The organism is Halomicrobium mukohataei DSM 12286 (assembly GCF_000023965.1).
GTDB classification, from domain to species: Archaea; Halobacteriota; Halobacteria; order Halobacteriales; family Haloarculaceae; genus Halomicrobium; species Halomicrobium mukohataei.
In genome coordinates, this window is sequence record NC_013202.1 from 1220491 (window position 1) to 1329817 (window position 109327).

Here is a 109327-nt window from a genome sequence, read left to right on the forward strand (position 1 = left end):
CGTACCGGACCGCGCCGATGCCGACCTGGTGGGCGATCCGCTCGACGTCCGTCTCGTCGAGGTCGTCGTCGCGGCTGCGGGTGTCGATTCGGCTCTCGACTTCCTCGCGCGCACGGTCGATCGCTTCGTCCAGCAGGTCGTCGAGGTCGATCCCGGTTCCCTCGCGGGTACTCATGCCGCCCTCGGGGAGGTTCACCCACGAGTAGAACACCTGGCTGAGCTGGTCGGTGTCGTGGCCGAGCAGGTCCAGCGTGGTGTCGAGCTGGTCGGCCTGGAGCTTGTGGTCTTCCCCGAGCACCGTCACGGCCCGGTCGTAGGTGTCGAACTTCCACTCGTGGTGGGCAAGGTCCCGCGTGGTGTACAGCGAGGTCCCGTCCGAGCGCAGGAAGACGAGGTTCTTCTCGAAGCCGGGCAGATCGAGCTGCCAGGCGTCTTCCTCGTACACCGCCTGGTCGAGGGCTTTGAGCCGGTCGACGAGGTCCTCGGTCGCGTCGTTGCGCATGAACCGCGTCTCTTTGACGAACTCGTCGAACTCGGCCGGGAGCCGACCGAGCGTCTCGCTCATCCCCCCCAGCACGGTGTCGACGACCTCGCCGACCCGTTCGTAGGCGTCTTCGTCGCCCGCTTCGAGGCCCTGCAGGATCGCTTGGATCTCGCTTTCGGCGTCCTCGACGCGGTCGGCGTCGGCCTCTTCGAGGAAGCTGTTGCCCTTCCGGTAGTACCGGACCATCTCGTACTCCGGCGAGTCCCGTTCGGGCTCCGGGAGGTCGTCCTCGTCGAAGGTCTCGTAGGCCCAGGTGAACACCGCCATCTGGCGGCCGGCGTCGTTGACGTAGTAGTGGCGGTCCACGTCGTAGCCGGCGTAGTCGAGCACGCGAGCCAGCGCGTCGCCGATGATCGGATTGCGGGCCCGGCCCACGTGGACCGGCCCCGTCGGGTTCGCGGACGTGTGCTCGACCACGACGCTCGTGTCGCGATCCGGGAGCTGCCCGTAGTCCTCGGCCTGTGCGGCCGCCAGCGTCTCGCTGAAGTAGGCGTCGCTGGGCAGGAAGTTGACGTACGGGCCTCGCTGTTCGACGCTGTCGACGTACGTCAGGTCGCTGGGGTCGATCGCTGCGGCGATGTCGGCGGCGACTGCCGGCGGTGGCGCACCGACCTCGCCCGCGAGCCGAAACGCCGTGCTGGACGCGAGCACGGCCGCCACGTCTTCGGGCGGTTCCTCGATACCGAGGTCCTCACTGGGGAGATCGAGCGCCTCCAGCGCGGCTTCGAGCGCCGTCTCGACCTCCGAGCGGGTCTGGCGGAACATACCGGGCCTTTCCCAGCGGTCCGTTTAGCATTGACGAAGTGTCCCGATCGCCGGGCCGAGCGAACTCGACCCGCCGACGGGCGGGCTACCCGAGCAGCTGCGGGACCGCGATGATGAAGACGAAACTCCCGATCATCGTCAGCGAGACGCCGTAGGTGATCGCTTTCACGAGCCCTTCACGACGCTCGATCGGGAGGCGAGCGGCGATCGACTCCGAACACACGCGCAGGATGTGGCCGCCGTCGAGGGGGTAGGTCGGGACGAGGTTGAACTGGCCGACGACGAGGTTGAGCCACCCGGTCCAGAACAGGAGGTTCGCGACGACGAAGGCCCCGTCGGTCCCCAGTGCGCTCAGCGGCCCCGAGACCGTGTAGAAGTTCGCGGCGATCCCGGTGAAGCCGGGGAAGTTGTAGCTGAGTCCCTCGACGATCGACGCGAAGGGCAGCGCCAGCGCCAGTCCGATCCGCTGGAGGAACGGGGTCGACTCGAAGGGCTGCTGGCCGGGCACGTCACCGCCCAGCATCGCGAGGAACCGCTCGGCCGGGTACGTCTCGATGCCGAAGTCGCCCACCGAGATCCCGCTGGTCCCGCGTGCGACGTAGTCGACGCCGATCCCCGGATCGCTCTGGCTCGCTTCCGCGAGCGTGATCTCGTAGGTCTCACGCTGACCGTCGACGTAGCCCGCGAGCCGGATCGTCTCGCCGGGTTCGCGCTCGCCGATAGCACTCACCAGATCGGCTGCCGTCGCGGTCCGCTGGCCGTCGACGGCCGTCACGACGAACGACTCGCCTGCGGGTGCGCCCTCGGCTTCGAGCGGGCCGTCTTCGGCGACGACGGTGTAGCCGCCGATCGCCGTCTCGACGGTTTCACCGTTGTCCAGCGTGAGCCGTGCGATCGGTTTGTCTTCGACGGCGTCGTTGAACGCGGTCGTCGTGTTCACCGCGGTCCCGTTGACCGCGACGATGGTGCGGTTGGTCCGGACCGGTGCGCCGGACACCGCTCCGACGACGACCACCGCGCGGTCGACGGTCGTGACCGTTCCGTTCTGGAGCGTGACCTCGACCGTGCCACCGGCCTCGTCGAGGCGCTGTTGCATCTCCGTGGCGTTTGCGACCGACTGACCGTCGATTCCGGTGATGACAGACCCGCTCTCGATGCCGGCCTGGTCCGCCGGCACGCCGGGGAGCGTCCCGCCGACGTGGACGCCGTCGACGACGCCGAAGCCGGCGATCACCGGCCCGAACAGGAGCGCCAGACAGAGCAGGCTCACCGCGAAGTTGTTCGTCACGCCCGCGACGTACATCCGTATCTGCTTGCCTCGGTCCGAGAGGCTGACGCCCTCTTCGTTCGGTTCGACGAACGCGCCCAGCGGCACGATCGTGAGGAGCGCCAGCCCCATCGACTCGATCTCGATGTCGCCGACCCGACACAGCAGCGCGTGCCCGCCCTCGTGGACGACCAGCGCCACCACGAGACCGGCGACGATCTCGCCGGCCACCGACAGCGGGAGGAAGTCGTTGACGCCCGGAATGACGAGGACGTTTCGCGGTTCGGTGACGGCACTCGGTGCGGGGTCTCGCACTGCGAGGACGGCGGCCAACACGACGTAGAAGAACGAACCGACCATGACGACCAGTCCGACGCCGACGCCGACGTTGCCCCACGCTCGCCACGCCCGTTTCGGCGTCGCGAGCCAGTCGACGAACTGCCGGCCACGCTTCGTGTGGAGGGTCGTGATCGGGCCCGAGAGGTGGACGTACTCCGGGAGCACCCCCCAGGTTCGCAGGAGCATCCCGAGAATAGAGTAGGCGACCACTCCGACGAGGACCCACGTGAACGTACTGACCATTCGAGCGGATACAGGAACCACCCGGCAAAGAGCGTTTGGTCTACCGATTCCGACGGAACCGCTCGACGACGAACTCCCGATCGAGCTTCGCGACGAAGGGACCGAGCTGTGGCCCCTCAGTTTCGTCGAAGAGGAGCCGGTAGCCGGCGCTGAAGAAGTCGCCGATAGGCACGTCGTGGCGCTTTGCGGTCTCGTAGATCTCGCCCTGGATCGTCTCGCCGTCGTGGCCCTCGGCGACGAAGTCTGCCAGCTCGTCCAGTGCGGCCTCGGTGGCCTCGTCGAAGTCGGCCTCGGGCAGTGTGGCGCGTTCGAGTTCGTAGTTGAACTCGTTGTCCGTCCGGCGGGCCCACTCGCTGGCCAGATCGACCCGCTCCATCGCCGTCTCGACGGCCCACTCGGGGGTGTCGTCGGCGAGATGGCCCTCCTTGCGGGCCACGTCCGTTCGCAATTCGGGATCGTCGAACATCCCGAGCACCGCGGCGAAGGTGTAGGGGATGCGGACCCGATCGGCGTACGTGTCTTCGAGGAGTTCGTCGACGGTCTCGCGGGCCGTCCGGTCGTTTGCGACCGACCGCCACGATCCCTCGCCGAACTCGTCGTCGAAGCGGTCGGCGACCGTCGGCCTGACCGACGGGGGATAGGCCCGCTCGCCGAGCGCTTCCTCGCGCTCGGTCCCGCTCTCTTCCCCGAAGTAGAGCCGTTCGGTTCGGTCGAAGTCGTCGACCAGCTGGTCGAGGCGCTCGATGCTGAAGTCCCGTGCCTTGCTGGGATCTTTCGAGAAGAAGTAGCGGACGACCGCCGGCTCCAGCAGCTCCAGTACGTCGTGGACCATCACCACGTGGCCCTCGGAGGAGGAGAACGGCTCGCCGTCGAGCGTGAACCACTCGTAGACCATCGGGACGGGGGGATCGATCTCGAAGACGTTCTCCGCGATGTCGACGCCGGAGGGCCAGGACCCCTCGGCGTGGTCCTTCCCGAACGGCTCGAAGTCGACGCCCAGCACGTCCCAGCCCGCCGGCCACTCGAAGCGCCAGGGCAGTTTCCCCTCGCGTAGCGTCGCGGTCCCCTCGTGCCCACACCCATCGATGACCTGATCGCCCGCCTCCATGTCCGTACAGCGGTACTCGACGGTGCCGGCGTCCGTATCGACGGCCGTGACGGTCTCGGTGACCTTGCCACACTCGCCACAGATCGGATTGAACGGCACGTAGTCCGCGTCGACCTTGTCCTGGTACTCGCCGAGCACGTCCCGCGCCCGGTCCTGATTGTCGAGGACGTGGCGGGTCAGTTCCTCGAAGGAACCGTCTTCGTAGAGCTCCGTCGTCGAGACGATCTCGATGTCGACGCCGAGCAGCTCCGCACAGTCGGCGATCAGGTTCGAGAAGTGCTCCCCGTAGGAGTCACAGCAGCCGAAGGGGTCCGGTACGTCCGTGTAGGGACGCCCGAGGTTCTGTCCGAGCGCACCGGCGTTGACCGCGCCGAGATCGACGATGTTGCCGTCGAGGTCCGCGAGCTTACGGGGGAGCTTCCGGAGCGGGTCCCGGTCGTCGGTGGTGAACACCTGCTGGACCTCGTACCCGCGCTCTCGCAGGGATTCGGCGACGAAGTAGCCCCGCATGATCTCGTTGACGTTGCCCAGGTGGGGCACGCCGGAGGGCGAGATCGCGCCCTTGATGACGACTGGCTCGGAGGGCTCTCGGGCCTCGATCTCGTCGGCGACGGCGTCCGCCCAGAACACCGCCCGGTCGTCGGGGCCCCCTTCGCCGTCGTGATCGCCCAGCGCGTAGGGGTCTCTGGGTGTCGTCTGCTGTGTGCTGTCGTCCCCCGGATCGCTCTCGCTCATGCTCGATCCCACGCCGTCGGAGCGGCACCGAGATTCTCGGGCACTACGTCGGTGCCGTCGTGTTCGCCCGTCTCGACGGCGCGTCGAACCGCCGTCGGGTCGGTGCCGTCGAGGACGATCGACCGGAGCCCGGCCCGCTCGATGATCTTCGCCGCCAGCAGGTCGACCGGCGCGTTGCTCCCGGCGTTCATCTCGATGCCGGCGATCAGGTCGACGAGTTCGCCGGCAGCGATCTCCTCGTAGCGCTCGGCGTCGTCGTCCTCGTTGGGGTCGGCACTGAACACGCCCGGAACGCTGGTCGCGTACACGAGCAGATCCGCGCCGACGTGTTCCGCGAGTGCGGCGCTGACGGCGTCGGTGGTCTGGCCGGCGACGGTCCCACCCATGACGGGAACGTCGCCCCGTCTGAGAGCCGCCCGTCCCTCGTCGTAGCTCTCGACCGGTGCCGGCGCGGCCGCCTCGCCCAGCGCGGCGATCAGGAGCCGGCTGTTGAGCCGCGTGACGGCGATCCCGAGCTGGTCGAGCTCGATCTCGTTGGCCCCGAGGTCCCGTGCCGTCGTGATGTACTCCCGCGCCGTGGGGCCGCCACCGACGACGATCCCGATCTCGTGTCCCGCTTCGTCGAGTGTCTCGATGACGCGAGCGTACTCGCCGATCCGATCCGGTTCCAGATTGGGGGCGAGGACGCTCCCGCCGACGGAGACAACTACTTTCATTGTGCCTGCGTAACCCCGATGCAGGCTTAAGGGTTGTCAAGACGCCTGACACCGTCGGCGTCCATCTGTGAACGATTTCGCTACTCCAGTAGGGCGAACCTCTTCATACTGCCGGCTGTACGTCTGTACAGAATTTCGCGACCCCGTAGTCGCGAATATCTTGAAACAGTTACGGCCGGCAGTATCACGAAGTTCCAGCCAGCGGTCAGACGCGTGTCAGACACGCTCCCGAAATGCGGCAAGAAGCTCTTATTTTTGAGCGGGAACGACTGGCTGAACGCATATTGTTTCATTTTCTATGTCTTGGATATTATATTGGGCGAAACGCGCTCAGAACCGTCCGTAAAATGTCTCGAAGGATCTGGGGCGCTCGTAAAAGGTCTGTTTTTCGGCGCTTCACGCTGAAAGTGGTCGAATCGTCCCGAAGCTTCCCGCCTTTATATACTCCTACGGGGGGTACAACCGAGTGAGGTTACAAAGATGAGCACAACTGTGCAGCCCTCCACGGACGAGCCGAGCAAGGAAGAGCGTCTGGCTGCCTTCCTCAAAGAGAAGGCCAACAACGGTGAACTCTACTTCAAGAGCAAGTTCATCGCAGACGAAGTCGGTCTCTCGCCCAAAGAGATCGGCGCGCTCATGGTCAAGCTGAAGGAGTCGGCGTCCGAGATCGAGGTCGAGAAGTGGTCGTACACGAGCGCGACGACGTGGCGAGTCGAGCCCGCCTAGTCGGTCTCTCGGTTCCCGCAACTCGCAGGACGCTCCGAGTGCGTTCTTCTGCTCGTTCCCGACGGCGTGGTCCCCGTCCGGGGTTTTATGCTCGCGCGACGGCTAGTAGCGCGTGATGAATCGGACCGACTCGCCGACGACCGCACCGTCGGTCGAGGACCTCGCGTCCGTCTTTCAGGTCTACCAGGTCCGCCGCGACGGGGATCGGCTCCTCTACGTCGGACGGCCCCGCGTCCAGCCAGACGCCGTCGAGCGACGGCTCTGGGACCGGTTTCGCGAGTCGGGCTACGAGATCTCGCTGGAGCGAGAGTACGACACCGACGCCGACACGCCGATGCCGACCCACGGCTGGGTCCTCGTGGCCCGTCCCCACTCCGTCGGGATCGACGGGATCCCCTGGACGAACATCCTCCTGGCGCTGTTGACCACCGCGTCGACGCTGCTGGTCGGTGCCGTCCAGTGGTACCACGTCGACCTCGGCGCGAACCCGCTCGGGGTCTTCCGCGCCTGGCCGTTCGTGGCGGCCGTCCTCGGCGTCCTCGCGGTCCACGAGCTGGGACACTACGTCGCGAGCCGGTACCACGGCGTCGACGCGAGCCTCCCCTACTTCATCCCGTTCCCGACGCTGATCGGGACGATGGGTGCGGTCATCCGCATGAAAGGACGGATCCCCGATCGCAAGGCGCTGTTCGACATCGGAGCGTCCGGACCGCTGGCGGGCCTCGTCGCGACGGTCGTCGTCTCGGCGATCGGGCTCCAGCTCGATCCCGTCGTTACGCAGGATGCGATCGCCGCCGGCTCCGACGCGCCGGTCGTCCGCTTTCACAACCCGCTCCTGCTGGAGCTGATCGCCGCCGCCACCGGTACACTGGAGACGCTTCGCTCCGGGACGATCCACCCGGTCGTCTTCGGTGGGTGGGTCGGGATGTTCATCACGTTCCTGAACCTCCTGCCGGTCGGGCAACTCGACGGCGGCCACATCGTCCGGGCGCTGTACGGCGAGCGCCAGGAGACGATCGCCGCTGCCGTTCCCGCGGCGCTGTTCGGGTTGGCTGGCTACCTCTACTTCCTGCAGGACGTGACTAACGCCGTCGGCATCTGGGTCATGTGGGGGCTGCTGGCGACGGGACTCGCCTACGCCGGCCCGGCGACCCCCATCCGGGACTCGCCGCTCGACTCCAAGCGGACGCTGCTCGGCGTCTTCACGTTCGTCCTGGGGGTCCTCTGTTTCACCCCGGTGCCGTTCGAACTGGTGACGTGACCGCCCGGAGCCGCTACGATAAATCGTCTCACACGGAAAGTTGTCGTTGCTTACCGGTGAGCGTCTACCCCGTGGCGACGCTCACCGGTACATTCCGACAACCGTCCGTATCAGTGGCTGTACCCCCGGTCGGGGAGCGACTCGCCGTCGAGGGTCACTCCGGCTTCGGTGACGGTGCCGATCGGCGTGAGCGGACAGGGCGTCGCGGTCCGAGCCCGTTCGACCTCGTCTTCGGGCACCGTACAAACGAGTTCGAAGTCCTCGCCGAAGAACGCTCCCAGTTCGAGGCGTTCGTCGCTCCCGTCGGCCACGTCGTCGACGCTGTCGTCGATCGGCAACGGGGTCTCGACGGCCATCCCGCAGTCCGACGCCCCGGCGAGCTGGTGGAGCGATCGGGCCAGCCCGTCGCTGGAGTCCATCATGGCCGTCGCGATACCGGACAACGCCGTTCCGGCCTCGACACGTGGCTCGAAGCGAAACAGCTCGTTGGCCCGCTCGTCGTCGCCGCGCTCGAACAGCCGGAGCCCAGCGCCACTCCGGCCGAGCGTGCCGGTGACACAGACCACGTCGCCGACGGTCGCCCCGGAGCGCAACACCGGCTCGTCCGTCCGGCCGAGCCCGGTCGTCGCGACCGTGAACTCGTCGTGGCCGTCGAGGTCGCCCCCGACGTACTCGGCTCCGACCGCCTCACACACCTCGCTGGCACCCTCGACGAACGCGGTCAGCGCGTCGGCCTCGAACGTCGGCGCGCCGTACACCGCCACGGCCGCGGTCGCGTCGGCACCCATCGCCGCTACGTCCGACAGCGAGGCACCGACGGCGCGCCAGCCGGCGGTGTAGCGGGTCGTCCCGTCGGGAAAGTCCGTCGTCTCGTGGAGCATGTCGGTCGTCAGCACCTGGCCGTCGACGACGGCACAGTCGTCGCCCGCCCCCGGCAACCGTGTGCCGATCATCGCGAGTGCCGCGCGTTCGTCCATGGCTGTGTCTGGCCGGCCAGCCACAAAAACCGTCGCGGTCCCGCCTTCGGCCACCGGTATCGGTGATTTGAAACGCGAGCCGCTTCTCGCCTCGGTATGGCCGATCGCCTCCCGACGATCGTCGGGTTCGCCGGCACGCTCGTCGTCCTCGGCGCGCTCGTCTGGTTCGTCGGCGCTGGCGACATCCTCGCCGCGCTCTCGCGAGCCGACCGGTCGGTGCTTGCCGCCGTGGTCGCCGTCGCCGTCCTCTGGCTCTGTCTCTGGGGGATGGCGCTCAAGACCGTCCTCGACTCGCTTGGCGCGCCGGTGGCGTCTCACACCGCGATTCTCGTCTTCTCGGCGGCGGTGTTCTCGAACAACGTCACGCCCTTCGGGCAGGCCGGCGGCGAGCCGGTCAGTGCGCTTCTCATCTCCGAGGCCGCCGACACCGAGTACGAGACCGGGCTCGCTGCCATCGCCAGCGTCGACACGCTTCACTTCGTGCCCTCGATCGGCTTCGCCGTCGGCGCGTTCACCTTCGTCGCTGCCGGCGCGGTACAGCTTGGGCGCAATCTGCTGTTCGCCGCTGGCGCGATCGCGACGCTCGCCGTCGGGCTGCCGACTGCTGCCTATCTGGGGTGGCGCTACCGGTACGAACTCGAAGCGGCCGTCGTCCGGTCTCTCACCTCCGTCGCCCGCACGGTCGGCCGCGTCGTCCCTCGCTGGACGCCCCCGTCACCAGCGGCGCTCGAACACCGCATCGAGGGCTTCTTTACCTCGATCGACCGCATCGCTGGGGACCGACGAGCGCTCCTCGTCGCGACCGGCTTTTCCGCGGCGGGATGGCTCGCGCTCGGCGTCGCGCTGTGGCTGTCGCTGTACGCGCTCGGCGAGCCGGTCGAGTTCTCCTCGGTGATGCTGGCGATTCCGGTCGCGATGGTCGCCGGTATCGCCCCGCTGCCCGGCGGTTCGGGCGCTATCGAGTCGGTGCTGGCGACGCTGCTGGTCGCGACGACCGGGGTTCCCTCTGCGGTCGCGCTGTCCGCCGCGCTCCTCTACCGGGGCGCGACCTACTGGCTGCCCATCCTCGTCGGCGGCGGCGTCGCCAGTTTCCTCGGTGCCGACCGGGCCGCTGGCGACGGATAGTCGACGGCCGTCTCTCCCGTGTGCCATTGCGTGTAATTTCTCGGAGAGCGTCGCCAGACGGCGTGTGGCGACATCTCGCACGGGCCGCGGTCGGTAGTAAACGATGGCCTTAAATGACGCCGACGGGTACCAGAGTGCAATGACGACGCTCTACGACGTGCCCGCGGACGAGCTCATCGAGGCCGCCGCGGTCGAGCTCGCCGAGGAGGACGCCATCGACGCGCCCGACTGGGCCGAGTTCACCAAGACCGGTAAGGATCGCGAACTGCCGCCCGAACAGGACGACTTCTGGCAGCGCCGCGCCGCAAGCGTCCTCCGGAAGGTCGCCACCGACGGCCCCGTCGGCGTCGGGACGCTCCGAACCGCCTACGGCACCTCGAAGAAGGGAACCAACCGCTATCAGGTCCGTCCCCACCAGAAGGCCGACGCCTCCGGCAACATCATCCGTACGATCCTCCAGCAGCTCGAAGAGGTCGGCTACGTCGAAGCCGCCGGTGGCGAGGGCCGCCGCGTCTCCGCCGACGGCCGCGCGTTCCTCGACGAACTCGCCGGTGAGGTCCTCGAAGACCTCGACCGACCGGAACTCGAACGCTACGCCTAACGACCTTTTTCCAGCGGGGGTGCGCGAAGCGCACCCCGCTTGCAAAAACGTCGATGAAAAAGCCGGAATCGCCGTGCGATTCCAGTGAATCGCGCGAACTGCCGGGTTCTTCGAACCGCTCGTTCGCGCGAATGCTCGTAGTCAATACGCACAATCCGTGAATAGATGATTCTGCCGATGTCTGCCGGAATAACTGTACTGTGAACGTTTCTACGACCTGTGTGTTACAGCCCGCGGAGTGTCCGATCGGTCAGCCGCCAGGATGCCGACGCTCGCGTCTCGTCGCGAGCGCACGGGGAGGAAGTGAGATTCCATAGGAATCTCAGCAAGACGAGCGGGGAACGCAGTGACCCGCGAGTCACGGGGACTGCGGTGGCGGTGCGGTCGGCGGCGCGCACTCGGGCGCGCCGCTACAGAGCGCCGACAGGCGACTCATACGGTTTATTGTAGTTGCTTACCGGTGATCGTCGCCACGGAGTAGACAATCACCGGTAAATCGCTACAATAATCCGTATCAGAGGGTGCGCCAGCGTCGTTGGCGCTCCCGCAGCGGTCCTGGTGTCCTCGTGAGCGGCGGAGCCGCGAACGAGGGCTCGGGAGAGCTCGCTCTCCCGGTGGAATACTGAGGGCGAGGCAGTCGCGCCAGCGACCTGCCGAGGGCTTCGGTGGAAAGAAATTTTGGCGCGAAGCCAGTAGTGGTGGTAGAGACAGTATGAGCGGTGAACCAGACGAGGAACGACTCAAGGAACTGCGCGAAAAGAAGATGGAGCAGCTGAAAGAACAGCAGGGCGGTGAGGGCGACGCCGAGGCTCGCGAGGAGGCCAAGCAACAGCGGGAGGCCCAGAAGAAGGCGGTCCTGCGACAGAACCTCACCGACGAGGCCCGCAAGCGGCTCAACACCCTGAAGATGTCCAAGCCACAGCGCGGCGAGCAGATCGAGCAGCAGGTCGTCTCGCTGGCCCAGAGCGGCCGGATTCAGGGCAAGATCGACGACGAGAAGATGAAGCAGTTGCTCAAAGAGCTGACCCCCGACTCGAAGAGCTTCGACATCCAGCGCAGATAGATGCGCTGTGGGGTCCTGTACAGCGGCGGGAAGGACTCGACGCTGGCAGCACTCGTTCTGGAACCGTTTTACGAGGTCACCCTCGTCACGGCGACGTTCGGGATCGCCGACGTGGTCGCCCCCGGCCGGCGCGCAGCCGAGGCCGTCGGACTCGGTTTCGAGACGATCGATCTCGATCCGACGATCGCCGAGGCGGCTGTCGAGCGGATGGTGACCGACGGCTACCCGCGCACGGGCATCCAGCGGGTCCACGAGCACGCCGTCGAGACGATCGCCGACGCCGGTTTCCCGGCCATCGCCGACGGGACTCGACGGGACGACCGCGTGCCGACGATCGATCGGTCGGTCGCCCAGAGCGTCGAGGACCGCTTCGGCGTCGACTATCTGGCTCCCCTTTCCGGGTTCGGCCGCGATGCCATCGACGCGCTCGTCGAGCAGCACCTCCGGGTCGAGACCGGGCCGAGCGAGGCGATTCCCAAGGCCGACTACGAGACAGAGCTGCGAGCGCTGATGCGCGAGGAACACGGCGCGGAGACCGTCGCGGACGTGTTCCCCGAGCACACGCAGTCTCGCGTCGTCGGGCGGCGATAGGTCTCGCAGGCTAGCCGGGGAAGGACAGTTTCAAGCGGGCGCTGGCTGTAGCCGGTGACATGTACGACTCGCTGAAGGGGTTTCGAGATGTCTACCCCGCCGAGATGGCCGCTTACCGCCAGGTCATCGACGAGATCGAGACGACGGCCCGCCAGTACGGTTTCCGTGAGATCACGACGCCGGCACTGGAAGCCACGGAGATGTACGTCGACAAGAGCGGCGAGGAGATCGTCGAAGAGCTGTACCACTTCGAGGACAAGGGCGGGCGCGACGTTGCGCTGACGCCGGAGCTGACTCCCACGGTGGCCCGGATGGTCGTCGCCAAGCAACAGGAGCTCTCGAAGCCGATCAAGTGGGTCTCCACGCGCCCGTTCTGGCGCTACGAGCAGGTCCAGCAGGGCCGATTCCGCGAGTTCCACCAGACGAACATCGACATCTTCGGGTCGAGCGAGCCGACGGCCGACGCCGAGATCCTGGCGGTCGCGACCGACATGCTGACGGGACTGGGCCTCAGCGCCGACGACTTCGACTTCCGGGTCTCACACCGTGACATCCTCACGGGACTGCTCGAATCCTTCGAGGCCGACGTGGACACCCAGGACGCGATTCGCGTCGTCGACAAGCGGGCGAAGATCGACCGCGACGAGTACGTCGAGGGGCTCACCGATGCGGGCCTCTCCCTCGACCAGGCCGAGCAGTTCGACGAGTGGCTCCGGGCCGGCGACGACGATCTGGACGCGCTCGCGGAGATGAGCGGCTCCGAGCAGGTCGCAGACGCCGTCGCGAACCTCGAAGCCGTCCTCGCGGCCGCGGAGGACTTCGGCGTCCGGGAGTACTGCACGATCTCGCTGACCACCGCCCGCGGGTTCGACTACTACACCGGCGTCGTCTTCGAGTGTTTCGACTCGACCGGCGAGGTCTCCCGGGCGGTCTTCGGTGGCGGTCGGTACGACGACCTGATCGAGGGCTTCGGCGGCGAGCCGACGCCAGCGGTGGGCTTCGCGCCGGGCGTCATGAACTCGACGCTCCCCCTCTTGCTCCAGCGAGCGGGCGTCTGGCCCGAGGAGGCGGTGTCGACGGACTACTACGTCCTGCAGGTCGGTGACACTCGCCCCGTCGCGGCCCGCATCGCGCGGGAACTCCGCGAGTCGGGCCACGTCGTCGAGGCCGACGTGTCCGACCGGAGCTTCGGGGCGCAGATGGGCTACGCGGACTCGATCAACGCCGAGACGGTCGTCATCGTCGGCGAGAACGACCTCGAAAACGACGAGGTCACGGTCAAGGACATGGCCAGCGGCGAGCAGACGACCGCGCCCGTCGACGCATTCCCCGGCGATCACGAGCGCCCGACCTACGGCGACTTCGCGTAATCGCTGCCATTTTTGTGATCGGTGGTCGTACTGCGGCGTATGAGTGCCCTGTTCCCCATGGAAAAGTGGCGATTCGCCGGTGTCGTCGCCATCCTGACGTTTGGCCTGACCTCGCTGGTCGCCGTCCTCGGAGCCCCCGGATCGATGATCGCCGCGCTGTCTATTCTCGGGTTCTTCCTCCTCCTCCCGCTGATCGCTCTCCTCGGATCGGATTTCCCGCTGGTCGCCGAGTCCGACGACGAGACGGACACGGTGTCGGGACCCGCCGTCGAGGACGATCCCGTCGAACTGCTTCGCGAGCGGTACGCTCGCGGCGAACTCTCGAAAGAGGAGTTCGAGTCGCGCCTCGATCACTTGCTGGAGACGGAATCGCTGTCGGCCGGCCAATCAGTCGACCCCGAGCGGGAACTCCTCCTCGACGAGGAGCGCTAACCCCTCTCGGGGCCGAGTGCATCCGTCACAGATCCAGTTCCATCTCGTGTTCGTTGCGCTCCCGGCGGGTCGTCTCGAATCCGACCGACCGATAGAGGTTCATCGCCACGTGGTTGTCTCGCTGGACGGAGAGCCAGACGTGGTCCAGCCCCGCGCGCTGGCCCGCGCCCAGCAGCGCCCGGATCAGGCGGGAACCGATGCCGGCGTAGTGGTAGTCCGGATGGACGAAGATCACGAGTTCGGCGGTGTCGTCGTAGGGAAAGAGCGCGGCGTGGCCGACCGCGTCCTCGCCGTGCCAGGCGACGAGGTTGATGCCGTCGTCGAGCATGGTGTCGACCCACTCCGCCACGTCGCGTCGCTCGCGCGGTGGGATCCCCTGCGCGCGGTCGGCGTCGGTGTAGGCAGCGTACATCTCGACGACGGCCTCGCTGTCGGCGTCGTCGGCGACGCCGATCTCGATCGCGCGGTCGCGACCGTCTGTGAACGAACGGGGCGGACGTGAGAACCGGTGGGCGGCCGTCGCCTCGTCTGTCATTGTCCGGTATTGTGGTGCCGGCTACCTAAATCCGCGTCGGCTTGTCGGCGCGTGGGAACGGCGGTCGATAAGTGCCCAGGGCGTCCAGAGGGCGTATGCGCGCCTATCGGATCGCTTACGACGGCCAGCCGTACCACGGGTTCCAGCGCCAGCCCGACGTCGAGACGGTCGAGGGGGAGCTACTGGCCACACTGGATCGACTCGGTGTCACGGCTGGGGATGTCCCAGCGGGCTACGCCGCCGCCGGCCGAACGGACGCTGGCGTCTCGGCACTGGCCCAGACCGTCGCCTTCGAGGCCCCGGAGTGGCTCTCTCCGGCAGCGTTCAACAGCGAACTTCCGGCGTCGGTCCGCGTGTGGGCGAGCGCCGACGTGCCCGACGACTTTCACGCGACCCACGACGCCAGAGAGCGCGAGTACGTCTACTATCTGTACGCGCCCGAGCGCCACGACGACCGGGCTCGCCGGGCCGCGGACGCTCTCTCCGGCGAGCACGACTTTCACAACCTCACGCCGGACGACAGTGGCACTGTCAGAGCGCTCTCGATCGATCTCACGCGAGAGGGCGAGTTTCTCGTCTGCCGGCTCCGTGCCGGCGGTTTCTGCCGCCAACTCGTCCGCCGGGTCGTCGGTCTCGTCGACGAGATTCGCCGCGGCGACGCTCCGCTGTCGAAGGTCGATCGCGTGCTCGGCTCGAAGCCGATCGACGGGGCGGCCGGCGTCGGTCCCGCGTCGCCGACCCCGCTGGTCCTGGTCGCTGTCGACTACGGTGTCGAGTTCTCCGTCGACGCCGACGCCCGCGAGAGCACGCGGTCGGTCTTCACCGATCGCCTCGTCGAGCGACTCGCCGGAGCCCGCGTCGTCGGTGCGATTCGGGACGGGATCTGATACTGCTGACAGTTCGCGCTCGCCAGGTGTCCCGTCGCCCGGCAAGACTTACGGCACCGAGACGCCAACGGCGTCATATGAGTTCGGTGCCCGACAGATCGGAGATCGAGACGCAGTACAAGTGGGATCTCGAATCGCTGTACGCGACCGACGACGACTGGGAAGCCGCGTACGAGCGGGCCGAGGAACTCGTCGAAGAGCTGGCGGCCTACGAGGGGCGTGCGACCGACGACGCCGGGACGCTGCTCGCGACCCTCGAAACGTACGAGGAGCTGATGCGCACCGTCGCCAACGTCGCCTCCTACGCCCGGATGCGGAAAGACGAGGACACCACCCGGGACCAGTACCAGGCGTTGACGGCCCGTGCCCAGTCGCTGTCCTCGGAGGCCTCCAGCGCGGCGAGCTTCCTCGAACCGGCCCTCCAGGATCTGGCGTGGGACGACATCGAAGCGATGATCGACGCGGAGTCGCCCCTCGAACAGTACGAGCACTACTTCGACGACGTGCTCCGGATGAAAGACCACACCCGCTCGCCGGAAGTCGAGAACCTGCTGGCGGAACTGAGCGAGGTCACCGGCGCGTCGGGCGAGGTGTACAACATGCTGGCAAACGCCGACATGGAGTTCCCGAGCGTCGAAGACCCGGACGGGGAACCCCAGCCGATCACGCTGAACAACTTCACGACGCTCCAGAAACGCCCGGACCGGGACTTCCGACAGCGCGTGTACGAGACCTTCTACGACGAGTGGGATGGGGTCCGCAACGCCGTCGGCGCGGCCTACAAGAACAGCGTCAAGACAGACGTGAAGATGGCCCAGGCCCGCAACTACGACACCGCCCGCGAGGCCGCACTGGACGGCCCGAACGTCCCGGTCTCGGTCTACGACACGCTGGTCGATACGGTTCGGGACAACCTCGACGCTCTCCACCGCCACGCCGAGCTGAAGCGCGACGCGATCGGGGCCGATGAACTGGAGATGTGGGACCTCTACGTCCCGCTCGTTCAGGAGGAGTCGCCCGAGATCGAGTACGAGCAGGCCTGCGAGTACGTCGTCGACGCCGTCGCGCCGCTGGGCGACGACTACCAGTCTCGCGTCTCGGAGGGGCTGGACTCGCGGTGGGTCGACGTCTACGAGACCGCCAACAAGCAGTCGGGCGCGTACTCCGGCGGGACCTACGACTCCCAGCCGTACATTTTGATGAACTACCAGGACGACGTGGAGTCGATGTACACGCTGGCCCACGAACTGGGCCACTCCCTCCATAGCGAGTACACCAGCGAGTCCCAACCGTACGTCTACTCGAGCTACGAGATCTTCGTCGCCGAGGTGGCCTCGACGGTCAACGAGACGCTGCTCACCCACCACCTGCTCGACGTCGTCGACGACGAGCGGCTCCGCCGGCACGTCCTCAACGAGTACCTCGAACGGTTCCGGTCGACGCTGTTCCGCCAGACGATGTTCGCGGAGTTCGAGCACCGCGCCCACGAGATGAGCGAGGCCGGCGAACCCCTGACGCCGGACCGGCTGGACGACCTCTATCACGACCTCAAGAGCGACTACTACGCGCCGGCCGCGGTCGACGACCGGATCGCCCGCGAGTGGATGCGGATTCCCCACTTCTACCGATCGTTCTACGTCTACCAGTACGCCACCGGCATCTCCGCGGCCGTCGCGCTGGTCGACACGATCCTCGACGAAGGTGAGCCCGCAGCGGAGCGCTACGTCGACTTCCTCGGCAAGGGCTCGCGGGAGTACCCGCTGGAACTGCTCCAGGACGCAGGCGTGGACATGTCTACTTCGGGGCCCGTCGAAGCCGCGATCGACACCTACGGCGACTACCTCGACGAGTTCGATCAGTTGACCTGACAGCTCGTCGTCTGTCGCTTCGGCTATGCGTACCTGACCCAAAGGCCCTTAATAGTTCAGTTCCCTACGTTCGATAACCAGATGTCGCGCAGTCCCTCGCTTCCCGATCGGCCCCGGTTGGATCTCGATCCCGACATGACGCCCGAGGAACGCCTCGAAGCGCTCCGGGATCACTTCGAACAGATCGTGGAAGTCAACGACGAGCTAGAATCGCAACTCGACGCGGCCAAGGACCGTCGGCGCTCGCTGACGGACGACGTCGACCGCATCGAGCGGGAAAACGAGATGCTCAAGACCTCGTCGCTGTACATCGCGACGGCAGAGGAGGTCACCGACGACGGCGTGATCGTCAAGCAACACGGCAACAACCAGGAGGTGCTGACCGAGGTCTCGCCGTCGATGCGGGAACGGCTCGAGGCCGGTGACCGAGTCGCGATCAACGACTCGTTCAGCGTCAAGGAGATCCTCGAAGGCGAGAAAGACGCCCGCGCACAGGCGATGGAGGTCGACGGCTCCCCCGACGTGACCTACGACGACATCGGCGGCCTCGAAGCGCAGATCCGCGAAGTTCGAGAGGCCGTCGAGGAGCCGCTGATCAACGCCGAGCAGTTCCGCGAGGTCGGCATCGAACCGCCGTCGGGCGTCCTCCTGCACGGTCCACCGGGCACGGGCAAGACGATGCTGGCCAAAGCCGTCGCCAACGAGACCGACGCCACCTTCATCAAGATGGCCGGCTCCGAGCTGGTCCGGAAGTTCATCGGCGAGGGCGCGCGACTCGTCCGCGACCTGTTCGAGCTGGCGGCCGACCGCGAACCCGCCGTCATCTTCATCGACGAGATCGACGCCATCGCCGCCAAGCGAACCGAATCGAAGACCTCCGGCGACGCCGAGGTCCAGCGGACGATGATGCAGCTGCTCAGCGAGATGGACGGCTTCGACGAGCGCGGCGAGATCCGGATCATCGCCGCGACCAACCGCTTCGACATGCTCGACCGGGCGATCCTCCGGCCCGGCCGCTTCGATCGGCTCATCGAGGTCCCCAACCCGGACTTCGACGGGCGGACGCGCATTCTGGAGATCCACACCGAGCAGATGGAGCTGGCCGACACGGTCGAGCTGTCGTCGATCGCCGGCAAGACCGACGGGCTCTCCGGTGCCGAACTGGCGTCGCTGGCGACCGAGGCCGGCATGTTCGCGATCCGCGACCAGCGGACCACCGTCACCGAGGCGGACTTCGACGACGCCCTGGAGAAGATCGAGGACGGCACCGAAGGCGGCAGCGTTCCCGTCGCCTTCGCCTGACGCCGCTGACCGTCGCCGTCGGACGATCTCACGGGACGGCGACGCGCTTTCGATCGAACGGCCGACAGTCCGACTCCGCCTGCAGCACCTACTCCGAGTCGTCGGAGACGTCGACGGTCAGCACCGGCGCGGGAGACTGCGTGACGACCTTCTGGGACGTACTGCCGAGCATGTTCTGCTCGTATTCGCCCGCCTGCGACCCCATCGTCACCAGATCGATCCCGGCGTCCTCGACGTAGGCAACGATGTGATCCGCTGGTCGACCGCGCAGAATCGTCTTCGTGACCGAGATGCCGGCTTCTTCGAGGGCCGCCTCCACGTCCGCGGTGGCGGCTCGCCCCTCGGCTTTCAGCTCTTCTAGCACTTCGTCTTGCATGTCGTCGTCCATCGACAGGAACGCCCGGTCGTCGACGACGTAGAGCGCGTGGACCGTGACGTTTCGTCCGTCGGCGATATCGATCGTGTGCTCTAAGACCTGCTCGATAGAGTCGCTGCCGTCCGTCGGAACGAGAATATCGCTGTACATCGTCTGTCTCTATCCGGTTGTGACAGACATCGTTTTTGATTCCGTCGGGCGGCCGGGCGCGCTCACGCTGGCGTGTCGCTAGGGGCACGCCCTCGGCCCAGCGAAGCGAAACCCCTTACAGCGAGCGTCGTCCAACGGCGTGTATGAGCGTTATCCGGATCGTCTGGGGGACTGCCGGCGGCCCCACAGAGCTGTCGTCGTTCGACGCCGCGCTGGCCGACGCGGGCATCCACAACTACAACCTCGTGACGCTGTCGTCGGTCATCCCGGCGGATCCGGAGATCGAAGTCGTCGGCACCGCCCCGGATCTGGGGCCGGTCGGTGCGGAACTCCACACCGTCGAGTCGTCTGCGACGGCCGCGCCCGGCGAACGTGTGGCGGCGGGGATCGGTTGGTCGCGAAGCGAGTCCGGCCGCGGCATCTTCTACGAGGTCTCCGGCGAGGACCCCGACGACGTGCGGGCAGAGATCGAGGCGGGACTGGCGGCCGGCCGCCAGCTCCGAGACTGGACGTTCGTCGACACGGAGACGGTCGTTCGGGCGGTCGAGGCCGACGAGGAGTACGCTAGCGCCGTCGTCTGTGCCGCCTACGGGAGAAGCCGGCTAGGGCTGTAACCATCGCCGCCCTTTTAAACTCTGTTCGCATAGATGCACCGGAAACCGAATGTACGGGAACACACAGTTTGGGGCAGACGTAGAGGAGGTGGACCTGACGCCGGAGCAGCGTCAGTCGCTCCGTCGCGATCTGACCCACGTGGCGGCCGGACTCCGTGAGGTCCTCCCCGGCGAGTTCGTGGTCGGCTCCGAGATCACGAGCGGTTCGAGCGGACCGCGTGCGACGATCGCCGTCCAGCCGCCGCTTGGCTCGGTCGTCAGCGCGGGCTACTCACCGACCGAAGACAAAGTCGAGATCACCGACGACGAGCGCGACGACCTCGTCCACGGACTGGCCGCGTCGGCGGCGCTGCAGGTCAAGCAGGCCATGACCGACGACGCCGCGCCGACGGCACAGTAGACGTTCTACTACTCGCTTGCCGGCGGATCGTAAAACAGCGCGTAGCCGAGCGTCCCGCCGGCCGGCACACTCCCGGCACCCATCGCGACGCCGAACTGTACCGAGAAGACGACGCCGACCAGCGACGCCACCAGCAGGGGTAGCGCCATCGCGACCAGCACCAGATCCGCGGTCGCCAGTTCGCCCGAGAGCATCGTACGCGGGTCGTCGCTCGCCGTCTAATTAAATATTATTACTCGGCGGCCGGCGTCACGGTGCCGTCGTTCGCTACTTCCCCCAGAAGGGGTCGCGGTTGCGCTGTTTCTCCAGGTACTGACTGAGCGCCTCGCGTTCGTCGCCCGTGATGTCCTCTTTGAGTTCCTGTTCGAGGATCTTGGCGTGTTTCTCGGGCAGTTCGGTCCACAGTTCGTCGCCCTCCTCGATCTGGCGGCCGACGGTCGGTCCATCGATGGAGACGGCCACGCGGTCTCCTCGACCGGCCTCGTCGACGTCCTCGCCCTCGTCCTGGATGGACTTGAGGTGGCCGACGCGTTCGGGCTCGTCGCCGTCGAACAGCGCGACGTTGCTGTTTCGCTTGATCCGTCCGGCGAGGATCTCGACGCCGACGACGGCGGGATCGGACTGGCGGAAGGTGTGATCCTGGAGGATCTGGAACCGCGCGGGTCGAGTGATGTTGTCGAGGATCTGGTCTTGCTGGGCGGTCTCGATGGCTTCGACGTGGTCCTCGTAGTGCTCGATCAGCTGGTAGATCACGTCGTCGGCGAAGATCTCCACGTCCTCCTGGTCGGCCAGTCGTTCGGCGTCGTCGAGGGTGTCGACGCCGAAGGCCAGCACGGCCCGGTTGATCGGCTCGCCCGCGGTCTCGGCGACTCGAACGTCTCGCGGAGCCACGTCGCCGACCTCGGCGCGCATCACGGGTATCTCGTGTTCTTCGAGCGTCCCGGAGAGCGCTTCCAGCGAGCCGAGCGTGTCGGCTTTGATGACGACGCCCTCCTCGGCTGTCGAGACCTCGAAGCCGGCCAGTTCCTCCTCGACTTCGAGGATGACCTCGTCGACGTCGCGATCGCGGACGACTCGGACCGGTGCTCCGGCCATCGCGTCGTCGAGATCCGGCGCGGCGATTTTCACCCCGTCTGCCGCGGCGACAGACTCGACGCGTTCGAACTGCTTCTCGGTGCGGATCTCCGCCAGCGGCTGGGGCTTCAACAGCGCTCGGACCTCCGTGACGATCGGGCCGTCCAGGCCGCCGACGACGATCTCGTCGTCCTCGCTGATGGTCCCGTCGTAGACGACGGCGTCGACGGTCGTGCCGAACCCGCGGGCGTCGGTCACTTCCAGCACGGTGCCGACGCCGGGGCCGCCCACGTCGATGGACATCTCTTCTTTGAGGTAGCGCTGGGACAGCCCCATCATCACCGTCAGCAGGTCCGGCACTCCCTCGCCGGTCTCGGCCGAGACGGGGACGACGCCGATGTTGTTCTGGAAGTCCTGCACGCGCCAGTACATGTCGGCCGAGAAGCCGTTGTCCGAGAGCTGGCCGATGATCTCGTACAGTTTCTCGTCGAGGTCGCCCTGGACGCGGTCGGACTGTTTCTCCTTGCTCACCCGGACCGGTTCGCCCTCGTTGGGGTTCCAGCCGGGGACGGTGTCGATCTTGTTGGCGGCGACGATGAACGGCGTCTGGGTCCGCTTGAGGATGTCGATGGCCTCCATCGTCTGGGGCTGGAAGCCGTCGTTGACGTCGACGACGAGGATCGCGATGTCGGCCAGCGCGCCGCCGCGCGATCGCAGCGTCGAGAACGAGTGGTGGCCCGGCGTGTCGATAAACAGCAGGCCGGGGAGGTCGAAGTCGGTCGGGTCGACGAGGTCGCCGGCCATCGACGAGATCACGTCCAGCGGCACGGCCGTCGAGCCGATGTGCTGGGTGATCGCGCCGGACTCGCCCGCGGTCACCGCCGAGCCACGGATCTTGTCCAGGAGGCTCGTCTTGCCGTGGTCGACGTGGCCAAGCACCGCCACGATCGGGGTTCGAAGTCCACCAGCGTCGGCGTCGTCGTCAGCGTGAGAATCGGGTTCGGACATGAGAGATCACCGTCCAGAAGTTATTCGTTCGGAGTCGGTCGCACCTGATAAGTGCATCGTAATCTCGCCGTTTGTGGCGCTGCTGGCGCGATCAGACGACTTCGAAGGACGCGGTCATCCCGCTCCCTTGGTGGGGCACACAGTAGTACTCGTAGGTGCCCGTCGTCTCGAAGGTGTAGACGTGCGTGTAGCCGCTGCCGTAGGTGTCGGACCCCGGCGTCCCGGACCAGTCGCTCCCGTCGGGCGTCGTGTCGGGGGCGACGTTGTGACCGCCCGCTTGCCACACCCAGCGGACGGTCTCGCCGGCACTGATCTCGAACGACTCCGGCGAGAACCGGAGCCGTCCCTCCGGTGCCACCGTGACCGTCCGGGCGACCGTCGGTGTCGGCGTCGGCGTGTCGGTGGGTGTCGGCGTGTCGGTGGGCGTCGGCGTGTCGGTCGCGGTCGGTGTGTCGGTGGGCGTCGGCGTGTCGGTGGGCGTCGGCGTGTCGGTCGCGGTCGGTGTGTCGGTGGGCGTCGACGTGTCGGTCGTCCCGCCGTCGCCGGTACAGCCGGTGAGGCCGACGACGGGCGCGGTCACGAGCGCGGCGAGGTAGTCGCGGCGGTCCATACCACTCCCTCGGACGGCAGACACTAATACCGTATGCCAGCACGTCTGACGGCCCGTGGCGTTTATGGTACAGGAATCGGAAGGGGCCAGTATGGCAGAAATACTCGCCGAGAACCTCTCGGGGAAAGACGTCATGGGGACGGACGGAACCGAGATCGGTAGCCTGTACAACATCACGATGGATCTGGACACGGGGGCACTGGAGCACCTCCTCATCGACGCCGACGGCGCGCTCGGACAGACGGAGTTCGAGCGCGACGAGACCGGGCGCTTGCTCGTCCCGGTCGAGCGAGTCCAGGCAGTCAAAGACCACATGATCGTCAAGCGTTAGATGTACATTCTGGACTCCTCGGCGTTTATCAACGAGTATCACACCGACGAGCCGATCGCTTCGATTCCGCTCGTCCGCGAGGAACTCGAAGACGAGAGCGCCTACCGCTTCGACGCGCTGGAAGGGTCGGGGATGCACATGCACATCCCCGAACCCGAGACCGTCGAACGGGTCGAGCGGGCCGCCGACGAGACCGGCGACCTCGCGGAACTCTCCCAGACCGACGTTCGCCTGATCGCCGCCGCGTTCGAACTCGACGGGCGGCTGGTCACCGACGACTACGCGATGCAGAACGTCTCGGAGAAGCTCTCGGTCGCCGTCGAAGTGATCGCACAGGACGGCATCGACGAGCAGCGCGACTGGCGTTTCCAGTGTCAGGGGTGTGGACGCGAGTTCGACGAGAACCACGACCGCTGTCCGATCTGTGGCAGCGATCTCTCGCGAAAGAATCCGGCTTAAACCGTCGACTCCTCGGCGGCTTCGAGTCCGAGGTCGAGCAACTGTTCGAGGACCTCCTCCTCGGTGATCCCGTACCGGTGGGCCAGCCGACTGATCGCCCTGACCTGGTCGTCGTCGCACACGACCGTGTACCGGGTTGGCATACCACTCGGTAGGTGAGAGTGCTGCATAAAGCCCCGTCAGACGGCCGTCACACCGTCGCTATCCAAGTATCGAGAGTCCGTAGACGGCCCGGAGCCACTCTCCGAGGTAGATCGAGACGTTCCAGGCCGCGTGGATCCCGATCGGAACGAGGATACTCTCGGTGCGTTCGTAGACGGCACCCAGCACCAGTCCCAGCACCGTCGCCACGGCGAGGTAGGTCACCGTTCCCGCTCCGGACAGCGCCCCGGAGTGGGAGAGTCCGAACAGCAGGCTCGCGATCACGACCGCCGGCACCGAGCCGTACGCCTGGCGGAACTTCCCCTGGACGAGCCCGCGAAAGAGCAGCTCCTCGCCCGGAGCGACCAGCACCACCGTGATCGGGAGCAAGATCAGAAACAGGAGCGGGTGCTCCCGGCCCGTGAGGATCGCCTGGTTCTGTGCCGTCTCGACGCCCAGCAGTCCGACGATCTGCTCTAGGGCAGTCGACGCGGCCAGCAAGACGAGAAAGCCCAGCACGATCCAGCTCAGGTCTCGGATCGTCGGAGTGTGAAATCGAACGAGCCCGTCCGTCTCGCGGCTCTGGCGGTATCCGAACACGGCCACCAGGAAGCCGGCCGGCAAGAGCGCGTACTGCACCGAGTAGTAGACGACCGGTGCGGTCGCCTCGGTGACTCCGAGCGCGTCGGCGACGCTGACGCCCAGCGACGCGAGGACGAGTCCCACCAGATAGGCGAACGCGATCACGGCCAGCGACGTGACGGCGGCCTCCAGTCGTACCGAGCGATCGGCGGTGTGGTACAGATCCGACCCCATCTACCCGGCCGTTCGGGGCTCGGCCGTAAATACGCTACCGTCCGCCCTCGCCGTCGACGATCAGTTCGTGCTTGTCCTCGATGGCGGCGGTCTTCTCGGTCTCGTCGCCTTCGAGGACGTCTCTGGCGGCCTGCTTGCCCCACTCGACGGCGGGCTGGGTGAACGTCTCGACGCCGGCCAGTTCGCCCACGAGGACACAGGCGGCCTCCATCGCGTAGAGGAGTTCGCCCAGTCCCCGCGGATCGAGGCGGTCGAGTTCGACGCGGACGTTCGGCTGACCGGCTTCGGCGAGACTGGCCTCGGTCGCACGTAGCTCCGTGTCCAGCAGTTCCCCGAGGTCGGTCCCTTCGAGGTGGGCGAGCGCGTCGGCCTCCGCGGCCGGCACGTCCAGCGACGGCCGTTCACGGGGTCGCAGCAGCGTCACGAGCTTGTCCCGGCGGCCCGCTCGGTACAGCTGCAGTTGGGAGTGTTGATCGGTCGCGCCCAGTGCGCGGGCCGGCGTCTGGCCCCGGCCGTCTTTGCCGAGACTCTCGGCCCACAGCTGGGCGAACCACTCGGCGAACGGCTCCAGTCGCTCGGCGTAGGGGACGACGGCGTTGATCGTCGCGCCGCGCTCTTCGAGGCCGTACGCGACCGCGCCGTAGGCGTAGGCGGGACACTCGAACAGCGACGAGTCGAGCGTCTCTGCAGCGGCCGCCGCCCCGTCGAGCAGCCCCTCGATGTCACAGCCCAGGATCGCCGCCGGCACCAGCCCGACCGACGACAGCGCTGCGAAGCGACCCGGAACGCCGTCGGGCACCGCCAGCGTCGGCAGGTCGTGCTCGTCGGCCAGCGCCGCCAGCGGTCCCTCGTCGCCGGTCGTGACGACCGTCCGCTCGGTCCAGTCGACCCCTGCCTCGACCATCGCCTCGCGAACGACGAGGAAGTTCGACAGCGTCTCGGCCGTGGTGCCGGACTTCGAGACGACGTTGATCGCCGTCTCGGCCAGCGACAGCTCCGAGAGCACGCGCGAGACGTGGTCCGGATCGACGTTGTCGAGCACGACGTGGCTCGTCCCGCCGTCCGCTGCCAGTGCGCTCGTGATCGTCCGCGCACCGAGCGCGCTGCCACCGATGCCGACCGTCACGACCGTCTCCGCGTCCGCGACCGGCGCGACGGCGTCGCGGATCGCCTCAGCGTCGGTGGTCCTCGGCAGGTTCAGGGCGGCGTAGCCGAACTCGCCGTCGGTTCGCCCGCGCTCGATTCGCTCGTGGGCCCGAGCGACGCGTTCGTCCAGCGTCGCCAGCTCGTCGCGGGAGAGACCGGGCTCGGCCACCGCTGCCAGTGCGTTTCCGATGTCGACGTTCATACGCTCGCCTCGACCGGGAGGGGTAAAAGTCCGCTCTCTTCGCTCCGCACCGTCGCGGCCCGGATCGCCGACCGTCCTCCCGTCGAAACACGGCGTTTAACCGCGGGCGAGCCGTACGCCCGGCCATGGCAGAAGACGCCGCCGAAGCGGGAGCCAGCGGGGCGACTGGCGACGCCATCGAGACCGGCATCCACTCCGACGGCGACGGAGACGGACCGGACGCCGACGAGGACGCGAACGACGCGTACGACGGCCTGTTCGGTGCCTTTCCGTACGCCTTCCGGTCGAGTGACTCCGTCCTGTTTCGCACCTACGTCGTCGTCGGCGGACTGGCCGCACTGGCGACCGGGCTGTTGTTCACCCTCGCGCTCGTCGTCCTGATCGGCGAGACGATCGGCGGGGGCGGCGGTCAGTTCAGTTTCGTCCGAGCCTTCTTCGTCTTCGTGGGGATGCTCGTGGTCGCGCCGCTGATCGCGCCGGTGCTGTTCGTCGCCCGTCGCATCCGACGCGGACACGCCGACAGGCGGTTCGCTGCCGTCCTGGCGGGACTGGGCTATGGCTTTCTCGGGTCGCTGTATCTCGGGGCGCTGATCTCCGCCCCGGCGACACAGCAGACGCTGCCGTCGAATCCACTGCTCTCGGCCGTCGTCGCGGGACTGTACGATCTGCCGCGACTCGCCGGACTCGCTCCGCCGCTGGTCGTCGCCGGAGCGATGGCGGTCGTCGCGCGCCGTTGGTGACCGGCCGGAACCGTGACGGGCAAAAGCACTCGGTCGCTACGGAGAGACATGAAATCGAGCACGTTCCTCGTGACCGCTGCCGACGACGAGACGGCGACGCTGCGCGACGTGGTCGACCAGCAGGTCGTCACGCTCTCGGAGAATCCTGGCCTCGCCGCCGACGAGGTGATCGAGGCCACCGTCGAACCGGAACCACCGCTCGAAGTCGCCTACCAGATCGTCGAGCTCGAGCGCCAGTGGGAGATCCCGGTCGAGCGGAGCCCGGAATCGCCGACGACTCTCGCTCGCGACATCGCCGCCGAGCAGGCCGACGGCGAGATCACCAAACGCGAACGCGCCGGTGAGGGCGAGGTCCACGTCCTGACGGTTCCCGATGCCGAGGCAGCAGCCGACGACGTGCTCGACGACGACGCGACCAGGGAACGAGCCGCCCGGCTCGGCGTCGATCGAGTCAGTGTGCGGGCCGGCGACGGCGTCGTCTCGGTCCGGTACCTGCCGAACTGATCGGGGCCGTCGATCGCTCCGGCCAGGACCACTGGGCGTCGGGGACTGTGCCGTGTCTCGGCTGCGGCGACGCTGTCGTCGTGTCCGTGTGTCGCGAGATAAGAAGGCTTATTCGGGGGGCTCGCACACCCACGCCCATGAACGCGTTCGAGGTACCGGAGGTCGATTACGACCAGTACACGAACCGCCAGCTGGCGGCCGTGCCGCTGGCGGTGCTCGCCCTCGCGATACTGATTCTGGTCGGGTGGTCCCTGTTCGTCTCCGGATCGGTTGCAGCGCCCGGTGCGCCCGTTACGCCGGGAATCGACTTCACGGGTGGCTCCGAACTGACAGTCGTCACGTCGATGTCCAAGGCGGAGATCGGCGACGAGTTCGACACCGAACCGATCTCGGTCCAGCAGGCCGCCGAGAACGCGGAGGCCGAGACCGTCGGACCGAACGAGAACCAGTACATCGTCCGGTTCCAGTCGTTCGACACGGAGTCGCTGCGGGACCAGGCCCAGAGTGCCGACATGCAGCTCCTCTCGAGCTCGTCGACCTCTGCGACCTTCGGCGGTGACAACCAGACGACGGCGGTCGTCGGCGTGTTGATCGCCTTCGCCGGGATGAGTGCGATCGTCTTCGCGCTCTTTCGATCGTTCGTCCCGAGTATCGCGGTCGTCGTCTCCGCGTTCTCCGACATCGTCATCCCGCTGGCGGCGATGAACGTCCTCGGGATCGAGCTGTCGCTGGGGACCGTCGCCGCGCTGCTGATGCTGATCGGTTACAGCGTCGACTCGGACATCCTCCTGAACAACCACATCCTGCGTCGCTCGGGGTCGTTCTACGAGAGCGTCCACCGCGCGATGGAGACCGGTGTGACGATGACACTCACGTCGCTGTCGGCGATGGCAGTGATGGCAGTGGTCGCTTCGTTCTTCAACATCCAGCTGATGGCCTCGATCGGGACTGTGCTGGTGATCGGGCTGGCGGCCGACCTGATGAACACCTACATGTTGAACCTCTCGTTGCTTCGCTGGTACAAGTTCGAGGGGGTGAACCGATGAGCGGGCTCCGCGACAACTGGCGGATCATCCTGCTGGTCGTGCTCGCCCTCGGGAGTACCGTGACGCTACTGGTCCCCGGCGCGACGGTCGCGACCGGCGACAACGCGACGGCCCAGACCGACGGCGCGAACGCCTCCGCGGCGGGCATCACGAACCTCCAGTACGGGATTCAACTCGACGGCGGTTCGCGCATCCGAGCACCGATCGTCGGGATCACCGCCGAAAACGTCGACATCCAGCCCGTCGGCCGTGGTGACGAGACCAACGAGACGATCGCCATCGAGGACGAACTCGTCTCGCAACTCGGCGTCGATCCCGTCGACGTGAACGCGCGCGCACCCAACGAGCCAAACGCCGACGGCACCGTCGAGGTGTACACCGAGAACGTCACGCAGGCCGAACTCGCCGCCGCCCTCCAAGAGCAGGGCTACGACGTGTCCGAGAGCGACGTTCGCGACGGCGTGACCCGAGCGACCCGCGACGAGATGGTCGAAGTGATAGACGAGAAGCTCTCCCAGTCCGCGCTCAGCGGCGGGAGCGTCCAGTCGGCCCAGTCGGCCACCGGACAGAACTTCGTCGTCATCGAGGCACCGGGCCGCGACATCGACGAGCTCCGCTCGATCGTCGCCAACCGCGGGATCGTCCGCGTGTACGGTGGCTACGCCGCCGACAACGGAACGTTCGTCCGCCAGCAGATCGTCAGCCGGGAGGACATCGACGGCATCGGGAACGCCCGAAAGGTCGACGGGCGACAGGGGTACCGGGTCAGCGTCACGATTCGAGAAGACGCGGTCGACCAGTTCCTCGACGGTGTTCGGGCGACCGGACTCGACGAGCCAAACACCGCACGCGGGGCGATCAGCTGCGAGTACAACGCCGAGAACCCGAACCAGAGCTCGGGCAAGTGTCTGATCGCGTCGCTGAACAACGAGGTCGTCACCGCCAAGGGCGTCTCGCCGGGGCTGGTCCAGCTCTTTGCCGACGGGAGTTTCGCGAACGATCCGACCTTCGTCATCGAGACCAACACCCGCGAGGAAGCGCGCAACATCGAGCTCAGCCTGAAGGCGGGCCAGCCACTGCCCGCGCCGCTCGACTTCCAGAACGCACAGACCACCTCGCTGGAGCCGGCACTGGCAGACCAGTTCAAGACGAACTCGCTGATCACGGGTATCATCGCCGTCCTCGCGGTGTCGATCGCCGTCTACCTGCGCTACGGCGATCCCCGCGTGGCGGTGCCGATGATCGTCACCGCACTCTCCGAGGTGTTGCTCCTGCTCGGGTTCGTCTCGGCCATCCAGTTCCCGCTGGACCTGTCACACATCGCCGGGTTCATCGCGGTGATCGGGACGGGGGTGGACGACCTGATCATCATCGCCGACGAGATCCTCCAACGCGAGGGGGTCGCCACGGGCCGAGTGTTCCAGAACCGCTTCCGCAAGGCGTTCTGGGTGATCGGAGCCGCCGCCGCGACGACGATCATCGCCATGAGCCCGCTGACGGTGCTCGGTCTCGGTGATCTCACCGGGTTCGCCATCATCACCATCGTCGGCGTCCTCATCGGCGTCCTGATCACGCGGCCGGCCTACGGTGACATCCTCCGCCGGCTGGTGCTGGACGAGGAAGAGCGAAGCGAGTAGCACGGTCGCGTTTTTCTGCCCGCTACCGCTGTACGGCCGCGCGAACCGTCGGTGGCTGCGCGTTCAGAACGACGCCAGCGAGGACTGTTCGGCGGCGGCGAGCACGTCGTCGCAGGTCGACCACGAGGTCCGCGCGCAGTCGGGCAACGCGCCGTGCTCGTCGACGTACCGTTTCAGAAACTCGCGTGTCGCCGGATCGCTCGGGTAGCCGCTGCCGACGGCTCCGAACTCGTCGGCCAGCGCCGCGACGTGGGCCTCGCGGGCGGACTTGGCGACGATACTGGCCGCTCCGACGAGCGGGTCGGTCTCGTCGGCCCCGTGTGCGGAGCCGAGGTCGATTTCGGAGTCGACCCGGTCGGCCACCCGCCGGCCGAACCGCTCGGCGTCCGTGTCTCCGGCGTCGACCAGCCCCGAGAGACCGTCGGTCGCGACCGCCGAGAGCGCCTCGGCGTGGGCGGCGACGGTCAGCGTGTTCATGTCCGTCTCGGGATCGTCGATCCGTTCGGGCGTGATCTCGGCGAGCCCGACCGCCGCGACCGACCGGATCGCCTCGGCCAGTCGCTCCCGTCGCTCGTCGGGAATCCCCTTCGAGTCACCGACGCCGTCGGGGAGGTCGCCGGGATCACAGCGGACCGCCGCGGCGAACATCGATCCCAGCACCGGCCCCTTTCCGGCCTCGTCGACGCCAAATCGCATCGCTCGTGGTGATGGCGAGGGGCGGCAAAACCGTTGTGGTCGCTTACGCGAGCCGCGAGAAGGCCAGCGTCCCGCTGATGTTCTCGATGTAGATCTCCACCTCGTCGCCTTCCTGGGCGCCGGGGACGAAGATCGTGTACTTGCCCTTCTCGGCGACGCCGTCGCCCTCGCGGCCGGTGCCGGTGATCTTGACCTCGTAGGTCTCGCCCTCTTCGAGGGTCGGCCGGTCGGTCTGGGTGTTCTTGGTCGACTCCTTGGTGACGGGGCGGAAGGCACCGCAGGCCTCACAGCGGAGCATGTCGACGCCGTCCTCGGTGGTGAGTCGGGTGTCGGGCAGGCCACACTCCGAGCAGGTGACGTACTCGGCGACGTAGGCGTCGATAGCGGCCTCGAAGTCGCTGACGGCGAAGTCACCGTTGTAGCGCGCTTCGTTGCCGTCGAACTGGCCGTTGGTCCCGAATTCGCGCTGGATCGTCCGGTGGACGTGCTTTGCCTCTCGCGAGAGCGCGTCGGCGATGGCCTGGAGGTTCGTCAGTCGTGTGAACGCGCCGTCCGTCTGTCCTTCGGGGTCCGGAACCGACAGGCGTTCACCCGCGTCCCGCGGCTGGTCGGGGAGCGCGTCGAACGCCCGATCGAGGGCTGCATCGTAGTTCATACCTAGGTCTTGCGACTGGGACGTATATGGGTTCCGTCGTCGTCCCGAGCGGCCGTCGTCGGGCGGATAACCCCTGTTTTCACCGGCCGGCGGCTGGACGACGCACCGGGATACGGTCGCGTTATCCTCGGATGCCAGTGGACAACGTGGGATTACCGCTCGCCGGGGCCGACGGCGACCCGCGGTCCCGCAGGATGGCGATTTATAACAAAACGGTGCTGGGCCGACGACGCGAGTGTATGTCACGAAACGCACGGACGATCGGTGCGCTGATCGCGTCGCTACTGGTGGCCGGCAGTCTCCTGACGGCCGGCGGTGTCGTCGCGACACAGCTGACCGACGACAGCGCGGAGCCGGCGACACAGGACACGTCGTATCTCCGCGTCGCACACGCTTCCCCCGACGCGCCGGCAGTCGACGTGACCGTCGACAACGAGACCGTCGTCGCGGATCTCTCCTTCGGCGAGGTCGGTGAGTACCTGACGCTGTCGGCGGGGACGTACAACGTCACGATCGCCGCCAACGAGTCCGGGACCGTCGTCTTCGACGACACGGTGACGGTCGACCCCCGTTCGGTCACGACCGTCGCGGCGGCCGGCGAAGTGAGCGAGGACGCGACCGTTCCGTTCTCGCCGATCCTCTACGACGACAACGCCTACGAGCCGGCAGCCGGTGAGTCGGCAATCAGCGTCCTCCACCTCTCGCCCGACGCGCCGGCCGTCGACGTGACCGTCGGCACGGGCAACGAGACGACCGTCCTCGCGGAGAACGTCTCCTACGGCGAGGCGTCGGACTACGTCACCGTCCCGGCCGGGAACTACACCGTCGACGTTCGCGAGGCGACCGCGGACAACGACGGACCGATCGTGGCGACGACCGAGATCGCACTGGACAACGGCAGCGCCCACTCCGCGCTGGCGATCGGGACCGTCGACGGCGAGAGCGAACCGTTCCAGGTGATCCGCACGGAGGACGCGACCGTCGACGTGGAACTGCCCGACACCGAGACGCCCACGCCGACGATCACGCCGCCGCCGGTCGACAACGCGACCGAGACGCCCGGTGAGAACACGACTGAGACGCCCGGCGATACCACGACCGAGACTGAATCGGGAGAGAGTACGATGACGGAAGCGCCGTCGCCGACCGAGACCTCGGAGCCGGTCGAGACCGAAGCGGGTGCTTGATACGGACGGTTGTAGGCGTTTACCCAGTCGACCGCACGACGGCGTGCGGTCGATCTGGTAAAGACCTACAACTTTCCGTATGAGACGGCGGCTATAGCGATATTTCGGCGACAACAGTGGCGTCGCTCTCGTCGGTGAGTTCGGTGAAAACGTTGTCCGTCGCGCCGCGGTGGCGGTCCGGAGAGAGAAGCGCCGTCGCCGGCCGGCGGGAGACCCGCGACCGGTTCGGCTTCACACGCCGCGAGGCGTGGTCAGCACCGACAGCGGCTTCGAAACGTTAGTTGCGGACGACGTTCGTCGCGCGGGGGCCTTTGTCGGCCTGTTCGATGTCGAAATCGACGTCTGTGCCTTCTTCGAGGTCCGGGCCGCCCACGTCTTCCATGTGGAAGAAAACGTCGTCGTCCGCATCCTCTGTCTCGATGAAACCGTAACCGCCTGTGTCGTTGAAGAAATCGACAGTACCGTTTGCCATTGCAATTAACGAAATGCCAGTCACGGGGATAAAGGCTTGCATTTCGTTTTCTTTGCTCCGGTTCTACTGGACGTTTGATTTCCATGCGTCGCCTTTCGCGCACATCGGTGACGGTACGTCCACGCTCGCGCCTATTTTCTGTGGGTTCCACTCGCCTTCCGGCGAAAGCCGACGAAACGGCAGTTCCCAGACGACGACAGTCGTTCACACCATCGCACTGTCGTCGATCCCGGGGTGCTCGCTGGCGTAGGCGACCAGCCTGTCGGCGTAGCTCTCGAACAGCGGGCAGGCGATTCCGGTCCCAGACAGCGCGCTGCGGGTGTTCGTGTCGGTGTAGGTCGTCGGGTGGGTGAGATACGGCATCGCTGCCGGTTCGAGGCCGTATCGCTCGGCGACGCCCGGGAGTCGGTCCAGCAACGCCGTCGAGCATCCCGCGGTCCCGCGCAGAGGGACGACGGTCTGTCCGGTCGCTCGCCCGAACGCGCGCAGGATGCCGACGACCGTCGGCGGGTGGGGGTTGCACAGCTGGTACACCTCGCCGACGGTGTCGGCCCGCGCGGACAGTGCGGCGACGGCGTCGACGACGAAGTCCCGCGGCACGACGTTCATCGTCGTCGGCTTTGCGGGTGCGGGCGCGACGGCGATCCGTGGCTGGCGACGGAGCAGGGCCAGGAGGTAGTAGGGGCCGTCGTACTTCTGGGTCGCGCCGATCTGGCTGTCGCCGACGGCGATCGCCGGCCGGTAGATCGTCGCCGGCAGGCCCGCGGCCATTCGCTCCTGGACGGCGACCTCGGCGGCGAACTTCGTCGCTTCGTAGTGGTTGTTGAACGACTGCCCGACGTCGAGGTCCGCGTGCGTGAACGCTCCGTCGTGGCGGCCGCTGACGTAGCAGGTGCTGACGTAGTGCAAGCGGTCGACGCCCGCCCGTTCTGCGAACGCCAGCACGTGCTCGGTCCCGTCGACGTTGACCCGCTCGGCCAGCCGGTGCTCGACGCCGAGGTCGTACACCGCGGCCAGGTGATACACCGTCCTCGTCGCCGCTCGCAGCGACGCTGGGTCGTCCAGCCCGAGGTCGGGATCGGTGATGTCGCCCTCGACGAGCCGGACTCGTCCGGCCTCGACTCCGGCGGCCTCGGTCAGCGATCGCCGCCGTCGCCGGGCCTCCTCTCGGTAGGCCGGCTGGACCAGGCAGGTGATCTGTTCGTCGCCACGCTCCAGCAGCCGCTCGACCAGTGCCGACCCCAGGAAGCCGGGGAAGCCGGTGAGAAACTGCACTACGGTCCTCCCGGGCGGTGGCGACGCCACCAGCGCAGGGCCTCGACGCCGGCCTGTGCCGCCCGCCCGATCCAGCGCTTGGGGACGCCGTCGACGGGAGCCAGCGGCGGTCCGCGCTGGGTCGTGACCGTCTGTGTCTCGGTGTACTTCTCGATCCCCTGGCGGCCGTGACGGCGGCCGATCCCCGAGTCGTCGACGCCGCCCATCGGCGCGTCCGTCGAGGCCCACATCCCGAGATAGCCGTCGTTGACGGAGACCGAGCCCGCCTCGATCCGGCGGGCGACTCGTCGCCCGCGCTCCGTGTCACCGGTCCAGACGCTGGCGTGGAGCCCGTAGTCGGTGTCGTTGGCGCGCTCGATCGCCTCCTCGCTGCCGGCGACCGGCGTCACCGACAGCACCGGCCCGAACGTCTCCTCACGGGCGGCGTCGGCGTCCGCGGGCAGCCCCGTCAGTACCGTCGGTTCGTAACACAGCGGTCCCACGTCCTCGCGGCGCTGACCGCCCGTCTCGACGGTCGCGCCGCGCTCGCGGGCGTCGGCGACGTGGGCCTGGACGGTCTCCAGTTGGTGGTCGGCGATCAGCGACCCCACGTCCGGCTCGAAGTCGAAGCTCGCACCCACGTCGAGCCGTTCGGTCGCTCGGACCAGCGCGTCGCGGAAGTCGTCGTAGATCCGCTGATCGACGAAGACGCGCTCGAAGGAGATACACAGCTGACCGGCGTTCGCGAAGGCTCCGCGCGCGATCCCACGCGCGGCGTCCGCGATGTCCGCGTCCTCCAGCACGACCGCCGAGTTCTTCCCGCCCAGCTCCAGCGACGCGTCGACGAGCTGTCGGCCGGCCAGCCCGGCGACGACCCGCCCGGTCGCCGTCGAGCCGGTGAACGTGAGGTGGTCGATCCCCTCGATGAGCGGCTCGCCCAGCGTCTCGCCGCGCCCGGTCACGACCTGGACGAGATCGGTCGGGACGCCCGCCCGGTCCAGCAGTTCGACGGCTCGCAGCGCGGTAAACGGCGTCGCCTCGGCTGGCTTCAGCACGACGCCGTTGCCCGCCAGCAGCGCCGGCAGCATGTCGGAGATCGCGAGCGTCAGCGGATAGTTCCAGGGCTCGATCAGCCCCACCACGCCGACCGGATCGTGGTACTCCCTCGCCGTCGTCACGAGCGGGAGCCCGCCCGTTCGCTCGTCCGGGGCCAGATAGTCCGGCCCCTTTCGCGCGTAGTAGTCGGCGTTGAGGACCACGTCGAGCAGCTCTTCGAGGGCGTCGAAGCGGGCCTTCCCGGTCTCCAACTGGACGGTGTCGAGCAGGCCGGCCCGGTCGTCGAGCATCTCGTCGGCGACGGACTGGAGGATCGCCGCCCGCCGTTCGACCGGCCGCTCGGCCCACGCTGCTCCGGCCGCCCGTGCGCGCTCGATGGCAGCCGCCACGTCGTCGGCCGTACACAGCGGCACCGACCCAACCCGCTCGCCGGTGTAGGGGGCAGTCACTTCGAGGTCGTCCCGTTCGCCCGTCCGGGTCACCCGGTCTCTGAGCCGCTCGCGCGTCCGTTCGGGCAGCCGTCTCTCGGCGTCGACCGTGTCCATGTCCACCCACTACGGACTCAGAGCCCATGGGCTTTCGGCGCGAACCGGGGCGTTGAAAGCGCGGGGCCGTCGAGTACGGACAATGAGCGACGACGAGCGAGAAACCTTCAGTCACGACCCGATCGATCACGCGGACGTTCGGGGCGGGATGACCGTCGGCGAACTGGTCGAGCAGTACGGCGCGGCGGGGATCGGTGCGGCGGACCTCCACGAGGCCGTCGACATCTTCGCGGCGATGTGTGACGACGACGTGACGACCTTCCTCGGGCTCGCGGGTGCGATGGTGCCCACGGGGATGCGTCAGATCGTCGCCGATCTGATCCGGGACGGCCACGTCGACGCGCTGGTGACGACGGGCGCGAACCTCACCCACGACACCATCGAGGCCATCGGCGGCAAGCACCACCACGGAAAGGTCCACGCCGAAGGCAAGTCCGAACGCGAGCACGACGAGACGCTGCGCGACGAGGGCGTCGACCGCATCTACAACGTCTACCTCCCGCAGGAACACTTCGCGCTGTTCGAGTCGCACCTCCGCGACGAGGTCTTTCCCGTCCTCGCCGAGGAGTGTGACGACGGCGGCGTCTCCATCCAGCGGCTCACCGAGGAGCTGGGGCGGGCCAACGCCGAGGTCAACGAGTCCGAAGACATCGACGAGGGGGCCGGCATCGCCGCCGCCGCCTACGAGCACGACGTGCCGATCCACTGTCCGGCCGTCCAGGACTCCGTGCTGGGGCTCCAGTCGTGGATGTACTCACAGACCTCGCCCTTTACCCTGGACGCGCTGGGGGACATGACCGCGATCACCGACCTGGCCTACGAGGCCGACGAGGCCGGCGCGCTGGTCGTCGGCGGCGGCGTCCCGAAGAACTACGTCCTCCAGACGATGCTGGTCTCGCCCGACGCCTACGACTACGCGGTCCAGCTGACGATGGACCAGCCAAACACCGGCGGCCTCTCCGGCGCGACGCTGGACGAAGCCCGATCCTGGGGGAAACTGGAGAAGGCCGCCCGCAACGCCTCGGTGTACGCCGACGCGACGATCACGCTGCCGCTGCTGGTCGCCGGAGCCCGCGAGCGAATCGAATAGCCGTCACCGTCTCCACGCTCCATCCCGGACTCTGGATCGAGCTCCGTCCGTGTTCGCGCTCCGAGACCCTCTCCGGCGTCTCGTCGTCCTCGTCGGCCCCGTCCCGTCGATCGACGGCTTACCGGCGGGATCGTCTCCCGAGACCGGGTGCTGTCGCTCTCCCGATCGACCGAGATAGGAAATCTTTCGTACCGATACGACAGAGATGCCGTCTGGATGGCTGATGCATTCGTGCTCGGTATCGCCGGGGGGTCCGGCGCGGGCAAGTCGACGATCGCGAAGGATCTCTCGGCGGCGGTCGATCCGGAGATAACGATCATCTCGCTGGACGACTACTACGAGGACCTCTCGGAGCTCCCGCTCGCGGAACGCGAGGATCGAAACTTCGACCACCCGGACGCCATCGACTGGGATCGCCTCGTCGCGGACGTCGAGGCCCTCTCGCGCGGCGAGACGGTGGCCATGCCCCAGTACGACTTCGAGAAACACGCCCGCGCGCCGACCGCCAGGACGGTCGATCCGGGGCCGATCGTCGTGCTGGAGGGGATCTTCGCGCTGTACCACGACCGGATCGTCACACAGCTCGATCTCGCGCTCTACGTCCAGACCGACGCCGACGTTCGCGTGCTCCGTCGCCTTCAGCGGGACGTGACCGAGCGCGGCCGCACCGTCGACGGCGTCGTCGAGCAGTACCTGTCGACGGTCAAGCCGATGCACGAGCAGTTCGTCGAGCCGACGAAGGAAAACGCGGACCTCATCGTCCCCGAGGGAACGAACCCGGCAGTCATCGACGTCCTCCGCGAGAAAGTCGTCAGCGAGATGGCCGCCCACAGAGAGGCCGCCACCGAACTCTGACCGTTACTCGTCTGTCGTCGCCGACGACGCTTCGTCTGTCTCCCCGGTGGCCGTCGGCTCCTCGGCCGCGGTCGACTCCGAGGTCTCGGACTCCGTCTGGGCCATCGCCTCGGCGTCGGCGGCCGCGGCCGCCTCGGCCGCCGTGCGCTCGTCGCCCCCGCCGATCACGTCGTACCTGAACAGGAGCCACGCCGCTACCACGACGCCACCGGCGAGTGCGAACGCCAGCGAGACGGTGCCGACGCGACCGAACAGCTGGCCGACGATCCCCAGGAACAGTTCGACCATCGGCTCTGCCGACGCCTCGCCGCCCGCCGCGATCTGCCGTGTGACGCTCCGTTCGACGAACGACTGCAGCGGTCCCAGCGCGAGGTAGATCGGGAGGCCGGCGATCACGAGCGAGACGCCGAGCGAACCCGCGACGGTCTGGACCGAGCGGGTCGCGTAGTACAGCAGGCCCACGAGTGCCAGCCCGACCAGCGGGAGGACGAACACCAGCCGATCCAGCCAGGTGACTGCGGTCTGGGCGTCTTCGAGGCTCTGTCGCGTCGCGGGCTCCATGTCCTCGGTCAGATCCAGCGTGTCGGGCAGTTGCTCGTCGAGCTGGGCTTCCGTTCGGTCACCGACGGCGGCCGCCGCCGCGGCCTTGTGGCCGTCGATCTCGGACTGGAACGTCTGGTAGCTCATGTCGGTCGTCAGCGCCTCCGCGAACGTCGCCCGCATGTCGGTCGTCGCCGCGTCGAGCCCGTCGCTGTCGGCGTCGCTGGGTGCGACCGACTCGTTGATCTCGGCGAGTTGGGCGTCGACCTCCCCGTCGATCTCGTCGCCGCGCTCGCTCTCGATGCGCTCGCGCAGCGCTGCTCTGATCTCCGTCTCGTTGTCAGCGACGAGTTGCTCCTTTTCGTCTTCGGTGTACTCTCGCGGGTCGTAGTCGGGGATCACCAGCGCCAGCTTCTCGTCGTTGCTGGTGTTTTGCCAGGCTCGCTCGACGGCCTCGTCGAGGACCCGATCACGGACTTCGTCGCGGAAATCGGCCTTCGCGGCCGCGTATCCGCTCTCGTTGGCGGTCATCTGCTCGACGGTCGACTCGTCGACGGGCCCGTCCAGCTCCGTCTCGGACTGTGCGAGCAGCTCCGGGACGGTCGCGTTGCGCACCTGCTGCTCGACCGCCGCCGACAGTCCGCTCTTGAGGGGCACCGTGTCGACGGTGAGGTTCAGCGTCTCGCTGTTGCCGTGGAGATACGCGTAGGTCGCCGCGACGTTGCGCTCGGTCTGGTTGGCCAGATACGGCCTGTCGATCCCCTCACGAAGCAGCGCCTCGGTGTCGACCCCCTCGGCGACGCCGTCGGAGACCTGACCGCTCGCCGTCGCCACCGTCGCGTTCTCGACGAGCTGATAGCCGCCTTCCTCCTCGATGGTCGTCTGGGTGAAGCCCGGATCGAGGACGGTCAGGTGGGCCGCCGCCAGTAGATTGCCCGTGACGAGCGTCGAGGCCAGCAACAGCGTCACGACGACGACGGTGAACTTGCGAACGAGACTCATCGGGAGTCCACCCACTCTATGCGTGCCTGCATCGCCGAGAACGTGTGCTGTCGACTGTGAACCATGCGTCTGATACCCCGTCATCTGTGATCCCCTGACTTAGCCCTACCGGCGGGAGTATCACCTGTAATACTGGCCGGGACCGGGCGGTGGGGTAGTTCTATGTGGGCCTCGATCGTACGACGTAGTATGTCACCTTCTGTCACGGTCCGGCCGGCGAGAGAAGACGACGCGGCGGCGATTCGGCGGGTCGCACACGCCGCCTGGCACGCGACCTACCGGGACGTGTTCGACGAGGCCCGCATCGACGAGATGGTCGAGGAGGGGTACGCACGGGACGTGCTGACGGAGCTGATCGGCCTCGACGAGGTCGGGCTGTTCGTGGCGACGGTCGAGGACGAGGTCGTCGGCTACGCCAGCTGTGGGATGACCGAGGTGATCGGTGTCGGCGACCTCGACATCTACGTCCACCCGGATTACTGGGGAGAGGGTGTCGGAACGGCGCTGCTCGAACGGGGCCACCAGCACCTCGCCGACATCGAGACGACGACGATCCGCGACGAGGTGCTGGTGGCCAACGAGGTCGGGAACGCCTTCTACGAGAAGCACTTCGAGCGCGTGGGTCAACGGGCCGTCGAGTTCGACGGAATCGAGCGGACGGTCAACGTGTACGAGGCGAGCGTCGAGGGGTGATCAGCGGTCGCGCCACCGCATGAACCACGGGACGACAGTTTGTTCGCCCAGGACGGTCAGCAGTCCAAGCGAGAGTCCCCACGCGAGGTGGGTCGTGAAGAACAGGGCCGTCACGTTCGGCAAGGGGGCTTCGATCCCGAGCAGTCGCAGCCAGATGGGAGCGACGACCCCCGCCGCGACGAGCCACAGTGCCAGTCCCCACCCGACGCCCACCGCGAGGCTCGCTAGCATCCGGTCACGGTACGACGGCGGCACGAACGAGAGGAGGCTCGCGAAGACGAACCCGAAGACGACGCTGTGGAACTCGTGGGTGAGCCAGCCCACGACGGGGTCCGCCGCCCCGTAGAAGACGCCGATCCCGGCGACCGACCCGCCGAGGAACTCCGAGACGAGACCGTACGCGACGCCCGCCAAGAGCGACGCGACTATCGTGACTAGCAGGTTCGGCATTCCGGGCCGGAGTCGGTTCGGGCGCGCCCGGTCGGCCGACGGCGTGCTCGACTCGACCGCCCGCGCGAGGACGACGGTAATCCAGGTCTCGCCGCCACTGCGCTCGACCTCGATCTCGCCGCCGTAGCTCTCGACGAGGAGCCGGACCACGTTGAGCCCGTACCCCATCCGCGGATCGTCGAACTCCTCGATGTCGCCCGTCTCGAGCAGTCGCTCCTGGCTCTCCGGGAGTCCCTCGCCGTCGTCGACCACGCTGACTCGGGCGGTCTCTCGGGTCGACTCGACTTCGATCCGAGGCATCTCGTCGTCGGCGTGGACGACAGCGTTCCGGAGAAGTTGCCCAAACACGTCCGAGAGCCGTGCGTTTGCGCGCACTTCCAGGTCGTCTGGAGCGTCCGCTCGCACGACGCTGGCGTCGGAGTATTCGTCCTCGATAGCCTCGACGCTCTCGGTGAGACGCGGTCCGAGATCGACGGGGGTGTTGACCGCCTGCCCGTCGCCGGCGTGTTTCGTGAGGTAGCTGACCTCTCCAACCGCCGCCTCGATGTCGTCGGCCCGCTCTGACACGATCTCACCGGCGTCGGGATTCTCGTCCTCCCGAGCAGTCCCGAACCCACGGATCGGCGTGAGGGCGTTGAGCACCTCGTGACGGAGCATCCGATTGAGGGTCACGAGGCGGTTCGTCTGCTGGCGGAGCACGGTTCGCTGTTGCCGGTTCCGCGCCGCGTAGAGGCCCGTGAGCGTGCCGCCGACGCTGCCGCCTATGAGGAAGGTTGCGAGCCGTCGCTCCGCCCGCACGGCCTCGATCATCGACCCCTCGACGGCCGACCCCAGCAGCGTGAGGACGACGAGGACGGACATCCCGACGGTCCCGAGCACGCACCACAGTGCGACCGTCCGGACGAACGAGCGGTCGGGGCCGACGACGCTCAGAGAGACTCCGAACGCCGACAGACCCAGCCCGAGCACGAGCGGGACGACCCCGGCTAGGTAGAACTGGAGCGGCTGTCCGTCGATCGCGAGGGTCACGGTAAAACGCGTGAGAAAGAACCCGATCCCGGCGATCAGGAGACCGCTGTAGTAGATGCGGGAGGTCACGCGGCGTACAAACTACTGGCGCTGTAAATAGTTCACCTAGCGACTCTCAGATGTGATACTCTCGCACACCGGAGACGGCGACGATGAACGACGTGGCCGGGACCGTTCGTGTGCGAATGACACTCGCTGTCGGTCGCTTTGACAGCGTTTAAACGGCCGATTGGCGTGACTGTGTGCATGAGCTTCGACGTCGGACTCGTCGGCAAACCCTCTGTCGGCAAGTCCACTTTCTTCAACGCGGCGACGATGAACGACGTGCCGGAAGGGGCCTATCCCTTCACGACGATCGACCCCAGCGTCGGCGAGGCCTACGTTCGCGTCGAGTGTGCCGCCCCCGAGTTCGACCACACCTGCACGCCGAATCTCGGCTACTGCGAGGACGGCACCCGGTTCGTCCCGGTGCGTCTCGTCGACGTGGCCGGCCTCGTCCCCGGTGCCCACGAGGGTCGGGGACTGGGCAACCAGTTCCTCTCGGACCTCAACGAGGCCGACGTGTTGCTCCACGTCGTCGACTTCTCCGGGACGACCGACATCGAGGGCGAGCCCACCGAGGACCACGACCCTCGCGAGGACATCGACTTCCTCGAAGACGAACTGGACATGTGGTACCTCGACGTGCTGGAGAAGGGCATCGAGCGCTATCGTTCCGGGTACCACGGCGAGGAGGCGGCCATCGAGGAGGACCTGGCGACCCAGATGGACGCGTTCCGGACCAACAAAGACGAGATCAAGCAGGTGATCCTCTCGCTGGATCTCGAACTGGACCCCGACACGTGGGACGACGAGGACCGCGAGGCACTCGCCCGCGAGATCCGCAAGCGCACCAAACCGATGGTGATCGCGGCCAACAAGATGGACACGCCCGCCGCCCAGGAGAACTTCGAGGAAATCACGGACGACCCCGACTACGACCACCTGACGATCGTCCCGACCAGCGCCCACGCCGAGAAGGCGCTCAAGAACGGCGACGAACAGGGCGTCCTCGACTACCTGCCCGGCGACAGCGAGTTCGAAATCGTCGAGGACGTGCCCGGAGAGAAAGCGACCGCACTGGAGCAGATCAGCGAGTTCGTCGGCGAGTACGGCGGTACCGGCGTCCAGCAGGCCATCGAGACGGCGCTGTTCGACGAGCTGGGCTCGATCGCCATCTTCCCCGGCGCGCGCAAGCCCCAGGAGGACGGCACCTTCCTGCAGGACTGCTTCGTGCTGGAAGACGGCGCGACCGCCGAGGACTTCGCGTACTTCCTGCACACCGACATCGGCGACGGCTTCCTGCACGCCCACGACGTTCGCAGCGGCCGCCAGATCGGTGCAGATACGGTGCTCGATCACCGAGACGTGGTCGAAATCACGACGACGAACTAGGTCGCCGCGCGAACGGCGAGAATGAGTGTCAGTTCTCTTCGATCGTGACGGTTTCGTCCTCGACGATGACGGTGTATCCCTCGTAGTCGAACGATATCCGTACCGTGGTCTCTGTGTGCGTCACCATCGCATCGAGTGCCTCTGGATCCACGACATCGTACAGTGGTGTCAGGTCCGTCGCGGCGACCCCTTCTCTCTCCGCGACGGCACGAACGACGTCTTCTGTCGTGGCTGGTGGATTACGTGCGGTACTCTGATTCGGAACCTCTGATGTCATGCTGAGCATAGCTGATCGGTGTCGTGCCCTTCCCATCGGCACGGATAGTTCTGCCACTTTGGTGGATGGGATAGCCCGGCGAGAAACTATTGCCTATGCTGAATGGTTAGTGACTTGCAGGCACACTGTCGTGTTCGTCGTCGGGCACTTCGAACAGCTCCAGTAAGAGCACTTCCAGCCCGCGATAGAGGTGCTGGCTGAAGGTCGGCTGCGAGATGCCCAGTGCGGCCGCACAGTCGCTCGCGGAGCTTCGGCGCGGCCAGGCCAGATAGCCACTCTGGACGGCCGCACGGACGGCGTCTCGCTGTTTCGTGGTCAGCGACGAGAGGTACCGTTCGGCCCCGACCGCACCCGTCACGGCGACGAGGTCGGCGTCGTCACGGTGCCACTTGGACAGCAGCGTCGCCCCCGCGTGCCGTCGGACCACCGCGTCAACGACGGTGCTCGGGTCGGCGTCGTGGGACACCTCGACGACGACCATCCCCGTCCCGCCGTCTGCGACGCTTCGCCTGACGACGGCGTGGACCGTCGCCAGCGTGCAGTGGATGCACTCTTCGCTGTCGGCGACGACCTCCAGTAGACAGGTGTCGCCGTCCGAGCGGACGATCCGGGTCGATCTGACGCCTGGCAACGACTGCGCGACGCGTTTCGTCTCCGACGGCGTCGCTGCGACGGTGTAGTACCGTAACACGTCGCCGTCGTCCCGGTGTATCACGTCCTCGTTGACGACGCGACAGTCGAGTTCGTCCGACATCGCGACGAGGAAGTGCTCCGGATCGCGCAGCTCGAACTTCAGCTCGACCGTAGCCCGCTCCGTGTCCATACCTCAGCATCCACGGTCGGCTACTAATTCATAATTGACGTACCTAGGCATTAACGGGAGTAAGGAGGGATTAACGGGGCGGTCTACTCGAACAGGTCGGTCGACAGATACCGCTCGCCGGTGTCCGGGAGGACGACGACGACGGTCTCGTCGGGGTGCTCGCGGGCGTACTCGACGGCGACGCCGAGGGCCGCACCGGCGGAGATTCCGACGAGGACGCCCTCCTCGTGGCCGAGTCGCCGGCTCCACTCGCGGGCGTCGTCCGACGTGATCGTCCGGACCTCGTCGAGCAGGTCCCGTCGCAACACGTCGGGGACGAAACCGGGGCCGATCCCCTGAATGTCGTGGCTGTCCGGATCGTCGGCCGAGAGGAGCCGCGAGGAGTCGGGTTCGACGGCCACCGAGGTCACGGAGGTCTTGCCCCGATCCTCTTTGAGGTGTTCGGAGACGCCGGTGATCGTGCCGCCGGTGCCGACCCCGGCGACGACGGCGTCGACGCTGCCGTCGGTCGCGTCCCAGATCTCTGGGCCGGTCGTCTCACGGTGTGCGCTGGGGTTGGCCTCGTTCTCGAACTGGCGGGCTCGGACGGCGTCGTCGGCCTCGGCCAGCTCGTCGGCACGTTCGATCGCGCCGCCCATGCCGTCCTCGGCCGGGGTCAGTTCGAGGTCGGCACCGAGGGCCCGCAACAGTCGACGGCGTTCCTCGCTCATCGACGCCGGCATCGTCAGCACGCAGTCGTAGCCGTTGGCCGCACAGACCGCTGCCAGCCCGATCCCGGTGTTCCCGCTGGTCGCCTCGACGACGGTGCCGTCCGCTGACAGCGCACCGCACTCGCGTGCGGCCTCGACCATCGCCAGCGCGATGCGGTCCTTGACCGAGTAGGGGTTCGACGATTCGAGCTTGCCGTACAGGTTCGACGCAAACGAGTCGAGCCACAACAGCGGCGTCTCACCGACGAGATCGGTGACGCGCTCTGCCGCGGCTACTCGTTCGACGGTGTCTCCAGCAGCGGTCATGCACTCGCAGTTGGACGGCGACGACGCTGAGTTGTCCCCCTCCGTACTGAGGTGGTTGAACTCGCGTCTCGTGTGTCGGTTAACTCGGTTCCGAGTCCGGGCACATTTATATCCAATGAACGATTATGAAGAACTGATGCCACAGATCACGGTCTCAGACCAGCTGTACCGCAAGCTCGAAGAAGCCACGGAGGACCGGGACACAGAGGACGCGATGTGGGAGATGGTGTACCGCTTCGATCGCGGCAACAACCCCTCTGAGTGAGACTGCCGGCAGTCGCTGTTTCGAGCTATCCGCGAGCCCGGCGTCGCGAGACGCTTCGGGGCGTACAGCCGACACACGGGACGACCGGCCGGTCTCCGATCCCGATCGGACCTACGCCCCGGGCGCGTCGAGGACCGCGGGTGAGTCGTTGCTGGGATCGTTGACCGCCGTCGAGACCGGACGGGCCGCGAGTTCGCCGTCGTAGGGCTCCAGCAGGGCGCGGCGCTCGTCGTCGTCGCCGTGGAGCCAGATCGCTTCTTCGCCCGGATCGAGGATCACGGACATCCGGTGGTGTAGCTCGCGGACGAACTCGTTGGGCTCGGTCGTCAGGACGGTGAACGTCTCGACGGTCGTCGCCTCGTCGTGTTCGCCGTCCGTCCGCGTCCCGAACTCGCCGAGTCCGGTCTGTCGCTGTGGCGGCCGCCATCGTTCCCACAGCCCCGCCATCGCGAAGGGGCGCTGATCGTCCCTGGTGACCCGATACGGCTGCTTCTCGGTTCCCTCCTCTCGCCACTCGTAGAAGCCGTCCGCGGGCACCAGACACCGGCGTTGCTCGTAGGCCTCGGCGAAGCTTCGCTTCTCGGTGACCGTCTCTGCGCGAGCGTTGATGAACTCGAACTCGCCCCGGTCGTCGGCCCACGACGGGATCAGACCCCACTCCATCCGCTGGATCGTCCCGGGCTCGTCGGCGGTGATCACCGGAAGCGACTGACGGGGCGCGGCGTTGTACCGCGGCTCGTACGCTTGGGCGAAGGTCGCGCCGAAGCGCTCTTCGATGTCCTCGCGTGGCGCGAACAGACTGTAGCGACCGCACATACCCAGACGTGGGGCCGACCGCGTCTAATACTGTCGGCTGGCCGCGAGCACGTCTCCACACCGGGATCCCGAACCGCTTCGCGACGCTCCGGCCGACCGTATCGCCCACACCGAGCCGGCTGGGCGTCGCCGACCGATCACTCCGAATCCAGGGCCGCTGCGATCGCCTCCAGCTCTGCCTTCCGGAAGGCCCGGTCGGTCCGCTCTACGGTCTCCGTCTCGCCGATCTCGCGGCGAATGCCGCCGCGCATCTCTCCTTTCGGTGGGAGCCGGTCCGTGTCGATCTCGTATCCCACTGCCTCACAGATCGCGGCCAGGGCCTCTTTCGTGAAAGCCGTGGATTCGACGCGCTCGTAGCGGTCGACGGCGACCCGAATCTCGTTGCGTAGCTCGTCGACGGTCGGTGCCATAGCTCCCACCGAGAGTGGCTCCGGCCTATCCGTTTCGGTTCTCACGCGACCGACCACGTCTGTGACGAGACGGCTCCCGGTAAGGTAGTGTTTCGTTTAGCAGCGACTGCCGGGAGCGAGATGTCGAAAGCCCTCGGCACGCTCGACGGCGGCTGCGTCGGATATCCTCGCTCGCGCTCGGATAGGGCCGACGCAGCCGCCACGAGGCGCGCCTCGCCCTTTCGACGTGTACACTGCTTCCGATCGCTTAACTAAACACGATCCCCCGTAACGGGCGCGATTTTAAGCCCGATCGGGCCTTACCTGGCGGTAGATGACGGGCGATCCCTCGTTTGCGATTCCGGCACGGCCGCGGCGGCGCTACCCTTCCAGCGGCGGAGTCGAGTACGAGGGCCAGACGATGTTTCGGCTCGAACCGGCGACCGACGTGTCACAGACGGCACTCGGCCGACTGGTCGAGAGCGTCCTCGCGGACGGCCCCTACCGTTCGGGGGCGTTCATCGAACTCCCGATGCCGCTGTGGCTGGTTCGAGACGAGGACAGCGCCGACGTGTTCCGCGTCTCGATCCGAGACGGCTGTGTCCGTCTCCACGTCCTGCCAGAGACGGGATCGGAGGGGCTGCGACGCTTCTACGACCGACTCGTCGCGGCCGGCGACTGCGCGTGGGCCGTCGACTGTCGGTCCGACATCGCGGACGGTCCCGGTTACGAAGGCGGGTAACACAACTGTCTTGACGACCAGGACCGTCGGTCCGTGCATGACTGTCTCTCGCGAGGTGGAACTGGAGGGTCACATCATCGACTCCGGGATGATGCAGACGTGCTTTGGCATCATCATGGATCTGGGTGGCTCGTTCACCGTCGAGACGTTCGATATCGGCCGCCACAAGACCGACGAGTCCTACGCTCGACTCTTGGTCGAGGCGGACGACGAGGCGACGCTGCAGTCGATCGTCCACGAACTCCACCAGAACGGCGCGAACCCGGCAGATCCGAAAGACGTGACGCTGGAGCCCGCGCCCGCCGACCAGGTGGTACCCCACGGCTTCTACTCGACGACGAACCACCCGACGTTCGTCCGGTACGACGACGAGTGGCTCGCGGTCCAGAACGTCGAGATGGACTGCGCCGTCGTCGTCGACACCGACGAGCCACGGGCTTACACGAAGGTGCTCAACGCCGTCGAGGCGGGCGACCAGATCGTCACCGGCGAGACCGGGATCAGGATCGCCCCGCCCGAGCGCCCGCGGGGCCAGCAAGGAGCCTTCGGGTTCATGCAGGGCGGGGTCTCCTCGGAACGGCCCTCCGAGTCGACGATCCGCCAGATCGCCGAGGCAATCGAGGAGACCAGAGCCGACGGCGGGAAGATCCTCGCGGTGTGTGGCCCCGCGCTGATCCACTCGGGCGCACGCGAGGACCTCGCCCAGCTGGTCCGCGAGGGATACATCGACATGCTCTCTGCGGGCAACGGCTTCGCCGTCCACGACATCGAGCGCGACCTCTATGGTACCTCGCTCGGACTGGACACCGAGAGCCTCGATCACGCCCGCAAGGGTCACAAACACCACATCTACACGATCTCGGAGATCATCCGCGAAGGCGGTATCGAGGCTGCTGTCGAGTCGGGAACGATCGACTCCGGCGTGATGTACGAGTGTGTCACCAACGACCGGCCCTTCGTACTGGCGGGTTCGATTCGCGACGACGGCCCGCTGCCGGACACCATCACCGACGCCGTCGAGGCCCAGAACGCCATCCGCGAGCAGGCCCACGAGGCCGACATGGTGTTGATGCTCTCGACGCTGCTGCACTCGGTCGCCGTCGGGAACTGCCTGCCCTCGACGACGCGGGTCGTCTGCGTGGACATCAACCCCGCGACCGTCACACAACTGCTCGATCGGGGCAGCGCACAGGCGGTCGGGATGGTGACGGATATCGGCACCTTCGTCCCACTGCTGGCCGAGCAACTGGTCGACGAGGCGTAGGTCCGGCGCGCCCAGCGTTGCAGGTCGTCGCAGTCCTCGGCCCACCACCACGAAATGGAGCGGTCGTTTGACTCTGGACACTCTGGGCCAGGACGAACGGCGTCACCAACTCGTCGAGGTCAGTCTCATACGGATTATTCTCGATCGTTACTGGATCGACCGCACGACGGTGTGCGATCGACAGGGAACACGGCGACAATAATCCGTATCAATGCCTTCGCCTGGGATAGAATCTGAAGCGAGTTAGCTCATACTGCCGGCTGTCTCTGTTTCGAGATATTCGCGACACGGGGTCGCGACATTCTTCACAGACGTACTGCCGGCAGCATCAAAGAGCCAGAGAGTTCGACGGGATTTCGGTACCAGTGCCCGAGGGGCGACGGTCCGTTGGCCCCAGTCGGAGTCGCTCACCGAGCGACAATTACAGGGACAGGCGAGTTGCGGAACACTTTCTGGGCGACGTTCCCGATGACCAGCCGGTCAATCATCGAGCCGCCGTGACTTCCGATTACGACCGCATCGAAATCGCTGGCTTTGTTTAGAATCGCCCGCGCCGGATGCCCCAGTTGAACCTCGGTAGTAACCTCGACATCGTACTCAGCGGCGAAATCACGAGCGTCATCGAACACCTCCTGTGCGCGCTCCTGGGCAGCCGCTTCGATATCGTCCTCAAGAGCGAGTGCGGTGGCTTTCCCTCCCATCGCTGACGGTTCTCCCACGACATGCAAGACGGTGATTTCTGCGTTCGGATGGTTCTCAAGAGCATACTCAAGGGCTCGATGCGCCATTTCCGAATCGTCCATCGGAACGAGGACTCGCGAGAGCATGTGATAGCTACGATCAGGACGTGAATAAAACGGCGGGTCACTCGTTTCGAATCAGAGGATCCGACCTGGGACTATAGTAACAATTGAAACGATTTACACACCGATCGCACTGCAGTCGTGCGGTCGGGAGTGCATTGATTTTCAATGGCTACTATATCTGCGGAATGCAGCGACCGTTTTCGTCGTCGGGTTTCTTCACTCACTTCGGAACCCACTCCTCGAAAAACGTCCATGGATCCACTCCCCGAGTGGTGTTTCTGGCGGGCGCTCCGCCGATTTGTCGGAGGCTGTTTGAGAGATACTCGCCGCGATACTGGCCGCGACGGCATCGGAAACAGTGAATTGTGCGTCCCTGGGACGGGCTCCAGACAACGCTCGCCGTCTACTGCCAGACGCAATTCCTGGAGTCAGGTCACACTGGTCCCAGTGAGGCCGAGCAATGACTGCGAGACCTCGATCACGTTCTGGAGATCCTACGAACTGCGGTCGGACTCGCCGGTCAGACGCCCTCGACGCCCGAGCGGTACTCCTTGACGTGTTCGTGGGCCTCGACGATCGCGTCCGTCGCGTCGCCCTCGGTGCTGTCTTCGAGGTCGTGGAGCGCGTTCTGGATGCGGGCCAGGCGACCGTGGTCCGGCCCCTCGTCGGCCGTCGAGAGCCGGTCGAGCTGGTCGGCCAGGTCCGACAGGCGTTCGCCGTCGTCGCCGTCCGCGGACTGTGCTGCCGAAGCGAGCAGATCGCTCGCCGTCGCGAGTGCGTCGCGCGTCATATTTGTCGGTACAGAGATGGCCCAAATAACCCTTGGGGTATCGTCGCCGATCGACTCCGAAGCGGTTTTTCGCGGCGGTCCCACAGGGTCGGCTATGCCAGCGAGCCACCACGTCGGTATCACCGTCGCCGATCTGGACCGCGCCGTCGAGTTCTACAGCGACACCTTCGACTTCGAGGTGCTGAGCCGCTTTTCGGTCTCGGGCGCGGCGTTCGAGACGGGCGTCGGCGTCCCCGACGCGGCGGCGCAGTTCGCTCACCTCGACGCCGGAGAGATCCGGCTGGAGCTGGTCGCGTACGAGCCCACGGGCGACGACGCGGCCGCCGCGGCAGTCAACGACACCGGCGCGAAACACGTCGGACTCGAGGTCGACGACATCGACGCCTTCTACGCCGGTCTCGACGACGCTGTCGAGACGATCAGCGAGCCCCAGACGACGGCGAGCGGGACGACTATCTGCTTCGTCGAGGACCCCGAAGGGAACCTGATCGAAGTACTCGAACCCTAGTCGCTCGTCCACTCCGCGATGTGGTCGGCCACGTAGTCCTGGCTCCCCAGTCCGACACTGATACCGACTGCCAGTGCGATGCCGAGGCCGAGACCGACCGCGACCGCCTGGGCCATCGTGTTGAGGATGACGGTGTTGTAGCCGATGGCGTCCAGCGCCAGCGTAACCGAGACGAAGTAGACAACGCCACGAGCCACCAGCGCGACAAGCGGCGTGACCGAGCGGCCGGCGAGCACGTCGTTGTCCTTGAGCGCGCGCGAGACGTAGCCGGCGACGACGAAGCCAGCCAGCAGGATCAGGACGCTGCCCAGGAGCGACGCCAGATACCGGGCACCGATCTGTGCCCAGCTCGCGATCTGACCGGCGTTGACGAGACTCAGCGAGATCACGAGAGCGATCAGTGTGAGCAGGTACGTCGTCAGGCCAGCCAGTGCGTCAGCGATGGCCTCGTCCTCGCGCAAAACCGCTCCCAGCGGCGTCTCCAGGACAGCCTCGTCGAGGTCGACGCGCGCCGCGACGGCTGCGATCCTGTCGCCGACTTTCGGCCCGACAGTCGCGTAAGCGACGATCGGCAGCACGATCGCCACGATCCAATCCACCACTCCGGGGGCAGTGTCGATTATACGCCCGACCTGGAGGAGTTGCAGTGACGTGCTCATACGCGACCCTCCAGTCTGTCGGCCGCCGTTTCACGTCTGTGCGCCTCTATGGCTATCCGGTCGATGAACATGTCCACCTGGGTGAATCCCTGGAGATTGTTTAAGCCTTTAGATAAACCACTCCTGTAGACGGAAGTAATTCACCGCTACAGCGGGTCGCATGGCAATCTCGCAGAACGTGGCTCTTGGCCCAGATTTGTTGTAGAACGACTACTTTCGCGCACGAATCGACCTCGGTCGCATCGACGGGACCGCTTACGGTCGGTCTCGTACCGCCGGGCGTCACCGTGTCACGGCAACAACACTACGTCTCATACTGCTGGCTGTACGTCTGTATAGCATTTCGCGACGTGGTCGCGAATCTCGTGAAACAGCGACAGCCGGCAGTGTCAGTCCCACTTCGCGCCGGGGTTGGTCACCGCGCCGTTGGCCGCGGAGCCGAAGTCGCGGTGGTACTTCGCCAGCACGCCGCTGTCGTAGTTGGGGTCGGGGTCGTACTCTTCGAGGCGCTGTTCGATCTCCTCGTCGGAGAGGTCCACGGAGAGTTCGAGATTCTCGATGTCGATCGTGATCGTATCGCCGTCCTCCAGCGCCGCGATGGGACCACCGACGTAGGCCTCGGGGGCGACGTGGCCGATCGAGAAGCCACGGGTCGCACCGGAGAAGCGGCCGTCGGTAAAGAGCGCCACGTCGTCGGCGTGACCCTGGCCGGCGACGGCGCTCGTGACCCCCAGCATCTCCCGCATTCCGGGACCGCCGCGGGGGCCCTCGTTGCGGATGCCGATCACGTCGCCGGACTCGATGTGGCCCTCCTGGACGTACTTCATCGCCGCCGACTCCTCGTCGAAGATGCGGACCGGTCCCTCGTGGCGGAGGTACTCCTCGCCCGAGATCTTGATGACCGCGCCGTCGGGCGCGAGGTTCCCCGTGAGGATGCGGATGGCACCCTGCTCGTTCTTGGGTTCGTCGACGCTGTAGAGGTAGTCGACGTCGACGTCCTCGATCGCGGGCGGGTCGTAGGCTTCGAGGGCGTCTCCGAGCGTGTCGCCGGTCACCGTCAGCGCGTCGCCGTGGAGCAGGTCCGCCTCGTAGAGGGCGTTCAGGACGACCGGGACGCCGCCGACCTCGTGGAGGTCGTTCATGACGCGCTCGCCGCCGGGCTGGAGGTCGGCGATCTTCGGCGTGCGCTTGCTGATCTCGTTGAACGCCTCGATGTCGAGGTCGACGCCGGCCTCCGCCGCGAGCGCCAGGATGTGGAGCACGGCGTTGGTCGAGCCGCCGACCGCGACCTGCAGCGCGATGGCGTTCTCGAAGGACTCGCGGCTGAGAAAGTCGGAGGGGCGACGCTGCTCCTGGACTGCCTCGACCGCGAGTTCGCCGGCCCGGCGTGCCTCCTCGTATCTGGACTCGTGTTCCGCGGGCGGCGAGGCCGAGCCCAGCGGCGCAAACCCGAGCGCCTCCGAGATGGAGGCCATCGTGTTGGCGGTGAACATCCCGCCACAGGAGCCCGCGCCGGGGCAGGCGTTGCGCTCCATCTCGTCGAGTTCGTCCTCGCTCATGTCGCCGTCGGCGACCGCGCCGACGCCCTCGAAGACGTTCTGGATCGTGATCTCGCGGCCGTCGTGCTCGCCGGGCATGATCGACCCCCCGTAGAGGAAGACGCTTGGCAGGTCCGTCCGGATCGCGGCCATCATCATCCCGGGCATGTTCTTGTCACAGCCACCGATGGTGACCAGACCGTCCATGCGCTCGCCGAAAGAGACGAGCTCGACCGAGTCGGCGATGACCTCCCGGGAGATCAGCGACGCCTTCATCCCCTCGGTCCCCATGGAGATGGCGTCAGAGATCGTGATCGTCCCGAACTCGATGGGCATCCCCTCGGTCTCGTCGATCCCCTCGTAGGCCGCGTCGGCCACGTCGTCCAGGTGGACGTTACACGGCGTGATGTCGGCCGCGGGGTTGGCGACGCCGATCATCGGCGAGGAGAGGTCTTCGTCGTCGTACCCCATCGCACGGAACATCGCGCGGTGGGGTGCCTTCTCGTAGCCCTCCGTGACTTCAGAACTCCGGAGTTCCGGGTCCTTCCCCTCGTCGGCATCAGGTGTCCGCTCCTGCTTGCTCATGCTCCCGAATCTGCGACGGGGAACCTTAAGCGCACGGACTACCGTGTTCGCGTTTCACACCCGCGGGCACTCATTCCGGAGCCTCACCTTCATTTCGAGGGAGCCGAAAGAGGTGGTATGGTCACGGTGACGACGGCGGCGCGACTCCACTTCGGCTTCCAGAACCTCGCGCTCGCCAACGAACGGTTGTACGGCGGCGTCGGCGTCGCCCTCGACGAGCCACTGCTGGTCCTCGACGCCCAGCCCGCAGACGAGATCGACTGCGACGACGGCGAAGCCAAATCGTACGTCCGGCGAGCGGTCGCGACGCTGGGCGTCGAAGGGGCTCGCGTCTCGGTCCGCGAGCGGCTGCCACGCCACGTCGGCTTCGGCAGCGGGACCCAGCTCGCGCTGGCGGCGGCCGTCGCGGTCGCGCGGGCCTACGACCGCGAAGTCCAACCGCGCTCGCTCGCGCCGGAGCTCGGTCGCGGCGGTCGCAGCGGCGTCGGCGTCGCGGCCTTCGAGTCCGGCGGGTTCGTCGTCGACGGCGGCCACCCGACGGAGCGGTTCACTTCCGAGCCCCCAGCCAACGGCGACTGGACGGTCCCGCCGGTAATCGCGCGCCACGAGCTCCCCGACGACTGGCGGTTCGTGCTGGTCGTTCCCGACGCGGAGCCGGGGGCCAGCGGGGCCGAGGAGGACCGCCACATGCGCCAGGCCGTCGAGCGGGCCGATCCCGGTATCGCCGACGACGTGGCCGCGACGCTGACCCGGACGCTCCTGCCGGCCGCCGCGGAGGGTGACCACCGGCAGTTCGGGACCGCCGCAGCCCGGATCGGACGGCTCAACGGAGCCTGGTACGCCGACGAACAGGGCGGGGTCTACCGCCCGCCGGCCGGCCGGATCGTCGAGCGACTGGCCCAGCAGCCGACCATCGCCGGAGCCGGCCAGTCATCGTGGGGACCGGCGGTGTGGGGGCTGACGACGCGTGGCGACGTGGAGGCGGCCAGGACGGGCGTCGAGATGGCCCTGAGCGACCTCTCGGTCGACGCCGACGTACTGGTCGCCAGCCCACGCAACGTGGGCGCGACGGTCGAGGACGGGCCGACGCTCGGCTGACGCCCTCGGATAATCGTTCGCGATAACTGCGGCCGAAGCGTTAAGCGACGCCACGGGCCACTGGGCGGTATGGACCGCATCCCGTTCGGCGTTCGCCAGCTCGACACCACCATCAAGGGGGGTGCTCCGACGGGCAGCGTCGTCCTGGTCTCGGGCGAGTCCGGTGCCGGATCGCGGGAGTTCATGTACACGAGCGCGCTCATCAACGGGCTCTCGGCCGGCGACAGCGACGAGCTGTACGACCTCTACTACGGGTCGCCCACGGCCGACGCGGTCGATCCCGACGCCGTCCACTACATCTCGTTTACCGCCTCGAAGGAGGATCTGGTCGACGAGATGCGCCTGGCGATGGACGACGAGATCGTCGACAACGGCTCCGAAGCGATTCAGTTTCACGAGCTGACAGAGCGGTACTTCCACGTCAGTCCGGTGCCCCGCGACTGGTACGCCGACGCCACCGAGAGCATCACCGATCTGCGCAAGCGCCACGAGCGCCAGGGGTTGTTGGAGGCCCTCGGGAGCAAGCTCAGCGAGATCGCGCCGAACAACCTCGTCGTCATCGACTCGCTGTCCGATCTCGTCGGGGCGATCGGCGACGACATGGAGTGGTCGGACATCAGCTACCTCGTCCAGGGGCTCACCAAGGCCGCGAACCGCTGGAACGGACTCATCCTGGTCCACCTGAACCACGAGACGGTGTCCTCGACGCGGTACGCCCAACTGACCGACGCGACGACCGGCGCGATGCGTTTCGAGTGGGAGTCCGGCGGTTCGACGCGGGCACGGACACTCGTCGTCTCGCAGTTCCGGGGCGTCCTCTCGCAGATCGAAGACGAGAACATCGTCCGTTTCGAGACCGAGATCGGCGACAGCGGCTTCGACATCAGTGACGTGCGCAAGATCCGATAGCGCCTGCGGCGAGCGGGCGTCGTATCCGCCTATCAGCGCCTGAAATCGGCGGCAAACGCTTAACTGTCTGGTTCCGAAACCGGTCCACAATGGCGAGTGAGTCGCGTGAAGAGCAGTCTGTCTCGGTCGATCTCTCCGACGAGCTCGACGAGTGGCTCGACCAGCAAGCCGAGCGCACGGACACGGACCGCGCCGAGGTCGTCCGACAGCTCCTACAGACATACCACGCGACAGAGACCCTCGACGAGACGGCCGTCGAGGAGATTCAGGCGACCGTCGAGGAGACCGTCGCGAGCGAGGCGACGAAGGCGACGCGGGCGGCCGTCGCCGATCGGTTGCAGTCCGAGCTGCCCGAGCGGGTCGAGACCGAGGTCGGCGAGCAGGTCGAGCGAGCGGTCGAGTCGACCGTGGAGGATCGACTGGCAGACGCAATCGAGACGGCGGTCTCCGACAGGCTACCCGGTATCGTCGACGCCGTCGAGAGTCGCCTCGACGAACGACTCTCTGGGGCGACCGACGAGGTCGAGGCGGAGGTCGAACGGCTCGACGCCGACTTCCGGGAGAAGCTCGACGACGTCCGCCAGCGGGTCGTCCAGGTGAAAAAAGAGACCGACGCCAAGGCACCGGCCGACCACACCCACGAAGCCTTCGAGCGGTTCGACGAACTCGACGGCGAGATCGAGACACTGGAGACCGATCTGGGGGGCGTTCGGGAGGATCTCGAAGACCTCGACGGGCGCGTCGACGACACCGACGAGCGCCTCGACGACGTGGTCGAACGCCTCGACGACGCCGAAGACAAGCTCAAGCGGGTGGCGTGGGTCGTCAGTGACCTCCGCGACGAGACCCAGGGGAAAGACAGCCACGAGCGGGCCGTCGCCCGGATCAAACGCGCCGCCGCACAGGAGGGGCTCACGACGGCACGCTGTGAGAACTGCAGCGAGTCGGTCGAGATCGCGCTGCTGACCGACCCGGAGTGTCCTCACTGTCACGCCGCGGTCTCTGACGTGCGCCCAGAGGGCGGGATCTTCAGGACGAAAGCGCGACTCGTGACTGCCTCGGAGCTGGAAGCCGGTGAGGAGACGTGAGCGACGACGATCCCTTCGAACGGCTCGACGACGTCGAGCGAGAGGGCGATCCCTTCGAGCAGTTGGACGACGAGGCTACGGCCGGCGCGGACGGTGACGAGCGAGCGGACGACGCCGACGACGGGTCCGCCGGTCCCGACGGCTCACCGCAGCGAGACGGTGACGCCGAACCCACGCTGCCAGACGATCCGTTCGGCGAGTTCGACCGCGACGACGCGGCGACGGCCGACCGGGAGGATCCGGCAGTCGATCCGTTCGCGGACGTGCCCGATCGCGACGGCGACCCCTTCGGCGGCGGCGAGAGCGCCTTCGAGCAGGTCGACGTGGGCGAGATCGACGCCGACGCCGTCTGGGAGTCGATCGACGACGATAGAGAGCCCGAGGTGCCAGAAGAGAGCCGATACGCCGAGGTGTCGAAACACGCCTACTGCGAGCAGTGTCCGTTCTTCTCCGAACCACCGGAGGCCCACTGTACCCACGAGACCGCCGAGATCGTCGAGTACCTCGACATGGACCGGGTCCGGCTGTTCGACTGTCCGGTCGTCGCCGAGCGCGAAGACCTGGAGTGACGCTACAGGTCTACGCGAGTTCGGCGACCAGCTCGACGGCCAGCTGTGCGGCCGACTCGGCGGTCTCGCCGAGCACGTACGTGATCGGTTCGATCCCGAACGCTCCCTCGTGGTAGACGACCCGTGGCACGTCGCCCCGTCGCTCGAACTGTTCGCGGAGCCGCTCGGAGCGGTCGTCGTAGTCGGCGTCGAACTGTAACGGCTCGATGTCGCGTTCGCGAGCGGCCGCCAGCAGCGCGTCGTCGGTCGCGAGGTTGAGCGCCCCACCGATCGACGGATCGACGGCCCGAGCCGCGAGGATCACCGTCGACACGTTGCTGGAGGCTCCAAACTCCGGTTCGGAGGGCACCTCGACCCGGCCCGCCATTGCGTGGATGCGGCCCGGAATCGCCGCCACGTCGGTCAGGTCAGTCGCCTCGGGGAGCGCCGTCCCGACGTTCGTGCCGACGTTGGGGATGGCCTCCGCCATCCCGTCAGCCGTCGACAGGAGGCGGGCGGCTCGCCGGACGGTCGCCAGCGTCTCGCGCTCGGTCGCCAGCGCGGGGTCGTCGCCCCGGACACAGAGGTCACAGCCCAGTCCCCGCAGGGCCGGCATCGCGTCCTCGTGGAGCGTACAGATCGGTCCGCGATCCTCGAACGCGGCGATCAGGTCGAGCAACTCGGCCAGCGCGTCGTAGCCGTCCATCGATCCACTCGCCAGCCCGGCGGCGATCTCCTCGACGGTCGCCTGTGTCCGTGGATCGCCCGCGACTGGTCCCGTTCGGTCGAGTTCGCCGTCCAGATACGTACTCACTGCGGCCTGGGTCACGCCGAGGTGGTCGGCGACGGCCTGCTGTGTCAATCCCTCGTCGGCGAGTTCGCGTGCGAGCATCGCGCGGACCCGCGGGAGGACCTCCTCGACGACGATCTCGCTCGGCAAGACCAGCGACATGGCGGCCGTTCGGACAGGGTCGATAAAAGTCGTCCGGGCCGCCGCGTGCGGCGAGTTGGCAGCCCCAGCCAGCGCCGAGTAGACGTTCACGATATCTTACACGCTTCTGGCGGCCTCGACGGGAAACACCCGCAGGCGGGCTGGCGATCTACCACTCGGTAGTACAATGCGGTTCAGCACTCTTTTATGTCCGACCGTGAAGGTGTGGGCAATGAGTGGTGAAACGACTGCGGCAACGAGATTCGGGCGTGGGACAGTCCGTTCGTACGTCGACGAGATGGGGCCGGCGTGGGTCGCCGGTGCGATCGCTGCCGGCCCGGCGACGATGGGGAGCCTGCTGTCGGCGGGGGCCGGCTTCGGCTACACGCTGCTGTGGGTCGTGATCGTCTCCGCGGGGGCGGGCGCGCTCTCGCAGTTCCTGGCGATGCGGCTGGGCCTGCTGACCGAGCGCGGCATCGTCGCCGTCGTCGAGGACGCGCTCGGTGAGAGCTGGGCGTGGCTGCTCGTGGCCGACGCGGTGCTGGCCTCCGGTGTCGCACAGCTGGTGATCATGAAGACCGTCGCCGGGGTTTCGGCGACGATGACCGGGATCGACGCCGGCATCTGGGGCGTGATCTGGGGGCTCGTCCTCGCCGTCGGACTGGCCGGGCGGGGCTATCGCTTCCTCGAACTCGCCGCGAAGCTGCTGGTGTCGCTGGTGGTCCTCGCCTTCGTCGCCTCGCTGTTCGTCGTCCCGATCGACGCGGGTGCGGCCGCGGCCGGACTCGTTCCGTCCCTGCCCGCCGGAAGCGCGGTGATGGCGGCCGGCATCGTCGGCGGGGCCGTCCACATCACGCTCATCACGATGCACTCCTACACGATGCGGGCCCGCGGGTGGACCGAGCGAGACAGCGACCTGGCGACGTTCGACATCGGCGCGTCGATGCTGCTCGTCTTCGGGCTGTACAGCCTGGCGATCTTCCTGGTCGCCGCGAGCGTCCTCACGTCGACGGATCTGACGACGATCGGCGCGGCACAGGCGCTGGGTCCGATCGCGGGGGACAGCGCCCAGTGGCTCTTCCTCGTCGGCCTGGCCGGCGCGGCCGTCTCGACGCTGGGTGCGAACACGATCGTCCCGCCCTTCCTGATCGCCGACAAGTTCGGCTGGGACACCGACGTGAGCGACGCCCGCTACCGGGCGCTGCTGGTCGGCGTCGCGCTGCTGTCGATCCCCGGTGCGTTCATCCCCGGCAACGTGCTCGGACAGCTGGTGTTGATCCTGGCGGTCGGCACGCTCGGGACGCCCTTCGCGATCGCGATCGTCCTCTACCTGCTCAACACCGACACGGTCTCGCGGCAGAACTCGACGGCGACCAACCTCGGCGGCGTCGCGCTGCTCGCCGTCACCGGCGTGCTCGCGGCGAACTTCGTCCGCGAACAGGTGGCTGCCGGCGTCGGTCCGCTCTCCGGGTTCGTCGTGACCTTCGGCGCGGCGATCGCGCTGGCGACGCTCGTCCTCGGGGGCAAGTACGTCCGCGAGGAACTGCTGGCCTGATGTCGATCGAGAGCGGGCGGACCCTGATCGTCGGACCCGCCAACGTCGGCAAGACGACGGCGACCGGAGAGCTGCTGGAGCAGTGGCTCACGGAGCACGGCACTGACGGCGTCGTCGCCCTCGATTTCGCCCCCGAGGTCGAACGCGACGGCCGGGTTCTGGGCGGTCGTCTCGACCGCGTGACGACGCTTCCAGCGGCGGTCGACTACCGCGCTCTCGACGCTCACGCACCGCGTTCGGAGGGGGCCGACGACGAGGCGGCGCTGGCGCTGGCCCGCGACAACGCCGACCGTGCCCGGGCGCTGTTCGCGGACGCTCCCGACGATCCGACGGCGGTGTTCGTCAACGACGCCACCATCCCGTTCCAGGCCGACGGCGACATCGGACCGCTGTGTGCGTACTGTGGGGCGGCCCAACTGGTCGTCGCCAACGCCTTCGCGAGCGACGAACTCGGCACCGGCGATCCCGTGTCGAGACACGAACGGACCGCGCTGACGGCACTGCGCGAGTGGGCCGATCGGGTCGTGACACTGGACGACCCACGCGGGTGAGTGCCCCATCGATGCGGCGCTCCGCCCTCCGGCGGCCGCCGGTCACTCCTCCTTGCCGGGCGTTTCGAGGACGAACTCCCACTCGTCGCCGATGTTCGGGTAGTGGGCTGCGAACTCGACGACCGTTTCGCGCCCCTCGCCGACGAACACCGTCTTCTCGTCGAACGTCGTCCGTTCGGCCGCTTTCGACTGGAGGCGTACGGTGACCTCACCTGAGGACCCGTCGTTCCGTATCCGAACGGTTCGGGTCGCGATGTCGGCCGTGAAGTAGTAGCCGTCGGCGTCGCTGGGCGGCTCGCCGGTCACTTCGACCGTCCGCCGTTCGTCCGCGTCGAAGAACACGGTCTTCTGTCGGTGTTCGCGGAAGCCGGCGGCGATCCGTCCGAGTCGCGAGTCGGGGATCTCGTCCTCGTCCGCCGACGTTCCCTCCGGGAGCCACCACATCGTCACCCGGATGTCACCCTCGACGCCGGTGTTCTGCAGCGTGAGCTCGAATGTGTCACTACCAGACGCGTCCGGGACGTGGTCAGACGAGACGATGCGGGGTTCGGTGTGGTCGACGGCGACGATCTCCATCGACCTGTCGCCGTCTTCCGGGACCGTCCCGAGGTCGTCCATGTCGATCCCCTCGACCGGCGTCTCGGACGGCGTCTCCGTCTGTGCGGCTTCTGCGGCGTCGTCGCCCACCTTCGCACCCGTCTTGGCCAACTTCGAACAGCCGGCAAAGGCGGAGAGACCGAGCGTCGCGACGAGAGACCGTCTGGTTACCATGTGCGCTCCTCATTTTCGATTGCAAAAAGCACCGGGGTCACGGCACCGAACACGAGTCTATATCCGTTCGAAGCGAGAAGTGAGGGGGTACAATGCAGTTCTGCGACGACTGCGGTTCGATGATGCACACGGACGGCGACGAGATGGTCTGCAAGTCCTGTGGCAGTCGCGTCCAGAAGGACGCCGACCGGGCCGCCGAGTTCGTGAGCACCGCCGCACAGAGCGACGACGACGTGATCGAGACCGAGGAGGGCGCGAACTTCGAGGGCAAACCGACTGCCGAGGACGTGACCTGCGCGGACTGTGGCCACGGCAAAGCCTGGTACACGATCAAACAGACCGGCTCGGCCGACGAGCCGCCGACGCGCTTTTTCAAGTGCCAGGACTGTGGCAACCGCTGGCGCGAGTACAACTGATACCGAATCGCGACTGCACACACTCTCTGGCCGGTAGTTATTAGATTCTGATATTGGAACCGCGGCTATTTACTTGCGAGCGGACTAGCGTCGAACGACCGAATGTCGGCTCTACTTGGGTTCTCACTGAAGGCCGTGTACGGCGTTTTCTTCCTGGTCGCTGCACTCGCCTGTCTCGGGAGTCTCGCCAGAGCGCGGACCGTCGACGACCGAGACACCCGGTACGGACTGATCGGACTGTTGCTCACCTCGGGACTGTGGGCGCTGACGTATCTGGGCATCATCTACAGTCCCACGACGGCGCTGAAGGTGGCGTGGTACACCGCCGGGCTCGTCGTCGGCTTCGGGACGGTCTTCGCCTGGCTGTACTTCTGCTCGGCCTACACCGACCGGACCTACCACGAGGCCCGCTCGATGCAACTCGTCGGCCTCGGGCTGTACGCCCTGGTCGTGGGGATCAAACTCACCAATCCCATCCACGAGCGATACTTCACGGCCCAGATGGTGCAGGAGCCGTTCACGCACCTCGCGATCCAGCACGGGACGGTCCACTGGCTGGCGACCGGGCTGGCGTACGTCCTCGCGGCCGTCGGCCTGTTCATGCTGTTCGAGGCCTTCGCCAACGCGGGGTACGACACGCGGTCGCTGGGCGGGCTGACCGCGCTGACGGTGCTGCCGATCGCGCTGGACCTGGTGGCCTTCGAGTCGACGGCGCTGATCGACATCATCTACGCGCCGCTGGGGGTCGCGGCCTTCGCCGTCGGCGTGTTGTTCTTCGCTCGCGACCGGTTCCTCGCGATCCAGTTGACCGGCGACATCCCCGAGCCGGTCGTCTTCCTCGACGAGGACGATCGGATCAGGGAGTACAACGACGCCGCGGCCCGGCTCTTCCCGACGCTGTCGGGGACGCGAGGCCGGTCGGTCACGGCCGCACTCCCGGTCGGTCAGGAGCTCTCGGGCCAGGAGATCGTCGCCGTCGAGGGCGACGAGACGCGGTACTTTCTGGTCAACGCGAGTCCGCTGACCAGCGTCCAGTCGAACATCTGTCGGATGCTCGTGTTCGTCGACGTGACCAGACTGGAGCGCCAGCGCCAGGAACTCGAACGCCACAACGAACAGCTGGAGGACTTCTCTGCAGGTATCAGACACGAACTGCTCAACTCCCTGCAGGTCGTCGGCGGCCAGGTCTCGGCGGCGGGTACGGCACTGGAATCGGGCAACGTCGGGCAGGCTCGCGAGACGCTGTCGACGGTCTCGCGGCGCGCCCGCGAGATGGAGACCGTCGTCGACGGACTGTCGACGCTGGCTCGCCACGGCCGGACCGTCGACGAACTGGCGCTGATCCGTCTCGACGAAGTCGTCGCCGACGCTCGCGACGCGGCCCAGCCGGACGGGGTCGCTGTCGACGGTCCGCCAGCGACGACTATCGAGGCCGATCGCACGCGGCTCCACGAACTGTTCGTCAGCATCTTCCGGTTCCTCTCGCACAACGGCGGCACGGACGGACGCGTCGCGATCCGACCGGACGGGTTCGTCGTCGAGACGGACTGGGTTCCGCCCGAGGAACTGGCCGACGACGAGCTGTTCGAGTACTCCGGTGGGTTGACCGACACGAAGACCGGGCTCGCGCTACCGAAAGTGCGAACGCTGGTGCGAGTCCAGGGCTGGGAGGTGGCCCTGGAGCGGACGGGCGAGGGCTCGCGGATCGTCGTGTCCGGAGCGCGCGTCCGCGAGGACGTGTCCCCGTCGTCCTGAGCCGTCGCCCTTTTGCTCGCCGGCCGCCAAGGGCCGGCAGTGTCGACCCAGCCCACGACAGTCGAAGTCTACCCCGGCAAGGAGGCCGTGATCGACTTCGACCCCGCGCTGACCTTCGAGTGCGTCGAGGAGTGTACGTGGTGCTGTCACCACGGCGTCCTCCTGTACGAGAAGGACCTCATGGAGCTGGCTGCCCGGGAGAACCTCAGCGAGTCGACGACCCAGTTCCGCGGGCAGGACTTCGTCCGCCAGGAGCACAAAGACCGCGAGGAGCACGTCGACGAGGCGGGCCAGGCCTGCTTTTTCCTGCGCGAGGACGGCCTCTGTGCGCTGCACGACGAACACGACTGGAAGCCCGCCCGCTGCTCGGTGTTCCCGCTCCACGTCACCGTCGAGGAGGGTGACGCGACCGCTCGCGAGGGCGGGGACATGCACGTCTCGATCCGCGACACCGCCCACGAGCACTGCGAGGGGCTGAACGTCTCCGAGCGCCTCGTGATCGAGCACCTCGACGGATTCTTACCCGAGCTGCTCTGGGAGCTGGACGACCCCGAGACCTACCGGGAGCTGTGAACGTGCGCTTCCCGGCGACGACAGTGGCGCGGTCTCTGTGACCGTCGCAGTGATCGTCGTAACGGTGAATCGGCGGGCGACGGTCACACCAGCATCCACGCGGCCACGACCGCGACGACGCCGACGATCGTCGAGGCGACGGCGTGGGTCCGGAGTTCGTCCAGCAGGTGGTGTGCGCCTTCCTGTAGCTGGACGACCTCGTCGATCTCGCTGCCGGCCTCGCACTTCGGGAGGAAGTCCATCGCGATGTGGAGGAAGATCCCGGCGGCGAAGCCGAAGACGATCGCCTTGACTGCCGGTGCGTCGGGAACGGACAGCAACGCCATCGGGATCGCCGTCAGTCCGACGCCCGCCGCGGGGAGCAACAGTGCCGTCGTCGACTTGCCGGCGCGGGCGAGTCGCCGGGCGGCGGCGTAGCCGGCGGGGCCTTTGTGCGAGACGATCGCGAGCCCGAGCAGGTAGCCCGGATCGGGCATCGAGGCGTAGACGAGGCCGATGATCAGGCCGGCCGACAGCGCGTGGGCCGTGATCTCCAGCGTGGTCACGTCGAAGGAGGTCTCGACGTGGGTCAGCCGGTGACTGATCGTGTGCGAGCTGTAGCCGACGGCGATGCCGGCGGCGACGCCGATCCCGCCCAGCCGTGCGGAGCCGGCACCCTGTCCCAGCCCCATCGCCTGTGGGAGCAGGAACATCGCCGCGCTCGTGACCATCGCACCGCTGGCCAGTCCGTACCCCCAGACGAGCCGGTAGGCGTTGGTGGTCTCACTTCGGCCGCCGAACCACGCGCCGACGGCCATCGCCACGAACGCGACCCACCCGATGACCAGGACCTTCTCCGCGTCCAGCGCGATCGCCAGGGGCGAGAGCGCCACCAGGGCGACGACGCCCGCGATCCCGGGAATCGAGAACCGATCCCGGATCGTTGTGAACCTTGACGCTTCGTTTGCAGCCATGTTAATAACGCAAACACTCTCGTTAATAACTCCGTCGGTAATCGGTCGACCGGCGGTCCCGGTTCGCCGACCCAGGCCCCTACAGGTTTGGGCCGCAATTTAACACCGACGCCGTCTTTCGTTCGTGTAATGAGTGATCTGTCTGATGAGGAGATCGTCGTGGTCGGTGGCGGCGTCGGCGGGCTCTCTGCCGCCTGTTTCCTCGCCGACGCCGGTGCCGACGTGACCCTGCTCGAGAAAAACGAGCAGCTGGGCGGGCGTGCCAGCCGACTGGAGGCCGAGGGCTTCCGGTTCGACATGGGACCGTCGTGGTACCTGATGCCCGACGTGTTCGAGCGCTTCTTCGCCCACTTCGACCGCGAGCCCGGCGACTACTACGATCTCGAACGGCTCGATCCACACTACCGGATCTTCTTCAAGGACGGCGACCGGCTCGACATCTCGGGCGATCTCGACGCGATGCGGTCGACGTTCGAGTCCTACGAGCCCGGTGCCAGCGAGGACTTCGACGACTACCTCGCGACCAGCCAGAAGCACTACGAGACGGCGATGGAAGACTTCGTCTACACGGATCGTCCCCGGCTCCGGGACTGGATCGATCCCAGCGTGATGCGGGCCGCGCCGATCGGGCTCTCCCTGGTCGGCTCGATGCAGGGCCACGTCGAAGAGTACTTCGAGCACCCGAAGCTCCAGCAGATCGTCCAGTACACGCTCGTCTTCCTCGGCGGATCGCCGGAGAACACCCCGGCGCTGTACAACATCATGAGCCACGTCGACTTCAACCTCGGCGTCTACTACCCCGTCGGCGACGACGGCGAGGGCGGGATCGGCGTCGTGATCGACGCGTTCGTCGAGCTGGGCCGCGAACTCGGCGTGGAGTACGTCACCGACAGCGAGGTCGACGAGATCACGAAACGACGCGATAGCTTCCACGTCGAGACGGTCGACGGCGACGTGTACCGGCCCGACGAGACCGTCGTCAACGCCGACTACGGCCACGCCGAGCGCGAACTCCTGCCCGACCACGAGCGCCAGTACGAGGACGACTACTGGGACGACCGAACGCTGGCCCCGTCGGCCTACCTCATGTACCTCGGCGTCGAGGGCGACGTGGACCCGCTCGAACACCACACGCTCGTGTTCCCGACGGACTGGTCGGACCACTTCGACGCGATCTTCGACCGCCCGCGCTGGCCCGACGATCCCGCCTACTACCTGTGTGTCCCCTCGAAGACCGACGACACCGTCGCGCCCGAGGGCCACTCGAACCTCTTCGTGCTGGTACCGATCGCGCCCGACCTCCACGACGGCGACGAGATCCGGGCCGAGTACCGCGAGCAGATCCTCGCCGACATCGCCGAGAACACCGGCGTCGACCTCCGGGACCGGATCGTCTTCGAGGAGGGATTTGCCGTCTCTGACTTCGCCGACCGGTACAACGCGACCGAGGGGACGGCACTCGGACTCGCACACACGCTGCGTCAGACCTCGCTGTTGCGCCCACCGATCCGTTCGTCGGCCGTCGACGGGCTGTACTTCACCGGCTCTTTCACCCGACCCGGCGTCGGCGTCCCGATGTGTCTGATCAGCGGCGAACACGCGGCCAACGAACTGATCGAGGACCAGCGCTAAGCCCCCGCCACGACACCATCCCACCATGAGCGCCGCTCTCAGCGACCGGCTGGCGACCCTGCTCCCCTCCGAGGAGTCGCGCCTGGGATATCTCCTGTGGCTCTCGCGGCCCCGCTTCTGGCTCTACCTCGCGGGGCCGGTCATCATCGGCGTGACCTACGCCGCCGACTCCTCGGCCCAGCTGTTCGCGCCGATCGCCGTCGCGCTGTTCGCGTACTTTCTGATCCCCGCGAACGTCTTCCTCTACGGCGTCAACGACGCCTTCGACGCCGACGTCGACGAGTACAATCCGAAGAAAGACGAGGAGGAGGGCAAGGAAGTGCGGTTCCAGCGCGACCCGGTCGTCCTCGCGACCATCGCGCTGTCGGGCCTCGCCGCGCTGGCGTTCGTCCCCTTCCTGCCGACCGTCGCGCTGGTCGTCTTCGCCGGGTGGGCCGTCCTCTCGGTCGAGTACAGCGCCCCGCCGGCACGCTTCAAGACGACGCCGCTGCTGGACTCGCTGTCGAACGGGCTGTACGTCCTGCCGGCGGTGATCGCCTACGCCACCATCGAGGGTGCGCTGCCGCCGACGCTCGCGGTCGTCGGCGCGTGGCTCTGGTCGATGGGGATGCACACGTTCTCCGCGATCCCCGACATCGAACCCGACCGGGAGGCCGGGATCCGGACGACCGCGACGTGGCTCGGCGAGCGCCGAACCTACTACTACTGTGGGGCCTGCTGGGCCGCCGCAGCGGCCGCGTTCGGAGTCGTCCACCCGGTCTTTGGTGCGTTGCTCGGGCTCTATCCGGTGTTGATTTTCGGGATCACGCGTGCCGGCGTGGACGTGCATCGGGCCTACTGGTGGTATCCCGCGATCAACACGCTGGTGGGCATGTCGTTCACGCTCGTCGGCCTGTGGGTGATGCTGCATGGATGACCCGCTGGCGACGCCGACCCGCGAGCGGGCGCTGGATCGCCTCGACGAGCTGGTGCTGGAGAACCGCTTCACCATCGCCGTCGTCTTCCCGGTGACCGGGGCCGTCCTGTTGACCGCCAGCGCACTCCGTCCGCCGTGGCTGCCCGACGCGCTCGTCTTTCACCCCCTGTTGATCCTGCTGGGGACGCTGGTCATGCGGCTCCCGCTGGGGGCGGGACTCGCGCCCCTCGTCGACCGCAGGGCGGGGCTCGCGCTCGTGTCGCTGACGGCCTACGCCTACGCGATCGAGTTCGTCGGTATCGCGACCGGCTGGCCCTACGGCGAGTTCGCCTACGGCGTCTCGCTGGGTCCCATGCTGGCCGGCGAGGTCCCGCTGGGACTGCCGATCTTCTTCGTGCCGCTGGTGGTCAACAGCTACCTGCTGTGTACGCTGTTGCTCGGGGACCGGGCGACGAACCCGTGGCTCCGCCTGCCGGCCGTGATCGCGACCGTGCTGGCGATCGATCTGGTGCTCGACCCCGGCGCGGTCGCGCTCGGCTTCTGGGAGTACGGCGGCGGGAGCTACTACGGCGTGCCCCGCTCGAACTACGAGGGGTGGATCCTCTCGGGGACCGTGGCGGTCCTGCTGCTCGACTGGGGATTCGACTGGCAGACGCTCGGCGAGCGACTGCGCTCCTGCGCGTTCATGCTCGACGACATGGTGAGCTTCGTCATCCTCTGGGGGGCCATCAACGCCGTCTTCGGCAACTGGCTCCCGGTGGGGATCGCCGCCGTGCTGGGACTGGGGCTGGTCGCGACCGACCGCTTCGACGTGCCGACCCGACCGAGGTGGATGGGATCGTGAGCGACGAGTTCCCCGCACCCGAGGCAGTGACCGTCCTCGGCGTCGCCGCCGTCGTCGTCGGGGCGCTCCTTCCGTGGGAGGTCACCGCCGCGGGGACGACGGTCGGCCTCGGAGCCAACGGCTTCGTCGCCGTCCTCGCGGCCTTCGCCGTCCTGGCGACGGTCGCCGTTATGCGCGGTTCGGTGACCGCCGGCCGGGTGGCACTCGCGGGGGGCCTGGTCGCGGCGCTGGTCGCGGGCCACTGGATCGCCCTCGTGGCCGGACTCGACGGGGCCGGGATCGGGGTCGTCGTGTCGCTCCTCGGCGGCGTCGGGATCGCCGTCGGTGGCGGGCTCCGCCTCGTCCGTGGCGACTGACACCGTCGGAACGCGTTCATACGAGTGTCTCGACCCTGCCGCCGTCTGGCTACTGTAGCCACACGCTCGCGAACGAGTCGAAGTACTCCTCGCCGGTCTCGACCAGCACGTGGTCTCCACCCAGTGCCGTAACGCGGTTCGACACCGAATCGACGTGGGCGTCGAGGCGCGACCGGTAGGTCTCGGCCAGCGAGCCGCTGAAGTACGACCGGCGCGTCTCGTCGCTCTCGGGGTCGGCGAACAGCACGTCACCGACGACGCCGGGGTCCCGTTCTTCCGGGGCGACGACGCGGACCAGTAGCACGTCGGCGTCGTTGCGTGCGAGTGCGGCGATGCCGGCCTCCAGCTCCTCGGGCTCGGTCAAACAGTCGCTGAACACCACGACGAGCGACCGCGAGCGGATGCGCTCGGCGTAGGCCGCCAGCGACGACTCGAACGCCGCTTGCCCGGCGAGGGTCGACTCGTTCAACTGGTCGATAAGAGAGAGCAGTTCCCCCCGGTTCGACTGGCCGGTGTCGATACGGTCCACCCGGTCACGGAACGTACAAAAGCGGAAGTCGTTGTTCTCCGCCGCCGTGAGGTAGGCGAAACCGAGCGCGAGCTTGGTGGCGGACTCGAACTTGTGGCTCGACGCGTCCCCGTAGTCCATCGACGCGCTCGTATCGACGAGCAGGTGGACGGTCAGGCTCCGCTCTTCCTCGTACTGCTTGATGAAGTACTCCTCGGTCCGGGCGAACAGCTTCCAGTCGATCCGTCGCGTGTCGTCTCCCGGCGAGTAGCGGCGGTAATCGCTGAAGGTGAGGCCGTCACCGACCCGCGGCGACCGCTGGTCGCCCTGTCGAATCGAGGTCGTCTGGCGGTTCAGCGCGGCGCTGAACCGCCCGAGTTCGTCCAGAAAGTCCGGTTCGATAGTCACGGCTCGCCCTCCCGAAGTGGCCGGCCCGTCCGCGGAACTGCGATTCCCGGGGAACTCATTCCAGTAGCGACGCGACGAGGTCGTCCGCCGTCCGCCCCTCCCGCTCGGCCCGGAAGTCCACGACGATCCGATGGCGGAGCACGGGTGCGGCCAGTGCCTCGATGTCCTCGCCCGCGACGTGTGAGCGGCCGTGCAGGAACGCCCGCGCCTTCGCCGTCTGTACGAGCGCCATGCTCGCTCGCGGGCTGGCCCCGAACTCGATGTCGTCGGCCTCGCGGGTCCGGCGGACGAGCTGGACCGCTCGGTCGCGCAGGTCGTCGGCGATGGGCATCTCGCGGACCAGCTGCTGGACCGCTCGAATCTCCGTGCGGGTCAGCGAGCGCTCGACGGGCACCTGCTCCGCCCCGGCGGTGTTCATGTCGACGATCGTGCGCTCCTCGTCGTAGTCTGGGTAGTCGACCAGCAGCTTCAGCATGAAGCGGTCGGTCTGGGCCTCCGGGAGCGCGTAGGTCCCAGACTGGTCGATGGGGTTCTGGGTCGCGAGGATGAAAAACGGGCGCGGCAGTTCGTGGGTCTCGCCCGCGGCGGTCACCTGCTTCTCCTGCATCGCTTCCAGCAGGGCGGCCTGTGTCTTCGGCGTCGCCCGGTTGATCTCGTCGGCCAGCACGACGTTGGCGAACACCGGCCCCTTCTCGAAGACGAACTCGCGTCCGCTGTCGGTCTCGCGGATGATCTCGGTCCCCGTGATGTCGGACGGCATCAGGTCGGGGGTGTTCTGAATCCGGGAGAACTGGAGGTCGGTCACCGCCGCGACCGTCCGGACCATCGTCGTCTTTCCCAGCCCGGGGTTCGATTCGAGCAGGGCGTTGCCGTCGGCCAGGATACAGACGAGCAGTTGCTCCAGTACCTCCTCCTGTCCGACGATTCGCGTGCCGATCTGTTCACGTGCGTCCGCGATCTTCCGCTGTAGCGCGTCGATGTCTTGCTCTGATCTCATTGGTCGGTGTCTCCGTCGTCAGCGTCTCGTTCTCTGATTCTGAGATTGTACTCGCGGACGAGGGCCGCGTCCTCGATCTCTTCCTGGCCGGCGAACCCGGCCTGCCGGCTGTCGACCGTGCCGCTTGCGCTCCCCGGTCCGTCGGTGTCCGAGGACGGGAACTCCTGGCTTCGATCCACCTCCTGGTCGCCGCCAGTCGAGTCGATCTCGGCGGTGAGGTTCTCCTCGCCCGCCTGGACGTCCTCGCTGTCGCCGAGTATGGCGTCACCGTCTTCGAGCCCCCCGTACTCGTCGGGTCCGTCGTCCGTCGATTCCGTCTCGACCGGGTCGCGGTCGAGCAGACTGACGTCGACGACGGCCACCTGCACTGTCGCCAGACTCACCAGGAGCACGACGACGAGCGTCCCGGCCAGCCGCCGGCTATCGACCAGTGCAGTGCTGGAACTCTGTTTCAGACCCGCAAGCACATCCTCGTAGAGCCGGGCCGCCATCCGCGTCTCGGCCCCGTCTTCGACGGCGTCTCGGGCCGTACGGAGCGCGTCGGTGACGTTCGCGTTGGCCGCCTCGAACTGCTCGACGAGAGGCTGGCGGACCCGGTACAGGTACTCGCCGAGGAGCCAGCCCCCTCCGAGAGCGATGCCGACGACCGCGCCCGCGGGGAGCGAGAGCGCCGGTATCGACCGGCCGACGGCGGCTCCGATCGGCTCCGTCATCGCCGCCGGAACCGACACCCGTGTCGGGAGTCCGGCCGGCGAGAGGGCAGTCAGGACGACGTTCGCCAGGAGAGCGACCAGCACCGCGTCGACGACGGCGTAGACGAACGCGGCCTTCTTGCCCTCGTATCTGACCTCGGCGATGGCTGCGGCCATGCGCTCGCGTGCTCGTTCCCGTTCTTCTGTGGGCGGTTGGCCGCTCCGTTCGCCGGTGTCGGTGTCGAGTCCGTCCATCAGTAGTCCTCGCAGGTGGTTTTGTCCTGATTGTCCGGCTGGTCACAGAGCGTCTCGATGTCGTCTCGCAGCTCTCGGTTTCGGTTTTCGAGCTCCGCGACCTCGGTTTCGAGCGTCGTTATCTGTGACTCCAGGTCCTCGATCTCCGCTTGCAGGTCCGACACTTGGTCTTCGAGTTCGTCGCGCTCGTCGGCCAGCTCCTCGTTTTCCGTCTCCAGATCCTCGACCGTCGATTCGAGTTCGTCGACTTCCGTCTGGAGAGAGTCCCGCTTGTTCCGGAGGTAGCCAACTGTCCCCTCCAGCTCTTCGACGCGGTCCTCGCTCTCGCGCAGCGACTGCCTGGTCTCTGCCAGCTGGCTTTCCGTGGCGTTCAACTGCGCTTCGGTCCGGTTCAGGTTCGTCGCGACCTGATCGACGTCTTTCGATCGCGTCTCCAGTCGCGCTTCGAGTTCGTCGACGCGGGCCTGGGTGGAGTCGAGTTCACCGCTGGTGTCGTCCAGGTTCTCACGGAGTTCGGCGTTTTCCTGTCTGAGTTCCTGATTCTGCGATCGCAGTTCGCTCGCGGAGTCCTGGTACAGCACCGTCGTCGCGCCGGTGCCGACCATCGAGAGGACGACGAGCGCCACGAGCCCGAGGTTGAGACGGCGGCCGATTGCGCTCACGGGAGACCACTCTCCAGGGTGGTGCGACCGCGGTACACTTGAACGCGCCGGGCGACGACCTCGGCGGTGAACACCAGGAGCGCGCCGAGCAGGGCGACCCACTCCCAGTTCTCCCGGACGGTGCGGACGCGGGTGGACTTCTGTCGGGCCTGTCTGGCTATCTGTTCGCCCTCGTCCGGGCTGAACGTCTGGCCCCCCGTCCGTTCGACGAGCGCGTCGAGGCTGTCGCTCGGGCCGAAGGACGCGTACTCGACGGGGTAGTTGGCCGCGTACTCGGTGTCGAGCACCGTCTGGTACCCCGCGTTCCGGGGCGTGAACTCGCCGCGATACCGACCATCGCCCACCTGACGGACGGACACGTTCGCCGCGTCCGGGCGGCTGTCGCCCCGGTAGGTCAGTGTCGTCGGCCGCCCCACGCGGGCGTCGTCGACCGACGTGACGCCGGTCTGCGTACGCGTGGGATCGCCCACGGCGTAGTTGACCGACTTCGTGACGACCAGCGAGTCCGGCCGGTCGAGCAGACCGCCCATCGTGTTGTCCGAGTCGTAGGCGGTCAGAGAGACCACGCGGCCGAGACCGAACCGCCAGGAGGCGATCGCCGGCTTCCCGTCGGCGGTAGCGACCTGGTAGTCGGCCCCGGGCTTGACGCGGACGTTGTTGGCTCGACCGGGATCGGCCGTCAGCTCGACGCCGGCAGTGATGAACGTGTCCTCGGTGACGACGGTGAGGTTCTCTCCCCGGTAGCGCCGCGAGGAGCCGCCAAAGAGGAGTCGCAGCCGCTCGGTCTCGTCGGCGGCGAAGTACGAGCCCCCCGACTCGCCGGCAATCTGGCGCATCGTCGGGACGCCGACGCGCTTGCCGACCCCGACCGAGACGACGCGCGTCCCTTCGCGGCCCAGCTGGTTTGCGACGGCCGCTGGCGGGCCCAGGCGGTCCTGGCCGTCACTGAGGAGGATGATCGTCCCTTCGCGGTCGCCCAGCAGCTCGTCGGCCCCCTGGAGGCCGACGGCGATGTCCGTCGCGCCGCCGCTCTCCAGTTGCCGTATCTTCTCGGCGGTCTCCGCCCGGTTCTGGCCGAGCGTTCGCAGCTCCGAGACGCGGTACGCGTTGTGGTTGAATGCGACGACGCCGACCCGGTTCTCGTCGCCGAGCTGATCGAGCACGTCCAGGGCGACGGCCTTCTGTATCGAGAGCCCGCTCTCGGCGCTACTGGATACGTCGACGAGGACGACGATGTTCGACTCGCCGCCGGTCGCGTTCCCGACCTGGACCGGGAGCATCGAGCCGATCGGCGACGTCTCGTAGCCGCCGTTCTCGTAGGCGTTGTCACCGCCTGCGACGACCAGCCCGCCGCCGTTGACGACGAACTCCTGGAGCGCGGTGGCGTTCCCCACGTCGCTCGCCGACGTGTCCTGCACGACGACGGCGGCGTAGTCGTCGAGCGCCGACGGAACCGACGCTGCCGTCGTGACGTCGTACAGCGAGTCGAGGTAGTTCCGGAGGGGGTACTCGCCCCGTGAGACGTACAGCACGTCGGGCTGTTCGACGACCCGGACGCTCCTGTAGAACACGTCGTTTCGGGCGTACTCGTCCTCGCCAGACAGCGTCGCGGTCACGCGGTGTGCCCCCAGCTCCTCGAACGTGTGATCGACGGTGAGCGTTCCGTCCGGTCGAAGCTCGCCCTCAGTGACCGTCTCGCCGTCGATCGTCACCGTCACGGGCACGGGTTCGAAGACGCTCACACCCCGCATCGAGACGGTGTATTTGGTCTGGACGCCGCGGCTCACCGTCGAGGGCCCAGCTATCGCCACGGCTCGCTCGGTGCGTGGCGACCGAGGCGTGACGCCGTGGACGGTCGCGTCGAGCGCGTCGGCGTCGGCGGCGGCTGTCGACAGGCTCCGGCCCGCCGTGGCGCGACCGTCGGAAACGACGGCGATCGTGCCGTTCTCCCGGAGGTTCGCCGCCACGGCGTCACCGATCCGCGACTCGGACTCGCTGCCGACCGTCACTCGCGTCACCGGGACGCCCTCGTCTTCGATGTCCCGTACCAGTTCGTCGGTCGTGTTCGGATAGATCCCCATGCTCGCGGATTCGTCTGTCAGCAGCGTCACGCCCGGCTCGCCCGGCGTCTCGCGGGTCTGGACGGTGTACGGTCCCATCGCCCCGAGGACGAGCAGGCAGACGACGAGTACGCGACTGGCCAGCAGGAGCCGACGGCTCCGGTTGGAGGCCGATCGGGGCCCGCCGCTCCCACGCCGGACCAGAGACGCGAGGACGCCGACCGCGATCGGCAGGACGAGCAGCGGCCAGAGGTGTTCGACGCCGACGGTGAGTCCGTCCGCGATGGTGGCGGAGACTCTCATCAGAGATCACCCCGTCGGCGAAGATAGCCGATCTCGGCCAGCACGAGCACCAGCCCGCCCAGTGCGAAGTACTCGGTCAACGGCTGTGGCACCGACCGCCGTTCGGTCCGGGTGAGGTTCCCGGCCGTCCCGGTGCGCCGATCGAGCGCTTCGATGGCGGTGTTCGACTCGCTCTCGTCCAGCAGCGACGCGCTCTCCTGCCGGCTCTCGCTCCGATAGTGGCCGGCTCGCTGGAGCGAGACTGCGTTGCCGGTGACGGAGCCGTCCGGCCCCTCCACGGTGGTGTTTCCGAACCGCACCGTCTCGCCGGTCTCGTGGTTCAGGGCCGGCAGCGGTTCCCTGTCCGCGAGGTAGTACACTGCCCGCTTCCAGAACACGGGATACTGATAGTTGAACTTGAAGCTGGACCGATCCTCGATGTAGCCGTAGTACATGACGCGGCCACCGTCTCGGTCGTCGGTCGCGATCAGTGGCGTCCCGTCGCTCAACCCCACCTGGACCGAGCCCGAGCGCAGCGAGCCCGCAACGTACTCCTGTGGGGGCTGGAAGTCGATGCCGCGGGTGAGCTGTGTCTGTGCCGTCCGTGTCACTGTCGCGCCCGTTCGGGTCTCGCCGGGGTCGACGAGGAGGAGGTCCCGGTACCGCTGTGGGAGATCGTCCTGTGCCAGCACCGCCACGCCGCCACCGTCTTCGACCAGTTCGCGCCCGGTTTCGACGTTGCCGGGCAACAGCGCGTTCGGGTCGACGTTGCTGTACAGGATGACGTCGTACTCGGCCTGGATCGTCGTCGGCGGCTGCCTGACCGTCACGTTCACCGCGTCGACCACCGACAGCGCGGTGGTGAGATACCGGTTCCGGTCGTTGGTCACCACCAGTACGTCGACGGCCGCGTCCGGCGGCGCGGCGACGTAGACGCTGTCGTCCGTCGGGAAGCTGTCGCCCGGACCGAGCCGGGCCTCGCTCCCGCCGGCCGGGACCGGCATCGTCACCGAGCCGACGTCGTCGGGTCCGAGCTGCAGGTCGCGCTGGGCGTCGCCGAGCCGGACGGTCCGCGTGACGGTCGAGTCGCCGTAGTTTTTCACCGACAGCGTCACCTCCGAGCCGGTGAACCGGCGGTCGACGAAGCCGACGTTCCCCCCGCCGCCGCGGTCGAACTGCCGGAGGTCGACGGAGAGGCCCCGTCCCCGCGCCGTCGTGACTGCGGTCGTCCACTCCTCGCCCGAGAAGTCGCTCAGAACGACGATCCTGCCGTTCTCACCGGCGAGCGACGCGGCCTGTGAGACAGCGCCGCCGAGCGTCCCCGGTGCATCTGTCGGGTCGAGCCCCGCCAGCGTCTCCCGAGCCGTCGTCGGCGTGCCCCGCTGGAGCAGCACCTCACCCCCGTCGGTCGTGGTAACGACAGAGGTCGACCCCGTCACCGCCCCTCGGGCGGCCGCGACGGCCCGCTGGAAGCGTGTCTCGCCGTCGGCCTCGGTCTGCATGGACGCGCTCGTATCGACGACGACGACCGTCTCTTCGACCGTCGCCCGCTCGGAGACGGTGACGTACGGCGTCGCCAGTCCGACCGCGAGCACGAGCACGACGAGCACCTGCAACACCAGGAGGAGACTCCGTGAAATCCGTTCGAGAAACGGCGTCGACGACTGCTGGCGTTCACCGGCGACGAGAAACCGGAACGTCGGCAGCGTGAGCTCCTGTGGGTCCGGGCGAACGAGATACAACACCACGATCGGCACTGCCAGGAGGAGGGCCGCCAGTCCCAGAGGGGCGAGCAAAACGTCCGAGAGGACCATTGTCGGTGTGTCGGACGGGGGGCAGCATTTATTTTATGCATTCAGTGACAGAACTCTGTGAGCGACGCCGTCACTCGACGGTGGCGAAGGCTCTCACGAAGCGACGGTCGACGGTATCAGTCGACCGGACGACGGCGGTCCCCGTCTCGACACCGAAGTGTGGCACCGGCACTCACGACTCACAATCTATCCACGATGACTGTGTTTAGCGCGGCTATAGAGTCGTCTCGTTTCGTTACTGCTCGTCAAGCATCCGGATGCCGCGCTCTACGACCGCCTCGGTCACGAAGAGACTCGTCTCACGCTGGAGTCTTCGCATGAGTGACGCCGCTTGGCTCCTGTCCAGTAATCCGCGGCCGTATCCCAGTGCGACGACTCCGATGGAACCGTGGACTTCGACGCCCGCGTCGGAAGCAGCCTCCCGAGCAGCGAAGTCGTCCGTCAGAAGCACCACTTCACACTCTTGTGCGACTGCTAACGCCGCACGTTCTCCTGCATCCAGCTCTTCGGATGTGACTCTCGTCTCGTCTGCTTCGACGAGTTCGTACGAGAATTCGGATACTCCCTCGGGAACGCCACCCGTCTCGACTTCCTCGTAGACCGTCTCCGGAATCAGGAGCCTATCGAACGCTGACAGTAGGTCGAGTGAGTCGATTTCGGCGAGGTGAATGAGTGGCCCGGCATCCGAGACGGCCGCGAGCGTCACGCGTTCAGGCCCCAGTCGACGTCTTCCTCGACGACCTCACGCTCCCGTTCGGCACGCTCGACCCTCGTCCGACCGACGCGTTCGATGGTTTCCTCGCGGTTGAGCTCTCCGTCGAAGTACTGTGCGAGTGCGAGATCCTCCCACAGATCTTCGAGACCGCGTTCGAGCGCGCGCTCGAAAACCTCGGACTCGGGAAGGCCCCGAGCCTCGGCGATTTCGCGAACGCGGTCGGAAAGTCCAGCAGCCATACCGCATGTTTGCTCCGCGCCCTCCTTAAATCCGCGTTTGCTTGCCCGTCGAGGTAGTGTTCAGATACGCTGATTCCATGCAAAGCTGAACGATCTGAGTCAGCCGTCAGCTGTGTCTGGATCGACAGCGGCGTACAGCCAATACTGCTCGTCATCGATTTGGATCACAGCGGACGATTGTGCACACGAACGACGGCCCGCTTCACACGCCGGAGAACAGAGCTCAAACGCGTCGAACGCACCGTCGATCCATCGAGAGACAAGTCTGGCTGATACCGTCGTGAATCACAGGGACTGGCAGTCAGTCATAGGATTTTCCGCTCGCCGCCCGACCAGCAACTGTAAAAAAGGAGTCGATTCGCTTCTTCCGGTGGAAATGTTACCTTCTCACTACTCTACTCGTTCCCACGGCCCCCACTGGGAGCTACCGGGTTCGTCACCCTGAGTCCACCAGTTGGCTTCCCACGTTTCGCCGTCATAGCTCACCTGATCTCCACTTGTGTAGGCCGTACTCGAATTCCACTTGGGCACGTCCGGCTGATCGGGTGTGTCGGGCTGATCTGGCGTGTCAGTTGGCGTGTCGGGCTGATCTGGCGTGTCATCGCCTGAGACCTGCTCCCAGGGACCCCACTCGGAGGAACCGGGTTCGTCACCCTGCGTCCACCAGTTGGCCTCCCACGTTTTGCCGTTGTAGGTCACCTGGTCGCCGCTCGTGTACGTGGCTCCGGAGTCCCACGCGGGCACGTCCGGCTGATCTGGCGTGTCGGGCTGATCTGGCGTGTCAGTTGGCGTGTCGGGCTGATCTGGCGTGTCAGTTGGCGTGTCGGGCTGATCTGGCGTGTCAGTTGGCGTGTCGGGCTGATCTGGCGTATCATCGTTGCCATCATCAGCGCCGGCAATGTCAACATAGGAGCACGAATAGAACGCTTCTGGCGAATCGGATCGCTGCCAGACCATGTAGATGACGTGTTCCTTGTTATCGCGGTCGGGGACGTCCACACCACTGATCTCCGTCGTTTCAGTGGGACTCATTGGACCCGTTTCGTGGATCTGTTCTAGGTCGTCCCACGCAAGCGCGGTGTCTGGATTCCATCCATCCTTGGTCATGTAGAACCTGAAGTACTCGGCTTCGTGTGGCGCGGTCAGATCGAGAGTAAACGTCTGCGTACCGGGCTCGATCGTCGTCGAAGGCCAGTCTCCAGGCTCATCGTACGGAGCGTATCTTTCGCTTCCGGCACTACAGAGTTCACCGTCATCGATGTTCTCCTGGTGATCGCCGCCCGCATCACCGTCGCGAATTCCCTGCCAGTTGTAGATTGCCTGTCCGCTCTGCTCGCGTGCAAACTCACACATCTCGTTTGTCTCTCCCTCATTCTTGACCTCCTCGTAACAGGCCAACCCCTGGCCAATTGGATCCGACGGTGCTCCATGGGCGGCGGCCGTCTGTACCGCAACGAGGCCGAGAACCGTCAAAAAGAGGATCAGTACCCCCGTCTTTGCGACACGTGACTTGGTGACACGTGGTAGGCTACTCCCCGCAACTCGTTTGTGTATTACCGGATCTTCCCCCATTGTTGATCCATTCTTCGTTGCGTTAGGACTATATATATAATTTTCGTCAAGGACCTAAAACAAAGATGGGCTATTCGTTTCAAATTTTGCTCAATAGTGTGTCACTATCGGTCGTATGGCCCCACCCTCGGCGTTTTGTCGGGTCCCACGTCGCGTGGGTGGCAAACCCCGTCCCCTCTGAGTCTCCGCTGACTTTTCGCCAGACCCGTTCTCTAGGTCGTTTGGCGTTCTCTGTCCGAACGTTGCGACGAGCTATCGTCGCTGGTTGTTACGACCTCTCTCAGAGGGTAGCAGACGCGATTCTCTGACGTTCACGTCTTTCTCGAAATGTGTGGACGGAAAGCTGGCCTCGGCACTCATAGGGTTCGTCACTGCGCGGTGGTCATCCACACTCGGAACCGCAATCGCTCGTCATCGGCCACTCGATCGTAGTGAGTCCCCGACAAAGACGGTTGCTCATCGCGGACGGGCCGACGGGTAGTGTTCAGATAAGCGACTGCGATTGCTGAGCTGCAGACACCGAAAGCCCTCGGCCCGCTAGCTCGATCTGTGGCGGATATTCTCCCTTCGGTCGAATAGTGCCGCCGCAGATCGAGCTACCGAGCCTCGCCCTTCCATCCGCCAGGTTTCGGCTGGCACACAGTCTGAACCCTGGTGGATGAAAGGGCGAGTGCAGTTGCGGGAACCCCGACGAAGTCTGCTCACGGGCGCAAAGCGCCCGTTCGCACGGCCAGAGGGACTCGGAGAGTCCCTCTCGGCAAGCACGCGAAGCGCGCGCAGCGAGTTCTTCGCGAACGAAGTGAGCGAAGGCCAGCGAGAGCCTGTGGCTCTCGCGAGGCGCGGGACCGCAACTGCACGAGGGCTTTCGGTGCTTCAGACTACCTGCCCCGATCTCTTATCTGAACACCACCGGCCGACGGGGGAGAAAGCCCATACCCCCGGCGCTCCCAGTGTGGTATATGAGCGAGCGCACCGACGACCTGACGATCGAGGAGGAGGCGGTCGACGAGGTCGGTGTGGGCGAGACGGACGCGTCGGTCGACGGCACAGACGAGGCCGGCGGACTCGACGGCGGCTTCGACACGGAGACCGACTTCGGGACCGAGAGCGCTGAGACCGAAGTGGCCGAACCGGCCACGGACACGGGTGGGCTCCGCGGTCGCGCCGCCGACGCCTTCTCGGTCACGTCTTTCGCCCTCCAGCTCGTGGGCGCACTCGTGGGGACGTTCGTGGTCGGCGGGGCGCTCCCGCTGGGACCCCTGAGCGGCGTCGTCGGCGTCCTGGCGGTGCTGTTCGTACTGGGCGTGGTCTCGACCGAGGCACGGTACGCTGAGGCGGGCGCTGCCGGGGTACTGGTCGGCGTCCTGACGACCGTGCTGGGATCGATCACGCTCTCGGTCGTCTCCGGCGGACTCGTGCCGGTCGCGGGCGGCGTCGCCGGAGGGCTGGCCGCGCTGGTGGGCCACTACGCCGGCCGTGATCTCCGCGAGGGGCTGACGCGGGACCTCTAGTCGGCGAGTTGCCAGCCGTCGGCGTGGCGCTCGACGATGCCCTCCTCGGCGAGCCACGCCAGCGCGTCCTCGACGAGTTCCGGTGGGGCCTCGACCTCGCTGCTGATTCGCTCGACCGACTGGACACCGTTTGCGAGCGCACTGACGATCTCGGCGGAGAGGCGGCCGTCTTCCCGGCCGTCGTCGATGCGCTCGCTGATGCGCTCTCGGAGGTCGGTCACCTGTCCCTGGACCCAGCGCTGGGCCAGCGACAGCTCGTTTTCGAGCTGTTCGAGCCGCTCCAGGTCGCTGGCGAGTGACTGTAAGTCGTCGCCGTCGTCGTCGCCCACGTCGATGGTGAGGTGTCGACAGGAGCTCATGTCGAAGCCTCTGCGGGCCGGATACGCGCTCTTGGTCCCGAACTCGTAGGGCGAGACCCGGACTTCCAGCCGGAGGTTGCGGGCGATCGAGAAGTACTTGCGCCGCTGGTCGTCGGTCCGGCTCTCGATGAGCCCCGCGTCTTCGAGCTTCTGAAGGTGGTCGATGACGGCTTTCGGGCTGACGCCGATGTACTCGCTGATCTCGGTCACGTAGCAGGGTTTGTGTGCTAACAGGCGCAAGATGCGACGACGGTTCGCGTTCCCGAGGAGATCGAGCAGCTCGGCGGAGTCCATTCACCCCGGGGTAGGCTACCAGTGGGGAAAAGGGTGTCCCCTCGCCCGATGGGGATTACGGACCCTTTCCGGGAGCGTCGTCCGGCGGTTCTCCCGAGGAGCCGCCCCCGGACGGACCGTCGTCAGGTGGTCCATTCTCGGACGATCCGCCGCCGGAGTCGTCGCTGGGGCCGTCGCCGCTCGCCGACTCGCCGTCGCCCCGGTTCGAGTCGTCGCTCGTGCTCTGATCGGTGTCGTCCGTCGATCCCGCGTCGGACTCGGACGCTGTGGACTGGTCTGTCGTTTCGGAGCCGCCGTCCGCCGTCCCACCGTCGGACCCGTTTTGCACATCCCCGCGCCCAGGGTCTGTCGTCCCACCCCTGTCAGCGCCGTCGTTTCCCGTCCCGATCCCGTCTGGCGGTCCACCGCCGGGCCGGTCTCTCTCGGACGCCGGTCCGTCGCCCGCGGTCCCGTTAGCGGGCCCTCGATCGCCGGCTTCCGGCCCGCGCGTCGCGTTGGCGGCCGGTCCTCGCGTCGCGTTGTCGTCCGACGGCGGACCAGCCTCGTCTGGCGGTCCCTGTCCGTCGCCGATCGAGTCCGGTGGCCCGGCGCTTGCCGGTGGCCCCTGTCCGGTCGCGACACCGCGGGAGACGCCCGGTACGCCGCCCGTCGTGACGTTCCGGGCCTGTCCTCGGAGCCGTTCGATCCCCGCCGGGTCGACGCCCGCGACACGTGCTGCGGTCGCGGTGTCGTCGATGCTGTGCCGGAGCGCGTTGATCTCACCCGCGAGTCGGCTGGTCCGGACCAGATACTCGGTTTCGTCGATCGAGCGGTTCTCGTAGCGCTCTGTGAGCGTCCGGTTGCGCTCCTGGAGGCGCTGGAGTCGCCGCTCGATCTCGCTCGTCCTGTCGGTCGCCAGCCGCGCCTGCTCGGACTCGTTTGCCCGTTCGAAGCCGGCGGCCCACATCCCCGACTCGACCGTGTCGTTGGTCTCGGCGGCGCTGGCCTGCATGAAGGCCGTCAGCTGTGCCCCCATGTCCGCCTCGGTCCCGTTCTCGGCTGTCTCGTTGGTGGCCTGCGCGTTCGCCCCGCTCGCCGGAAGCGCCGCCACGCCGACGGCGACGACCGCGAGGACGACGACGAATGTGGCCTGCCGACTGTTCATGTCCACCTGCATGTGGTCGGGAGTGCATAAAAAACGATACTCACTGTTCGCACTGTTCAGCGCGCGCAGGCGTCGGCTATGAACCGTTTACGCTGCTGTTTGAACGCCGCTGCGGCGTCGAGAGCGTTCATTCGGCCCCGTCGAGCGGTGCGACCCGCTATCGCCGCCCGATCGAGCGCGCGAGGGCGGTCTGGCGGACGACGCGGCCAGCGGCGTGGTTGCCCGTCGTGATACCGTTCACGGCGAGGGTTTATATCATGGTATCACATACCACGAAACGTACTGTATGTTCGAACGATTCTCGCGTGGCTACTATCTGGGGCGACTGTACGTCGAGCCCAGTGCGGACGACTCGCCGGCCATGTGCCGCGAGCAACACGAGCGGGTCAACCGACAGCTGTACACCGACGGCGAGGGCATAGAGCGGACAGACCGTCCGCTCGTCGTCAAGCTCGGCACCCGTCACCTCGCGGTCGAGGGCGACGAGACGGTGCCCGCCGACACGCTCGCCGTGCCGGAAGACGTGCTCGCCGAGGTCGACGTGGCAAACCCACCGACGCTCCAGGAGGTCCTGCTCGCGAAGGCCGACCGGGCTCGACAGCTCCTCTCGATGACCGGGACCGCGTTCTGAGCGTTGGACGCGGTGTGAACGTTTATACGTCAGGCCGTTCCGGTCTCAGTCGATGCTCGAAGAGCTGTTCGGCCGGCGATCGCTGAAAGGGCGCATCGAGGAGCTAGAGGAGGAGAAACGCCACCTCCAGCGCCAGCTCGACGCCGAGCAGGACCGCCGTGCAGACGCCGTCAGCGACCGCCAGGACGCCGAGGAGCGGGTCAACCGGCTCGAAGACCGCGTGACCGAGCTCGAAGACCGCGTCCAGCGCCAGCAAGGGAAATCCGGACGCGGCGAGTTCCGCCGTGAGGAGACGCTCTCGGGCGAGCGACTGGACGACGTCCTCGATCGGCTCGACTCCGTCGAGACCGGTCCGGAGGGGGCACTGACCGCCTACGTCGCCGACGAACACGACCTCCCGGCCGCCGTCCGGGACGCGGTCGGCGACGACGCCCCGCTCGTCCGACGGGCTGCTCCCTGCCTGCTCGTCGTCGACGACGCTGGTCTCGTCGGGACGACCCTCTCGACGCCCGTCTCGCCCGAACCGTTCGCCGAGTGGCGCGACGGGTTCGCGATCGATCACACGTGGTTCGAGCCGACGGGCGAGTACGCGGTCGCGCTCGTGCGCTCCGACCTGTTCGCGCTCGGCGAGTACGAGGGTCGGGATCGGACCGCCTTCCACGGCTTCGACTCCGAACTCAAGAGCCAGCACTCGAAGGGGGGCTTCTCGCAGGCGCGCTTCGAACGCCTCCGGGACGCCCAGATCGACTCCCACGTCGACCGCTGTCTGGCCGCCATCGAGGAGCGCGACGCCGAGCGCCTCTACGTCGTCGGCGAGCGCAGCCTGCTCCCGAAGTTCGCCGACCGAGCCGACGCGACCCAGCCCGTCGACGCGACCGGCGAGCCCGAGGCAGCGCTCGCAGACGCCGTCCACGAGTTCTGGCGCGTCCGGTTGCGGGTGCTGTGACCGTCGGCCGCCGGGCGAGGTTTTACTCGGTGGGCGTGCGAGGAACGACCTATGGACATCGCACTGCTCGCTCACGGACAGTTCCCCGGCCGGGCGAAGACGGCCGTGGGCGTGTTGCGCTACGGCGATCAGAACGTGCGGGCGGTGATCGACCGCGACACCGCTGGCGACCGCGTGAACGACCACGTGGCGGAGGTGCAGGACGCGCCGATCGTCGAGAGCATGGACGACGTGCCGGCGGTCGACGCGCTGGTGATCGGGATCGCACCGATCGGCGGCGGGTTCGTCGAGTCGTGGCGGCCGGACGTTCGGACGGCGATCGAACGCGGCTGTGACGTGATCGCCGGGCTCCACACCTTTCTGGCCGACGACCCGGAGTTTTCGACGCTGGCCGAACAGCACGACTGCGAACTCCGGGATCTGCGCGACCCGCCCGAGGACCTCTCCGTCGCCGACGGGACCGCCGGAGCGGTCGACGCCGACGTGGTCCTGACCGTCGGCACCGACTGCTCGTCGGGGAAGATGACCGCCAGCTACGAGCTTCGCGACGCCGCCAGGGCACGGGGGATCGACGCCGCAGTCGTCCCGACAGGACAGACCGGCGTCCTGATCGAAGGGTGGGGGATCGTCGTCGACCGAGTGATCGCCGACTTCGCCGCCGGTGCCGTCGAACGACTCGTCGAAACGGCGGCCGAGGACCACGACCTGTTGATCGTCGAGGGACAGGGGGCACTGGCACACCCAGCGTACTCGGGCGTGACGACGAGCATCCTCCACGGCGCGCGACCGGACCGGCTCGTGCTCTGTCACGTCGCGGGGCGGACCGCGGTCAACGGGTACGAGGACACCGCGATTCCGCCGGTCGCGGAGTACGCCAGCCTCTACGAGTCGGTCGCTGCCCCGGTCGCGGACGCGCCCGTCGTCGCCGGCACGCTCAACACGCAGTCGTTGCAGCCCGAGGCCGCCGATCGTGCGGTCTCGACGTACGCCGACGAGCTGGGCGTTCCCGCGACGGATCCGGTCCGGTTCGGCGTCGACGATGACCTCCTGGCGGTGGTGACGTGAGATTCTCGTTCCAGCGCCACGAGCTGCCGACGGACGATCCGTTCGGGATCGCGCGTGGCACCACGACGACCGCAGCCGTCGTGACGGTCGAAATAACACACGAAGGCACTACCGGCGTTGGCGGCGCAGCGCCCAGCGAGTACTACGGCGAGACGGCGGCATCGGTCCGTGACGCCCTCGAAGCCCTCCGGCCGGTCGTCGAAGCGTGGGACGATCCCCACGCGGGCCAGCGGGTGGCGAACGCGCTCGCGACACGGCTTCCCGACGCCGCTGCTGCCCGGGCGGCCGTCTCGACGGCGCTCGCGGACCTGGCGGCGCGGGACCTCGGCGTCCCCTGCTATCGGCAGTGGGGGCTCGATCCGGCGGCGGCCCCCCGAACCTCGTACACGGTCGCCATCGCCGACCCCGAGACGATGGCCGAGCGAGCCGAGCGCGCGGTAGCGGCCGGCTACGACACGCTGAAAGTGAAAGTCGGGACCGACGACGATCGGAGTCGCATTCGAGCGGTCCGGCGCGGCGCGCCCGACGCGACGCTGCGGGTCGACGCCAACTGCGCGTGGAGCCCCGCGGAAGCCATCGAGCAGGCCGGCTGGCTGGCCGAGCGTGACGTGCAGTTCCTCGAACAACCGGTAGCGGCCGACGATCTGGACGGACTGGAACGGGTCGCCAGCGCCACGTCGCTGCCGATCTGTGCCGACGAGAGCTGTGTCGCCGCCCCGGACGTGCCACGCGTGGCCGACGCCTGCGACCTCGTGACGGTGAAACTGATGAAGTGTGGCGGCGTCCGTCCCGCAGTCGAACAGATCCACGCCGCGCACGCACACGGGCTCGACGTGATGCTCGGCTGTATGCTCGAATCGAACGCGTCGATCGCGCCGGCCTGGCACCTCGCGCCGCTCGTCGAGTACGCCGACCTCGACGGGGCGGCTCTCCTGTCGAGAGACCCGTACGCCGGCGTTTCCCTCGACGGCAGACGGGCAGACCTCGGGAGTATCACGCGGGGGACGGGCGCTCGCCGGTGCTGATACCGTCGGCTGGGCCGTCCGTCAGAAAGACGCCGTCTGCCGAGGGCGGACAGTCGCTCGTACGACCGGCTGTACATCTGTCACGGATTTTGCCACCCCGGGGTGGCGAAGATCTGCACGAAGGGACAGCCGGCAGCATCACAGCCAGTCGGCGAACGTGTCGTGCTCGCGGCTCAGCTCGTAGTAGTCGCGCTGGGCCTCACAGATCGCGTCGGGCAGGTCGTGCTCCGAGAGGTACTCGCCGACCCGATCGAGCTTCCACCGGCTCGGAGTCGTCCCGAGTGTCCGTCGCCGCTCGATCGGTGCCAGCATCTCGTCGATCTGACTCTCGGGAACGTCCTGGCTCGCCAGTCCCCGCCGGGCGTACTCGAACACCTCGTCGTAAATCGCGTCGTGGTCGGTCGTGCGCTGGCCGTCGGCGGTCACCCAGGCCAGGTCGGCGCCTGGCCCCTCGCGGGCGGCGCTGTAGAAGCTCGCCTCTGCGTCCTGCCAGGGGAGTTCCGCGAGCGGATGATCGGCGACGACCAGCCCGCGGAGCAGGCCGGCCGTCAGCACCTGGACGGCGATCGTGTCCGCGACCGTCGGCTGGGTGGGGATCGGCCGATACTCGATGCGCAGGGACCGCTCGTCACCGGCTCCGTCGACGGGATCGCCCCCGATCACGCAGCGCAGCCACCGCCAGTAGGTCCCCCGCTTGTGGTCGAACTCCCAGTAGGTGTCGTGGAGTCCGCTCCGAGAGCCCTCCTCGATCCACTCCCGGAGGAACGGGGCAAACAGGTCGTCCTCGACGACGCGGTCGACGACCTCGGTCGTCGTCTCGATGTCGCTGGGGACCCGTACCTTGGGGTTCTCGCTGGTGTTGACCGACTGCTCGAAGGCGGCGATCCGCAGCTCGTGGTGGGTGTCTTCCAGCAGCGCCCGCGGGTCCTCGACCGCGTCGTACATGTCCGCCGGCAGGAGCGGCGAGTTCGCCGTCAGCGCGACCATCGGCCCCAGCGTCCGGATCGCCGCGTTGTAGTAGGCCGGAAACGCGTCGCTGTCGGGGATCTGGAGGTGTGGCTGGACCGAGGAGGTCAGGGACTCGAAGAGGATCGTCGGGAACGAGTGACTCGCGCCGGGCACCGAGAAGTCGATCTCGCCGCCGGCATGAGCCAGCGCCTCGTTGTCCAGCGCCACGTAGCGGGGATCCTGTCGCATGTTCCGGGCGAAGACGATCCCGTCGCGTTCCTCGACGTCCGAGAGGTACGACACGCTCCCCTCCGCTGGCGGGATCGTCCACATCGCGTCGAGGACGAGCGTCCGGTTCTCCTGACGGGCCGCGTCGAGGGCCTTCTTGATGCGCATCTCGATCGAGGTCGTCTGGACCGCCAGCCCGGTCGGGCCGAGCACGTCGGGATCGGTGTTGATCTCCGCGTTGTGGACGCCCAGCTCCTTGGCCGCAGCGGTCCCGAAGATCGACTCCGGGAGCTCGGCGAGTCGCCCCTCCCAGTCGTCGGGGTCCATGTACGGCTCCTCGCCCTGCCCGTCGGTGTCGTCCGGCTCCAGCGGCGCGTCCTCGTCCCGATCGCCGGCTGGCTCCAGCGAACCGAGGCCGCCGCTCCCCCCGCTCAGGTCGTCGTCCAGCGCCGCCTCGCTCGACCGAGCCGACGCCTCCGGGTCGTCCGCGGCGGGCTCTGGCTCGGCGTCGATCGCGTACACCTCGACTTCGAGTCCGACCGCGAAGTCCTCGTTGTCGAACGCGCCCGCCTCGATCGCGTCGCGTAGCTGGTCGGCCTGCTCGGCGATCCGTTCACGAAACTCCGCGTCGCTCTCCCCCGACAGCGACCGTCTCACCAGGTCGACCACGTCGTCCATGGCAGTGGTATGCGCGACCGGGGGAATTAGTGTTGTGCCTCTTGGGTCAGAGTGCCGAGACATCGGCCTCGCGGCCGCGAGCGACTCGCCGAACTCGCGTCTGCGCGATCCGTGCTCGCCCCGGCCGGCCCCGCGCTACTCGAACAGCTCCTCGTGGCGGGCCGCGAGGTTGGCGTAGTCGCCCGACGAGAAGGCTTCGAACACGGCTTCGGGGTCGATGGTCGTCTCGGACAGCGGCGTCACGGAGGCGGGGCTCCCACGGACGAACGAGTCCGGGGGGACGTCGTATCCCGGCGGCACGACCGTCCCCATCGCGACGATGGAACCGGAGCCGATCGTCGCCTCGCTGACCGTCGAGTTGAATCCGACGAGCGCGCCGTCCTCAACGGTCGCGTCGTTGAGCACGGCCCCGTGTCCGACCATCACGTTCTCGCCGACCGTCGAGGCGTGTAGCGTGGCGTTGTCGCCGATGGCGCTCTCTCGTCCCACCTCGACCGGTGCCACGTCTCCCCGGAGGACGACGCCGGGCCAGACGTTCGCGTTGGCCTCGATCCGCACGTCGCCGACGACGGTCGCGTCGCGGCTGACGTGTGCGTAGCCGTTGATCGTCGGCGTCTCCCCTTCGAACGAGTACTCGCGACTGTCCATACACAGTGTAGGGAGGCGGTCGGCAAAAAGTGTCGGTCGAACTATACGGCGGTGTTCAGATATGGCTGAAAAGTGAAGCGGTACGTTTTCAAAGTGATCTATGCCGGCGCTCACCGGTCAGTCCAGACGACGGCGGAGTCTGGTCCCCAGTGACGCGTTCCCGCCCTCGCGGACCCTGACGGTCCGGAACCCGACGACGCGACTCACCACGAGCGTCGTGACGCCCACCAGCACGGCGTTGACCGCGGCGAGTGCGAGCAGCGGGTGTCGCTCGTGGAGTGTGGCGACGACCGGGGCGGGCAGCACGTGGAGATAGCGATACTCCGTCACCGACAGGACCGTCTGCTCGCCCGGTTCGGGTGCGGTCGCCGACACCGACAGCGTCGCGGCCTGTCCGGGCCCTACGGTCAGTTGCTCGTCGAGGACGCTGGTGCCGGCACTCTCTCCCTCGAACACGAGCACGATCGGGACCAGTCCGTAGTTGTCGACACCGATCTCCCAGGTGGCGTCGTCGCCGGGGACGATGTCTGGGCTCTGGGCGACGGTGTCGCCGTCGACGACCAGCTCCTGCGTTCCGCCGCCCGCGAGCATGGCGGCGTTGGCCGGGACCAGCACTGCGAGCACCAGCAGTATCGTCGCCGTTCGCGCGTCGAGCAGTCCGGGGCGGTCGCGCGAACGATCGGTGCTGCGCTTTCGTTCGTCGTCGACCACGAGCGTGAGGGCAAACAGTACGAACCCCACGGCAAAGAGGAGGACACCCGAGCCCTGCCGGTCCAGCGAATCGCCGAAGCCGACGAGCTCGGCGAAGCCGGACTGCAGCGCGAGAATGCCGTCCTGGACCGCACCGACTCCGACGCCGAGCGCCGGGATGACGACGACCGTGCCGTCGATCTGGAGCGCGTGGGCGACGATCTGATCGTCGGTCACCGGCGGCTCGGGACCGTCCTGGTCGGTAAAGGGGTTGGCGTCGCCCTTCGTGATGTATCCCTCGTCGGTCTCGCCGACGACGCGGTGGGTGGTCAGCCCACCGCCCTGGAGCTCTCTGGCCTCGTAGACGATCACGTCACCTTCGTCGACGCTTCCGGCGAGGATCGACGGCACCGCGACGAAGCCGTCGCCGGTGTCGATCGTCGGTTCCATGCTCCCCGTCTCGACGTACGAAAACAGGATCGGCTGGCCGAGGATCGCCCCGAGTACCAGCGCCGCGACGGCGACGATCGCGGCCACTTCGAGCGCGGTCCCGACGGTCGCGCGAACTGACACGGGGCGACGTAGACGCCCGAGCGACAAAAGCGTTCTCGGCCGTCAGATCGGTGTTTCCTCGCCCGGCAACTGGGCCCCGACTTCGACGGTCGTGTACGTCGCGATGAACCCCAGCGCGTAGCCCAGCAGGTGAACGTAGACGTTGACCACGGTTGCTCCCGTCGCTGCCGTCGGCGGGAAGGCGACGAAGAAAAACGAGACGAAGACGACGCCGGAAAAGCCCAGTAGCTCGGCGTTGCCCGGCCGATAGGAGATCCCGCGGAGCTTCCGGACGACATCCGTCACACGATCCGGGGCCGAGAGCCAGTACAGCAGCGCCGCCAGGATCGCGGTCAAGATCAGTCCGGCAGTGCCCAGCCACACCGTCGCCCGATCTCGCTGGACCGACTGGACGCTCAGCCCCGCGACGAGTGCGATACCCAGGAAGAAGAGGGTCGGTGCGACCGTCTCACTGGGTCCCACGTCGGCGTGGACTTCGAGGTGGTCTGCCAGTGCCAGCGGGAGGTAGCCGACGAAGGCCATCGTCACTCCGGAGAAACCGGTGCCGGCGGCCGGACGAACGACCGCCAGATTGAGGTACGACAGCAAGACCGGGAACACCAGGACGAACGTGAAGAAAGCCGCGAAAAAGCGGCTCCGACGCCCGCTCGCGACGCTCAGCAGGTACGCCACCGGGACGACGAGGAAGTATCCTACGACGTTGACCGCGAGATGGGTCGTGGTGAGGTGGACGAACGGCGCAGTCGCCGCCGTCAGTAACGTCGGTTCCGTGTACTCGAAGACCAGTGACTGCCGCGTCGACAGCGGCAGGAGAAAGATCAGGCCCAGCACTATCGGAACTGAAAACAGGACCGCGATGTCGGTCGGGTGGAAGCCACTCCAGCGTGGCGAGATCCGGCCAGAACTCTCGACGGTGTTCCGATTGCTCATAACGAGCTCGATCGGAGATGCGCCCGTCTCACGCTTGAGCGTTCTCGCCAAAATATCAGAGCTGAAAATTGGATTCGGTCCCAGAGTCGCCTAGTGCTCGTCGTCCGTCTCGACGCGGAGGGTCGCGATCGCCTCGACGGCGTCGGCTTCGAGCACCAGCCGGACGGCGAGGGAACCACCGGCCGGGATTGCGTGGGGCGACGTGTCGTCGTCGGGGAAGTCGGTCACGTCGTCGCCGTCGATGTGCTCGATCGTCACGCCGTCCGTGACCGGCGCTCCCTCTTCGTCGAGGGCGACGATCCGTACGCTTGCCGCGCTCGATCCGGCGTTTCTGACGGTGAACGCGGGGTCGAGCGTCACGGTCTCGTCGTCGGCCACGTCGTAGCCCAGTATCGTCCTCCCGTCCTCGGTCTCGCCGACCGAGGCGGACTCGCCGCCGAGGAGTTCGAGCGTCGCCGGGCTCTCGTCGGCGAGGACGGCGACGAAGTCGTGCTCGTCGGACCGCCACAGGACGAACGCGAGGAGACCCGCGGCCAGCACCACCAGTCCGCCCAGGAGCACCGGCGCGAAGCCACCGAGCTCCAGTGGCGACTGACTCTGCTCGCCGACCGTGACCGTCACGGACTCGTTGTGGCCCTGAATCTCGTACGATCCCGGCTCGTCGAAGCTAACGGTGCCGCTGACGGTCGTCCGTTCGCCCGGTTCGAGCGTCACCGTCTCGGACGCGATGACGCCGCCACCGCCGCGAATCTCGACCGCCCTCGTCGCGGTGTCCGCCCCGCGGTTCTCGACGGTCGCCGTCACCGTGATCGTCTCCCCGACGGTCGGCGACTCGGGGTCGGTCGTCAGGCCGACCACTTCGATCCCCGCCGTCGACGCGTTCGTCGGCTGGCCGCCGCCACCGACCTCGGTCCGGGTCGGCGTGGGCGTCGCGGTTCCGGGAGTGGTGGTGCCGTCGCCCGTCGATTCCGTCGGCGTCGCGGTGTCGTCGGTCGTGTCACCGCCACCCGTGCCGCCGCCGGTCGTGCCGCTGCCCGTAGTGTCGGTCGGCGTCGGGGTATCCGTCGGCGTCGCGGTCGAGGCTGGCGGTCCGCCGGTGCCTCCACCGCCAGTGCCTCCGCCGCCAGTGCCTCCACCGCCCGTTCCACCGCCGCCGGTCCCGCCTTCGCTGGTCTCGTCGGGAATCTCGGCGCGGAGCGTGATCGACTCCATGACGACGCCGGGCGTTCCGCTCTCGACGGCGAACCCGATCCGAACGGATTCGCCGTCGGTGAGCGTCACCGGATCGGTCTCGTCTTCGACGGACGTGCCGGTGTCCATCCGGTAGAAATTGACGGCAGAACGGTCGTCTTCGATCCAGACGCTGGCCTCTGCCAGATCGGTGCCGAGGACGAACACGTCGTCGACGACGGTTCGCGAGTCCGGATTCAGGTTCGAGATCTCGACGCGAAGCTGCCCGTCCGGTCCGATCTCGGCGTACTGCTCCCCGTTGGCCGTGTCGGCGGGATCGAGATAGACGCCACGGACGGCCTCGTCACCCGTCGCGAACGCACCAGTAGTCGTGGCGATGGCGAAAGCGCCGGCTACCAGGAGTGCGAGGAACAGCGACCGGTGAGTGTCCATCTCGTTACCTTACCATTCGTCTAGCTCGTTTTGCCGTCGGCTGGGTAGTCGCTACGGCCGCGTCGTCTGTCTGGCGGGAGACCGAGATCAGTTCTCGTTGGCGACGATCACGAGCGATCCGTTTCCGTCGGTGCTGGGGGAGTCCGGCACTTCTTTGCCGGCCTTGACCGTCGCTTTGAGGTCGAGCGAGCCTCCGCTGCTGCCCGAGGATCCACCGGTCAGCGGGTTCTGTGTGCCATCGAGGTCGAACGTCACGATCGCGTCGAGATCGCCGCCGGTACCGATACCGATCGTCGCGCTGTCACCGGCGGAACCGCCCGAGGGCCCGTTCAGCTGGATGTCCACGTCGGTCGCGGAGTTGTTCGTGATCGTGACGACGGAGTCGATGATCGTCGTCGCGTCGTCGTTCAGCCCCTCTGCACCGCCACCACTACTCGCACCGAGTGCCTCACCGATGTTGATGGTCAGCGTGTCGCCGGTGGTGTCGTTCGTGACGTAGGTGCCGTCTCCTGCGAGACCGATCAGACCGGACGCGTCACCGGTGGTGGTGACGTCGACCGTTCGGTCCGCTTCGACCGTCGTCAGGGCACCGCTGCCCAGGACTGCGCCGCTTCCAACTGCCGCTGTGCCAATGCCGATGAGTAGGTTCCGTCGATTCATAGTTCACGACCACCCACCAAGGTGGTTATCGTAACATGTTCACCCACTCATAAATAGCTTGCGCGTCTTTCGCTTCCTGAAGTCGAGATATCCAGCGTTTCATACCGTCTATTGCGTGTTTGTCGTTGTCACACCCGCAATAAGGCGACGTGATTGTACTATTAAAACAGTGATGCTTGGGCGAAAGCAACCGTCGGGCCGGTCGTCATCTTGATACTGCCGGCTGTACGTCTGTACAGAATTTCGCGACCCCGTGGTCGCGAATCTCGTGACACAGTTACAGCCGGCTGTATGACCGTCACGTCTTTGGTAGTGGCCCAGACAGTAGCGTGCAATGGGAACGGGCGACAGTTCGGCGTCGGTACTGCGAGTGCGTCACCTGATCGCACAGCACCTCGCGATCGCGGTGGTCGTCTGCCTGGTGCTGGCCGGGGCCGGTGGGTTCGTCGCCTACGCCGAGTACAGCGCGCCCGACACGACGACCGAGCAACGCGTCACCGCCTCGTGGACGACCGACAGCTCGTTCGCCCACCAGGCCACCGTCGAGCGCTCGACACGGGCCTTCGAGGCGGGCACGGTCCTCCGGAACCGATCGGCGTACCTGTTTCGCGTGACGCCGACGCTGACCGGAGAGTACCGGTTCCGACACGAGGGCGCTCCCGGGGCGGCGACCGTCGCGACGGACGTACAGCTGGTCAAGCGCTCGGTCGGCGGGACCGGCGACGACCGCACCGAGTTCTGGCGCGTCACCGACTCGCTGGCCTCGGCGGAGACGACGATCGCACCCGGCGAGAGCGCACGCACGAGCTTTCGGGTGAACGTCTCCCGGCAGCGCAACGAGACCAGGCAGATCGAGCGCGAACTCGGTGGGACGCCGGGGCGCATCGAGCTGTTCGTCCTCGTCACCACGAACGTGACGACGACCGTGGACGGAGAGCGACTCGAACGGAGCCGGACCGAGCGACTGACGATCCGACCGGCCACCGCCACGTACGCAGTCACATCGAACACGACGGGTGCGCGAGACGAGCCGATCAGCACGGAGACCGTCTCCGTCCCCGTCGAGAAGAACAGCGCCCGGATCTACGGCGGCGTGGCGTTCGCAGTGCTTTCGCTGCTCGCCGCGGCGGGACTGGTCGTCGCCGACCGCCGCGATCGGCTGTCGGTCCCACCCGAGACGGTCGCAGCGATACGGACCGAACGGACGCGCGACCGCTTCGACGAGTGGATCTCGGTCGGGCGCGTCCCCGAACCGGCCGACGACGACCGCGTCGTCACCGTCGACTCGCTGACGGACTTAGTCGACGTGGCGATCGACAGCGATCGCCGCGTGATCGAGGACGGCGACGACGGCCGGTTCGTGGTACTCGTCGACCGGGTGCGGTACTGCTACGAGCCCCGAGCCCCGACTGCCGGCTCGACGGAGTCGGTGAGTGACGGCTCCAACGGGGCGACCGACTCCGTCGGCGAAGATGGCCCGGACCCGGCGAGAGACGACGACAGCTGAGCCGACGCGCTGTCTCCGGCGCTCACACCTGTGCTATCTTCCAGAACTGGTTTTTGACGCTCGGATTCGATCCCTTCCAGGGCCACTGGATCGCCGCCAGGCCTGTTTCGGTCTCACCGCCCTCGATGTCGATGACGTACCCGCTCCCCTCGTTTTCGATCCGATACTGGTCTGGTGCGTTCGGTATCGGCACGACGTTCCAGCGCTGGTAGTCCGTTCCGTCCGGAGATTCGAGTACCAGTGGTGACCCGCTGCTGTCGCGGTTCTCCGGCGTGATGACGCCGTCACGCCAATAGTGCTCTATCGTGTACGCACAGCCGTCTCCGGTCGGTGTAAAGTACCACGAAGTGGGGAAACCCAATTGCTCGACTCTGTTATCATTCCACCAGTCGTATCCCAAATATCGACGATCAGAATGCATCGGTGAGAGTTGATACGATCCTTTACTGAGCGGTAGCGTCGTCACCCGTCGCGTCAGATCGATCTCCGCTCCCTGCCCCGTCGCGCTAATTCGCACCTCGTCGGCGGTGCCATCGTCCGGGGCGAACTCCACGTCGACGGTGTTGTCGGGTCCCGGCGGCAGCGGGAACTGGACCCGCTTGCGCCGTCGTTCCGTTCGCGGATGCAGCACGTCGATAGCGTCGGTCTCGATCTCGACGACGAACTGGTTCTGGCCGTTGTTCGTGAGCGAGAGCCCGCCGCCACAGCCCGATGTGCCCTCGATACCGAGCAACGCGTCGGAGTCGGAAACGACATCGACGGAGGTCTGTCGATTCGCCGTCGACTTCGCCAGCCCGAGCGTCTGTCCCGCGAGGAGAGCGCCACCGCTCCCCATGAGGGCCAGCGCACCGCGACGCGTGAGCGTTCGCCTGTCCACCACCGGTCACCACCGACCTATACGGTTGGTAACACGAAGTTGCCGAGGCGGACACATTAACCTTGTTCTCCGCTCACCGGCCGATATCGCCCCGTGCTGTTGGCTGTCACTTCGTGAAGGGATCACCACCCGGAGGTGGCGAAATCGGTCACTCGATGTTGACGACAAGCACCGGCACGTCGACGCCCTTCAAGACGCGTTCGGTGACGCTGCCGAGCGTGGCGACCCGATCACGACCCGTCTGGCCGTGGGTCCCCATCGTGACCACGTCGACGTCGTTGTTCGTCGCGTACTTCTGAATCGTCTTGTGCGGAATCCCCTCCTCCATCGCGGTCTCGACCGTCACCCCGGCGTCCTCGGCGGTGACTGTCACGTCGTCGATCGCGACCTCGCCCTGTTCGCGCAGCGCCTCGATCACGTCGTCCTGGGTCTCCTTGTCGGCCGCGAGGAAGCGCCGACGGTCGACCACGTACAGGACGTGCAGCGTCGCGTCGTGGTTCCGGGCCAGCGTGAGCGCGTGGCCAACGGTCTCTTCGGTGCCCTTGCTTCCGTCGGTCGGCAGCAAAATGTCGTCGTACGTCTCCATCGTTCCCCCGTTCGTCGGCCTCCCCAATATGTGTGGTCCCGTCGTGGCGACGACACTGACACCTGACTGGATCAAGTGGGGAGCGACTCAGCCACTCCGTCTCAATACACTTATCCCACCGTGTCGTTTTGTGCCGTCCATGAGCACGGTCACGGTCACGCTACCGGATGGCTCCCCTCTCGAACTTGAGGTCGGGGCCACCGTCGAGGACGCCGCCTACGAGATCGGCCCGGGTCTCGGCTCGGACACGGTTGCCGGCGTCGTCGACGGTGAGCTCGTCGACAAACACACCCCGCTGCCCGACGATGCAGACCTCGAGATCGTCACAGACGGGGCCGACGAGTACGTCGACGTGCTTCGCCACTCGGCGGCACACGTCTTCGCACAGGCGCTCCAGCGACTGTACCCGGAGGCAGAGCTGACACTGGGACCGTGGACCGACGACGGCTTCTACTACGACGTGACCGGCGTCGACCTCGACGAGGACGACCTCGAAGACATCGAGGAAGAGGCCCACGAGATCATCGCTGAGGACCTCGACATCGAACGCGTCATGCTCGACCGCGAGGCGGCGCTCGATCGCTACGAGGACAACGAGTACAAGCAGGAGATCCTGGCGACGGAGGCGGCCGGCGAGGACCCCGTCTCGTTCTACGAACAGGGCGAGTTTTACGACCTCTGTCAGGGCCCCCACGTCGAGTCGACCGGCGAGATCGGCGGCTTCGCGCTGCTGGAGATGTCGGCCTCCTACTGGCGCGGCGAGGAAGACAACGACACCCTCACGCGGGTGTACGGCACCGCGTTCCCGACCGAGGAGGAGCTCGACGAGTACCTGGAGCGCCGCCAGAAGGCCAAGGAACGCGACCACCGCAAGATCGGCCAGGAGATGGACCTGTTCTCCATCGACGAGACGACGGGTCCGGGACTCCCGCTGTACGAACCCAACGGGAAGACGGTCCTCAACGAACTCTCCGAGTACGTCGCCGATCTGAACCGCGAGGCCGGCTACGACGAGGTCGAGACGCCCCACGTCTTCCGCACCGAGCTGTGGAAGAAGTCGGGCCACTACGACAACTACGTCGACGACATGTTCCTGCTGGACGTCAACGACGAGGAGTACGGCCTCAAGCCGATGAACTGTCCGGGCCACGCGACGATCTTCGACCAGAAGTCCTGGTCCTATCGCGACCTGCCGATCCGCTACTTCGAGGACGGCAAGGTCTACCGCAAGGAACAGCGCGGCGAGCTATCTGGGCTCTCGCGGACGTGGTCGTTCACGATCGACGACGGCCACCTGTTCGTCCGGCCCGACCAGATCGAGGCGGAGGTCCTGTCGATCATGGACATCATCCTCGACATCCTGGACACGTTCTCGCTCGACTACACCGTCCAGTTCGCCACCCGCCCCGAGAAGTCCACCGGAAGCGACGAGATCTGGGAGAAGGCAGAGTCCCAGCTCGAAGCGGTGTTAGAGCAAGAGGGCATCGACTACGTCGTCGAAGAGGGCGACGGCGCGTTCTACGGCCCGAAGATCGACTTCGCCTTCGAGGACGCGCTTGGTCGCCACTGGGACGGCCCGACCGTCCAGCTGGACTTCAACATGCCCGACCGGTTCGATCTGACCTACACGGGCGAGGACAACGAAGACCACCGCCCGGTGATGATCCACCGCGCGCTCTATGGCAGCTACGAGCGGTTCTTCATGGTGCTCATCGAGCACTACAACGGGAAGTTCCCGCCGTGGCTCGCGCCCGAGCAGGTCCGCATCCTCCCGGTCAGCGACGACAACATCGACTACTGCGAGGAGATCGCGGCGGAGCTCGACGACTTCCGCGTCGAGATCGAGGACCGCTCGTGGACGGTCGGCAAGAAGATCCAGGTCGCCCACGACGACAAGGTGCCCTACATGATGGTCATCGGCGACGACGAGGAGGCAGCCGGGACCATCTCCGTCCGGGACCGCAAGGAGCGCGAGGAGAAAGACCTCGAACTGGCCGACTTCGAGCAGCACCTCGAACGCGAGGTCGAGCAGAAGCGCACCGCCGTCACGTACCTCGTGTAGTCACGCGTCTTCGCTTTCGTCGCCCCCGGAGTGGACGGTGTCTCTGAGGACGAGCGGGCCGATCGACAGCGTCCGCTTCGCGACGGTGACGATCCGCAGGACGTAGGCCAGCAGGACGACGAACGGGACCAGCGCGACCGTCGTCGCCGCGCTGACCAGCCAGACGACGCTGTCGACGCCGAGGACGGATCCCTGCACGACGGCCGTCTGTCCGCCGTAGAGGATCATACCGGCCGAGACGATCAGCGCCGGGACGGCGGCGTACGCGATCGCCCGCGAGAGCTCGATCAGCTCCCACTGGAAGTACAGCGTCTTGATGTGCTCGCGGGCCGGCCCGAAGAGGGACAGCGTCTCGACGAGGTCGTCGAGCGTCTCGCCAGCGTCGTCGCCGGTCGCGTCGGCCGCCCTCAGCCGGCGTGCCTCGTAGATCTTGCTCGCGTAGTTGAAGTTCAGTGCGGCGAACACGACCTCGAAGGTACCGAACTGAGAGCCATCGAGGTCGTCCCCGACGGCGTCGGCGTCCGCGAGGAGGTCGTCGGCGAACGACCGCAGTTGCTCGTCGCCGCTTTCGTCGGCCGCCGTCTGTAGTGTCGCAGCCTGCCGACCGACCGCCGCGACGAGCGACCGGAGAAAGCTCGCCGGATCCGGGGGCGTCACGTCGCTGTCGACGACCGATTCGACCGACCGCCGGAACGACATGGCACCGTCCATCCGTTCCTGTTGGTCCCCCAGCGCCCCGAGTTCCTGTGACAGCACCAGCTGAGAGAGCGTCACGACGAGCGTGACGCCGGTGATGATCGCCGTCAACAGTCCCTGGAACAGCGTCTCGACGGGATCCGAGCTGCCCATGGCCGCCCGCAGGTCGGTCCCGACGACCTGACTCAGTCCCACGAGCGCGACGAAGACCGACAGGAGCGCGAGCGCCGCCACCACGCGCCGATCCGCGCCGAGCAGCAGCCAGAGTTTCCATCGGCTCTCTTCGGCGCGCTCTCGCATCGTCCCGGCACCGATGTCACTGTCGGCGGCTGGCATAGCTGCCCGTTCGAAGGCCACGTCCTTATAGAAACGATCGGGGCGACGGACGGCGTGGCTCCGGCCGGTGGCGCTCGGTAGTGAGTCCTACGACTGTTCGTCTTCTTTGAGGTCTTCGAGCTCGCTCTCGACTTCGCTGTCGGAGACTTCGGGCGTCTCCACGTCTCCCTCGCCGTTGCCGCCCGCCAGCTCGGCTTCGAGGTCGTCGGTCGTGACCTCGGCGTCTGCGCTCTCGTCGGTCGTCTCGTCGGCGTCGCCTTTCCCCATCTCGGCTTTCAGCGTGTCGAGCTCGGCGTCGACCTCGCCTTTCGACTGGATCTCTTCGAGTTCGCGGTCGAGCTGGTCCTTGTCGCTGAGCGCGTCCTCGAAGACCCCTTCGTCTTGCAGTTCGTCCATCGCCTGGGACCGGGCCTCCATCTTCTCGGTGCGTTCCTCCGCGCGCTCGATCGCACGGCCCACGTCTTTCATCTCGTCGCCGGCTCCCGTCATCGCCTCGTTGACTCGCTTGGAGGCCTCGGCGGCCTCGTAGCGTGCCTTCATCGTCTCTTTCTTGGTCTTGAACTGCTCGATGCGCTGCTGGAGCTGGTCTTTCTGTTCGACGAGCCCCTCCTGCTGGCTCTGGAGCTGCTGGATCTGGCTGTCGAGCTCCTCGATCTGGCTCATCTTCTGTTTTTTCTTTTCGAGGGCCTTCCGGGCCAGATCCTCGCGATCCTGCTCGATCGCTTGCCGGGCCTGCTCGTTGTGGTTCTCGACGTTCTCTTCGAGTCTGCGTTTCTGGATCTCCAGGCGCTTTTTCTGGGTCGTCAGGTCGGCGATCCCTTCCTTCACGTCCTGGAGTTCGTCCCGCAGTTGCTCGTAGGAGTAGTCGAGGGTCTCGCTCGGGTCCTCGGCGCTGTTGAGGACGGCGTTCAGCTTCGACCGAATGACGTACGATGCGCGCGAGAGGATTCCCATACCCCGTGTTCGGGGGGCGCGCCTTAAAATTCTTACATCCGTCTGCCCAGAGGGACAATGTGGAACGTATTCCGATTCCAGGTGGGCGTGACGTGCGGGCCGTCCTCGACGGCTCTGGTGCGGACCGCGCCGTCGTCGCGTGCCCGCCCCATCCCGAGATGGGCGGCTCTCGTAGCGACCGGCGCTTGCGGGCGGTCAGCGACGCGCTCGGGGATCGTGGCGTCGCCTGCCTCCGCTTCGACTACGGCCCGTGGGACGAGGGCCGCGGCGAGCGCCGTGACTGTCTCGCGGCGCTGGAGTGGGCCCGCGAGCGGTTCGACTCGGTCGCGCTCTTTGGCTACAGTTTCGGCGCTGGCGTCGCGTTGCTCGCGGCGGCCGAAGCCGACCCACAGCCCGCCGCCGTCTCGGTGCTCGCGCCGCCGGCACGACTGGACGACGGCACGGAGACGCCGCCGGCCGTCGGCGACATCGACTGCCCGCTCCAAGTGTGCTACGGCGAGCGCGACGACACCGTCGACTGGCGGCCGGTCGTCGCCGCTGCCCGCGACCGCGGAGCGACTATCGAATCGCTGCCGGCCGACCACCACTTCGTGGGACAGGGCGAGCGTGTTAGTGTGTGTATCACGTCATTTAACGAAATACATCTATGAATGGCAGATGTCATCTGGAAACATCCACTACGTGGGTGACTATGACAAGCGCTGTGATTGAACCTGCGGCAAGTGTTAGGAATCCACTCTCAGAAGCGGGGATCTGGTCAGCAAGGAGTGTAAGTTGAATGGATATCAACATCCACGTAATGTGCCTTATACCATTATTTTTCATATATTAATATTATTCTTATATTTTATATATCTTCGTATTACATCATCGATGTCTTCAGCCATATTATACCTTGGACATTTAGTCCGATATCTATAGTATATTTTTGGGTTTTTAAATGGGATATGGGGCTTGTATTACTGCCGCCTCGGCATTGTCTAGTTCTGGACCTCTTCATGCTACCGGCTATACATCCGTCACAAAGCTATAGCCGGCAGTATAATTCTACCTGCCGTATTCCCTTGATAACCCGTTCCATGAGAGGAAGTTCCCGAAACGGTTTTCAACACAGGTAGCGGACCGTCGGTATGCCGACGGAACCTGAGACTGACTACGACCCGGAACTGGGTCGGAAGTTCATTTTCGTAACGGGAGGCGTGATGTCCGGGCTGGGCAAGGGGATCACCGCCGCGAGTACCGGCCGACTACTGAAAAACGCGGGCTTCGACGTGACCGCCGTCAAGATCGATCCGTACCTCAACGTCGACGCCGGGACGATGAACCCGTTCCAGCACGGCGAGGTGTACGTGCTGAAAGACGGCGGGGAGGTCGACCTCGACTTGGGGAACTACGAGCGGTTCCTCGACATCGACATGACCTTCGACCACAACATCACGACCGGCAAGACCTACCAGCACGTCATCGAGAAAGAGCGGGCCGGCGACTACCTGGGCAAGACGGTCCAGATCATCCCGCACATCACCGACGACATCAAGCGTCGCATCCGCGAGGCCGCCAAGGGCAACGACGTGTGTATCATCGAGGTTGGCGGGACAGTCGGGGACATCGAGGGGATGCCCTACCTCGAAGCGCTGCGCCAGTTCGCCCACGAGGAAGACGACGACGACATTCTCTTTACCCACGTCACGCTCGTCCCCTACTCGATGAACGGCGAGCAAAAGACCAAGCCGACCCAGCACTCGGTGAAGGAACTGCGCTCGATCGGGCTCCAGCCCGACATCCTCGTCGGCCGCTCGGAGGACAAACTCGACATCGACACCCGCGAGAAGATCGCGCTGTTCTGTGACGTACCGACCGAGGCGGTGTTCTCTAACCCCGACGTCTCTGACATCTACCACGTCCCGCTGATGGTCGAAGAGGCCGGACTCGACCAGTACGTGATGGAGCAACTCGACATCGCGGACGAGGCGCTCCCACCCGAGCAACGGGAGAACCGCTGGCGCGAACTCGTGACCCAGCAGACGACCGGCGAGATCGACGTGGCGCTGGTCGGCAAGTACGACCTCGAAGACGCCTACATGTCCGTCCACGAGGCGCTGAAACACGCCGGTCTCGAAGCCAACGTCGACGTGAACGTCGAGTGGGTCGACTCCGAGGAGATGAGCGACCACCACGTCGACCGGCTCCACGACGCCGACGCGGTCGTGGTTCCCGGCGGTTTCGGCTCTCGCGGGACCGCGGGCAAGGTCGAGGCGATCCGCTACGCCCGCGAGAACGACGTGCCGTTCCTGGGCCTGTGTCTGGGCTTCCAGATGGCCGTCGTCGAGTTCGCCCGCAACGTCCTCGGACTGGAGGGAGCACACTCCGCAGAGTTAGACGAGGAGACGCCACATCCGGTCATCGACATCCTCCCCGAACAGTACGAGGTCGAGGACATGGGCGGGACGATGCGACTGGGTGCCCACGAGACCGATATCGAGCCGGGGACGCTGGCCAACGAGCTGTACGGAGCCGAGAGCTGTACCGAACGCCACCGTCACCGCTACGAGGTCAACCCCGAGTACATCGAGCGCATCGAGTCCGAAGGGATGACCTTCTCGGGGCACGCGGACAACCGTATGGAGATCCTCGAACTGCCCGACCACCCGTACTTCATCGGGACACAGTTCCATCCCGAGTTCCGCTCGCGACCGACGCGTGCCAGCCCGCCGTTCGTCGGCCTCCTCGAAGCAGTGCTCGACGACGACACCGCGGCCGCCGATCCGGAGGTGAGCCACTGATGGTCGACGTCGAGTCGTTCATCGACGAGAAGGTCGACGAGATCGCAGACGCCGTCGGGGACGAGAACGCCGTCATCGCGCTGTCCGGTGGCGTCGACTCCTCGACGGCCGCCGCGCTGGCCTACGAGGCTATCGGCGACCAGCTTACCCCGGTCTACGTCGACACGGGGCTGATGCGCAAGGGCGAGACCGACGAGATCCGCGAGACCTTCGACTACATGGACTCGCTGCGGATCGTCGACGCTACGGACCGCTTCCTCGACGCCCTCGAAGGCGAGACCGATCCCGAGGAGAAGCGCCACATCATCGGCGAGCAGTTCATCAGGGAGTTCGAGACCGTCGCCAAAGACGTCGATGCGGACTACCTCGTTCAGGGGACGATCTACCCCGACCGGATCGAGAGCGAGGGGACGATCAAGTCCCACCACAACGTCGGCGGCCTCCCCGAGGTCGTCGACTTCGAGGGGATCGTCGAGCCGATGCGGGACCTCTACAAGGACGAGGTTCGCGAGGTCGCACGCGCACTCGACCTGGAGGAGATCATCTCCGAGCGGATGCCCTTCCCCGGCCCCGGCCTCGCAGTGCGGATCATCGGCGAGGTCACCGAGGAGAAACTGGAAGTCGCTCGCGAGGCCAACCACGTCGTCGAGGACGAACTCGAAGAGTACGAGCCCTGGCAGGCACTCGCTGCCGTCATCGGCAAGGCCACCGGTGTCAAGGGCGACAACCGCGTCCACGGCTGGGTCGTCGCGGTCCGCTCGGTCGAATCGCGCGACGGCATGACCGCCCGCGCACAGGAGATCGACTGGGAGACCCTCCAGCGCATCCAGTCCCGGATCACGGGCTCCCACGAGAACGTCGCTCGCGTCGTCTACGACGTGACTCACAAACCGCCCGCGACCATCGAGTACGAATGAACGTCGTCATCGCCGGCCCGGACGAGAACGACATCGCCGACGCGATCGAAGCCGAGGGCCACACGGTCACGAACGCGCCGCTGGGTAATCGTCCGGGACTCGAAGAGTCGGGCGTCCACGACGCCGACGTGTACCTGCTGACCGATTTCGAACAGGCGACCTCCATCGCGGTCGCGAAGGACCTCAACCCCGACGTGCGCGTCGTCGCCTACGCCGAGGGATCCTTGCCCGACTTCGCCAGCCGGCAGACGGATCTGGTCGTCGATCCGCAACTGCTCGGCCCCGACGCCGTCGCCGAAGAACTCTAGTGCCCCCGCATCGCCTCCATGGCGATCGCGGCCGCCGCCGCTCGGTCCGGTGCGCTATCGAGCACCAGTGAGCGACCGTTGAACAGTTCTCGCACCTGCCACTCCTGTCCGTCACCCGGGGCACGCACGAGCGTCGGGACGACCTCGACACGTCGCCCCGAGTCGTCGTGTTCGTACACCACCGGCGTCGCCGACGAGTACTTGCGGTCCCGATGGGTGGCACGGACTCTGTGCCACCCGTCTGGCGGAGTCGTGTGAACGGCCATCGCGTCTTCTCGTCAGCACTCTATGGTAAAAAGCAGCACACCAATACTGTTGGGTGAACGACAAAAATCGCCCGCGGTACGAAACGGAATTTTTCGGACCTGTACGCCGGGACTGCAGATTTTCGACGAACGAGTGCTACTCACCGATCGAGAATGTCCCGTAGACAGTTTCGTCGTCTGGCGTGTTGTGGATCACTCGCAACTCCGTGATCTCGTTCTCTTCGACCGTTATCGAGGCACGATACGTCGCGTGACCTTCGCAGTCGACGCAGTGGGCACCGCTGTCCACTCGGCGGAAATCCAGTTTGAGGAGCGAGCTCCCATCGGCCGATGGGTAGAAGGCCTCGTCCTGAACGACGTAGCACCCGGACGGCACCTCGGCGTGGCCCACTAGCTCTATCGCTGTTCGGTCGCCCGAGATGTCTACTGTCATCTCTGTGCGCCCGCAGCTAGTTTCCTGAATCTCCACTGTCGATCGTATCTCTGGGGGATCGGAGTTCCCGAGTATTGCACAGCCAGCCAGCGAGGGGAGGGCGACGACGGCGGACGATTTGATCAGGGTTCTTCTATCCATAATCGTCTGCTTCACGCAGAGGACGATCCAATGACAGAAAAAGCTTTGAGATAAAACGTCTTCTAAGATCCTTCTATCACGTTAGTTCGTGATTCTCCCTACCGCTCGACGATCGCGCCACCGGCACCGACCGCGATGTCCACGTCGCCCCGGACCACGGCCTTCAGGTTCGCGCCGGTCGGGGTCTGTTCGGCCGCCCAGCCGGCATCGGCGTCGCGGTCGAAGACCGCACCGCCACCGCCGACGGTGAGGCCCTCGCCGTTCTCGACTTCCACGTCGCGGAGGCCGGCGTCGCCGTTGTCGGTGCGACGCCACTCGCTGCCGTTCCAGCGGTAGATCGAACCGCCACCGCCCGCGACCCACACGTCGTCGAAGCCGTCGGCGTCGACGCCGTAGAAGTTGTAGTCGGCGTTCGCGATTCCCAGCCGGTCCCACGTCGTGCCGTCTCTCGTGTACAGGACCGTCTGGTTGCCGTCGACGATGTGGCCGGATCGGTCGTCGAAGAAGTCGACGGCGTTGATCGCCGAGCCGGAGGCCGGCGTCACGTCCTCCCAGCTGCCGGTCTCGCCGTTCTCGAAGCTGTAGTACAGCTTTCCGGAGTCACCGGCCACGTAGACGTTCGTGCTGCCGGCCTCGCCCGTCACCGACACGTCGTTGAAGTTGTTGGTCACGTCCATCGGTGCCGAGTGGTCGTTCAGGACGCCCGACTCGATATCGAGCTCGCCGATCGCGCCCGACGAGCCGACGAACCAGAGCCGCTTGCCGTCGTCGGTCACGTCCGCGCCGTAGAGGTTGTTGCCGTTGCCGCTCGGACCGCCGTCGAGCACCTTGCGCCAGCCCTTCGGCGTCCGTTCGAGGACGACGCCAGCGCCACCGACGGCGTACGCGCCGTCGGCTGTCGACTCCACGTCGAAGAGCGTGTTGCCCGTCGGTGATTCGACGGCCGTCCACGTGCGTTCGGCGGCCTGTACGCCCGTCGGGACCGCAGCGGCGGCGACCGCCGCTGTGGCTGACTTGAGGACCGTTCGTCGGGTGGCAGTGTCGTCGAACATCGCATCTGGGTGGTGGGCTGGTTGCCACTTAGTAGCGGGAAGCGCTTTGGCGAATTTTACGCGAGTTTCAGCTCACCCGATCGGTTTTATTCCGACGGGAGAACGTTCGTGCCGCCGAATCTGGGCGTAAATTCGCGTGAACCGAGTAAATGGTTCGGCCGCTAACTATCACTCGCGGGCCAGTTCCGTCAGGCGCTCGCGTCCGTCGCGCTCGAACGGGCGACCGTGCCCCATACCCAGCACCGCGAAGTCGGGCGCTCGTCCGTTCAGCTCCGCGATGCTGCGCTCGACCTCGCCGGTGGCGTAGCTGAGGAGCCACGGCGACGGCCGGAGCGTGCCACGCGACTCTCGTACCAGATCGCCGAGCAGTCCGACCGAGGCGCGCTCGCTCACGTAGGCCACGTGGCCGGGCGTGTGGCCCGGCGTCGCGTAGACGGTGAACTCCCCGACGGTGTCGCCGTCGGTGACGGGTTCGATCCGGTTCGTGGGCGGGGAGACGAAGCCGGCCATCGCCCGCTGGAACAGTCCTTTGTGGTTGTGCCAGGGCGGCCGCCGTCGGCCCGCGACCAGTTCGGCATCGGCCTCGCCGACGTAGATCGGCGCGTCGAGGCCGTCGAGTCCCGCCAGTCCGCCGACGTGGTCGATGTCGTAGTGGGTCACCAGCACGCGCTCGATGTCGCGCAGTTCGTAGCCGGCCGCGGCAATCGCCGCGCTCAGCTGCGTGCCGTGCCACGGCAGTCCCGCGTCGACCAGCGTCACGCCGGAGCCAGCGCCGTCGCCAGCGACCGCTTCGTCGATCAGGTAGGCGTTGACCCCACGGAGGTCGATCCACCAGACGCCGTCAGCGAGCCGAGTCACCATACCGTCGCGTTGGCCGCGTGGCCGCAAATGGATTTGGCCTACGGCTCCTCGTCGAGCCGATCGGAGAGCCGTCCGACCTGCTCGACGACGATCTCTTCGGTACCGATGCGTGCCCCCTCGACCGAGTCGGGGAGACAGAACACCGGCGTCCCGTCGGCGATGCCGGCCGCCGCTCGGATGGCGATCACGTCGGAACCGACTTCCTCGTAGAAGCGCTGCCGGAACAGTTCGCCGAATCCGGGGAGCGCCTTCTCGAACAGCGGGTGGACGGCCTCGACGGTGATGTCGCGCGTGCTGGTACCGGTCCCGCCGACGGTGACGACGCCGTCTACGTCTCCTCGGTTGACCAGTGCGTCGACGGCACCCTGGACGCCGTCGTGGTCGCGACCGAGCAATTCGCGGGTCACCAGCTCGTGGGGACCCAGTGCCTCGATGACGGCATCGCCGACCGAATCGTCCTCGACGGTCCGGTCGTCGGCGACGGTGACGACGGCGACGCCGGCCACCGGTCCCCGATCGGGTTCGTCGGCTTCCGGTGTCGTCTCGGGCTCGTCCGGCGCGGACGATTCCGACTCGCCGTCCGTCGGCTCGTCGGACGCCGAGTCCGTCTCAGATGCCGCTCGCTCGTCGTCCCGCGTCCGGCGGTTCCGCGACTGGAAATCGACCATGGTCCGGCTTCGCAGTGCCGCGAATAAATAGCTCGTGGCCTCCGCGTGGTCACTTCGACGTGTGCTTTGCATTACCAAATCAAAATGATTAAGTGACATGTATGTGGCCTGAACGTATGGAGGAAGCGTTTCACGTCGTCTGCCACGAGTGCAGCGAGGAAGGGGTCTACGAGAGCCGATCCGACGCAGTTGCAACACGGGAAGCACACGCTGACGGGACGAGCCACCGGGTCAGCCTGCTGGCGATCGGCCCGGCCGTCCCGAACCCCTAGGGTTTAGACGATGGTGGCCTGACCACCAGCCATGGATGCCGTCCAGTTCGCCGCCCACGGCGACCGCGAGGTCGTCGAGTACGGGCCGTCTCCCGAGCCCACACTCGGCTCCGACGACGTTCTCCTCGACGTGCGAGCCGGAGCACTGAACCACCTCGACGTGTGGACTCGCCGCGGACTTCCGGGGATCGACCTCGACTTTCCCCACGTCCCCGGGAGCGATGCCGCGGGCGTCGTCGTGGCCGTCGGAGACGCGGTCGAGCGGTTCGGCCCGGGCGATCGCGTCGCCGTCACCGCCGGACGCAGCTGTGGGGCCTGCGAGTTCTGTCGCGACGGTGAGCCGACGCTGTGTGTGAACTACGAGATCCTCGGCGAACACTGTCCGGGGGTCCACGCCGAGCGGACCGCGGTCCCGGCCGACGCGCTCGTCCCCGTTCCGGAGGGCGTCGACTGGACGACCGCGGGGGCCGCGCCGCTGGTCTTCGGGACCGCCTGGCGCATGCTCCACACCCGCGGCGAGATCGACGCCGGAGAGACCGTCCTCGTGCTGGGAGCGAGCGGCGGCGTCGGGCACGCGGCGGTCCAGATCGCCGACCACGCCGGCTGTGCGGTGATCGCGACGGCCAGCAGCGACGAGAAGCGCGCGACCGCTCGTCGGCTGGGTGCGGATCTCGCGATCGACTACGAGGCCAGAGACTTCGCGGATGCGGTCCGCGCGGAGACCGGCCAGCGCGGCGTCGACGTGGTCGTCGATCACGTCGGCGCGGCCACCTGGAGACAGTCGCTGCGCAGTCTCGCGAACGGCGGTCGGCTGCTGACCTGCGGGGCGACGACCGGCCCGACGCCGGAGACGAACGTCAACCGGATCTTCGGTAACCAGCTCTCCGTCCACGGCTCGACGATGGCCGGTCCCGGCGAGTTCGACGACGTGCTCGAACTGGTCTGGGACGGGACCTTCGAGGTGCTGATCCGGGCGGTCCTCCCGATGAGCGAGACCGCACGCGGCCACGAACTGCTGGAAGAGCGCGAGGGGTTCGGCAAAGTCGTCGTCGTTCCCGACAGCGAGTACGAGGGAGGGGCCGATGAGTAGCGACGACGACGGCGACGCGGGCTACGTCCATCGACCCAGCGGCGAACCGCCGACCAGCGGCGACGGCGAACGCGAGTTCGACTGGCGAGGGTGGACGCTGGTCGGGACCGTGCTCTTCGCCTTCATCGTCGCTCCCGGCGCGCTCCTCCTCCTCCCGGCCGCACAGTCGTTCGTCCAGTCGCTCGGGCTGACGTTGCGTGACGCCTACCTCGTTCTCCCGCTGCTCCCGGCGTTCCTGCTCGGTAGCGTTGCCGTCTGGTCGGCGATGCGTGCTCGCTCGGGCGGTGCGTGATACGGAGGCTCCTCGCCAGCGGCGAGCGTCTCCCCGGCGTGACTCACCGCTGGCGACGACGCCGGCCCGTGCGAGCGTGACCGCGAGTTTCCCGCCTGGTCACTTTCCTGCCGTGTCGGTCCCGAAGCGCGTCACCTTCGCCGCCGGTACTCGAACTGTCACCGTCGTACCCAGCGGCGGCGGCTCGGCCTGGCGCTCGACGACGACCGTCTCGTCGGTCGGGAGGGTGACCGACACGTCGTAGCGCGACCCCCGGTCCGTGACGTGGCTCACCGCCCCGCTCAGCGTCGGGGCCGTGTCGGTGCCGTCCGACTCGGCCAGCGTCAGATCCGCCGGGCGGACGTGACACGACACCGAGGCCCCGGCCGGTCTGTCGCTCCGGGCCTCCGGCAGCGTCAGCGTCTGCTCGCCGACCGCGAGCACGAGCGGCTCCGGTTCGACGACGGTCGCCTCGACGGCGTTCGACCGTCCGAGAAACGACGCGACGAACGGCGTGGGGGGCGACCCGTACAGCGCCCGCGGCGTGTCGACTCCCGCGATCGCGCCCTCGTTCATGACGACGAGTCGATCCGCGAGCGCCATCGCGTCCGCCTGGTCGTGGGTGACAAACAGCGTCGTGACGCCGGTCTCTCGCTGGATGTGACCGATCGCCCGCCGCAGCTCCTCGCGGAGGCTGCGGTCCAGTGCCGACAGCGGCTCGTCGAGCAACAGCACGTCCGGCTCCGGTGCCAGCGCCCGTGCCAGCTCCACGCGGCGCTTCTGGCCGCCGCTCAGTTCGGCGGGGTAGGCGTCGCGCCGCGAGGCAAGCGAGATCAGTTCGAGGTGAGTCTCGACGAGTTCGTCGATTCGCGAGCGTTCGATCTCGCGTGCTTCGAGCCCGTAGGCCACGTTCTCGCCGACGGTCATGTGCGGGTACAGCGTCGGCTCCTGGAAGACGACACTCACCCGTCGGCGTTCGGGCGGCTGCCGGGTCACGTCCTCGCCGCGCAGCCAGATTCGGCCCGCGGCCGGGCGGAGGTGGCCGGCGA

The 109327-nt window shown here is 66.9% G+C and carries 115 protein-coding genes and 1 pseudogene (2 of these 116 running past the window's edge); 55 read left to right on the top strand and 61 right to left on the bottom strand.

The window, feature by feature from the left end:
• The 4 genes from argS to pyrH form a co-directional block, all read right to left on the bottom strand.
• Nucleotides 1-1309, bottom strand: the 5' portion of a protein-coding gene (argS, locus tag HMUK_RS06135; protein WP_015762258.1) for an arginine--tRNA ligase. Its footprint begins 467 nt before the window's first position; only the first 1309 of its 1776 coding nucleotides appear in the window; its start codon is at nucleotides 1307-1309; its stop codon lies beyond the left edge, outside the window.
• Between the two features lie 85 nt (nucleotides 1310-1394).
• Nucleotides 1395-3158, bottom strand: coding sequence for a site-2 protease family protein (locus tag HMUK_RS06140; RefSeq protein WP_015762259.1), 1764 nt, complete (start codon nucleotides 3156-3158; stop codon nucleotides 1395-1397).
• Nucleotides 3159-3198: 40 nt separating this feature from the next.
• The gene (gene lysS / locus HMUK_RS06145) at nucleotides 3199-5001 is read right to left on the bottom strand and encodes a lysine--tRNA ligase (protein WP_015762260.1); all 1803 of its coding nucleotides are present in this window, start codon (nucleotides 4999-5001) and stop codon (nucleotides 3199-3201) included.
• Nucleotides 4998-5717 carry a UMP kinase gene (pyrH, locus tag HMUK_RS06150; protein WP_015762261.1) on the bottom strand — a complete coding sequence of 240 codons (720 nt, stop codon included), beginning with the start codon at nucleotides 5715-5717 and terminating at the stop codon, nucleotides 4998-5000. The genes lysS and pyrH overlap by 4 nt, the downstream gene beginning before the upstream one ends.
• A 480-nt stretch (nucleotides 5718-6197) precedes the next feature.
• Here pyrH and HMUK_RS06155 point away from each other — a divergent pair, with 480 nt between their 5' ends.
• Nucleotides 6198-6443 carry a DUF7123 family protein gene (locus HMUK_RS06155; RefSeq protein ID WP_015762262.1) on the top strand — a complete coding sequence of 82 codons (246 nt, stop codon included), beginning with the start codon at nucleotides 6198-6200 and terminating at the stop codon, nucleotides 6441-6443.
• A gap of 115 nt (nucleotides 6444-6558) precedes the next feature.
• Complete coding sequence (locus HMUK_RS06160) at nucleotides 6559-7704, top strand: site-2 protease family protein (protein WP_015762263.1); 1146 nt, start codon at nucleotides 6559-6561, stop codon at nucleotides 7702-7704.
• Between the two features lie 110 nt (nucleotides 7705-7814).
• On the opposite strand, the gene thiL is transcribed toward HMUK_RS06160, so the two are convergent.
• Nucleotides 7815-8681, bottom strand: a complete 867-nt coding sequence (thiL, locus tag HMUK_RS06165) for a thiamine-phosphate kinase (RefSeq protein ID WP_015762264.1) — start codon at nucleotides 8679-8681, stop codon at nucleotides 7815-7817.
• 96 nt (nucleotides 8682-8777) lie between these two features.
• On the opposite strand from thiL, the gene HMUK_RS06170 reads away from it, so the two are divergent.
• The 6 genes from HMUK_RS06170 to HMUK_RS06195 all read left to right on the top strand — a co-directional run bounded on the left by HMUK_RS06170 (nucleotide 8778) and on the right by HMUK_RS06195 (nucleotide 13863).
• Complete coding sequence (locus HMUK_RS06170) at nucleotides 8778-9806, top strand: lysylphosphatidylglycerol synthase transmembrane domain-containing protein (RefSeq protein ID WP_015762265.1); 1029 nt, start codon at nucleotides 8778-8780, stop codon at nucleotides 9804-9806.
• Between the two features lie 139 nt (nucleotides 9807-9945).
• Nucleotides 9946-10407, top strand: a complete 462-nt coding sequence (locus HMUK_RS06175; RefSeq protein ID WP_015762266.1) for a 30S ribosomal protein S19e — start codon at nucleotides 9946-9948, stop codon at nucleotides 10405-10407.
• A 712-nt stretch (nucleotides 10408-11119) separates the two neighbouring features.
• Nucleotides 11120-11470, top strand: a complete 351-nt coding sequence (locus HMUK_RS06180; protein WP_015762267.1) for a DNA-binding protein — start codon at nucleotides 11120-11122, stop codon at nucleotides 11468-11470.
• On the top strand, nucleotides 11471-12061 hold the full coding sequence (locus HMUK_RS06185; protein WP_015762268.1) for an alpha hydrolase: 591 nt from the start codon (nucleotides 11471-11473) through the stop codon (nucleotides 12059-12061).
• Between the two features lie 59 nt (nucleotides 12062-12120).
• Nucleotides 12121-13431 (top strand): histidine--tRNA ligase, encoded by a 1311-nt coding sequence (hisS, locus tag HMUK_RS06190; RefSeq protein ID WP_015762269.1) that lies wholly within the window; start codon nucleotides 12121-12123, stop codon nucleotides 13429-13431.
• Nucleotides 13432-13470: 39 nt separating this feature from the next.
• The gene (locus HMUK_RS06195) at nucleotides 13471-13863 is read left to right on the top strand and encodes an SHOCT domain-containing protein (protein WP_015762270.1); all 393 of its coding nucleotides are present in this window, start codon (nucleotides 13471-13473) and stop codon (nucleotides 13861-13863) included.
• 25 nt (nucleotides 13864-13888) lie between these two features.
• Here the strand turns inward: HMUK_RS06195 and HMUK_RS06200 are convergent, their stop codons facing one another.
• A complete protein-coding gene (locus HMUK_RS06200; protein ID WP_015762271.1) occupies nucleotides 13889-14398 on the bottom strand; it encodes a GNAT family N-acetyltransferase in 510 nt (169 codons plus the stop codon).
• A 95-nt stretch (nucleotides 14399-14493) separates the two neighbouring features.
• Between HMUK_RS06200 and truA the strand changes: the two genes are divergently transcribed.
• From truA to pan2, 3 genes are all read left to right on the top strand, one after another.
• On the top strand, nucleotides 14494-15285 hold the full coding sequence (gene truA / locus HMUK_RS06205) for a tRNA pseudouridine(38-40) synthase TruA (RefSeq protein WP_015762272.1): 792 nt from the start codon (nucleotides 14494-14496) through the stop codon (nucleotides 15283-15285).
• 77 nt (nucleotides 15286-15362) lie between these two features.
• A complete protein-coding gene (gene pepF / locus HMUK_RS06210; RefSeq protein ID WP_015762273.1) occupies nucleotides 15363-17153 on the top strand; it encodes an oligoendopeptidase F in 1791 nt (596 codons plus the stop codon).
• An 81-nt stretch (nucleotides 17154-17234) separates the two neighbouring features.
• Complete coding sequence (pan2, locus tag HMUK_RS06215; RefSeq protein ID WP_015762274.1) at nucleotides 17235-18455, top strand: proteasome-activating nucleotidase Pan2; 1221 nt, start codon at nucleotides 17235-17237, stop codon at nucleotides 18453-18455.
• An 88-nt stretch (nucleotides 18456-18543) separates the two neighbouring features.
• Here pan2 and HMUK_RS06220 read toward each other — a convergent pair whose 3' ends face one another.
• Nucleotides 18544-18981: a universal stress protein gene (locus tag HMUK_RS06220; RefSeq protein ID WP_015762275.1), complete on the bottom strand. Its 438-nt coding sequence runs from the start codon at nucleotides 18979-18981 to the stop codon at nucleotides 18544-18546.
• A gap of 143 nt (nucleotides 18982-19124) precedes the next feature.
• Between HMUK_RS06220 and HMUK_RS06225 the strand changes: the two genes are divergently transcribed.
• Together HMUK_RS06225 and HMUK_RS06230 are read left to right on the top strand one after the other, a co-directional pair.
• On the top strand, nucleotides 19125-19595 hold the full coding sequence (locus tag HMUK_RS06225) for a pyruvoyl-dependent arginine decarboxylase (RefSeq protein WP_015762276.1): 471 nt from the start codon (nucleotides 19125-19127) through the stop codon (nucleotides 19593-19595).
• 49 nt (nucleotides 19596-19644) lie between these two features.
• On the top strand, nucleotides 19645-19995 hold the full coding sequence (locus tag HMUK_RS06230) for a DUF5811 family protein (RefSeq protein ID WP_015762277.1): 351 nt from the start codon (nucleotides 19645-19647) through the stop codon (nucleotides 19993-19995).
• An 8-nt stretch (nucleotides 19996-20003) separates the two neighbouring features.
• Here HMUK_RS06230 and HMUK_RS06235 read toward each other — a convergent pair whose 3' ends face one another.
• The 3 genes from HMUK_RS06235 to HMUK_RS06245 form a co-directional block, all read right to left on the bottom strand.
• Nucleotides 20004-20189, bottom strand: coding sequence for a hypothetical protein (locus tag HMUK_RS06235; protein ID WP_015762278.1), 186 nt, complete (start codon nucleotides 20187-20189; stop codon nucleotides 20004-20006).
• Between the two features lie 73 nt (nucleotides 20190-20262).
• Nucleotides 20263-22077, bottom strand: coding sequence for a translation initiation factor IF-2 (infB, locus tag HMUK_RS06240; RefSeq protein WP_015762279.1), 1815 nt, complete (start codon nucleotides 22075-22077; stop codon nucleotides 20263-20265).
• Nucleotides 22078-22168: 91 nt separating this feature from the next.
• The gene (locus HMUK_RS06245; RefSeq protein WP_015762280.1) at nucleotides 22169-22687 is read right to left on the bottom strand and encodes a plastocyanin/azurin family copper-binding protein; all 519 of its coding nucleotides are present in this window, start codon (nucleotides 22685-22687) and stop codon (nucleotides 22169-22171) included.
• Between the two features lie 91 nt (nucleotides 22688-22778).
• Between HMUK_RS06245 and HMUK_RS06250 the strand changes: the two genes are divergently transcribed.
• Both HMUK_RS06250 and HMUK_RS06255 read left to right on the top strand, forming a co-directional pair.
• Entirely contained in the window at nucleotides 22779-23018 is a 240-nt protein-coding gene (locus tag HMUK_RS06250; protein WP_015762281.1) for a PRC-barrel domain-containing protein, read from the top strand.
• On the top strand, nucleotides 23019-23477 hold the full coding sequence (locus HMUK_RS06255; RefSeq protein WP_015762282.1) for an NOB1 family endonuclease: 459 nt from the start codon (nucleotides 23019-23021) through the stop codon (nucleotides 23475-23477).
• Here HMUK_RS06255 and HMUK_RS06260 read toward each other — a convergent pair.
• From HMUK_RS06260 to HMUK_RS06270, 3 genes are read right to left on the bottom strand one after another with little or no spacing between them, the layout of a single operon-like run.
• Nucleotides 23474-23620, bottom strand: a complete 147-nt coding sequence (locus tag HMUK_RS06260) for a CopG family transcriptional regulator (RefSeq protein WP_015762283.1) — start codon at nucleotides 23618-23620, stop codon at nucleotides 23474-23476. The two genes, HMUK_RS06255 and HMUK_RS06260, sit on opposite strands and share 4 nt — an antisense overlap.
• A 58-nt stretch (nucleotides 23621-23678) precedes the next feature.
• Nucleotides 23679-24434, bottom strand: a complete 756-nt coding sequence (locus HMUK_RS06265) for a CPBP family intramembrane glutamic endopeptidase (RefSeq protein WP_015762284.1) — start codon at nucleotides 24432-24434, stop codon at nucleotides 23679-23681.
• A 34-nt stretch (nucleotides 24435-24468) separates the two neighbouring features.
• Entirely contained in the window at nucleotides 24469-25782 is a 1314-nt protein-coding gene (locus HMUK_RS06270; protein ID WP_015762285.1) for a hypothetical protein, read from the bottom strand.
• 125 nt (nucleotides 25783-25907) lie between these two features.
• Between HMUK_RS06270 and HMUK_RS06275 the strand changes: the two genes are divergently transcribed.
• From HMUK_RS06275 to HMUK_RS06290, 4 genes are all read left to right on the top strand, one after another.
• On the top strand, nucleotides 25908-26522 hold the full coding sequence (locus HMUK_RS06275) for a hypothetical protein (RefSeq protein ID WP_015762286.1): 615 nt from the start codon (nucleotides 25908-25910) through the stop codon (nucleotides 26520-26522).
• 48 nt (nucleotides 26523-26570) lie between these two features.
• Nucleotides 26571-27026 (top strand): DUF5812 family protein, encoded by a 456-nt coding sequence (locus HMUK_RS06280; protein WP_015762287.1) that lies wholly within the window; start codon nucleotides 26571-26573, stop codon nucleotides 27024-27026.
• Between the two features lie 137 nt (nucleotides 27027-27163).
• On the top strand, nucleotides 27164-28072 hold the full coding sequence (secF, locus tag HMUK_RS06285) for a protein translocase subunit SecF (RefSeq protein WP_015762288.1): 909 nt from the start codon (nucleotides 27164-27166) through the stop codon (nucleotides 28070-28072).
• Nucleotides 28069-29709 (top strand): preprotein translocase subunit SecD, encoded by a 1641-nt coding sequence (locus HMUK_RS06290; protein ID WP_015762289.1) that lies wholly within the window; start codon nucleotides 28069-28071, stop codon nucleotides 29707-29709. Before secF ends, HMUK_RS06290 begins: the two co-directional genes overlap by 4 nt.
• Nucleotides 29710-29772: 63 nt before the next feature.
• Here the strand turns inward: HMUK_RS06290 and rnhB are convergent, their stop codons facing one another.
• Together rnhB and HMUK_RS06300 are read right to left on the bottom strand one after the other, a co-directional pair.
• Nucleotides 29773-30405, bottom strand: a complete 633-nt coding sequence (rnhB, locus tag HMUK_RS06295; RefSeq protein ID WP_015762290.1) for a ribonuclease HII — start codon at nucleotides 30403-30405, stop codon at nucleotides 29773-29775.
• A 43-nt stretch (nucleotides 30406-30448) separates the two neighbouring features.
• Nucleotides 30449-31060, bottom strand: a complete 612-nt coding sequence (locus HMUK_RS06300; protein ID WP_015762291.1) for a translation initiation factor IF-2 subunit beta — start codon at nucleotides 31058-31060, stop codon at nucleotides 30449-30451.
• Nucleotides 31061-31299: 239 nt separating this feature from the next.
• Here HMUK_RS06300 and HMUK_RS06305 point away from each other — a divergent pair, with 239 nt between their 5' ends.
• Nucleotides 31300-32247 carry a DUF4397 domain-containing protein gene (locus HMUK_RS06305; RefSeq protein WP_126967164.1) on the top strand — a complete coding sequence of 316 codons (948 nt, stop codon included), beginning with the start codon at nucleotides 31300-31302 and terminating at the stop codon, nucleotides 32245-32247.
• Nucleotides 32248-32338: 91 nt separating this feature from the next.
• Here the strand turns inward: HMUK_RS06305 and HMUK_RS17535 are convergent, their stop codons facing one another.
• From HMUK_RS17535 to HMUK_RS06320, 4 genes are all read right to left on the bottom strand, one after another.
• Nucleotides 32339-32482 (bottom strand): hypothetical protein, encoded by a 144-nt coding sequence (locus tag HMUK_RS17535; protein ID WP_164731987.1) that lies wholly within the window; start codon nucleotides 32480-32482, stop codon nucleotides 32339-32341.
• 42 nt (nucleotides 32483-32524) lie between these two features.
• Entirely contained in the window at nucleotides 32525-32719 is a 195-nt protein-coding gene (locus HMUK_RS06310; RefSeq protein ID WP_015762293.1) for a cold-shock protein, read from the bottom strand.
• 204 nt (nucleotides 32720-32923) lie between these two features.
• Nucleotides 32924-33994, bottom strand: a complete 1071-nt coding sequence (locus tag HMUK_RS06315) for an SDR family oxidoreductase (protein WP_015762294.1) — start codon at nucleotides 33992-33994, stop codon at nucleotides 32924-32926.
• Nucleotides 33994-35574 carry a succinic semialdehyde dehydrogenase gene (locus HMUK_RS06320; RefSeq protein WP_015762295.1) on the bottom strand — a complete coding sequence of 527 codons (1581 nt, stop codon included), beginning with the start codon at nucleotides 35572-35574 and terminating at the stop codon, nucleotides 33994-33996. Before HMUK_RS06320 ends, HMUK_RS06315 begins: the two co-directional genes overlap by 1 nt.
• Nucleotides 35575-35656: 82 nt before the next feature.
• Between HMUK_RS06320 and HMUK_RS06325 the strand changes: the two genes are divergently transcribed.
• Both HMUK_RS06325 and udk read left to right on the top strand, forming a co-directional pair.
• Nucleotides 35657-36664 carry a deoxyhypusine synthase gene (locus HMUK_RS06325; protein WP_015762296.1) on the top strand — a complete coding sequence of 336 codons (1008 nt, stop codon included), beginning with the start codon at nucleotides 35657-35659 and terminating at the stop codon, nucleotides 36662-36664.
• 216 nt (nucleotides 36665-36880) lie between these two features.
• A complete protein-coding gene (gene udk / locus HMUK_RS06330) occupies nucleotides 36881-37519 on the top strand; it encodes a uridine kinase (RefSeq protein WP_015762297.1) in 639 nt (212 codons plus the stop codon).
• Nucleotides 37520-37522: 3 nt separating this feature from the next.
• Here the strand turns inward: udk and HMUK_RS06335 are convergent, their stop codons facing one another.
• Nucleotides 37523-39061: a hypothetical protein gene (locus HMUK_RS06335; protein WP_015762298.1), complete on the bottom strand. Its 1539-nt coding sequence runs from the start codon at nucleotides 39059-39061 to the stop codon at nucleotides 37523-37525.
• A 189-nt stretch (nucleotides 39062-39250) separates the two neighbouring features.
• Here HMUK_RS06335 and HMUK_RS06340 point away from each other — a divergent pair, with 189 nt between their 5' ends.
• Nucleotides 39251-39754, top strand: a complete 504-nt coding sequence (locus HMUK_RS06340; protein ID WP_015762299.1) for a GNAT family N-acetyltransferase — start codon at nucleotides 39251-39253, stop codon at nucleotides 39752-39754.
• Here HMUK_RS06340 and HMUK_RS06345 read toward each other — a convergent pair whose 3' ends face one another.
• Complete coding sequence (locus HMUK_RS06345; RefSeq protein WP_015762300.1) at nucleotides 39755-41302, bottom strand: sensor histidine kinase; 1548 nt, start codon at nucleotides 41300-41302, stop codon at nucleotides 39755-39757. It lies immediately after the preceding gene.
• 177 nt (nucleotides 41303-41479) lie between these two features.
• Here HMUK_RS06345 and HMUK_RS06350 point away from each other — a divergent pair, with 177 nt between their 5' ends.
• Complete coding sequence (locus tag HMUK_RS06350; RefSeq protein WP_015762301.1) at nucleotides 41480-42667, top strand: redox-regulated ATPase YchF; 1188 nt, start codon at nucleotides 41480-41482, stop codon at nucleotides 42665-42667.
• Nucleotides 42668-42695: 28 nt separating this feature from the next.
• On the opposite strand, the gene HMUK_RS06355 is transcribed toward HMUK_RS06350, so the two are convergent.
• The 3 genes from HMUK_RS06355 to cysK all read right to left on the bottom strand — a co-directional run bounded on the left by HMUK_RS06355 (nucleotide 42696) and on the right by cysK (nucleotide 44783).
• Complete coding sequence (locus HMUK_RS06355) at nucleotides 42696-42953, bottom strand: HalOD1 output domain-containing protein (RefSeq protein WP_015762302.1); 258 nt, start codon at nucleotides 42951-42953, stop codon at nucleotides 42696-42698.
• A gap of 97 nt (nucleotides 42954-43050) precedes the next feature.
• A complete protein-coding gene (locus HMUK_RS06360; protein WP_015762303.1) occupies nucleotides 43051-43767 on the bottom strand; it encodes a bacterio-opsin activator domain-containing protein in 717 nt (238 codons plus the stop codon).
• 83 nt (nucleotides 43768-43850) lie between these two features.
• Entirely contained in the window at nucleotides 43851-44783 is a 933-nt protein-coding gene (gene cysK, locus HMUK_RS06365; RefSeq protein WP_015762304.1) for a cysteine synthase A, read from the bottom strand.
• Nucleotides 44784-44919: 136 nt separating this feature from the next.
• On the opposite strand from cysK, the gene HMUK_RS06370 reads away from it, so the two are divergent.
• Nucleotides 44920-45048: a hypothetical protein gene (locus HMUK_RS06370; protein WP_018257158.1), complete on the top strand. Its 129-nt coding sequence runs from the start codon at nucleotides 44920-44922 to the stop codon at nucleotides 45046-45048.
• A 111-nt stretch (nucleotides 45049-45159) separates the two neighbouring features.
• On the opposite strand, the gene HMUK_RS06375 is transcribed toward HMUK_RS06370, so the two are convergent.
• Together HMUK_RS06375 and HMUK_RS06380 are read right to left on the bottom strand one after the other, a co-directional pair.
• The gene (locus HMUK_RS06375; RefSeq protein ID WP_015762306.1) at nucleotides 45160-45864 is read right to left on the bottom strand and encodes an SOS response-associated peptidase; all 705 of its coding nucleotides are present in this window, start codon (nucleotides 45862-45864) and stop codon (nucleotides 45160-45162) included.
• A 137-nt stretch (nucleotides 45865-46001) separates the two neighbouring features.
• Nucleotides 46002-46274, bottom strand: coding sequence for a hypothetical protein (locus tag HMUK_RS06380; protein WP_015762307.1), 273 nt, complete (start codon nucleotides 46272-46274; stop codon nucleotides 46002-46004).
• Nucleotides 46275-46587: 313 nt separating this feature from the next.
• Between HMUK_RS06380 and HMUK_RS06385 the strand changes: the two genes are divergently transcribed.
• Nucleotides 46588-46995, top strand: a complete 408-nt coding sequence (locus HMUK_RS06385; protein ID WP_015762308.1) for a hypothetical protein — start codon at nucleotides 46588-46590, stop codon at nucleotides 46993-46995.
• Nucleotides 46996-47032: 37 nt separating this feature from the next.
• Nucleotides 47033-48259 carry an ornithine cyclodeaminase, nickel-pincer nucleotide-dependent gene (locus HMUK_RS06390; protein ID WP_015762309.1) on the top strand — a complete coding sequence of 409 codons (1227 nt, stop codon included), beginning with the start codon at nucleotides 47033-47035 and terminating at the stop codon, nucleotides 48257-48259.
• Between the two features lie 407 nt (nucleotides 48260-48666).
• Here the strand turns inward: HMUK_RS06390 and HMUK_RS06395 are convergent, their stop codons facing one another.
• Nucleotides 48667-49086, bottom strand: coding sequence for a universal stress protein (locus HMUK_RS06395; protein ID WP_015762310.1), 420 nt, complete (start codon nucleotides 49084-49086; stop codon nucleotides 48667-48669).
• 499 nt (nucleotides 49087-49585) lie between these two features.
• A complete protein-coding gene (locus HMUK_RS06400; protein ID WP_015762311.1) occupies nucleotides 49586-49855 on the bottom strand; it encodes a DUF7553 family protein in 270 nt (89 codons plus the stop codon).
• 94 nt (nucleotides 49856-49949) lie between these two features.
• Here HMUK_RS06400 and HMUK_RS06405 point away from each other — a divergent pair, with 94 nt between their 5' ends.
• Nucleotides 49950-50363, top strand: coding sequence for a VOC family protein (locus HMUK_RS06405; RefSeq protein WP_015762312.1), 414 nt, complete (start codon nucleotides 49950-49952; stop codon nucleotides 50361-50363).
• Here HMUK_RS06405 and HMUK_RS06410 read toward each other — a convergent pair.
• On the bottom strand, nucleotides 50360-51022 hold the full coding sequence (locus HMUK_RS06410) for a hypothetical protein (RefSeq protein WP_015762313.1): 663 nt from the start codon (nucleotides 51020-51022) through the stop codon (nucleotides 50360-50362). The genes HMUK_RS06405 and HMUK_RS06410 overlap by 4 nt on opposite strands.
• Nucleotides 51023-51411: 389 nt before the next feature.
• Complete coding sequence (ilvD, locus tag HMUK_RS06415) at nucleotides 51412-53145, bottom strand: dihydroxy-acid dehydratase (RefSeq protein WP_015762314.1); 1734 nt, start codon at nucleotides 53143-53145, stop codon at nucleotides 51412-51414.
• Nucleotides 53146-53262: 117 nt separating this feature from the next.
• Between ilvD and HMUK_RS06420 the strand changes: the two genes are divergently transcribed.
• From HMUK_RS06420 to HMUK_RS06435, 4 genes are all read left to right on the top strand, one after another.
• Nucleotides 53263-54243: a beta-ribofuranosylaminobenzene 5'-phosphate synthase family protein gene (locus HMUK_RS06420; RefSeq protein ID WP_015762315.1), complete on the top strand. Its 981-nt coding sequence runs from the start codon at nucleotides 53263-53265 to the stop codon at nucleotides 54241-54243.
• Between the two features lie 69 nt (nucleotides 54244-54312).
• Nucleotides 54313-55152, top strand: coding sequence for an RAD55 family ATPase (locus HMUK_RS06425; RefSeq protein ID WP_015762316.1), 840 nt, complete (start codon nucleotides 54313-54315; stop codon nucleotides 55150-55152).
• A gap of 89 nt (nucleotides 55153-55241) precedes the next feature.
• On the top strand, nucleotides 55242-56240 hold the full coding sequence (locus HMUK_RS06430; RefSeq protein ID WP_015762317.1) for a ribbon-helix-helix protein, CopG family: 999 nt from the start codon (nucleotides 55242-55244) through the stop codon (nucleotides 56238-56240).
• Nucleotides 56237-56809, top strand: a complete 573-nt coding sequence (locus HMUK_RS06435; RefSeq protein ID WP_015762318.1) for a hypothetical protein — start codon at nucleotides 56237-56239, stop codon at nucleotides 56807-56809. Before HMUK_RS06430 ends, HMUK_RS06435 begins: the two co-directional genes overlap by 4 nt.
• A 10-nt stretch (nucleotides 56810-56819) precedes the next feature.
• Here the strand turns inward: HMUK_RS06435 and HMUK_RS06440 are convergent, their stop codons facing one another.
• Entirely contained in the window at nucleotides 56820-57740 is a 921-nt protein-coding gene (locus HMUK_RS06440) for a thiamine-phosphate synthase family protein (RefSeq protein WP_015762319.1), read from the bottom strand.
• A 211-nt stretch (nucleotides 57741-57951) separates the two neighbouring features.
• Between HMUK_RS06440 and HMUK_RS06445 the strand changes: the two genes are divergently transcribed.
• Nucleotides 57952-59274 (top strand): NRAMP family divalent metal transporter, encoded by a 1323-nt coding sequence (locus HMUK_RS06445; RefSeq protein WP_049940758.1) that lies wholly within the window; start codon nucleotides 57952-57954, stop codon nucleotides 59272-59274.
• Complete coding sequence (locus tag HMUK_RS06450) at nucleotides 59274-59825, top strand: hypothetical protein (protein WP_015762321.1); 552 nt, start codon at nucleotides 59274-59276, stop codon at nucleotides 59823-59825. Before HMUK_RS06445 ends, HMUK_RS06450 begins: the two co-directional genes overlap by 1 nt.
• Nucleotides 59826-59867: 42 nt before the next feature.
• Here the strand turns inward: HMUK_RS06450 and HMUK_RS06455 are convergent, their stop codons facing one another.
• Nucleotides 59868-60596: a hypothetical protein gene (locus tag HMUK_RS06455; RefSeq protein WP_015762322.1), complete on the bottom strand. Its 729-nt coding sequence runs from the start codon at nucleotides 60594-60596 to the stop codon at nucleotides 59868-59870.
• A gap of 92 nt (nucleotides 60597-60688) precedes the next feature.
• Between HMUK_RS06455 and HMUK_RS06460 the strand changes: the two genes are divergently transcribed.
• From HMUK_RS06460 to HMUK_RS06470, 3 genes are all read left to right on the top strand, one after another.
• Nucleotides 60689-61012 carry a transcription factor S gene (locus tag HMUK_RS06460; protein WP_015762323.1) on the top strand — a complete coding sequence of 108 codons (324 nt, stop codon included), beginning with the start codon at nucleotides 60689-60691 and terminating at the stop codon, nucleotides 61010-61012.
• 102 nt (nucleotides 61013-61114) lie between these two features.
• Nucleotides 61115-62767 (top strand): histidine kinase N-terminal 7TM domain-containing protein, encoded by a 1653-nt coding sequence (locus tag HMUK_RS06465; RefSeq protein ID WP_015762324.1) that lies wholly within the window; start codon nucleotides 61115-61117, stop codon nucleotides 62765-62767.
• Between the two features lie 39 nt (nucleotides 62768-62806).
• Nucleotides 62807-63340, top strand: a complete 534-nt coding sequence (locus HMUK_RS06470; RefSeq protein WP_015762325.1) for a YkgJ family cysteine cluster protein — start codon at nucleotides 62807-62809, stop codon at nucleotides 63338-63340.
• 83 nt (nucleotides 63341-63423) lie between these two features.
• Here HMUK_RS06470 and HMUK_RS06475 read toward each other — a convergent pair whose 3' ends face one another.
• The gene (locus HMUK_RS06475) at nucleotides 63424-64293 is read right to left on the bottom strand and encodes a ZIP family metal transporter (RefSeq protein WP_015762326.1); all 870 of its coding nucleotides are present in this window, start codon (nucleotides 64291-64293) and stop codon (nucleotides 63424-63426) included.
• A gap of 129 nt (nucleotides 64294-64422) precedes the next feature.
• Between HMUK_RS06475 and HMUK_RS06480 the strand changes: the two genes are divergently transcribed.
• From HMUK_RS06480 to HMUK_RS06495, 4 genes are read left to right on the top strand one after another with little or no spacing between them, the layout of a single operon-like run.
• Nucleotides 64423-65925: a phytoene desaturase family protein gene (locus HMUK_RS06480; protein WP_015762327.1), complete on the top strand. Its 1503-nt coding sequence runs from the start codon at nucleotides 64423-64425 to the stop codon at nucleotides 65923-65925.
• Between the two features lie 25 nt (nucleotides 65926-65950).
• On the top strand, nucleotides 65951-66841 hold the full coding sequence (locus tag HMUK_RS06485; RefSeq protein WP_015762328.1) for a prenyltransferase: 891 nt from the start codon (nucleotides 65951-65953) through the stop codon (nucleotides 66839-66841).
• A complete protein-coding gene (gene cruF / locus HMUK_RS06490) occupies nucleotides 66834-67685 on the top strand; it encodes a bisanhydrobacterioruberin hydratase (RefSeq protein ID WP_015762329.1) in 852 nt (283 codons plus the stop codon). Before HMUK_RS06485 ends, cruF begins: the two co-directional genes overlap by 8 nt.
• A complete protein-coding gene (locus tag HMUK_RS06495; RefSeq protein WP_015762330.1) occupies nucleotides 67682-68041 on the top strand; it encodes a hypothetical protein in 360 nt (119 codons plus the stop codon). The genes cruF and HMUK_RS06495 overlap by 4 nt, the downstream gene beginning before the upstream one ends.
• A gap of 49 nt (nucleotides 68042-68090) precedes the next feature.
• Here HMUK_RS06495 and HMUK_RS06500 read toward each other — a convergent pair whose 3' ends face one another.
• From HMUK_RS06500 to HMUK_RS06540, 10 genes and pseudogenes are all read right to left on the bottom strand, one after another.
• Nucleotides 68091-68957 carry a DUF58 domain-containing protein gene (locus tag HMUK_RS06500; protein ID WP_015762331.1) on the bottom strand — a complete coding sequence of 289 codons (867 nt, stop codon included), beginning with the start codon at nucleotides 68955-68957 and terminating at the stop codon, nucleotides 68091-68093.
• Nucleotides 68958-69012: 55 nt separating this feature from the next.
• Complete coding sequence (locus HMUK_RS06505; RefSeq protein ID WP_015762332.1) at nucleotides 69013-69954, bottom strand: AAA family ATPase; 942 nt, start codon at nucleotides 69952-69954, stop codon at nucleotides 69013-69015.
• Nucleotides 69951-70901 (bottom strand): DUF7502 family protein, encoded by a 951-nt coding sequence (locus HMUK_RS06510; RefSeq protein ID WP_015762333.1) that lies wholly within the window; start codon nucleotides 70899-70901, stop codon nucleotides 69951-69953. Before HMUK_RS06510 ends, HMUK_RS06505 begins: the two co-directional genes overlap by 4 nt.
• Nucleotides 70901-71563 carry a coiled-coil domain-containing protein gene (locus HMUK_RS06515; protein WP_015762334.1) on the bottom strand — a complete coding sequence of 221 codons (663 nt, stop codon included), beginning with the start codon at nucleotides 71561-71563 and terminating at the stop codon, nucleotides 70901-70903. Before HMUK_RS06515 ends, HMUK_RS06510 begins: the two co-directional genes overlap by 1 nt.
• Nucleotides 71560-73926, bottom strand: coding sequence for a vWA domain-containing protein (locus tag HMUK_RS06520; protein WP_015762335.1), 2367 nt, complete (start codon nucleotides 73924-73926; stop codon nucleotides 71560-71562). Before HMUK_RS06520 ends, HMUK_RS06515 begins: the two co-directional genes overlap by 4 nt.
• The gene (locus HMUK_RS06525) at nucleotides 73926-75719 is read right to left on the bottom strand and encodes a BatA domain-containing protein (RefSeq protein ID WP_015762336.1); all 1794 of its coding nucleotides are present in this window, start codon (nucleotides 75717-75719) and stop codon (nucleotides 73926-73928) included. The genes HMUK_RS06520 and HMUK_RS06525 overlap by 1 nt, the downstream gene beginning before the upstream one ends.
• A 235-nt stretch (nucleotides 75720-75954) precedes the next feature.
• Entirely contained in the window at nucleotides 75955-76425 is a 471-nt protein-coding gene (locus HMUK_RS06530; protein WP_015762337.1) for a hypothetical protein, read from the bottom strand.
• Entirely contained in the window at nucleotides 76422-76673 is a 252-nt protein-coding gene (locus tag HMUK_RS06535; RefSeq protein ID WP_015762338.1) for a hypothetical protein, read from the bottom strand. The genes HMUK_RS06530 and HMUK_RS06535 overlap by 4 nt, the downstream gene beginning before the upstream one ends.
• A 111-nt stretch (nucleotides 76674-76784) precedes the next feature.
• Nucleotides 76785-76877, bottom strand: a pseudogene (locus tag HMUK_RS18135) (IS6 family transposase); the annotation flags it as partial.
• A 186-nt stretch (nucleotides 76878-77063) separates the two neighbouring features.
• Nucleotides 77064-78245, bottom strand: coding sequence for a lytic polysaccharide monooxygenase (locus tag HMUK_RS06540; protein WP_015762339.1), 1182 nt, complete (start codon nucleotides 78243-78245; stop codon nucleotides 77064-77066).
• A gap of 959 nt (nucleotides 78246-79204) precedes the next feature.
• Between HMUK_RS06540 and HMUK_RS06545 the strand changes: the two genes are divergently transcribed.
• Entirely contained in the window at nucleotides 79205-79756 is a 552-nt protein-coding gene (locus tag HMUK_RS06545) for a hypothetical protein (RefSeq protein WP_015762340.1), read from the top strand.
• Here HMUK_RS06545 and HMUK_RS06550 read toward each other — a convergent pair.
• Nucleotides 79753-80409, bottom strand: coding sequence for an ArsR/SmtB family transcription factor (locus HMUK_RS06550; RefSeq protein ID WP_015762341.1), 657 nt, complete (start codon nucleotides 80407-80409; stop codon nucleotides 79753-79755). The two genes, HMUK_RS06545 and HMUK_RS06550, sit on opposite strands and share 4 nt — an antisense overlap.
• Before the next feature lie 55 nt (nucleotides 80410-80464).
• Nucleotides 80465-81553 (bottom strand): hypothetical protein, encoded by a 1089-nt coding sequence (locus HMUK_RS06555; protein ID WP_015762342.1) that lies wholly within the window; start codon nucleotides 81551-81553, stop codon nucleotides 80465-80467.
• A 286-nt stretch (nucleotides 81554-81839) separates the two neighbouring features.
• Between HMUK_RS06555 and HMUK_RS06560 the strand changes: the two genes are divergently transcribed.
• From HMUK_RS06560 to HMUK_RS06575, 4 genes are read left to right on the top strand one after another with little or no spacing between them, the layout of a single operon-like run.
• Nucleotides 81840-82184, top strand: a complete 345-nt coding sequence (locus HMUK_RS06560; protein WP_015762343.1) for a DUF5802 family protein — start codon at nucleotides 81840-81842, stop codon at nucleotides 82182-82184.
• 52 nt (nucleotides 82185-82236) lie between these two features.
• Nucleotides 82237-83130 (top strand): Vms1/Ankzf1 family peptidyl-tRNA hydrolase, encoded by an 894-nt coding sequence (locus tag HMUK_RS06565; protein ID WP_015762344.1) that lies wholly within the window; start codon nucleotides 82237-82239, stop codon nucleotides 83128-83130.
• A 51-nt stretch (nucleotides 83131-83181) separates the two neighbouring features.
• Nucleotides 83182-84195, top strand: a complete 1014-nt coding sequence (locus HMUK_RS06570) for a DUF1611 domain-containing protein (RefSeq protein ID WP_015762345.1) — start codon at nucleotides 83182-83184, stop codon at nucleotides 84193-84195.
• On the top strand, nucleotides 84192-85220 hold the full coding sequence (locus tag HMUK_RS06575; RefSeq protein WP_015762346.1) for a dipeptide epimerase: 1029 nt from the start codon (nucleotides 84192-84194) through the stop codon (nucleotides 85218-85220). The genes HMUK_RS06570 and HMUK_RS06575 overlap by 4 nt, the downstream gene beginning before the upstream one ends.
• Before the next feature lie 138 nt (nucleotides 85221-85358).
• On the opposite strand, the gene HMUK_RS06580 is transcribed toward HMUK_RS06575, so the two are convergent.
• The 6 genes from HMUK_RS06580 to HMUK_RS06605 all read right to left on the bottom strand — a co-directional run bounded on the left by HMUK_RS06580 (nucleotide 85359) and on the right by HMUK_RS06605 (nucleotide 92198).
• A complete protein-coding gene (locus HMUK_RS06580; protein WP_015762347.1) occupies nucleotides 85359-87074 on the bottom strand; it encodes a hypothetical protein in 1716 nt (571 codons plus the stop codon).
• A 135-nt stretch (nucleotides 87075-87209) separates the two neighbouring features.
• On the bottom strand, nucleotides 87210-87722 hold the full coding sequence (locus HMUK_RS06585; protein ID WP_015762348.1) for a gamma carbonic anhydrase family protein: 513 nt from the start codon (nucleotides 87720-87722) through the stop codon (nucleotides 87210-87212).
• A gap of 117 nt (nucleotides 87723-87839) precedes the next feature.
• Nucleotides 87840-88985, bottom strand: coding sequence for a signal peptidase I (locus HMUK_RS06590; RefSeq protein WP_015762349.1), 1146 nt, complete (start codon nucleotides 88983-88985; stop codon nucleotides 87840-87842).
• A gap of 42 nt (nucleotides 88986-89027) precedes the next feature.
• The gene (locus HMUK_RS06595) at nucleotides 89028-89915 is read right to left on the bottom strand and encodes a hypothetical protein (RefSeq protein WP_015762350.1); all 888 of its coding nucleotides are present in this window, start codon (nucleotides 89913-89915) and stop codon (nucleotides 89028-89030) included.
• A 90-nt stretch (nucleotides 89916-90005) separates the two neighbouring features.
• The gene (locus tag HMUK_RS17745; RefSeq protein ID WP_015762351.1) at nucleotides 90006-91538 is read right to left on the bottom strand and encodes a CARDB domain-containing protein; all 1533 of its coding nucleotides are present in this window, start codon (nucleotides 91536-91538) and stop codon (nucleotides 90006-90008) included.
• An 87-nt stretch (nucleotides 91539-91625) separates the two neighbouring features.
• Nucleotides 91626-92198 (bottom strand): hypothetical protein, encoded by a 573-nt coding sequence (locus tag HMUK_RS06605; protein WP_015762352.1) that lies wholly within the window; start codon nucleotides 92196-92198, stop codon nucleotides 91626-91628.
• Nucleotides 92199-92532: 334 nt separating this feature from the next.
• On the opposite strand from HMUK_RS06605, the gene HMUK_RS06610 reads away from it, so the two are divergent.
• On the top strand, nucleotides 92533-93705 hold the full coding sequence (locus HMUK_RS06610; RefSeq protein ID WP_015762353.1) for a DUF5305 domain-containing protein: 1173 nt from the start codon (nucleotides 92533-92535) through the stop codon (nucleotides 93703-93705).
• Nucleotides 93706-93727: 22 nt separating this feature from the next.
• Here HMUK_RS06610 and HMUK_RS06615 read toward each other — a convergent pair whose 3' ends face one another.
• Both HMUK_RS06615 and HMUK_RS06620 read right to left on the bottom strand, forming a co-directional pair.
• Complete coding sequence (locus HMUK_RS06615; RefSeq protein ID WP_223270936.1) at nucleotides 93728-94582, bottom strand: RICIN domain-containing protein; 855 nt, start codon at nucleotides 94580-94582, stop codon at nucleotides 93728-93730.
• 148 nt (nucleotides 94583-94730) lie between these two features.
• Nucleotides 94731-95168 carry a universal stress protein gene (locus tag HMUK_RS06620; RefSeq protein WP_015762355.1) on the bottom strand — a complete coding sequence of 146 codons (438 nt, stop codon included), beginning with the start codon at nucleotides 95166-95168 and terminating at the stop codon, nucleotides 94731-94733.
• Between the two features lie 139 nt (nucleotides 95169-95307).
• Between HMUK_RS06620 and thrS the strand changes: the two genes are divergently transcribed.
• Nucleotides 95308-97230 carry a threonine--tRNA ligase gene (thrS, locus tag HMUK_RS06625; protein WP_015762356.1) on the top strand — a complete coding sequence of 641 codons (1923 nt, stop codon included), beginning with the start codon at nucleotides 95308-95310 and terminating at the stop codon, nucleotides 97228-97230.
• On the opposite strand, the gene HMUK_RS06630 is transcribed toward thrS, so the two are convergent.
• Entirely contained in the window at nucleotides 97231-98262 is a 1032-nt protein-coding gene (locus tag HMUK_RS06630) for a hypothetical protein (RefSeq protein WP_015762357.1), read from the bottom strand.
• A gap of 87 nt (nucleotides 98263-98349) precedes the next feature.
• Entirely contained in the window at nucleotides 98350-99216 is an 867-nt protein-coding gene (locus HMUK_RS06635) for a PspA/IM30 family protein (RefSeq protein WP_015762358.1), read from the bottom strand.
• Between the two features lie 59 nt (nucleotides 99217-99275).
• Between HMUK_RS06635 and HMUK_RS06640 the strand changes: the two genes are divergently transcribed.
• From HMUK_RS06640 to HMUK_RS06655, 4 genes are all read left to right on the top strand, one after another.
• On the top strand, nucleotides 99276-99866 hold the full coding sequence (locus HMUK_RS06640) for an alpha/beta hydrolase (protein WP_049940760.1): 591 nt from the start codon (nucleotides 99276-99278) through the stop codon (nucleotides 99864-99866).
• 480 nt (nucleotides 99867-100346) lie between these two features.
• Complete coding sequence (gene pyrG / locus HMUK_RS06645) at nucleotides 100347-101999, top strand: glutamine hydrolyzing CTP synthase (RefSeq protein ID WP_015762360.1); 1653 nt, start codon at nucleotides 100347-100349, stop codon at nucleotides 101997-101999.
• Entirely contained in the window at nucleotides 101999-102916 is a 918-nt protein-coding gene (gene guaA / locus HMUK_RS06650; RefSeq protein ID WP_015762361.1) for a glutamine-hydrolyzing GMP synthase, read from the top strand. Before pyrG ends, guaA begins: the two co-directional genes overlap by 1 nt.
• The gene (locus HMUK_RS06655; protein WP_015762362.1) at nucleotides 102913-103224 is read left to right on the top strand and encodes a DUF7126 family protein; all 312 of its coding nucleotides are present in this window, start codon (nucleotides 102913-102915) and stop codon (nucleotides 103222-103224) included. Before guaA ends, HMUK_RS06655 begins: the two co-directional genes overlap by 4 nt.
• Here the strand turns inward: HMUK_RS06655 and HMUK_RS06660 are convergent.
• The 5 genes from HMUK_RS06660 to HMUK_RS06680 form a co-directional block, all read right to left on the bottom strand.
• Nucleotides 103221-103490, bottom strand: coding sequence for a hypothetical protein (locus tag HMUK_RS06660; RefSeq protein ID WP_015762363.1), 270 nt, complete (start codon nucleotides 103488-103490; stop codon nucleotides 103221-103223). The genes HMUK_RS06655 and HMUK_RS06660 overlap by 4 nt on opposite strands.
• Nucleotides 103491-103626: 136 nt before the next feature.
• On the bottom strand, nucleotides 103627-104079 hold the full coding sequence (locus HMUK_RS06665) for a hypothetical protein (RefSeq protein ID WP_049940761.1): 453 nt from the start codon (nucleotides 104077-104079) through the stop codon (nucleotides 103627-103629).
• Between the two features lie 83 nt (nucleotides 104080-104162).
• Entirely contained in the window at nucleotides 104163-105116 is a 954-nt protein-coding gene (locus HMUK_RS06670) for a WD40/YVTN/BNR-like repeat-containing protein (RefSeq protein WP_015762365.1), read from the bottom strand.
• 168 nt (nucleotides 105117-105284) lie between these two features.
• Nucleotides 105285-105977 carry an MBL fold metallo-hydrolase gene (locus HMUK_RS06675; protein WP_015762366.1) on the bottom strand — a complete coding sequence of 231 codons (693 nt, stop codon included), beginning with the start codon at nucleotides 105975-105977 and terminating at the stop codon, nucleotides 105285-105287.
• Nucleotides 105978-106015: 38 nt separating this feature from the next.
• Nucleotides 106016-106645 carry a molybdopterin-binding protein gene (locus HMUK_RS06680; RefSeq protein ID WP_079979650.1) on the bottom strand — a complete coding sequence of 210 codons (630 nt, stop codon included), beginning with the start codon at nucleotides 106643-106645 and terminating at the stop codon, nucleotides 106016-106018.
• 116 nt (nucleotides 106646-106761) lie between these two features.
• On the opposite strand from HMUK_RS06680, the gene HMUK_RS17545 reads away from it, so the two are divergent.
• The 3 genes from HMUK_RS17545 to HMUK_RS06690 are packed head-to-tail and all read left to right on the top strand — an operon-like array spanning nucleotide 106762 to nucleotide 108299.
• On the top strand, nucleotides 106762-106917 hold the full coding sequence (locus tag HMUK_RS17545; protein WP_018257547.1) for a hypothetical protein: 156 nt from the start codon (nucleotides 106762-106764) through the stop codon (nucleotides 106915-106917).
• Nucleotides 106918-106948: 31 nt separating this feature from the next.
• Nucleotides 106949-108007 carry a zinc-binding dehydrogenase gene (locus HMUK_RS06685; RefSeq protein ID WP_015762369.1) on the top strand — a complete coding sequence of 353 codons (1059 nt, stop codon included), beginning with the start codon at nucleotides 106949-106951 and terminating at the stop codon, nucleotides 108005-108007.
• Entirely contained in the window at nucleotides 108000-108299 is a 300-nt protein-coding gene (locus HMUK_RS06690) for a hypothetical protein (RefSeq protein ID WP_015762370.1), read from the top strand. The genes HMUK_RS06685 and HMUK_RS06690 overlap by 8 nt, the downstream gene beginning before the upstream one ends.
• Before the next feature lie 99 nt (nucleotides 108300-108398).
• Here the strand turns inward: HMUK_RS06690 and HMUK_RS06695 are convergent, their stop codons facing one another.
• A protein-coding gene (locus tag HMUK_RS06695) for an ABC transporter ATP-binding protein (RefSeq protein WP_015762371.1) crosses the window boundary here: on the bottom strand, nucleotides 108399-109327 show its 3' portion. Its footprint extends 142 nt past the window's final position; the window shows 929 of its 1071 coding nt (coding positions 143-1071); its start codon lies beyond the right edge, outside the window; its stop codon occupies nucleotides 108399-108401.

Excerpts from the sequence above, each read along its gene's own strand:
- HMUK_RS06655 (WP_015762362.1), top strand. The coding sequence starts at position 102,913 with ATGAACGTCGTCATCGCCGGCCCGGACGAGAACGACATCGCCGACGCG.
- HMUK_RS06550 (WP_015762341.1), bottom strand. The coding sequence starts at position 80,409 with ATGGACTCCGCCGAGCTGCTCGATCTCCTCGGGAACGCGAACCGTCGT.
- HMUK_RS06340 (WP_015762299.1), top strand. The coding sequence starts at position 39,251 with ATGTCACCTTCTGTCACGGTCCGGCCGGCGAGAGAAGACGACGCGGCG.
- HMUK_RS06170 (WP_015762265.1), top strand. The coding sequence starts at position 8,778 with ATGGCCGATCGCCTCCCGACGATCGTCGGGTTCGCCGGCACGCTCGTC.
- HMUK_RS06425 (WP_015762316.1), top strand. The coding sequence starts at position 54,313 with ATGGACCGCATCCCGTTCGGCGTTCGCCAGCTCGACACCACCATCAAG.
- HMUK_RS06180 (WP_015762267.1), top strand. The coding sequence starts at position 11,120 with ATGAGCGGTGAACCAGACGAGGAACGACTCAAGGAACTGCGCGAAAAG.
- HMUK_RS06520 (WP_015762335.1), bottom strand. The coding sequence starts at position 73,926 with ATGAGAGTCTCCGCCACCATCGCGGACGGACTCACCGTCGGCGTCGAA.
- HMUK_RS06160 (WP_015762263.1), top strand. The coding sequence starts at position 6,559 with ATGAATCGGACCGACTCGCCGACGACCGCACCGTCGGTCGAGGACCTC.
- HMUK_RS06680 (WP_079979650.1), bottom strand. The coding sequence starts at position 106,645 with ATGGTCGATTTCCAGTCGCGGAACCGCCGGACGCGGGACGACGAGCGA.
- HMUK_RS06140 (WP_015762259.1), bottom strand. The coding sequence starts at position 3,158 with ATGGTCAGTACGTTCACGTGGGTCCTCGTCGGAGTGGTCGCCTACTCT.
- HMUK_RS06535 (WP_015762338.1), bottom strand. The coding sequence starts at position 76,673 with ATGGCTGCTGGACTTTCCGACCGCGTTCGCGAAATCGCCGAGGCTCGG.
- HMUK_RS06595 (WP_015762350.1), bottom strand. The coding sequence starts at position 89,915 with ATGAGCAATCGGAACACCGTCGAGAGTTCTGGCCGGATCTCGCCACGC.
- HMUK_RS06585 (WP_015762348.1), bottom strand. The coding sequence starts at position 87,722 with ATGGACAGTCGCGAGTACTCGTTCGAAGGGGAGACGCCGACGATCAAC.
- HMUK_RS06310 (WP_015762293.1), bottom strand. The coding sequence starts at position 32,719 with ATGGCAAACGGTACTGTCGATTTCTTCAACGACACAGGCGGTTACGGT.
- HMUK_RS06675 (WP_015762366.1), bottom strand. The coding sequence starts at position 105,977 with ATGGTGACTCGGCTCGCTGACGGCGTCTGGTGGATCGACCTCCGTGGG.
- HMUK_RS06525 (WP_015762336.1), bottom strand. The coding sequence starts at position 75,719 with ATGGTCCTCTCGGACGTTTTGCTCGCCCCTCTGGGACTGGCGGCCCTC.
- pepF (WP_015762273.1), top strand. The coding sequence starts at position 15,363 with ATGAGTTCGGTGCCCGACAGATCGGAGATCGAGACGCAGTACAAGTGG.
- HMUK_RS06450 (WP_015762321.1), top strand. The coding sequence starts at position 59,274 with ATGTCGATCGAGAGCGGGCGGACCCTGATCGTCGGACCCGCCAACGTC.
- HMUK_RS06235 (WP_015762278.1), bottom strand. The coding sequence starts at position 20,189 with ATGCTCTCGGGCGAACTGGCGACCGCGGATCTGGTGCTGGTCGCGATG.
- HMUK_RS06320 (WP_015762295.1), bottom strand. The coding sequence starts at position 35,574 with ATGGACACGGTCGACGCCGAGAGACGGCTGCCCGAACGGACGCGCGAG.
- HMUK_RS06560 (WP_015762343.1), top strand. The coding sequence starts at position 81,840 with ATGTTCGAACGATTCTCGCGTGGCTACTATCTGGGGCGACTGTACGTC.
- thrS (WP_015762356.1), top strand. The coding sequence starts at position 95,308 with ATGAGCACGGTCACGGTCACGCTACCGGATGGCTCCCCTCTCGAACTT.
- HMUK_RS06385 (WP_015762308.1), top strand. The coding sequence starts at position 46,588 with ATGACGGGCGATCCCTCGTTTGCGATTCCGGCACGGCCGCGGCGGCGC.
- HMUK_RS06445 (WP_049940758.1), top strand. The coding sequence starts at position 57,952 with ATGAGTGGTGAAACGACTGCGGCAACGAGATTCGGGCGTGGGACAGTC.
- HMUK_RS06260 (WP_015762283.1), bottom strand. The coding sequence starts at position 23,620 with ATGCCAACCCGGTACACGGTCGTGTGCGACGACGACCAGGTCAGGGCG.
- HMUK_RS06510 (WP_015762333.1), bottom strand. The coding sequence starts at position 70,901 with ATGGACGGACTCGACACCGACACCGGCGAACGGAGCGGCCAACCGCCC.
- HMUK_RS06270 (WP_015762285.1), bottom strand. The coding sequence starts at position 25,782 with ATGAACGTCGACATCGGAAACGCACTGGCAGCGGTGGCCGAGCCCGGT.
- HMUK_RS06485 (WP_015762328.1), top strand. The coding sequence starts at position 65,951 with ATGAGCGCCGCTCTCAGCGACCGGCTGGCGACCCTGCTCCCCTCCGAG.
- ilvD (WP_015762314.1), bottom strand. The coding sequence starts at position 53,145 with ATGAGCAAGCAGGAGCGGACACCTGATGCCGACGAGGGGAAGGACCCG.
- HMUK_RS06395 (WP_015762310.1), bottom strand. The coding sequence starts at position 49,086 with ATGCTCTCGCGAGTCCTCGTTCCGATGGACGATTCGGAAATGGCGCAT.
- HMUK_RS06360 (WP_015762303.1), bottom strand. The coding sequence starts at position 43,767 with ATGGACACGGAGCGGGCTACGGTCGAGCTGAAGTTCGAGCTGCGCGAT.
- HMUK_RS06685 (WP_015762369.1), top strand. The coding sequence starts at position 106,949 with ATGGATGCCGTCCAGTTCGCCGCCCACGGCGACCGCGAGGTCGTCGAG.
- HMUK_RS06565 (WP_015762344.1), top strand. The coding sequence starts at position 82,237 with ATGCTCGAAGAGCTGTTCGGCCGGCGATCGCTGAAAGGGCGCATCGAG.
- HMUK_RS06620 (WP_015762355.1), bottom strand. The coding sequence starts at position 95,168 with ATGGAGACGTACGACGACATTTTGCTGCCGACCGACGGAAGCAAGGGC.
- HMUK_RS06555 (WP_015762342.1), bottom strand. The coding sequence starts at position 81,553 with ATGAACAGTCGGCAGGCCACATTCGTCGTCGTCCTCGCGGTCGTCGCC.
- rnhB (WP_015762290.1), bottom strand. The coding sequence starts at position 30,405 with ATGCGATTTGGCGTCGACGAGGCCGGAAAGGGGCCGGTGCTGGGATCG.
- HMUK_RS06305 (WP_126967164.1), top strand. The coding sequence starts at position 31,300 with ATGTCACGAAACGCACGGACGATCGGTGCGCTGATCGCGTCGCTACTG.
- pyrG (WP_015762360.1), top strand. The coding sequence starts at position 100,347 with ATGCCGACGGAACCTGAGACTGACTACGACCCGGAACTGGGTCGGAAG.
- HMUK_RS06635 (WP_015762358.1), bottom strand. The coding sequence starts at position 99,216 with ATGGGAATCCTCTCGCGCGCATCGTACGTCATTCGGTCGAAGCTGAAC.
- HMUK_RS06475 (WP_015762326.1), bottom strand. The coding sequence starts at position 64,293 with ATGGCTGCAAACGAAGCGTCAAGGTTCACAACGATCCGGGATCGGTTC.
- HMUK_RS06480 (WP_015762327.1), top strand. The coding sequence starts at position 64,423 with ATGAGTGATCTGTCTGATGAGGAGATCGTCGTGGTCGGTGGCGGCGTC.
- HMUK_RS06610 (WP_015762353.1), top strand. The coding sequence starts at position 92,533 with ATGGGAACGGGCGACAGTTCGGCGTCGGTACTGCGAGTGCGTCACCTG.
- HMUK_RS06280 (WP_015762287.1), top strand. The coding sequence starts at position 26,571 with ATGAAATCGAGCACGTTCCTCGTGACCGCTGCCGACGACGAGACGGCG.
- HMUK_RS06465 (WP_015762324.1), top strand. The coding sequence starts at position 61,115 with ATGTCGGCTCTACTTGGGTTCTCACTGAAGGCCGTGTACGGCGTTTTC.
- HMUK_RS06455 (WP_015762322.1), bottom strand. The coding sequence starts at position 60,596 with ATGGTAACCAGACGGTCTCTCGTCGCGACGCTCGGTCTCTCCGCCTTT.
- HMUK_RS06250 (WP_015762281.1), top strand. The coding sequence starts at position 22,779 with ATGGCAGAAATACTCGCCGAGAACCTCTCGGGGAAAGACGTCATGGGG.
- HMUK_RS06545 (WP_015762340.1), top strand. The coding sequence starts at position 79,205 with ATGAGCGAGCGCACCGACGACCTGACGATCGAGGAGGAGGCGGTCGAC.
- HMUK_RS06245 (WP_015762280.1), bottom strand. The coding sequence starts at position 22,687 with ATGGACCGCCGCGACTACCTCGCCGCGCTCGTGACCGCGCCCGTCGTC.
- secF (WP_015762288.1), top strand. The coding sequence starts at position 27,164 with ATGAACGCGTTCGAGGTACCGGAGGTCGATTACGACCAGTACACGAAC.
- HMUK_RS06400 (WP_015762311.1), bottom strand. The coding sequence starts at position 49,855 with ATGACGCGCGACGCACTCGCGACGGCGAGCGATCTGCTCGCTTCGGCA.
- HMUK_RS06265 (WP_015762284.1), bottom strand. The coding sequence starts at position 24,434 with ATGGGGTCGGATCTGTACCACACCGCCGATCGCTCGGTACGACTGGAG.
- thiL (WP_015762264.1), bottom strand. The coding sequence starts at position 8,681 with ATGGACGAACGCGCGGCACTCGCGATGATCGGCACACGGTTGCCGGGG.
- HMUK_RS06335 (WP_015762298.1), bottom strand. The coding sequence starts at position 39,061 with ATGAGTCTCGTTCGCAAGTTCACCGTCGTCGTCGTGACGCTGTTGCTG.
- HMUK_RS06185 (WP_015762268.1), top strand. The coding sequence starts at position 11,471 with ATGCGCTGTGGGGTCCTGTACAGCGGCGGGAAGGACTCGACGCTGGCA.
- infB (WP_015762279.1), bottom strand. The coding sequence starts at position 22,077 with ATGTCCGAACCCGATTCTCACGCTGACGACGACGCCGACGCTGGTGGA.
- HMUK_RS06570 (WP_015762345.1), top strand. The coding sequence starts at position 83,182 with ATGGACATCGCACTGCTCGCTCACGGACAGTTCCCCGGCCGGGCGAAG.
- HMUK_RS06350 (WP_015762301.1), top strand. The coding sequence starts at position 41,480 with ATGAGCTTCGACGTCGGACTCGTCGGCAAACCCTCTGTCGGCAAGTCC.
- HMUK_RS17745 (WP_015762351.1), bottom strand. The coding sequence starts at position 91,538 with ATGGACACTCACCGGTCGCTGTTCCTCGCACTCCTGGTAGCCGGCGCT.
- HMUK_RS06410 (WP_015762313.1), bottom strand. The coding sequence starts at position 51,022 with ATGAGCACGTCACTGCAACTCCTCCAGGTCGGGCGTATAATCGACACT.
- HMUK_RS06460 (WP_015762323.1), top strand. The coding sequence starts at position 60,689 with ATGCAGTTCTGCGACGACTGCGGTTCGATGATGCACACGGACGGCGAC.
- pyrH (WP_015762261.1), bottom strand. The coding sequence starts at position 5,717 with ATGAAAGTAGTTGTCTCCGTCGGCGGGAGCGTCCTCGCCCCCAATCTG.
- HMUK_RS06255 (WP_015762282.1), top strand. The coding sequence starts at position 23,019 with ATGTACATTCTGGACTCCTCGGCGTTTATCAACGAGTATCACACCGAC.
- udk (WP_015762297.1), top strand. The coding sequence starts at position 36,881 with ATGGCTGATGCATTCGTGCTCGGTATCGCCGGGGGGTCCGGCGCGGGC.
- HMUK_RS06155 (WP_015762262.1), top strand. The coding sequence starts at position 6,198 with ATGAGCACAACTGTGCAGCCCTCCACGGACGAGCCGAGCAAGGAAGAG.
- lysS (WP_015762260.1), bottom strand. The coding sequence starts at position 5,001 with ATGAGCGAGAGCGATCCGGGGGACGACAGCACACAGCAGACGACACCC.
- HMUK_RS06195 (WP_015762270.1), top strand. The coding sequence starts at position 13,471 with ATGAGTGCCCTGTTCCCCATGGAAAAGTGGCGATTCGCCGGTGTCGTC.
- HMUK_RS06300 (WP_015762291.1), bottom strand. The coding sequence starts at position 31,060 with ATGAACTACGATGCAGCCCTCGATCGGGCGTTCGACGCGCTCCCCGAC.
- guaA (WP_015762361.1), top strand. The coding sequence starts at position 101,999 with ATGGTCGACGTCGAGTCGTTCATCGACGAGAAGGTCGACGAGATCGCA.
- HMUK_RS06505 (WP_015762332.1), bottom strand. The coding sequence starts at position 69,954 with ATGAGATCAGAGCAAGACATCGACGCGCTACAGCGGAAGATCGCGGAC.
- HMUK_RS06670 (WP_015762365.1), bottom strand. The coding sequence starts at position 105,116 with ATGTTCGACGACACTGCCACCCGACGAACGGTCCTCAAGTCAGCCACA.
- HMUK_RS06370 (WP_018257158.1), top strand. The coding sequence starts at position 44,920 with ATGCCACAGATCACGGTCTCAGACCAGCTGTACCGCAAGCTCGAAGAA.
- HMUK_RS06660 (WP_015762363.1), bottom strand. The coding sequence starts at position 103,490 with ATGGCCGTTCACACGACTCCGCCAGACGGGTGGCACAGAGTCCGTGCC.
- HMUK_RS06220 (WP_015762275.1), bottom strand. The coding sequence starts at position 18,981 with ATGTACAGCGATATTCTCGTTCCGACGGACGGCAGCGACTCTATCGAG.
- HMUK_RS06325 (WP_015762296.1), top strand. The coding sequence starts at position 35,657 with ATGAGCGACGACGAGCGAGAAACCTTCAGTCACGACCCGATCGATCAC.
- HMUK_RS06355 (WP_015762302.1), bottom strand. The coding sequence starts at position 42,953 with ATGCTCAGCATGACATCAGAGGTTCCGAATCAGAGTACCGCACGTAAT.
- HMUK_RS06690 (WP_015762370.1), top strand. The coding sequence starts at position 108,000 with ATGAGTAGCGACGACGACGGCGACGCGGGCTACGTCCATCGACCCAGC.
- cysK (WP_015762304.1), bottom strand. The coding sequence starts at position 44,783 with ATGACCGCTGCTGGAGACACCGTCGAACGAGTAGCCGCGGCAGAGCGC.
- HMUK_RS06540 (WP_015762339.1), bottom strand. The coding sequence starts at position 78,245 with ATGGGGGAAGATCCGGTAATACACAAACGAGTTGCGGGGAGTAGCCTA.
- HMUK_RS06605 (WP_015762352.1), bottom strand. The coding sequence starts at position 92,198 with ATGAATCGACGGAACCTACTCATCGGCATTGGCACAGCGGCAGTTGGA.
- HMUK_RS06290 (WP_015762289.1), top strand. The coding sequence starts at position 28,069 with ATGAGCGGGCTCCGCGACAACTGGCGGATCATCCTGCTGGTCGTGCTC.
- hisS (WP_015762269.1), top strand. The coding sequence starts at position 12,121 with ATGTACGACTCGCTGAAGGGGTTTCGAGATGTCTACCCCGCCGAGATG.
- HMUK_RS06440 (WP_015762319.1), bottom strand. The coding sequence starts at position 57,740 with ATGTCGCTGGTCTTGCCGAGCGAGATCGTCGTCGAGGAGGTCCTCCCG.
- HMUK_RS17545 (WP_018257547.1), top strand. The coding sequence starts at position 106,762 with ATGGAGGAAGCGTTTCACGTCGTCTGCCACGAGTGCAGCGAGGAAGGG.
- HMUK_RS06580 (WP_015762347.1), bottom strand. The coding sequence starts at position 87,074 with ATGGACGACGTGGTCGACCTGGTGAGACGGTCGCTGTCGGGGGAGAGC.
- HMUK_RS06225 (WP_015762276.1), top strand. The coding sequence starts at position 19,125 with ATGAGCGTTATCCGGATCGTCTGGGGGACTGCCGGCGGCCCCACAGAG.
- pan2 (WP_015762274.1), top strand. The coding sequence starts at position 17,235 with ATGTCGCGCAGTCCCTCGCTTCCCGATCGGCCCCGGTTGGATCTCGAT.
- HMUK_RS06390 (WP_015762309.1), top strand. The coding sequence starts at position 47,033 with ATGACTGTCTCTCGCGAGGTGGAACTGGAGGGTCACATCATCGACTCC.
- HMUK_RS06200 (WP_015762271.1), bottom strand. The coding sequence starts at position 14,398 with ATGACAGACGAGGCGACGGCCGCCCACCGGTTCTCACGTCCGCCCCGT.
- HMUK_RS06375 (WP_015762306.1), bottom strand. The coding sequence starts at position 45,864 with ATGTGCGGTCGCTACAGTCTGTTCGCGCCACGCGAGGACATCGAAGAG.
- HMUK_RS06430 (WP_015762317.1), top strand. The coding sequence starts at position 55,242 with ATGGCGAGTGAGTCGCGTGAAGAGCAGTCTGTCTCGGTCGATCTCTCC.
- cruF (WP_015762329.1), top strand. The coding sequence starts at position 66,834 with ATGGATGACCCGCTGGCGACGCCGACCCGCGAGCGGGCGCTGGATCGC.
- HMUK_RS06420 (WP_015762315.1), top strand. The coding sequence starts at position 53,263 with ATGGTCACGGTGACGACGGCGGCGCGACTCCACTTCGGCTTCCAGAAC.
- truA (WP_015762272.1), top strand. The coding sequence starts at position 14,494 with ATGCGCGCCTATCGGATCGCTTACGACGGCCAGCCGTACCACGGGTTC.
- HMUK_RS06230 (WP_015762277.1), top strand. The coding sequence starts at position 19,645 with ATGTACGGGAACACACAGTTTGGGGCAGACGTAGAGGAGGTGGACCTG.
- HMUK_RS06275 (WP_015762286.1), top strand. The coding sequence starts at position 25,908 with ATGGCAGAAGACGCCGCCGAAGCGGGAGCCAGCGGGGCGACTGGCGAC.
- HMUK_RS06175 (WP_015762266.1), top strand. The coding sequence starts at position 9,946 with ATGACGACGCTCTACGACGTGCCCGCGGACGAGCTCATCGAGGCCGCC.
- HMUK_RS06630 (WP_015762357.1), bottom strand. The coding sequence starts at position 98,262 with ATGCCAGCCGCCGACAGTGACATCGGTGCCGGGACGATGCGAGAGCGC.
- HMUK_RS06380 (WP_015762307.1), bottom strand. The coding sequence starts at position 46,274 with ATGGCACCGACCGTCGACGAGCTACGCAACGAGATTCGGGTCGCCGTC.
- HMUK_RS06405 (WP_015762312.1), top strand. The coding sequence starts at position 49,950 with ATGCCAGCGAGCCACCACGTCGGTATCACCGTCGCCGATCTGGACCGC.